Genomic DNA, 114,819 nt, shown 5'->3' with positions numbered 1-114,819 from the left:
AATAAGGTAGGAGATGTAAGAACCTGCCGGAGACGAGACTTGAACTCGTACGACCGTTACCAGTCAAGGGATTTTAAGTCCCTGGTGTCTACCAATTCCACCACTCCGGCAAAGATGATATACTATACCGGAAATTATAGAGGCGGTCAAGATTGTTTACAGACTCTCATTGTCATTTACATCATATTTCTCAAAAAACGGCACACTTTCCGCTGATACTGAAAGCGATGCAGGAAGAAGGGTATCCTTTTATAATGGATATCGGAACCGATGCCGGAGATTTTACGCCACGGTATAACACCGTTGTGGCAGCTTGCGGCAAAGACGGCTCTATACCCGATTTTATCCATTTTTCTGCGGGATTGTGGCCGGGGCGTGCCGCTATTGAACATCAGGTAGAGGCATTGCAAAAGCTTGAAGCCGATATTCAAGCGATTCTCAAAAGCGGGCAGTTGTATACGGCAGTCGGAGAATGCGGTATAGACCGGTATTGGAACCATGCCGGAGCAACCGGTACGGGAACCGGTAATCTCGCCGGTGAAGAAACGCTGTTTAAAGAACAGCTTGCCCTTGCCAAACGGTACGGATTGGCTGTGATTATTCATTCACGCGACGGTTTTGAACCGACGCTCCGTTGTATCGACGAAGTAGGCTGGCATCGAGGTGTCATTCACTGTTTCTCGTACGGGAAGAAGGAAGCCGAAGCTTTTTTAGAGCGGGGCTGGTATCTTTCATTTCCGGGTACCATCACATACACTGACAATGCGGAAACGGCTTCTGAAATAGCGGAACTGGTACGCATGGTGCCTGACGATAAACTACTATTGGAGACGGATGCCCCGTACCTCGCCCCTCAACCGGTTAGACGGGCGGTAAACACCCCGTTGAATATTCCATATACCTATCAAGCTGCAAGTAAATACCGGCAGTGTTCGGTAGAACACTTATGCGAAATTGTGCACCGGAACTGCCACCGTCTTTTTTCGCTGCTGTGTAAAGCCCCGGACATCCGTGTCCGTTCTGCATAGCCAGCGCTTTTGAAAATAGTGATACCGGATACAAGGCGCGAACAAAAATAAAGTGGAGGCGTACTTGTTGTACGTCGAGCATTTATTTTTGTGTAGCAACGCCGTAGACGGTATGCATATTTTCAAAAGTACAGTTGACAGGCTCAATCGCTTTTCTTACTATGGTACGATATGAATAAACACATTACAGCAGACGAACTTCGTTCCAAGTATATTGCATTTTTTTAAAAGCAAAAATCATGTGGAAATTTCCGGTAAGTCGGTAATTCCGGAAAATGATCCTACCGTATTGTTTACCACCGCAGGTATGCACCCGCTTGTTCCCTATTTGATGGGCGAACCGCATCCTGCCGGAAACCGTTTAACAGACTATCAAAAGTGTATCCGTACCGGAGATATTGACGCGGTGGGCGATGCTTCTCACCTTACCTTTTTTGAAATGTTGGGAAACTGGTCGCTCGGCGACTATTTTAAGAAAGAAGCAATCGGGTTTAGTTTTGAATTTTTAACCAGTCCGCAGTACCTTAATATCCCGATCGATCTCCTTTCGGTAACGGTCTTTGCAGGAGATGACAAAGTGCCGCGCGACACCGAATCGGCGGAGATTTGGGAAAAGCACGGTATCCCGAAAGAACGGATTCACTTTTTGCCCCGCGAGGATAACTGGTGGGGTCCCGCAGGAGAAACAGGTCCGTGCGGTCCCGACACCGAAATGTTCATCGACACGGGAAAGCCTGCGTGCGGCGCCGAATGCCGTCCGGGTTGCAGCTGCGGTAAATACGTCGAAATATGGAACGATGTTTTTATGCAGTATCGCAAGGAACAAGACGGTTCGTATCACACGCTGGAGCGGCACTGTGTCGATACCGGTATGGGGATTGAACGTACCGTTGCGATGCTGCAAGGCAAGAAATCCGTGTACGAAACCGAGATTTTTACCCCGCTGATTGCCGCAATCGAAAAGATAACCGGCTACCAATACGGCAGCGATGCTGAAAAAGATGTATCCGTCCGTATCATTTGCGATCATACGCGAGCCGCTACCGTTATCTTGGGAGACCCGAAAGCGGTGCTGCCGTCCAATATCGGAGCAGGGTATGTACTCCGCCGTATTATCAGACGGGCTGTTCGCCACGGCAGGAAACTCGGTATCGAAGGTACTTTTTTGGCAACTCCGGCAAAGGTGTTCATTGAGCAGTACAAGGGCGCATATCCCGAATTAAAAGAAAAAGAAGCGGTCATCACTGCCGAGCTTGAGGCGGAAGAAAAACGCTTCCTCGAAACGTTGAAAAAAGGCGAGGCGGAATATGAAAAAATGAAGCCGAACCTGTTAAAGAATGCTAAAAAAATTATCCCGGGCAGGCTTGCCTTTAAACTCTACGATACGTACGGCTTTCCCATCGAGCTTACCGAAGAGCTTGCGCGGGAATCGGGGTTAACCGTTGACAAAGCGGAATTTGAAGAGGCCTTTAAGAAGCATCAAGAACTATCCCGTGCGGGCAGTGAGCAAATTTTTAAGGGCGGTTTAGCCGATCATTCCGAGCAAACCACTGCATATCATACGGCAACGCATCTTTTGCATAAGGCGCTGCGAATGGTTCTTGGTGATCATGTTGAACAGAAAGGGTCTAATATTACGGTAGAACGGCTCCGCTTCGACTTTTCTCATCCGCAACCAATGACTGCCGAAGAAAAGGCGGAAGTTGAGCGCATTGTCAACGAGCAGATCCAAGCTGATTTACCGGTTACTATGGAAATAATGTCGCTTGAAGAAGCAAAACAATCCGGTGCGATGGCGCTCTTCGGTGAAAAATACGAAGATACCGTCAAAGTATACTCCATCGGGAACTTTTCCAAAGAAGTATGCGGCGGCCCTCACGTAGAACACACAGGAGTACTCGGCCGGTTTGTAATCCAGAAAGAACAATCGTCATCGGCCGGGATTAGACGTATCCGTGCGGTGCTTACAAAATAGGACACACGGGATCTGTAAGTAACTTACTGGCGGTTCGGTTGTTTACTAATATCAAAAACCTGAAGAGGATATGATGAAAAAACCTGTAATTACATTGTTTATTGTATTAAGTTTGTCTATAAGCGGCGTTTTTGCCCAAACTAATCTGCTGCCTATTGCAGAGGTGAAACTCAGTGGTCGGACACCTATTACGCTTGGTCAGCTTAAAACCCGTGTTTCAGCCTTAGAAAAGGAAATCGGACGGAAGATGACCGTTCCGGAACGGCAGCAAACGCTGGATGGTCTTATCAATGAACGGTTGATCGTCCAAGCGGCTGAAAAAGACGGGATAAAAATCATGGATTCGGAAGTAAACAATTACTTCACCGAATACGTATCCAATCAATTGGGTCAGCAGGTATCCGAAGCGGATTTTGCGAAACTTATTAAAGAAAAAACGAATATGTCGCTTGACGAATATATGAAAGCACAAAACGGTATGACCCTTGCTGAGTTTAAGAGCTTTTTACGAACCCAACTGACTGCGCAAAGATATGTGATGCAGAAAAAACAAAAAGAGCTGCAATCGATTCCCAGTCCGAGCGATGATCAAATCCGTTCGTATTATGAGGTAAATAAACAGTCTTTCGTGCAGCCTGACACAGTACAGCTTTTCCTTGTGGTAGCCCCGAAAGGCGACAAAGCAAGTACTGCGGAAAAAACGATAAAAGATATTCAGAAAAAGCTGACGGCAAACCCGAAGGCAACGGCTGATATCCGTACAAAATCGCAGGAAAAGAATTCAGCTTATCAAGCTGGAGAAATGTTTGTCAGTAAAACCGCATTGGCAGCCGAACAGCTCGGTATTCCGATGGAAGAACTTCTCAAGATTTTTAACATGAAAGTAGGCGAGGTGTCTCCGATAACCGAAACGGGTGTTAATTACCAGTGCTTTGTTGTTCTGGAGAAAAAAGATGCGAAAATACTCGGTTTAAGTGATGTCGTACAACCCGGCGGGAATGTCAGTCTCTACGAATATATAAAACAGATGGTGATCATGCAGCGTCAAAATGAAGCGCTTAACGATGCGTTGGTTTCGGTAACCAATGATCTCCGTAAACCTGATAATTTCGTCATATTCAAAACCGGCTCCGATCTCGAAAAAACGCTTTCGTGGTAAAAAATGGCGATCGGAAGACGACGCGGGAGGATCCTGGCGTTTCAGGCGTTATTTGCCTGGGATGCAGGATCATTGCCTCCTGATGATTTATTGCTCTTTCCCTGGGAGGAACGTACCGGTAAAGAGGTGCATGACGAAGATTTTTTATTTTCGCAGCTTCTTTTTTTAGGTACTGTTGAGCATATCAATAAAATCGATAGCCTCATTACCAAAAACTTGGAAAACTGGGATTTTAATCGGCTTAAATTGGTTGACAAAGCGATTCTTCGGCTTGGTACTTATTCGCTTCTCTTCCAACAAGATACCGATCCCAGAATAGTGATTAACGAAGCAGTCTCCATAGCCCGCACGTATGGTACCGATGATTCCTTCAAGTTTGTAAACGCAGTACTTGACAGTATCAAACGAGAGTGTTTAGACTGCTCTTATGAAAAGGACAAAAACTAATCTCTTTCTTATAGGAAGTCTTTTCCTCTGCGCCATTGCCGCAGCATGTTCAAAAACAGATAAAAATGAGCTTTTTCAACAAAAACTGAATGTCATTGACGGTGTTGTGCAAGAAGGCAACACTCAAAAAGCTCTAAATAGCTTACGTGCATTACGTAAAAAAGCACAGATTCCTATTCAGTATTTAAGCATTGCAAAACGGGAATTGCGGCTGCATAGTCCCGTACAAGCCTTACAATCAATTCAGGCAGGTCTGAAAAAATATCCCGATGATCCGATGCTGAAAGCGGCTCTTACTCATACACTGATACGGGAAGATCGGATAGAAGATGCGGCCGCGGCTGCTGAATCTTTGCTCGGCACTTCTTATACCGGTATTGGGACGGAGGCGCTTATCCTTGCGGATAAGGCAAAACGAACGTATCGGACACCCGTTTCATTTTGGCAAGAGGGATTTCGGCTTACGGGCGAACATATTTTCTTGGAGAATGCTGCCGTAATGCTTGCTCATCAAGGCGACATTGCACAAGCCGCCGCGCTCCGTTCCCGGATCGCCAAAGAAGAAGCGCTGCGTTCCCCCTATTTTTGGTCATGTTTGGCTTATGATATGGGAAACTTCCAGCCGGTACTGGATGATTTAGTCTACTCGCTCGCGTATGCCGACATGGCAGGTATTCCTGAAAATAATCCTAAAGCTTTTGAATACGCCCGCCGTCACCTTTTGCTTGCTGCCGATGCAAGTGCAGGACTTGGTGATATGGAGCAGGCACGCGGTTTTTGGCACATATATGTTGATCGTTATACGGATTCCTCAAGCGAAGTATTTTATAACTTAGCGATGACTGCCGCTACGGAAGAAGAAAAAGCCGAAGTATTGATTGATTGTATTTCGCAAAATCCGGGATATTATCCGGCTGTTGCACAGTATGTCCGTGCTTGTTCCGCTATTAATGCAGTACATAATCAAAACAATCCGTTGGATGAGTATCTGCAAAGCAAAGATTTTTTCTCGTTAGAGATGGAAAAAAACTTGTTTGTTTCTTCGGCTTTTACGCTTTCTGCGGAGCAAGTGCTTGAGGGGGCAATGGCGGCCGATAGTGAGGATATACGGTTCCTGCTGGAAGACTTTCGATACCGCTATGTCCAGCCGAAAAACTATACACAGGGAAACGGAGAAATGTGGAAAATTCTGGAAGCACATCCCCACAATCCGTTGGTCAAGGCGTATGCACGCTGGTACTTTGCTTCTTCAGGTGATTTTAACGCTTGTTTCGGAATTGATAAGGCTGATAATCATGATGAAGATGTATTCTACAACGGTATCCGGCGTGCGGTGCAAGGATATTCGACTGCGGCGCTAAAGCATTTTGCCGAGGTGGAAACGGAGAGCCGCTATAAAATTCCTGCCACGGTTGACCAAGCCTATATCTATGATGCCCGCAATGAACCTGATATGGCGATTAAGTATTTCTCCCGCGCCGCGGAGCTCCTTTCCGATAAACGCTCACAGAGTAAGATGCTCTACGAAGCCGCGCGGATATATGCCGAACGCAATGGGATGCCGGAAGCAATTGCGCTGTTGAATCGGGCGCTGAAACTTGATCCTGAAAATCATCGGGCAAATGTGCTGAAACAAAAATTGATTGCCGACGGCAGTGTGAATCGGAATTCCGGTTTAGATTCGTTCTTACAAACGGGTACGGATACCAATCCGCAATAGTGCGCAAGCGGCGGTGTGAGTCTGAAGCAGAGGCGCGTGAGGATCAATATGAACGATTGGTTTGAAAATGAAGCTTTTTGGGTACAGTATGCACCTATCATGTTTGACGCTTCGCGATGGAAAGAGGCTTCCGCCGTTGCTAAAGGTATTTTTACACTTGCCGGAGCAGGTCACCCGCCGCAGAAATTAAAAATTTTTGATGCAGGGTGCGGTTTAGGCCGTATTACCGTTGAACTTGCCGTTCTTGGGGCGCAGGTTACCGGTGTCGATCTTATCAAGCCGTTTTTAGATGCCGCGGCAGAGGCTGCTGCTGCAGAAAATGTAACTGTCGAATGGGTGCAAGCGGATTTACGGGAGTTTGTACGCCCAGCCGCCTTCGATATTGCAGTCAATATGTATACCAGTTTCGGCTATTGCAAAACGATTGAAGAAGATGCTCTCATTATCCGCAATATTGCGCAATCCTTAAAAAAAGGCGGCTGTTTTATCCTCGAAATGGTAGGGCGGGAAATAGCCGTGCGGGATTTTACTGCGGGAGAATGGTTTGAGCGGGCAGGGTATACCGTACTCACTGATTTTACGGTAGAAGGCGCCTGGGAGGGCTTACGCTCGCATTGGCAGCTCTACACAAAAGACGGGCTCAAGGCAGACCACACCTTTGTGCAGCGTCTCTATGCCGCAACCGAATTACGGCAGCTTATGTTGTCTGCCGGTTTTACTTCCGTCGAAATATACGGCGACTTTGACCGCTCCCCTTATAACGAACGCGCCCGAACCATGATACTGGTCGGGCGTATATAAGAGAAGTCATTTCACAAAGAAGACTTTTCCGATCGACAAGGCCGAAGACCGTATTGCGTCCGTTCTTTTGTTTAACAAGGGATTATTAAACATCCCTACACTCGTCTGATGACCTCGCGGGCTTTTGAACCGTTTGCAGGGCCGACAATACCGCGAGCTTCCATCTCTTCGATAAGACGAGCCGCGCGGTTGTACCCGATTTTCAGTTTGCGCTGTACATAGGAGGCAGACGCTTTGCCTGCAAAGGTAACAATTTCCAATGCTTGCTCATACAGCGGGTCGTTATCGTCGGAGAACACAGCATTATCATACGGCTCGTCATCATCATCGACAAAGATTTCTTCATCAATATATTCGGGTTCGCAGTATTCCTTCACGCAGGCGACAACACGCTCTACTTCTTGTTCGGAAACAAAGGCTCCCTGCATACGGGTCGGGAACGGACGAGCGGCGCTTACGTACAGCATATCGCCTTTTCCCAGCAGTTTTTCCGCACCCATCTCGTCCAAGATGATTCGGCTATCGGTTTTTGATGCAACCATAAAAGCAATTCTGCTCGGAATATTTGCCTTAATCAAACCGGTGATGACGTCGATGGACGGCCGTTGCGTTGCAAGCACCAGATGAATACCGACTGCGCGGCTCATTGCACACAAGCGTGCGACCGTGGCTTCAAGCTCCTTACCGGATGTTGCCATAAGATCCGCAAATTCATCAATGATGATGACGATATAGGGCAGCGTTTCCGTTGCAATCCGCTCCAATTTTATTTTCGCATTGAAGGTTTTTATGTCGCGCACGCCCATGTTATCGAGCAAGGCATAGCGCCGCTCCATTTCGCAGAGCGCATATTGTAACGCTTGGAACGCCCGCTTCGGTTCGGTAATAACGGGGGTTAAAAGATGGGCAATGTCGTTATAGAGCTTGAGCTCGACAATTTTCGGGTCGACTAAAATCAGCTTTACCTCATCGGGGCGGCGGTTATAGAGAATCGACAAAATGATCGAATTAACGCAAACCGATTTGCCCGAACCGGTTGCTCCGGCGATGAGCAGATGCGGGGTCTGTGCAAGGTCAAGGACTTGCGGATTGCCCGTTACGTCTTTTCCGAGAGCAACGGGAATGGCCATCTTAGCAGCTTCCGGCAAATCGGTTTCTATCAGTTCCCGAAAGCTGACGATTGAACGCTTTTTGTTTGGAACTTCGATGCCGACGGCATGTTTACCCGGAATGGGCGCAACGATACGGACGCTGGAGGCAGCGAGACGTAATGCGATATTGTCCTGCAGATTGGTAATCTTGGATAGTTTGATACCCGGCGAAGGCAGCATTTCAAACATCGTTACGACAGGCCCTTTACGGATACCGGTGATGGATACATCGATTTTAAATTCGTTAAAGGTCGATTTCAGCATCAACGCTGCTCGCCGTGTCGCATCGTCAACAATCCAGTATTCACCGTCAGGATAATTCGTTAAAAGATCAAACGGGATGGCATATTTTTTCCGCGGGGGAGGGGGAGGCGCCGGTTTTGCCGGAATGACCGGTACGGTTTGTTCGATGGTTTCTAACAACTTCTCATCAGTATCCTGTGCGGCTTCGGCGCCGATATCAGTCTCGCTGTCATCGATATCTTCTTCATTCTGTATATCCAAACCGTCAATGGCGATATCCGATTCCGAAATATTTTCAGCCGGTACATCTGCCTCATTGATATCGATATCGGATACAAACGTTTCGTCTTGGAGCTCTTCAACCGGCGCAACCGGCGCGGTTTCCTCCTGCATTACCGTCCGGTTTTGGGTGATGCTGCCGGTTTCCGATGAAACGGATTGCTCTTCTTGCATAGTTTTTGAGTTTGTGTGCGTTTCCGAGTCGATCACCACCATTGTGTCGAGCAGGTCTGAGCGTTCATTCGGCAGCGGTACGCCGTTTACAAAAACAAGCGGCATATCCGGCTCGGCGGCGCTTTCGGTTTCAGCAGCGCTGTTGGTATCTGAAAAATCGGCTTCTGTTTGAGAAGCCGCGGCTATCGATTGTTGTTCTGGAATTGTTTCTTCGGGAATAATGTCCATTTGAGCGATGGTATCTGCGACTTCTTCCGCTCCAGCCGGTACATCGTCTTCCGGCGGTATAGGAGCCGCCGTGTCTTCTTCCGGCAGCAAGGGATTGGTCTGTACTTCGGAATGGCCGGTCTGTTTGATGCGTTCAACCGGAGCGGTAATTTCTTCTAAGCTTGCAAAGAGGTTGTTCGGATCGGAAGGGTCAAATACCGGACGGGCAGTATCTTCTTCCTGCATATCCATAACGGCTGATAATGGAGTTGACAGCGGGAGCGGCTGCTCATCATCTTCCTCCATATCCCTAGGCTCAAGAGTATCTACCGCTTGAGCAGAATGCATCGGTTCACTCTGTGGTGTTCCGCTGTGCATATTTTCAGTATCCGGAATGCCGGTTTCAACTGATGTATTATGTTCGGAGCGGTACTCAAGCGTATCGGTAGTATTTTCGTTAAGGGGCTCAACGGCACTGTCAGCCGAGAGCGGATTAAACGCCGTTTCCTCCGTATCTGTAGATGGGCCGGATACAGGGGCTGCCTCCGGTCGTTCTTGAACCGTACCGGACGTATTGATCGGAGTTGTGAATGTTGTGTCCGTATCATTTTCCGCAGAAGTCGGAGCTTCAGTACTGTTTTCTTCCGGTGAATTCGTCGGTGAGGCTTCTGCTGCCGGTACCGGCGGCGTAAAAGATACCGTTGCATCTTTAGTATCGCTGCTATCCGGCTCAGCGTTTTCGGAAACGGTATCTTCCGTAGGAATGTTGCTCAGAGAGAAGTGTTTGCTTGATAGCTTTTCGCTTAGTATGAGCATTAAAAAGATTTCAAAGCAGACAAGCAGCAGCGCACAGATCAGGATTGAAACGGTTACAAATTGCCGGACAAGCGGAATGGAAACCGATGGAGCAAAAGCGTAGATAAGCCGCTCACCGATGATGGCAGTAACAAAATAGAACGGGACGCCGAGCAGAACCGCTTTAGATTCGCGCGTCCAGCCGGGAATCAGCAATAATACGGCTCCATATAAAAAGAGAAGCGGAATCAGAAAAGAAGAGAAACCGTATACCGAAAATACGCGCAGTCCTACGGCAAACAATCCATAGTTTGATTGAGTTAGTCCGGCAATCGGCAAAAAAATGCCGAGCGTCAAGACAATCCCGATACAAAAAAACAGTATACTTAAAAAGACCGCTAAAATTCTAAATCGATGATCTCGGTTTCCCATCAATGTTATTTCCCCTCCCATTCCTTTTGAACACCCCTAGAATTGAAAGATGCCTACTGCGCTGAATAATATAATTCCTGCAGGAATCAAATAGCAGGCAAATATCCCGATCTTTCCCTTCCGTATCAATTTAAGCAAAAAGGTCAATGCAAAAAAACCTACGATAAAGGCAGTCAACATTCCTGCGGCGAGCGCTGCGATGCCGACAGAACCGCTTATGGTATCGGCTGATTTCAGTTCAAAGATAAACGCTGCAAGAATCGCCGGAATAGAAAGAAGAAACGAATACTCTCCGGCTTTTTCGCGGTCTACACCGGTTAAGAGCGCCGCTGCGATGGTAGAGCCTGAGCGGGAAATACCCGGCAGTACGCCGATACCTTGCGCAGCCCCGATAATCACCGCTTGCAGCATAGACGGCACGGCAACGGTTTTTTTCGGTTGAATTTTAACTGAAACTAAAAGTACGATACCGGTAATAATAAAACAGACCGCGATAAACAGCATATTTTTTGCCTGCACAATATCTTTCAGAACGATACCGATAACGCCGGTAACGGCAGTCGAAATAAGCAGCGCGGCAATTAGTTTAAGGTCTGCGCTGTCTTCTATTGTATTTTTTCTGATGATAAAGCGGCCGAGTACGGTTAAAAGCCTCCATATCTGTTTGTAAAACACAATGCAGACAGCTCCGAGTGTCGCGATATGCAGTAGAATATCAAAAATGATGGGGACATCGGTATGCCCCAAAAAGTACTCTGCTACGGCGAGATGGCCGGAGCTTGAAATAGGAAGAAATTCGGCAATGCCTTGAACGGCGCCGAGAAAAATTGCTTGTATAACCGTCATAATAGTTCCTTGAAAAAGAGCAGTACAATATCCTCCGGTTTTTCGGAATAATAGAGTGCTCCGTATATTGCTGCTGCGGACAGTATCTTTCGACCGTAATCCCGCGTTTCAGCGTATTCCAAACTCTCCAAAAAGAGATCTGCCGATAGACCTTGCGCTTTTTTTTGCCATCCGCGAACGCGTGATATGCCTGCATTGTACGCAAAGCAGGCAGGCATAATACGGTTATCGGATCGGCGGATCATTTCCGCAAGATAATATGCACCGAATCTGATATTTATTTCGGGATCGGTAAGGCTGTAATCTGCAACCTTTAACTTCTTTGCGATATCCGCAGCCGTAGCAGGCATCAGCTGTGTAAGACCGACGGCTCCCGCTCCGGATACCACCCGATGTTGAAAAAAGCTTTCGCTTCTTATCAGCGCGTATAAAAGATATTCCGGCAGCCGGTATTCCGCGGCGTATTTCGAGACAATTTCGTGCCACGGACGGGGGTACAGCAGCTCCAGCTGTTCTTTTGTTGCCGCATCTTCCTGATTTCTTAACGAGAAGCGGATTACCCGTATTGAATTGGCATAGCTGCCCTCATCAGCCAATACGCGGGCGATTTGTAGTGCCTCTTCGGCGGGAATCGCCGGATATACGGCAACAATGCGGGGGTAGACCATATCGTATAAACCGAAATGAAGCAAGCCACCGATATACGCCCGCGCCTCTTGTACGGAAAATTCGCTGGTTTGCGCTTGTCCGCCGGATTGAGGCTGTGTTTCACCGGCTTGCGTCTGCGGGCGTCGGACGGATTGTGTTTGTGCACCGGATGGGAGTGTACTGGGGAACTGGAACACATCTTGTAACAACTGCGCCCCACCGAGCCGATATGCGGCTAAAATCCTGTAGTACAACGAGTCATGGGACTCTCCGGATGCTTCTTGCAGTAACCGTACCGTCTGATCCGGCGGGAGCGAATCGGTGCAGGCAAGCGTATAGGCAACAGCGGCTTGTTGCTCCGGCAAGTTTGTTTTTGTCAGCACATCATAGAGCGTTTTTAAGTGTTTCCAATCCTTTGCCGCAGTCAGCTGCGCCCGTAATGATTGTATCAAATCGGCATACCATTCAGGTTTTTTCCAGCGGGGCGCCGTATCTGCCAGTGCTTTTAGATAACGGGGAATTCCCCGCAGTTTTATGGTATCCAAATAATACCACAATGCAGAATCAAGATTGGAATCGGTGTCAGCCAATTCAGCTGCCTGTAAGAAAAGTTTTATAGCGCGTTCTTGTTGTTCTGCGCCGCCGATTTTTACCCGGCAGCGGGCTTCATAAAAGGATGCATAAAAAAGGCACCGGCGCATATCCGTACCGGAAAGCTTCTTATTGACTCCGCTTTGTATTCGTATTGCAAAATCTTCAAAAAAAGCCGCTGCCTCGGCGGCGTTCTCAGTCCCATAGGCGCCTGCCTTGCCGATATCGGAGAGCAGACTTGGAAAGGTAAAATCTGCAAAGGCATTCTCCATCCTGAAAGTATCCGGAACAGATGCCCATGCTTCCGTATAGTGTTTGTTAAAAACTGCGATACGGATTTCGGCAAGCTTATGTAAAAACGGCGGCATATCCTTGCCGAATTGAGGAAAGGCTTCGGCAAGTGCTGTCGTCAGCGGGCCGGTAAGATACAGCGTTTCCGGCGATTGTGTGATGCGGTCATAAGCACCCATCTGCAAGAGAAGGAGGTTTTTCAAGCGGGTTAAACGGTCTTTTTCAGACAGTTCTTTTTCGTTCTGTACGGAAGTATCGGTTGCTTTGGAAAGTTCCTGCAAGCGTTTTTCTATCGACTGCAGACGGTCGGCAGGGGAACCTGTTTCGTACAATTCTTCCCGGCATAGACGGTTCAGCGGCGACTCATACAGCTTTTCTCCAAGGTCAAAGTAGAAACGGGCAGCTTGTTCGTGTCCTGCGCGTTTCAGATGCAAACCGACATAATAGGCGCTGCCGTGCCCCATCATTTTAATACTGCGATAGGCTGCTTTGTCTGCTTTTAAGAAAAAACCGTAATTTCCTGCTTTTAAGTCTTTTAATAAAGCAGCACTTCTATCTGCGGCACAGGCTGTGACGGAACCGATGAAGAGGAAAAGACAAAAAAAGGAATACGGAGTTGAAAAAAAAGGAGCAAGCAAGAACGAAAAAATCGTTCTTGCTTGTTGCGTAGTATCTTACTGCGGAGGGATTTCAATATAAGTTCCCGAAATGATTAAATCAGGATTTTTAAGTTTGTTATGCTTTGCAATCTTTGTGTACAACCACGGATTACGGTAATAAGTTTCCGATAAATCCCAAAGCGTATCGCCCCAACGGATCTTATAGCGGACGGCTTTTTGTCCTGATGCGGAAGCTGCCGGTTCTTTTACCGCTGGTTTAGTCTGCTGAACAGGCTGTTCTTGTTTTACCGGTTGCTCCGGCTGAACAGGCTGCGGCGGTACCGGCTGCTCTATTGGAGCGGCACCTGTCGGTTGAGGAGCAGGCGGTTCGGTTACCGCTTTGTCTGCGGGCAATGACGGTGCCGTATTTGGAGCAGGTTGTTCTTGTGCGGGGGGCTTTTGAGCCGGTATAACCGCGGCTACCCCAGGCTCCACAGCCATCGGCCGGCTATCGTCGCTAAGACTCTTTTTTGTCAGCAGCAGAATGCCCAAGACTAATGCAGCAATACCGAGCAAAATAAGGAGAATTAAAAGCCAAATCGGCATTCCGCGTTTCGGTTTAGTTTCTTGTTCATCGTCTTCATCAGTATAAAAAGTCGCAGTGGAAAATTCATCATGGGTGCCGGAATTATCATCAGTGTTTATGTTAGTTGAGGAAAGATTGATATCGGCATCGGCCGTTTCCGAACTTAAATCAAAATCAAGATCATCAAATGCTTGATCCGCAAATGTTTCTAATGACACTCGCAGGGCTTGATGCGAACCGGAATCTTTATCAACAGCCTCGGCAGAAAGATTTTTATCTTCGTCGAGTACTAATCGTAATTCTATTGTCGGTTCTCCAGCGGTCTTCTCTTGAATATCTTCAACAATCAGTGAGCCGATATACAAAGGGTCTGAAGTATCATCCTCTTTTTTGAACAAATTAATTTGTACACTTCGTTGATTATCGCGTACCGTAGTTAATTCAAGCGTTTCAGAGGCTGATGCATCGTCGTCCATAATGGGAAGAAACATTCCATCTGCGAGTTTTATGCCTATTTTAGCTGCCATTACACTACTCCTTCTATTAAAACCTTACTTTTATAGTATCGGCATATCTTAGTCAATACAAAAGGAAATTCCTTTTGAAATATGCGGGTATCTCCTTCGTTGCTTCGAAAAAATTAATCCTCAACGTATCAAAGATACGCCTGCGGTTAATTTTTTCTCGCGCCTCGGATCTACCTCGCCTATTTCAAAAGGCTTACGGAAAGGTTCTCTGTTTTCTATATGTTGACAGGTGATAGGTTTAGCCCTATCATACCTATACTTTTTTAAAGATTTCAACTTTTAAAGACTTTTTAACGGATGTACAGGTGGATACGATACAAATAAGAGAAGAAAAACTGCATGACAATATTGTAATCGGCGTATGTCTTTCGTTAGTTGGGGGCTTCTTAGATGCATACTCTTATCTATTAAAAGGTAAGGTATTTGCAAATGCCCAAACCGGTAATCTTGTGCTGCTGTTTATCTCTGCTGCAAATGGGGAACTTCATAAGTTTCTTAAATATATCATACCTATTGTTACGTTTGCGTTCGGCATATTTATTTCAGAATTTCTCAAAAACAAACATTACGTTAAAAACTACACCCGAATGGTTACAGTCTTGGTATTTGAAGTATTGGTTATTGCCGCAATCGGATTAACCGGTACGTATTTTAGGTATGACATTATCAATTCCGTTATCTCTTTTATTGCAGCGCTGCAAGTCGCCAACTTCGATAAGGTTGACGGCAATCCGATAGCCACCACAATGATTACCGGTAACTTAAAAAGCAGTATGATAAACCTTGCGAAGTATCGAGCTGTAAAAGATATCAAATATCTGTATTCTTTTTTTAAGTATCTTCTTATCATCGCAAGCTTCGGTATCGGTGTTTCGATTGGATTTATTGCTATACAAAACTATGCGGAAAAATCGATTTTATTGTGCGAACTCTTCATTATTATCGCATTTGTGATGTTACAAAGAGAAGAACGCTTATTTTAGACAATGCAGTTGGCATTGTCTAAAAACGCTGCGAGTTTGCGTAAGCGCAAACATCGCGTATTAACATGTGCGCTACCGCGCACGAATGCAACAATTTCCAAAGTTCATACTTTGTTCAACTGTTGCATTTTAAGGAAGGGCTAACTTCGGCAGCCAAATAAGCACGCCTTGTATCATTCTTGCCAAACAGGGGCATATTGCATATACTCTTTCAATAGGAAACCTCTAAAAACCTCAGTTGTTTAGAGGTTTTCCTTAGATTTATTTTGCGATGTTTTTTGATAAGTCATAACAATGTAAAGACTTATCAAAAATACTCGTCGGGCATCTCTAAAAATCTAACCGAGTTTTTAGAGATGCCCTATTATATGTGAATTGTCTCAGAGGCATTGTGAACCGTGTGTTTTAACCTTTGCCTCAGCTCAGTCATATTAAAAAAGGATAGACTATGCCAAAGATTGATGTAAATGAACAGCTTTTTTTCAACTTGTTAGGAAAAAAATACGATTATTCCCCCGAATTTGAACATTTATTAAGCTCTGCAAAAGCGGAGCTGGACGAAGCGCCTTCCGCAGCGGCGCCTCAAGATGAACGCATTATAAAAATTGAATTAAACGATACAAACCGCCCCGACCTGTGGTCAACAGCGGGGCTTGCGCGCCTTTTGCGTATGCACACGGGAGGAGCTTCAAACAAAGCTCGGTATCAAGCATTTTTATCGACATTGAGTGAGCGGAAGGATTCCGGAAAACGGACAGTAACCGTAGATCCCGAATTACAGCATATCCGCCCCTTTATGACGGCATTTGTCATTTCGGGCAAGCCCATCGACGATGCTATGTTGAAAGATATTATTCAAACACAGGAAAAGCTGTGCTGGAACTTCGGCCGGAAACGCCGTTCGGTGTCGATGGGGGTGTACCGCAGCGAGCTGATCAACTGGCCGGTACAGTACCGTGCTGTTGACCCGCACACAACCTCGTTTACGCCGCTCGGCTTCGACACCGAAATGACGTGTGAGCGCATTATCACCGAACACCCGAAAGGCAAGGAATACAGCTGGATACTCAAGGATATGAAGAAGGTGCCGCTCTTATCGGATGCAAAGGGCGGCGTGCTTTCAATGGCGCCGATTATCAATAGCGCGGAGATCGGTGCGGTACAGCCGGGGGATGCCGACCTGTTGGTTGAACTGACCGGTACCGATATGCCCTCTCTGCTGCTTGCAACCAACATCGTTGCCTGCGATTTTTCTGATGCGGGATACACGATTTTACCGGTCAGCGTAGAATATCCGTATGACACGGGCTTCGGTAAGACGATTACCACGCCGCTTTACTTCCAAGAGCCGACAAAGACGACGGTTCATGCCGTCAATAAACTCCTCGGAACGGAGCTTCCGGCGCAGGACATTGTGGAAGCGTTGGAGCGTATGGACAATACCGTTACCGTCGAGGGGGATTGTCTGACGCTGATGCCGCCTGCATACCGGAACGACTTTTTACACGAAGTGGATATTATCGAAGACGTGATGATGGGTAAAACGGTTGAGTTCTTTGAACCGGAAACGCCGCGGGAATTTACCATCGGGCGGCTCTCTCCGGTTACCCAGCTCAGCAGAAAGATTAAAACTTTGATGGTCGGTTTCGGTTATCAAGAGATGATTTTTAATTATCTCGGTTCAAAGAAAGACTACATCGACCGCATGAATATAGACGGAGCGTCGGTAATTGAAATTGCAAACCCCATGTCGGAAAACTATCAGTTTGTCCGCCCGTCCATCATTCCGTCGCTCTTATCCGCAGAAACGGTTTCAGGCAATGCGGTCTATCCGCACCGTATCTTTGAAACGGGGAAAATCGCGTACCTTGCTCCCGAAGAAAATACCGGTACGCGCACCCGCCAAAGTCTCGGCTTCTTGACTGTAAACCAAGATGCTAACTTTAATGAAGCTGCCAGCCTTGTCGCCGGCCTACTGTACTATCTGCAAATGGACTACAACGTATGCGAGACACACGACCCGCGCTTTATCGAAGGGCGGCAAGCGGGTGTTCTGTGCGATGGGAAACAGATCGGTATTTTCGGTGAACTGCACCCGCAAGTGTTGGAAAACTGGTCTGTTACCGTTCCGGCATTTGCAGGCGAACTCGATATCGAAAGCATCCTTATTTTTACGCTTCCGAACGCTGACCGATAAAGAAAAAACACATTCCGATAAAACAGAGCAGGTATGCAAGCAATAACAGTAGCGGGGACAAGCTGTAGGATATATCGGTAAGCAGGGCAATGACAAGGCGGGCGCAATACCGTCCCGCCTCTACCAGTCCTGTTGCCAGTATAAAAAAGAGCGGAAATGCCAGTGCCCATGTATGCTTAAAGGGCCGGTGCGGTGGAACTCTGAAGCGCCATGCCAATACGAGCATATAAATCGAAATAATCCAAATAAGAAACACATCGATAATTCTCGCCAATAATTCCCGATGGTATATTTGCGCAGGGAAGCCGTATTGTGTTCCCCGCTGCCGAAAGGCATAGAGTTGAGGGAGCGTCATAGATTTTTCACCTTCGTTGGCCGCGATAATCAGCTCAAAATCGCTGTATGAAAACGGTAGTCTCAGAGATGTCTGCCGCTCAATCGGCATTGTTCCTTCCAGAACGATAGGCTTCAACACTACAGTATCACGCTGCTTATCCACAGCGCGGAACAGCATACGGAGCATAGGAACTCCATCAGCACTCTCAATCGGAATAACTTTGATGAAAGGAATCCGTGCCCGATAAAGAATCTTACCGTCGGCAGTGTATTGTGTAAGTTCGCAATTCCTTCCATATATTTCCTTAATATTGTTGTTGGTGATATAAGAAAGACCTTCTATTGTTATATGTGCCGGTGCCCTCGTGCCTGATGCAGGAATGGTAAAATGAATATTACGTGCTGTTTCAAAAAGCGGCAGAGAGGCTGTTTCATCGATAAAGAAAACTTCTTCCAATAGTTTTTTTCGGGTAATATCTATAAAACGGTCTATATCAGGGTCTTTTTTGAGCGGATTATTCTGTTCAAGCATTCGCTTCGCGTTCACAAATTGATAGTAGGCTTTGATGTAGTTTTCTTGCTGGATCATCTCGTATCCGGCTTTTTTTGCTTGGTATAAACGGATGTCAAATTCGGCGGTAAGCTCCGCGATCCCTTTTTCAATTTGATTCCACGCCTGTGCTGCCAGCCGTAACGCTTCTTCACGATACGGTGCATTTTCGGCACTCAGCTGATATGCCCGCATGGCATAATAGTGTGCGGTGTAAAAATCATATTTGTTCATAAACCGCTTACTGATGAACAATGCCCCTTCCGCTGTTAAGTTTTCCGGCTCAGCTGTTTCAGAAGAGGGTTCGCTTTTATTGTTTTGCTTGCGATCTGCATTGTATGATTCATGCAATATCTTAGCCTTATCGAAAAGTTGTAATGCTTCAGGATTGTTTTTCCAGATTCCTAAGGCAGCCTTCGCCTTATCATACGCTTTTTCGGCATCTCCGTTTCGTAATGAATTATCAGTCTCTTTTATAAAATCGTAATAATCATGTGTTTTCAGTTCGCTGTAGCGCCGGTAGTCTGCCAGCAACGGCAATACTATTTCTATCAATATGATATAAATAGTAACGCACGCAAAAAGCATAATAAATGCTTCTTTTAAGTAGCGAAGTAATATGTCAGAAAATCGCGGTACGGTATTTTGACCGGATGTACCGAAAATAACGGCATACCCTATCAATATAGCGGAAACCAGCAAGCTCGGCATAATCCGTATAAACAAGATTCCTGTTTCTGCTAATCTCCGGCTGAACAAAAACTGCGGCAGTACATCAATTTTTTTGAGAAAAAACACATATATTAGGCAGCACCCAAGTCCGATCACAAAGTGAATAAGAACGGACAGCCAGCCTTTTAGCATCTCAGGCATTTTATGCAGCGCTCCTTTTTTGGGTCTTTGAATATATCAGCAGTAGTTTTAAACCGCCTATAGAATGAAATACTACGGCAACAACACACAAAACGAGCGGAATTCCGTAAATGCCGTTTTCCGAATTTGTTATATGGAGATTAAAGAGCGCTGTCTTGAATCCTTCCAACTGCATATACGGATATACGAGTAATAGTGCCCCTGAAAGAAGAAGTAAGAAAAGAAGGTTGAACAGATTCCATCGTGTTATGATGCATGCAAACCAAAATGAGCTGACGCAGAAAAAAAGCGCACCTGCGAACAAGAGGTATGTTGTAAAATGTAATGTATAGGCATAGGCAGCATATACATCGGAAAAGAGGCTGTCGGAACCTTGCTGTAATAAAGCTAGAAATAACGGTTTGCTTGTAAAAGCCGCCAACGCTTTGTCGACAGGCGCCGTTGTTTTGTAGGCTGCTATTGCTTTCTCGATGACGGAAAACTGCGCATAGCAGGCCGGTATAATAACCGTTACGGTAAATAGCAAACATACGAGGAACAGCGTAAGGGCTACGCCCAGCTTTGCAGGGTGTCTCATCAAAAATGTATATACCCCGATAATGGCCATCATTACTGCTAATGGGAGTACGTAACACGCCTTTTGTGCCATGCAGAGAAGCAGCAATCCCGCCGATTCTGATGCAAACGGAACGGCCATTTCATAGCGCAAGGCGATTCCGCCGAAAAAGGCAAAGATAACAACCGCGCTTAAAAGGCTTAAGAAAAAAACGCCGGGAACCAGTAAAGCATTCTTCATAGGTATCCTTAGAGTAACACGTTATAGATACAATCTCAAGGGTGCCTTTTGAAATAAACGGCGCATCTCCTTTGTTACATATCGATTTTACTATTCAATCCGAATATTCTTTACGAATGCGGTAAATTTTTGCTGCGCTTTGTTGAGCTGTTCCGTTGCGTCAGCAATGTCTGTTTTGAGGTTATCCAGTTCGGTTTCGAGCTTGAGCAGCTTGGTTAAGAACGCTCTGCCTTGCTGGCTTTCCGAACCGACTGCCTCAAGATTCCTCCGTACACGGTCTTGTTCCTTTCCGATTTCCGTCTGACGATCTTGCAAAGTCTTCAAGGCTTTTTCCGCCGCGGTAACCTTTTCTTTTTCCGTTATAATAGACGCAAATGCCTTCCGTACTTTTTCGGGAATTTCGGAATTGGTCGTGTAGGAAATGAATGTGTTTGAATTCATATCGAATATTTTTTGAGTTGATTGATAGGTGCGAGCTTCTTCTACTTTTAACTCGGTACCGGTATTGCCTGCAGCTTTAAACTTAAACCGGTATTTGTTTGCAGTCGTTTCCGCAAGAGCTTGTTTTGATGTCAGTTCAAACCCTGTGTTCTTTGCGTGTTCAACAATAACGGTTCTCTCTTTCTTATTGGTGTTTCGTATCAAATAGATCGTGCTTTGGACTTGCCGGTACGAAGTTGTCATCACTCCGTCAGCCATCTTTATGGTTTCAATCGTCCTTGTGGAGTCGGCTCGCTTTGAACCGGTTACTTCAATATCGTCTCCGTAAGCAATCAGGCGTTTTTCGGCTTCGGGTAAAAACTCCAAAAGAGCATCGCCTGAATATTCCCCCCCGTCAAGAACCGTAATGGGGCCGGCCGGCAGTTTTAAGCCCGATGTGTTTTCAATACTGATACAGAATTTCGGATTAACACGCTCGTTATATGGAATGGAAGAAAATACCGAATACTTTTCCGCAGGAAGAGATGCTAGGGTGAGGGGAATCATCGTGCTTTGCTGCCGCTCAAGTGTAATCGGTTTTGACGGCGTAAAGGCAAACATTTCTCCCGCATTACCGGCCTCAGCTTGATTTTCAAAATAGGCTGAAGTATTTTTTTCCTGTAAGTCTTGATATTCCGCTTCATCATACGCTTCGGATGCATATCTAGACGCTTCTTTTTTCATCATCATCATCGACCGGTTTTCTGCGAGAGGCATAGCTGCGGCATATTCGACACCCGTATCAGCCGAGGCAAATGTTTCCGCTTTCGCAGTTTGCGCAATTGCAAGCGGTACTTCGGGGCGATAGGTATAGTAAGGCGCATAGAGGTTTTGCGTAAAACCGACCGGTCTTCCCGTTGTGAGGGTGAGTGTAATATTCTTCCAGTCGAGGTCGGTTGAATTGTCGACAATCGCCCATGCCTGAAACACTGCTTTATCGGTACCCATATCGAGCCGATAGCTTGCTTTCCATACCGGCGCTTCCATAACATAAGAAAGACCGATCTTCCGCTCACCTTGCGCATCGATTTTAATGTCCAGTTTTTTGCGGTTCTTTGCCGAAGCGTCGAGGATGAGCGCCAAAGCAGTGTTTAAATCTTCATTTCGTCTGGCATCGGTAAATTTAAAGGATTGAATGTCCGAAAAAGCGATAAGGTGGATCCCGTCTTTCGCTGCAAGCGAAATAAAGAAAGAGTCCGTTTCTTTTGAGCTGTTTTTATCGACGCTCAAAATCTTTCCGGTAATTTGATGAGGCGTAAACAGTTCCACTTCGGCGCCCTTTTGCGCTTTTAAAATATCGTAGAGCGTTGTAGCGGCGGAAAGGTCGATTTTTAAACTTTCCAGCGTTTTCCTCAGCGTGTCTTCGGACTGATAATTGACTGCTAAGTTTTTTGCACCGGGATCAGTAACGACAAGAGACTTTAGCACATCGTTAATTTGAGCGGGTGAAAATAATAGCTCTATATTCCCTGAACCGGAAACAGTCCCCTCATGCATATAGTGCGCAACGCCTGACGAATAGAGTGTTACCTTTTTAAGCGGAATATCGTCTCCGCTAAAGTTTTTCGCAGGGTCGGCTGCGACACCGACTATACAAGCAGCAGATAAAATCATACAAATCATATTCTTCATGAAAGCTCCCTTATTCATATTCTGATTATACTAACCGATGGGGAAAAATGAAAGGGTATGCGGCAATCCCTCTTGTAATTTATAGAGATGTGTGTATATTTTCAAAAGCCTTGACATTTGTTATTCAAAATAGTATAGTCGCTCTGTTCAATTGGATAAATGGCTAAAAGCCGTTTGTCCGGTATTCTTTAAGAGTTTTCCGGCACCGTAAAGCCTTTTAAAGGCAGGTTTCCGTGTTAATGTTGTTAAAAGCATTAAGGGGTTCGCCCTATTACTCTGCAGGATGCCAAACCAGTCATCGGAATGGATTCTGATGATGATCAGGTGGATCCGAATAAGGCTTGTCGAATTGCTATGACGAGCTTACGCAACACGTCTTTTACAACGGTGTTTACTGTCTGATTATCCGCATTCTATTCTTTTCTGTATTTGGTATCCGGTTTATAACATTTTTTCATTTTCAATATGGAAATGGTCTCGCTGTTTGATGGGCGGGGTTTTTGTTAGTTGCCTATTGTCTGTTAGGAGGATTTACATGGCAAAGGAAAAGTTCGAGAGAACAAAAGTTCACATGAATGTTGGTACCATCGGTCACGTTGACCATGGTAAGACAACTCTTTCGGCAGCGATCACTACTCATTGTGCAAAGAAGTATGGTGATAAGCTTCTTAAATATGATGAGATTGATAATGCGCCGGAGGAAAAGGCTCGCGGTATTACTATTAATACTCGTCACTTGGAGTATCAGTCCGACAAGCGCCACTATGCTCACATTGACTGTCCCGGACACGCTGACTATGTTAAGAACATGATCACCGGTGCTGCTCAGATGGATGGTGCAATCCTTGTTGTTTCTGCTCCGGACTCGGTTATGCCTCAGACTAAAGAACATATTCTGCTTGCTCGTCAGGTTGGTGTTCCTTCTATTATCGTTTTCCTTAATAAGGTTGACCTTGTTGATGATCCTGAACTTATCGAATTGGTAGAAGAAGAAGTTCGCGAAACTCTTGAGTCTTACGGCTTCCCCCGCGATACGCCGATTATCAAAGGTTCCGCATTTAAGGCATTGGCTGACGGCGCTTCCGTTGAAGATACTGCTTGTATCGATGAATTGCTGAAGACTATGGATAGCTACTTTGTTGATCCTGTCCGTGATGATGCAAAGCCCTTCTTGATGCCGATTGAAGATATCTTCACGATTTCCGGACGTGGTACTGTTGTTACCGGACGTATCGAGCGCGGTGTTATCAATCTTAACGAAGAAGTCGAAATCGTCGGTATTAAGCCGACGAAGAAAACCGTTGTTACCGGTATCGAAATGTTCAACAAGCTGCTTGATCAGGGTATGGCCGGTGATAACGTCGGTCTCTTGCTCCGCGGTATTGATAAGAAAGAGGTTGAAAGAGGTCAGGTATTGGCTAAGCCGGGTACTATTCAGCCGCACACTAAATTTGAAGCGCAAATTTACGTTCTTTCTAAGGATGAAGGCGGTCGTCACAGCCCGTTCTTCTCGGGTTATCGCCCGCAGTTCTATTTCAGAACAACCGATATTACCGGAACCGTTACGCTGCCTCAGGGCGTTGATATGGTTAAGCCGGGTGATAATACCAAGATTATCGGTGAGCTGATCCATCCTATCGCTATGGATAAGGGTCTTAAGCTTGCTATTCGTGAAGGCGGCCGGACTATCGCCTCCGGACAGGTTACGGAGATTTTAGCGTAATAAAAAACAAGGCGGTCGGGTAGGCGCTATTCGGCCGCTTGTTTTTGTACGGAGGAAATATGGCTAAGGAAAAGATTCGCGTTAAGCTTCGCGGATTTGATGTTGAGTTGGTTGATCAAAGTTCTAAAGCGATTGTGCAGGCTGTGCAGAAGGTTGGGGCAAAGGTGTTAGGTCCTGTTCCGCTTCCTACACGTATTAATAAATTTACTGTGCTTCGCTCTCCACACGTAAATAAAAAGTCGCGTGAGCAGTTTGAAATGCGGACGCACAAGCGGTTGATCGATATTATTGAACCTTCTGCAGAAGTGATGAATGCTTTGATGGCATTAGAGCTTTCGGCGGGGGTTGATGTAGAAATTAAACAATAAAAGAACGGTAGACGGCATTTAATCAGGATGTGCGTACCGGAGAAGCGATGAGTTTCTCAAGGAGTTGTGAGTTATGGTTGGTCTGATTGGTAAAAAAATCGGCATGACCCAGTTGTTTGATGACGAGGGGCGGCTGACACCTGTTACCGTTTTGCAAGTAGTGCCGAATACAGTGGTCGCAGTAAAAGATGCGGATCATTTCGGTTATGAAGCAGTTGTGTTGGGAACGGGTGAATTGAAAGAAGGACGTGTTTCAAAGGTATATGCAAATCAGTTTGCAGAAGGTGTTGCGCCTGTCCGTCTTTTAAAAGAATTTAGAGGTTTTGATAAAGAAGTTACCGTTGGTGCGAAAATTGGCGTCGAAGTTTTGGAATCTGTCCGGTATCTTGATATTACCGCAATTTCAAAAGGAAAGGGCTTTCAGGGTGTTGTAAAGCGCTATGGTTTCGGCGGTGGACGCGCTTCTCATGGTTCAAAGTTTCACCGTGAGCCTGGTTCGACAGGGCAGTGTACCAGTCCGGGGCGATCGTTTAAAAACGTTAAGATGCCCGGTCACATGGGTGCCGAACGAGTAACGGTACAGAATTTGAGGATTGAAAAAATAGATCCCGAATTGGGCGTCGTTATGGTACGTGGTTCCGTTCCCGGTAAAAAGGATGCGGTTGTGTTCCTTAAATCCGCTGTAAAACGGGAAAGATAACGGCAGGAGAAGAGAATGGAAAAGAAAGTCTATTCGATTGATGGTAAGGAATTGCGGACAATTGAGCTTAACGATGCTGTGTTCGGTTTGCCTGTTAATGAAGATGTCATTTACTATGCCATTACAAATGAATTAGCAAATATGCGTGTCGGTACGGCATGTACAAAAGGTCGTGCTGAGGTAAACGGTTCTAATGCGAAGCCGTATAAGCAGAAGGGTACCGGGCGTGCCCGCCGTGGTGATAAAAAATCACCGCTTTTGGTCGGCGGCGGTACGATTTTTGGGCCGAAGCCGCGTGATTATAGCTATGCAATTCCGAAAAAAGCAAAGCGGTTGGCAATGAAATCTATCTTGAGTTTGAAGGCTCAGGATGAAGATCGCCTTGTTGTCATAGAAGATTTTACGGTTGAAACCGGTAAAACGAAAGATCTTGTGAAGATATTGCAGGCATTTGTTCAGGATGAGCGCACTGTGCTTGTGTTGAAAGATGATGATGCAATGTTGAAGCGTGCGGGGAAGAATATTCCTACACTGTCGTTTTTGACGTATAACCGTTTGCGTGCGCATGATCTGTTTTATGGGCGGAAAGTGCTGATGCTTGAGTCTGCTGCAAAAAATCTTTCGAGTTTTTATGCGGTTGAGGGGGCTGAGTAATGCAATATACTGATGTTATTATAGCGCCTGTGCTTACGGAAAAATCAAACGAGATGCGTGAGCAGCGTAAGTATGTTTTTAAGGTGGATCCGCGCTCTACAAAGGTGCAGATTAAGGAAGCAGTACGGAAGCTTTTTAATGTTAAAGTGCTTGATTGTGCTGTTGTAAACGTCGACGGAAAAATGCGTCGAGTTCGCTATCGGGCAGGTAAGACTGCAAGCTGGAAAAAAGCTATTGTGACGCTTGCTGAAGGCGAATCGATTAAAGTTTTTGAAGGTGCATAACAGCACTTATCGCTGCTTTGAAGGGGAAGATAAATGGCTCTTAAATTATATAAGCCTATAACACCGGGTATGCGCGGTCGAATTGACTTGCTGCGTGATGAAATCACTGCGCAGAAACCTGAAAAAAGCCTTACAACCGGAAAAAAAGCCAATGCGGGGCGGGATAGCCATGGGCGTATTTCTGTTCGGCATCAGGGCGGTGGACATAAGCGGAAGTATCGTGAAATTGATTTTAAACGTAACAAGTACGGTATTCCGGGAACTGTCCGAACTATCGAATATGATCCGAACCGCAGTGCAAATATCGCATTGATCTTTTACGCTGACGGCGAAAAACGATACATCCTTGCTCCTAAAGGTTTGAAGGTCGGACAAAAGATTATGAGCGGCACGATGGCTGCGCTTGAGCTTGCGAATGCGTTACCGCTTGAATCCATACCGGTCGGTTTTACCGTCCATAATGTTGAGTTGACGCTTGGAAAGGGTGGGCAAATGGCTCGTTCTGCCGGTGCTGCTGCGCTTATTGCTGCAAAAGAAGGCGATTATGTAACGTTGCGCCTTCCTTCAGGTGAGACCCGTTTGGTGCATAAAAAATGCTATGCAACAATCGGTGAGGTTGGAAATGCCGATCACATGAATATCAATTTAGGAAAGGCGGGACGTGCACGTTGGCGCGGTATTCGTCCTTCCGTACGCGGTATGGCTATGAACCCTGTTGATCACCCGCTTGGTGGTGGTGAAGGACGCGGAAAGGGACGCAATCCTGTTACTCCGTGGGGTCAGCCTTGTAAGGGATATAAAACCCGTAAGAAGAAGAATACTTCGGATCGGTTTATTGTTTCACGGCGGAAGTAGGGAGTAGAGAATGTCAAGATCTGTTAAAAAAGGCCCTTTTGTAGAAAAAAGCTTGTACAAAAAGGTTGTTGAAATGAGCAAGACGGGAGATCAGAAAACAAAAAAGATGGTTAAGTCTTACTCCCGATGCTCCACGATTATACCTGAGATGGTTGGTTTTACTATTTCGGTATATAACGGTAAATCATGGATCCCTGTGTATATCACAGAGGAATTTGTTGGACATAAGCTTGGCGAGTTCGCTCCTACCCGTATTTTCCGCGGGCACGGCGGCTCGGATAAGAAAGCGGCAAAAAAGTAGGTGGATATAATGACTGAAACGACTGCAAAGAACGGTTACCGCGCTACGATAAAGTATTTTATTGCTTCTCCGACAAAAGTTCGGCCGGTTGCAAATGTGATTAAACGCAAGTCTTATACCGATGCAATGGCGATCTTAGAGCATATACCCAATAAAGGGGCTGCACTGATTTCACAAACGGTTAAGTCGGCTGCCTCGAATGCTTTGAACGGTAATAAAAAATTGGATGAAGATATGCTCTATATTAAAGAGATCCGTATCGATGAAGGCCCGAGGCTGAAGCGCTTATGGTGCCGCGGCCGCGGACGTGCGGATGTTCAATTAAAACGAATGTGTCACATTACGGTAATAGTTGACGAAAAGGCGGGAGCGTAAGTATGGGACAGAAAGTAAACCCTATCGGGTTAAGACTTGGAATTAATAAAACATGGTCGTCTCGCTGGTATGCAAGTCCGAGAGAATATGCGGACTTATTGCATGAAGACTTAAAGATTCGTGCAATGCTCCAGACACTGCCTGAGTGCAAAAATGCGGATGTTGCCGATATCGAAATTATTCGTCATCCCCAGCGTGTAACAATTGTTATTCATACCGCGCGGCCGGGTGTGATCATCGGAACCAAAGGTGCCAATATTGAAAAAATCGGCGCTATTATTCAGAAAGAACTGAATAAAAAGGTTCAGATTAAGATTAAAGAGGTGAAGCGTGCTGAATTGAATGCTTCTCTCGTTGCCCAGAATGTTGCCCGTCAGCTGATGGGGCGTGCTTCCTTTAGAAAAGCCTTAAAGCAAGGTTGCTTTTCTACGATGAAAGCCGGTGCTCAGGGAATTAAAATCCGTGTTTCGGGTCGTCTCGGCGGTGCGGAAATGTCCCGAACCGAAGAAATGAAGGAAGGGCGGATACCCTTGCACACACTCCGTGCGGATATCGACTACGGTTTTGCGGAAGCGCATACCACCTACGGAAAAATCGGTGTAAAAGTTTGGCTCTACAGCGGCATGATGTACGGCAGCGACCAAAAAGATGACGCCGGTTTATTGTTAAAAAAACAGCGCAAGGAACGCGCTCCTCGGTCGGAAAAAGGCCGCGGCGAGCGTGCGGAAGCAGGGAGGGATTAAGCGATGGCTTTAAGTCCTAAGAGAGTAAAATACCGCAAAATTCAGCGCGGTAGAGTTAAGGGAAACGCAACACGGTGTAATCATATTGACTTTGGTGAATTTGCATTGGTATCGCTTGAACCCTTTTGGCTGACTAATCGCCAGCTCGAAGCTGCTCGTGTCGCTTTAAACAGAAAGGTAAAGCGCGGCGGTAAGTTGTGGATTCGCGTATTCCCCGATAAGCCGTATACAAAAAAACCGGCTGAAACACGTATGGGTAAAGGTAAGGGAGCTCCGGAGTATTGGGTTGCTGTTGTAAAGCCCGGAACGGTGCTGTTTGAGCTTACCGGTATTGACCGCTCGCTTGCGGAAGAGGCTATGCGTTTGGCAGGAAGTAAACTTCCGTTTAAGACACGCTTTGCCGAGCAGCCGCGCGATAACTAAGATGGAGTTTTCCGAATGAAAAAGCCGAACTATCAAGATTTATCCCTTGCCGAATTGCAGGCAAAGCGGAGCGAACTTAAACAAAAATATATGGATTTGAGGTTTCAGTTTGTAGTGGGACACGTAGAGAACCCTATGCTGAAACGGTCTATGCGCCGCGAAATTGCAGCGCTGAACACATTTATCCGGCAGAAAGAATTGGCCGGTGTAAGTGCAGAGTAGGAGCAGGCCCGTGGAAGAAACAACGGCAAAAAAGAAATCCGGGAACCGCGAGTTTGTTGGTTTGGTAACCAGCGATAAAATGGATAAAACCATTGTTGTGCAGGTCGCTACCAAGAAACTTCATCGGCTGTATAAAAAGTATGTGCTCAATACAAAAAAATATAAGGCGCATGACGAACAAAATACAGCTCACATTGGTGATACGGTGCGTATTGTAGAGAACCGTCCGATCAGCAAAGAAAAATGCTGGCGTTTGGCGGAGATTATTGAGCGTGCAAAATAACGAGTAAGGAGCGTCTATATTATGGTTCAAGTAGAAACAAGATTAAACGTTGCCGATAACTCGGGTGCAAAGATTGTACAGTGTATTAAGGTACTCGGCGGATCCCACCGCCGGTATGCCGGTATCGGTGATATCATTGTAGTAGCGGTAAAGGATGCGCTTCCGACTTCTACAATCAAAAAGGGTTCTGTAGAAAAAGCGGTTATCGTCCGCGTTTCTAAAGAATATCGCCGTCCTGACGGGACATATATCCGCTTTGACGATAACGCTTGTGTATTGGTCGATGCGAATAAGAACCCCAAGGGTAAGCGTGTTTTCGGGCCTGTCGCGCGCGAACTGCGTGATATGGATTTTATGAAAATCGTATCGCTTGCGCCTGAAGTTCTATAAGGAGATTGAGCATTTATGGAAGGAAAAATCAAGATCCGTAAGAACGATACGGTAGAAGTGATTGCGGGCAGCGAGAAAGGAAAGCGCGGCGCCGTATTGCGTGTTTTACCTGAAAAAAATCAAGTGATTATTCAGGGCGTTAATATGGGTAAAAAAGCAATGCGCAAGCGTTCTCAGCAGGATCAGGGCGGAATTGCCGAAATCGAGATGCCGATACATATTTCAAATGTCATGATAGTCGGTAAGAAAAGTGGCGTATCCCGCATTGGATATAAGATGGACGGCGATAAAAAAGTGCGTTTTTGCCGTAAGGGTGGAGAAGTATTATAATGAGCAATTATGTGCCACGGCTTAAGAAAATCTATACGGAAACGATAACGCCTGAGCTTACAAAAGAGTTCGGCTATACTACGGTTATGCAGGTGCCGAAGCTTGTTAAAATCGTACTCAGTATGGGAGTTGGCGAAGCATTGACAAATAAGAAATTGCTTGATGCTGCGGTAACCGATCTTGGTACTATTACCGGCCAAAAAGCGGTAAAAACAAAGGCAAAGAAAAGTATCGCTAACTTTAAACTTCGTGAAGGGCATGAGATCGGGGCGATGGTAACATTACGCGGCGCCAAAATGTATGAATTTTTGGATCGTTTTATTAATGTTGCGCTGCCTCGTGTTAAGGATTTCCGCGGTGTCAATCCGAACGGGTTTGACGGGAGAGGAAACTATTCATTAGGTGTTACGGAACAGATTATTTTCCCTGAAATTGACTTCGATAAAATCGAAAAGATCGCAGGATTGAATATCAACGTCGTAACGACGGCAAAAACCGATAAAGAAGCACGGGCGCTTCTTTTGAAGTTCGGTATGCCCTTTAGAAAGTAAGAGAGGTTTTCATGGCAACAACAGCAATGATAAATAAGGCAAACAGTACGCCGAAGTATTCCAGCCGCCAATACAACCGCTGCAGAGTATGTGGTCGTCCGCGCGGATATATGAGGAAATTTCAGATGTGCCGTATTTGTTTTCGCAAATTAGCAAGTGAAGGCCAGATACCTGGCGTTACAAAATCAAGTTGGTAGGAGGTAAAAAATGAGCGTTTCAGATCCCGTCGCAGATATGCTTACAAAGATTCGGAATGCAGCGGCAGCCGGTCATGAGAAAGTCGATGTGCCTTCTTCAAAGTTAAAACTTGAAATTGTGAAGATTTTGAAAACCGAAGGTTTTATTAAGAATTTTAAAAGACTTAACGAAGCCGGCGAAAGTACAATCCGGATGTTCTTAAAATATGATGATAACGAATTACCCGTTATCCATGGTATTGAAAAAGTGTCTACACCCGGACGCCGCGTATATTCAGGATATAAGATGCTTCCCCGCGTATATAACGGGTACGGCACTCTTATTCTTTCAACTTCGGTGGGCGTTATCACCGGCAAGCACGCAAGCGAAAAGCAGGTTGGCGGCGAGCTTATCTGCAAAGTTTGGTAGGAGGCGAGTGTGTCAAGAATTGGAAAACTTCCGGTAGCTGTTCCTGCCGGAGTAAAAATCAATATTGCCGATGGTGCATTGACCGTTGAAGGCCCCAAGGGGAAGCTTTCCCGTACCTATAATTCTCTGGTACAGGTAAAGTTTGAAAACTCTGAGGTTTCCGTAACACGGGTGAACGATACCAAAGAAGCCCGCTCGTTTCACGGTCTGTATCGGAATTTAATTCACAATATGGTCGTGGGCGTCAGTCAGGGCTTTTCTAAAACCTTGGTTGTAAACGGCGTCGGTTACCGTGCCGAAGTACAGGGCAAACTGTTGGTAATGGCTTTGGGCTATTCAAACGATTTTATCGCATTGATCCCCGAAGGCATTGAAGTAAAGGTTGAACCGCAGGGAAATAAAATTATTATCTCCGGTATTGATAAGGAAAAAGTCGGCGAATTTGCAGCGCAGATCCGTAAACTCAGATTACCCGAACCCTACAAGGGAAAGGGTATCCGTTATGAAGCCGAAGTCATTAAACGCAAAGTCGGTAAGACCGGTGTTAAATAAGGATAGGTACTATGTTTAAAAAGCGAATCGAGAAAGATAGAAAGAGATTTAAGCGTAAAGTTCATATCCGTAAACGGATTTATGGAACAGCTGAACGTCCGCGTATGACTGTCTTCCGCAGTAATAAGAATATTTCGGTGCAGGTTATCGATGATGATGCACGTGTAACTGTTGCGTCGGTATCCACACTCGAAAAAGATTTTAAGCCCTTAAAAGCAAATATCGAGTCCGGAGCAAAAATCGGGGAAGAACTCGGTCGGCGTCTTAAAGAGAAGAATATTACGACGGTTGTTTTTGATCGAAACGGTTATCTGTATCACGGTGTGGTACAGGCAGTTGCAGACGGTGCCCGGAAAGCGGGAATAAATTTCTAGGAGCGGATATGGATCGTCAGAAAGATTTTAACAGAGACAGTTCACATCGCGAGAAGGAACTGGTAGAAAAGCTGGTTAAGTTAAACCGGACTGCAAAGGTTGTAAAGGGCGGACGCCGTTTCTCTTTTTCTGCTTTAACGGTTGTCGGTGATCAGAATGGACACGTGGGATACGGTTTCGGCAAGGCGAATGATGTAAGTCAGGCTATTAAGAAGAGCATTGAAAAGGCGAAAGCCAATATGATTTATATTCCGCTGAAAAACGGTACTATCCCGCATGAAGTGCAGGCTAAGTTCAAAGGTTCTTCAGTATTGCTTCGCCCTGCCCGGTCAGGTACGGGAATTATCGCAGGCGGTACTATCCGTGCGATTATGGAAGCAGCCGGAGCAGCGAATGTTCTTTCAAAGTCCTTGGGGTCAAACTCCGCAGTAAATGTGGTTCGTGCGACCTTCGAGGCTGCATCGGAATTAATGGATGCTAAAACTATTGCTAAGAACCGCGGAAAGTCTATTACGGATGTCTGGGGGTAAACTATGGCAAAGAAAATTAGGATTACGTTAGTTAAAAGTACCATTGGACAAAAAAAGCCGGTTCGCGCAACCGTTCGTTCCTTGGGACTTGGAAAATTGCATTCCGTAGTTGAGCACTCCGCTTCTCCCGCCATCTTAGGTATGGTACGGGCGGTTTCTCACTTAGTTGAAACAGAGGAGCTTGATTAATGTCTGATTTTATATTGAATGCGCCGAAAGGGGCAAATAAAAAGAAGCGCATTGTAGGTCGCGGTTCTTCATCCGGTCGAGGAACGACATCGGGTAAGGGAAACAAAGGCCAGAATGCACGCTCCGGCGGTAAAACCTATATCGGTTTTGAAGGCGGACAAATGCCGTTGTATCGCCGCGTTGCAAAAAAAGGCTTTTCTAACTATCCCTTTAAGGAAGTTTATTCGGTTGTAAATTTATTTATGATCGACGAAAAATATTCCGATGGGGAAACCGTTAATAAAGAAACGCTGAAAGCAAAGGGACTGGTAAAAAAGCAGACTGCTTTGGTAAAAGTGCTCGCTTCCGGAGAGCTTACAAAAAAGTTGACGGTTGATGTAGATAAAGTTTCCGCACAGGCGCAGGCAAAGATTGAAAAAGCCGGCGGGACGGTCGTTAAACAAAACGGCTAAACAGGCGGGCTTCATACATGGCTAACAATGCACTTGTAAATGTATTTCGGATAAAAGAATTACGTGATCGTATCCTGTTTACGATTGGAGTTTTGATCGTTTTCCGCTTGGGATCGGTACTTACTATTCCCGGTATTGATCCCCATGCTTTATCGGCATATTTCCAATCGCAGGTACGGGGAAATGCTTTTGTCGATTATATGGACTTCTTTGTCGGCGGGGCATTCTCCACCTTTTCCGTATTCATGCTGGGCGTTATGCCGTATATTTCAACTCAAATTTTGATGCAGCTTGCGTTGTTCGTATTTCCGAGTTTGAAAAAGATTGCGGAAGATGACGGCGGTCGGAAAAAGATACAGGTATGGACGCGTATCCTTACCGTATTTGTCGCATTGATTCAATCGTATGCGGTAACCTTTTATGCGTATATGATACCCGGCGCTATTGTACTTCAGAGCCGGTTTATGTACATCTTTGTTTCGATGCTTACCGTAACAACAGGTACGATGATAACGGTTTGGCTGGGTGAGCAGATTACGGCTCGCGGTATCGGAAACGGTATTTCAATGATTATCTTTGCCGGTATTATTGTCCGGCTGCCCCATGCCGTTTCTCAGATGATCCGGCTGGTGCGACTCGGTGAGTTGAACCTCGTATTTGTCGTGATAGCATTGATTATGTTTGTCGGCATTATCGTACTGGTTGTTTATGAGCAGCAAGGACAGCGGAAGATACCGGTGCACTATGCGAAGCGGGTTGTCGGGCGGAAAATGTATGGCGGTCAAAATACCTATATTCCGTTTAAGATTAATCCGTCAGGTGTTATTCCAATCATCTTTGCATCATCGTTTTTGACCTTCCCGATTTCGATTGCGACAACGATAGGACCGAATGTCCGATGGTTGAACAGTCTTGCGCATTTTTTGCGTCCGAACGGTTTGTGGTACAATATTTTCTATTTGATCCTTATTGTGTTCTTTGCATATTTTTATACACAGATTTCGTTAAACCCCACAGAAATTGCAAAGCAGATAAGGGAAAATGGAGGCTCGATTCCCGGCATTCGAACCGATAAAACCGAGGAATACTTGCAAAGAATTCTAAATCGTTTGATTTTGCCCGGTTCTTTGTATCTGGCGCTGATCGCCGTCTTACCGACTGTGATACAGACTATTTTCGGCTTCCCTCAGTCGATTTCAATGCTGATGGGTGGAACATCACTTCTCATCTTGGTTGGCGTTGATCTTGATACGATGAGTCAAATTGAAGCGCAGCTTAAAATGCACCATCATGAGGGGTTGGTAAAACGAGGAAAGCTCAGATCACGGAATCTGTAGTATTTCAGGAAAGGTTATTCTTTTGTTAAGGAGAAGAACAATATGAAAGTAAGAACCAGCGTAAAGCCTATTTGCGATAAATGTAAGGTTATTAAACGCAACGGAATTGTGCGGATTATCTGCACGAATCCCAAACACAAGCAGCGACAAGGCTAATGGAGGAAACTGAAGAATGGCTCGTATTTCTGGGGTCGACCTCCCCAATAAACATGTTAATATCGCGTTGACGTATATCTATGGAATATCTCACTCATCTGCAAAAGCAATTTGCGAAAAGTCAAAAATTGATCCGATGCGGATGATCAACGATTTAAATCAGGATGAACTTGCCGCCATCCGTGCCGTTATCGACCAGGATTACAAGGTTGAAGGCCGGCTTCGTACCGAAGTCGCTCTGAACATCAAGCGCTTGATGGATATCGGCTGCTATCGCGGTTTACGACATCGTAAAGGCTTGCCCGTCCGCGGACAACGCACAAGAACTAATTCTCGTACTCGCAAAGGTAAGAAAAAGACCGTTGCCGGTAAGAAGAAGTAATTTTGGAGGATAAGCTGTGGCTACAACCGCAAAAAAACGAAAAGAAAAGAAAAGCGTATATGAAGGAAATGTCTATATTCAGGCAACCTTTAACAATACCATTATTACCATAACCGATTTGAAGGGCAATGCGTTGTCTTGGGCATCCTCCGGCGGCTTGGGATTTAACGGTGCGAAAAAATCTACCCCCTTCGCTGCACAAACAGTCGCGGAAACGGCTGTACAGCGCGTTCAGCAGTATGGATTACGGGAAGTTCACGTATTTGTGAAGGGACCGGGTGTCGGCCGCGAATCTGCAATCAGAACACTTGGCGTTATGGGGCTTAAAGTTCGCTCCATTAATGACGTAACCCCTATTCCGCATAACGGTTGCCGTCCCCGCAAGACCCGCCGCATCTAATAAAAAGGAGTTTAAATGGCTCGTAAAAATCTTTTGAAAGGATTCAAAAAACCAAAAGGTCTGGAATTTGCAGCAGATGTCTCAAATGACAGCTATGGTAAGTTTACGGCGTCTCCCTTTGAAACAGGATTCGGCACAACGATCGGCAATTGTTTGCGGCGTGTTTTGTTGTCTTCGATACAAGGGTATGCTATTTCCGCTGTAAAAATTACCTCTTACGGCGCTGATGATGTTCCGCATGGTATATCGAGCGAGTTTGAAGCAATTCCAAACGTAACCGAAGACACGATGGAAGTTTTGAATAACCTCAAGCAAATGCGGCTGCGGCTCCCAAATGAGATTGAACAAGATGTCTTTTTGTTTGATTTTAAAGGCCCATGCTCCGTTAGTGCAGCCGATTTTGCAAAACCCGGTCAACTTGAAATTTTATCCGATGATCTTCATATTATGGAGCTGATGGGAAATGCTCATGTTGAGCTGGAAGTTCAGGTTGATTTCGGCCGCGGTTATGTACCGGCGGAAACGAATGAAAAATATGTCGAAGTTGTCGGGACAATCTCGTTGGATACTATCTTTAGCCCGGTTCGAAAAGTCAGCTATGAAATTCAGCCGTGCAGAGTAGGGCAGCGCAACGATTATGATAAGCTTGTGCTTGAAATCTGGACGGACGGTACCATACGGCCTGAAGATGCGCTAGCGGAAGCTGCAAAAATCGCGAAAGAACATTTTACCGTTTTTGTGAACTTTAACGAGAATGAACTTTTGAGCGATGATGAATCCGATGAAAGCGATGAAATGATAAAGCAGTTGCTTGACACACCGATAACTGAGCTTGATCTTTCCGTGCGGGCTTCTAATTGTTTGAAAAACGCAAACGTTTCAACAATCCGTGATTTGACAATGATGACCGAGGATGAGATTTCGAAAACTCGAAATGTCGGAAAGAAGAGTTTGCAGGAAATACAAGAAAAGTTGGCGGAACGTAATTTGAGTTTGGGTATGACTGATTACAGTCATTTAAAGAATTCGATCAAGTTATCGAGACAGAAGGAAGAAACAGATGAAGCATAAAAACGGCTTTAATCCGCTTTCACGTACCAGTGCACATCGCCGCGCATTGCATCGTAACATGGTTACATCACTGTTTAAGTACGAGCGGATTACTACGACAAAACAAAAGGCGATGGAGATTCGGCGAACCGCAGAAAAGCTTATTACCCGTGCTAAGGTCGATTCAGTACATAATCGGCGGCAGGCTGCAACCTATATTTGGGATGAGGCAATCTTGAATAAATTGTTTACCGACATCGGGCCGCGTATGAAGGAGCGGAACGGCGGATATACTCGTGTGCTTAAATTAGGGTTACGCGAGGGCGATGCCGCACAGGTTGCAATTTTAGAGCTGGTTGACTATACGCTCGATAAGAGCACGAAGAAGTCGGCAGACGCAAAGAAAGACGGTGCAGACAAGGGTGCTGCAAAGTCAAAGGCAGCGGAGGGCTAAACTATGTCGAAAGCACATCGCGGAAAGGGAATTAAAAGTGTTCCCAACCATGGGCGGGGTACTTGTCCCGTAACCGGCCAAACCGGTGTTAAACTTCTGTATGAACAAGAAATTGACGGAAAGAAAGTCAATATCTCAAAAGTCGGCCGTGCAATGCTGAAAAACAAGAAGGCCGCCGAAGCTAAGGCGTAAATATAACGCTATGTTTTGCAAAAAACGCTCGCTTTGCCGAGCGTTTTTTTATGCCCTATTGTTTTTGCCATAGCGGTAGTGCGGCTTGTCATACTGATAGTTTTGCTCATGTATCACATAGACAAACTGAATTTTGAAATTGCTCGCATTGTTTTAGGCAGGCGTTACAGGTCGTTTTATATTTTTCTATTAGAGAGCCGCATTCAGTATATATTAATTTATCAAGCTTGATTCCTGTCCATGGCTCGTTCGGAAACTGTACAGTGTAATTATGTAACGTTTTAAGTAATTGACATATAAAATATCTTGAATCGATTCCCTCAATTTTAAAACTAAAACGGTTATCGGATTGAATAGTAAAACTCAGCAACGTTTCACTAATTTTTTTGCATGTTAATCTTTTATAGTATCCTTCCTGATCGATATTCACATATGCCCTTTTATGTATTTCTAAATTTTCGACACGCTTAATCCATTGTAAAAAATTCGGAAATGAATCCATTATCGCCGAAAAATCTACTGTTATGGAATAATCATAATAATAGAAATGTAAGTTTGTCCAACCGTGATGAACATGATCAAATTTTGTAAAAAGCTTATAATACAATTGTTTATATCTGTTCATTGCTTATACCTCGGGTTCTTATTATACCACACTATTGATTTAATCTCATTTATGCCCTATTGTTTTTGCCGATACAAAAGAAAAGACTATTATGATGATGATTGATTCGTGCGGAGGATTTAATACCCCGACGCTTTGCGTCGTAACAAAGGGTATTAAAGCCGACTGCAACCACCTTATGAGAACAACATACTCCGACGCTTGCGTCGGGGTTGTTGATTTGTGTAAAATTGCGGCTGCAAAACCTTATGGTTCTGTTTGTAAGTTAGCCGGTAAGGCATGGATACCGGTACAAGGTTTTGAATCGCATTTGGATGATGAGCTGGCTTTGCAGACTGATGGTTCATCCGGGCGTATGTGGCGCTTTTCTTCCGCTTCCGAAGGCCATAGTGATTTTAAGTTGAGCGATGTGCCGGTTCAGTCAAGCAAGCTTGTGTACTGTGAGGATATACGGCAGGAAGTATTTTGGAAACAGCTGTGCTGGGAAGAACCGTTTGTGGTGCGGTTCCGTAGTATTGGAGAAGCTGCGGAGCTGTTGCGAGGTATTCAACGAAATTGGGCGCACTATCCGCTTAACTGTTTTAGGCGGGCGGAATTGATTGGTGCAAAGCTGCCGTATATCAGCAAAAAAGAAAAACCGTTTCCTTATACCGTGCCGCTTGCCGGTATGGGGGTGTGGTCGTTGCTAGATGAACATATCTTGCTTGCATCTGCGAAAACCTCGTCGCCGTTTCCGCTCGGCGTTATCCGCTTTACCGAAGATCATCAAAATCCACCAAGCCGCGCCTACCTTAAATTGTGGGAAGCCTTAACCCTGTTAGACTTTTACTATCGATGTGCTGCAGAGCAAAAGGGAGGGGCTGTTCCATCGGTAATACCGGTAGACTGGGCATTACCTCAGCGCGGTTCCCATTGTGTGGATGCGGGGGCGTGTCCCGGCGGATGGACGTGGGTACTGAATAATCTGGGCGCGGAGATAATTGCTATTGACCGGAGCCCGCTGGCAGATTTTTTGATGCGTGAACCGCGGATTACGTTTATGCAGCATGATGCGTTTACATTAACTCCCGAAAGTCTCGGTAAACAGGATTGGGTATGTTCCGATGTTATTTGTTATCCGCCCCGCTTACTGGAATGGGTTGAACGGTGGCGGGCAAGCGGTCTTTGTTCAAAATTTATCTGCACAATCAAAATGCAGGGGGCGCCCGACTTCGATACGATCCGCCGCTTTGCGGAAATTCCTCATTCAAAAATTGTTCATCTTACTGCAAACAAACACGAGCTGACTTGGCTGTGTGCGCCGTTCATTGATGCGGGCGAGGAAATGTTTAATGAGTAAGTATATTTTGGGCGTTTCGGTCGGTCAAACATCGACATAGATGTCAATGTTTGACCGACCGTCGGGCTTTGCGGGGTTCCGCTAGCGCTTCATTCCTGCGGAACAGCTGCGCTGCCCCTCCAATCCCTAACGCTTATTATCTATGCCTCTTACCAATTAAGTTGTTCGCAGGAATGCCGTAGACGGTATGCATATTTTCAAAAGCCCTTGCATTTTGCAATATTTGCCCCTATACTTATAATTATGCTGAGCCGACGCATACTATTACCGCAATATAAAAACTCTTTCTCCAAAGCGCAAACCCTGTGCAATGTACTTGACATACCTGTAGCCGCATGGAATACTAACTCAGCAACTCAGCAACTCAGCAACTCAGCAACTCAGCAACTCAGCAACTCAGCAACTCAGCAACTCAGCAACTCAGCAACTCAGCAACTCAGCAACTCAGCAACTCAGCAACTCAGCAACTCAGCAACTCAGCAACTTAAGGCATAAGCATGGCCGTGCCCTGATAAGCGGGCAGATTTTTCATTCAGACAACACCATAATCGATTTCTCTCATCTTTTGCAGGCGGCAAACGTACTGTTAGTCTTTTTTTATTTTAAACCGCAAAGGATACCAAGTATGCGGAGGCGGATAGAGAGGAGCGTTTCAGCAATCAACAACCCCGATGCAGAGCGTCGGGGTATTAAACCCTCCGCACGAATAAATTTTGTACCTCATAATTACCCATTACAAATTAACCATTACCGATTATTTTCAGGGCTCTATCGTAGCAGCCGTCAGGCAGTGTGGTTCGACACAGGATAAATCAATTTAGGGCACCTCTAAAAACTATACCTGAGTTTTTAGAGGTGCCCTTTAGAATTATGAATGCATAATTTAAGGAATTCAGAATTCATAAAGCATAATTATGAATTAAGGAGAAAACGAACTCATAATGAGAGAACATACTAATTGGAGAGAGAATATAATGAAAACACGGAAATTGAAAGCAAGCAAGCTGATGAGCTTGTTTGCAATAGGATTGGTGTTTACCGTATTGTTTTTGTTTACCGGATGTCCGAATAAGATAACGGTTAAACCGGAAACATTTGCGGTAACGTTTAGTGCCGGGGAACACGGTAGTGTTGGAGCAGCGGTAGATAGTAAGCCGATTACAAGTGGCAGCGTAGTTGAAAAAGATAAGACGGTTGTGTTTACCGCAGTGCCTGAAAAGGGTTATGAAGTAGAGAAGTGGACAATTGAAGGCGGCGCCTTTGAAAGCGGTACCGGAACAGATGGTAACACTACCGCAAAAGTAAAGGTAACGGCTACTGTAACGGTAACGGTGAGCTTTAAGGTATTACCGCCTTCTGACGTAGCTGTAACCTTCGGCGTAGACGGCACACCGCCGAACGGTACGCTTAAAGCAAAGGCAGACGGGATAACGGATACAGCGGTAAGCCCCATAAACGTCGAAAAGGACAAAATGGTCACCTTTACCGCAACGGCTCATTCTGGGTACAAGGTAAAAGAATGGAAGGTAGACGGGGTTGTTATAAGCAACACGACGAATTCCTATACCCACACCGTTACAAAGGCAGTCGAGATTAAAGTGAGCTTTGAGAGTAACAGTGTACCGCCGACACCGCCCGCATCTGCTGATAAAACCTACACGGTAGGCAGCGTAGACTTTACGATGAAAGGGATTGCAGCGGTAACAGGCGGAAACGTGGGGCACAGCAATAAAAGCAATAACCAACCGCACACAGTAAGCCTTAGTGCATACCGGATAGGCGAGACGGAAGTAACGCAGGAGCTGTGGACTGCGGTGATGGGCAGTAATCCGAGTTTTTTTGATAATACGGGAAATAAAGTGCAGTGGTGGGCTACCTATGATACAAGTCCTGCAAGCGGCGAAGCGCAAGGAAAGCGTCCGGTAGAGAATATCGACTGGTATCATGCAATTGCGTTTTGCAATAAGCTGAGTCTTGCATGCCACCTAGACCCGTGTTATATGGTAACGGTTTCAGGAATCCCGATAGATTTTGCAACACTTGAATACAGTGCTATTCCCACATCGAATAATATTGAGTGGAATAATGTCGTATTAGATATAAGCAAGAACGGGTTCCGGCTGCCGACAGAGGCTGAATGGGAATGGGCAGCGAAAGGCGGAACTGAAAATGAATGGGCAGGAACGGATGATAACAGCGAACTTAAAAACTATGCGTGGTACGCTGATAGCGATGGAGGAGATACGAACGGTAAGACGCACGAAGTAAAGAAGAAGCAACCGAACGGATACGGGCTGTATGACATGAGCGGGAACGTATGGGAATGGTGCTGGGACTGGTATAGTAACAGTACGCCTGAAGGCGGGAAAACCAACCCTACGGGTGCTGATTCCGGTGATAGCCGCGTCCATCGCGGAGGTAGCTGGAACGATGGCGCGAGCAAGGCCGCTCGTGCGTATCGGGACGGCCGCCACCCGGACATCAGCTACTTCATTCTTGGCTTGCGTGTGGTTTGTCGCCCATGATGAAAACTGCACGTCCATGTGCAGTTTTCATCGACGAGATTTGTGCATGGGCACAAATCTCGCTGCTGCATAGAACCTCCGCCATCCATGGCGCTACTGAACAGCCATTTTCCGTAAGCTTTTGCAAATAGACGATGCAGATACGAGGCGCGAGCACAAATTAACCGCAGGCGTATCTATGATACGTTGAGGATTAATTTGTGTGCAGCAACGAAGTAGATGCGACGTATATTTGCAAAAGGAGAATATGCTCTGCATATCACCCCCGTACTTGCACACGTCGCAATCAGCCGATGCAGGAAGTATTGCAATAAGATTTTACAGGGCTAGCGGTTTGAGAGGATGCTCATTGTTCAATGCTACCGTTGGCTGTAGCGGTTCTAACCGTGTTAGTATCGCCATCCGTGGCGGTATATGGAGTCAGAAGATGGTCAGAAAACCTTATAACATCCCAATGCGTTTTACGGCGCGAAATGATTATGCGTTCAAAAAGCTTTTTGGAACCGAGGAAAATAAGGATATTATGATCGAATTTATTTCCTTGGTTACTCTTTTGAGTCAGGATGATTTTGATGATGTCCGTATCGAAAACAGCGAGCAGATTCCGCAATTTTATAACCAGAAAGCCGGACGGCTCGACATAAAAATCCGCTTAAGCGACGGGCGCAAAATTGATGTTGAGATGTCGTTTCCCGATAGACATCCGTGTCTATCGGGAAACACGAGTTTTGCCATTCGGCAAAACATTGCTTCTGCTGGAAAACACCGCCGTCCATGGCGGAGTAGATACGGAAAAAGGCCTCTACCGATAAAAGTCAAAAACTGATAAACTGATTACGATCCATAAGAACCAGCTCTTTTGCAAATAGCCTGTTGGGCAGTTGTACGTCCGTGTATAACTGCCCAACGACGAGATTTGTGCATAACACAAATCTCGCTTCTACCTAATTTCACGGACATCCGTGTCCGCTCTGAAATTACGAGGCATGAACAAAAATTAACCGCAGGCGTGCTTTTTGTACGTTGAGGACTAATTTTTGTGAAATAACGAAGTGTAGATGCACGTATTTTCAAAAGAGGAGGTATGAAATATCTTAATAGCCGAATATGATTATGATACCGATATTGCAGTACAGAGAGAAGAAAGTTTAATGCTTGGAATACAACAAGGTAAAACTCTCTGCCTCACCGAAGGTGCCCACCAAAAAGCACTCGAAACGGCAAAGAATCTCTTACACTTCGGGTTATCCGTTGAAAATATTGCAAAAGCAACAGGCTTAAATAAGGAAGATGTCGAAACACTGATTTAATTGGGAATGTATTAATTCGTCGGGCAAGAAAAGCGCAAAAAAATTCAGCGCATGCTCTATGCTATTATCATACCGTCGGATTGGTGCTAATGCTTATACGCCGCTGCGTAAAAGCGCTTCCCTAAAATATGTAACTGCACGCTCTCCGATTCCTGTTTGCCGTCGCCGCTTGATGAGCGTGCAAGCGGTTTTTATTACAATGCGTTCCATAGTAATGCGGCGTGTGTCCTGCCCCATCGCATCGAACTCAGCGGTTTTTGTGTCCCCGACCGCGCGGCGGATTATTTCCGTACCGGCAAAGCCGTAGGCATCGGCAAGTATTTCAGAAAGCCGCCACCGGATATACCGTTCGTTGTAGAGCGGGTCGCTTAATGGAACTGTTTTACACCGTTTCAACGCCTTTGCGGTAAAAAGCTGCGGGAGTGCTTCTATTGCGGCGGCTATCCGCTCAATAAAATCATCAAAATCATCGGCGGCGGAGAGCTTTTTGTGGCTGAAAGCAGCGTACATCAAAGAACAATAAAGATTTGCGATAATATTACCGAGGTCATATCCGATCGGGCCGTAAAAGGCAAATTCGGGGTCGATAATTTTCATGCACGGCTCGGTACACGGTTCGTTCGTTGCATTCCTATCGGAAGTGGCATTCGTATCGATAGGTATGCCGGCTCTGCTGCCGATAAAAATCGAACCGGTGTGTAAATCACCGTGGATAAGAGCCTCTGCCTTATTCATAAAGATTTCCCGCAGCGAAGCGACTTCGGCTTTAAGCACTTCATCGGTGTAAAGTGTTTTTCGAATAAAGCTCTCGTTACCGGGGGTAATGCGGTTGCGGTTTTTTCCGTTGCAGTACGGTTCGGAAAACACGAGCGTTTCGGAAATTGCGCATAGTTCGGGATTGATAAAAGCTTTTACCCGCTCCTTCTTTTCTTCCGGAGACAAAAACAAATCGCTTGTCGCGAAAACCGCATCGGCTAAAAAAGAAGCTGCATTTTCCGCGAAATTTGCCGGAAGCGGACGCCCTGCCATCAGTTCCTTCCGTAAATTACCGCAATAGGAAATATCTTCCATACAGATAGCGCTCATTGTATCGTCGTAGGCATATATTTGAGGTATGAACTGCGGGGTAAGGGCAGCGTAAATGCGGAGCGCTTCCACCTCTCTTCTGCTGCGGGTAATGTCGAGCGGACGTCCCGATGAGCGGAGCAACCGGTCTGCTTGTTTTACAATAATGCTTTTTCCACTGATACGAGAGCGCACTTGGAATACATAGTTGATGTTTCCGTCCCCGATTTCTTCCGCATCGAGCGGGTCATCGTGGGAAAATAACCGCAGCTGTTCAACGAGGTAGGTCTTTACTGTTTCCGTATCAAGTAAATAGTGCGTTTTCATAGTGGTATGTATATCCTTAAAATGCACCGGTCGAACAAAATATGGATTTTGTATCAGCAGTCGAAGTTAGACCGTGTTATGTTTTGAACAATCGGTAGAACAGCACAATCAGCAAAAAGAGGGCGTAACGGAATATATAGAATGCTTTAAAAGGATTGCGCAGCAGCTGCGGCCAAAACTCATGCCCTTTCCGAAATGCAGTGTCCGAAATACGCTTTTTACGTTTTGCAAAGATATCGATGATATCGTTGTTGTGGATAAAGATGCTTGCGGGCAATTTCGCTTTATTCCGATAAATCCATCGGACGCCGCCGGGAAGCCCATTTCCGGCAATCAGCAGGGCGGGATGGGCTTTGACAATCGAAAGGATAATGTCCTGTTCCATAGTCTTGCGGTAGAAACCGTTAAAACGGCCGACAATACCGATACCCGGAAAAGTTACGTGTACATTGCGTTCGGCATCGAGCAGGTTTTGCGCCCGTCCGCCCAGTAAGTAGAGCGATTTATAATGCGAGTCGATGATGTTGAGAATTCTGATAATCATATCAAAAGAATCGCGTCTAATCGGTACGGGAAGTTTGAGGAACTGCGCCGCTTTTAATAAACTTCTTGAAAGCGGAAGACAGAGCGCTGCTTGTTCAAGCATTGCGCGGTATTCCGCATCGCGGCGCGCTCTGAGCAAATCCCAGATTGTAATGAACACGATATGTTGAGGTTCTCCTTTGCTCAGCATATCTAATATGGTTTGCTCAATATCTTCATCGGGGAGGATATCGATAGGAATTGTTAAAAGGTTTATACGGGTAAGTGCCACTGATCAGCCTCGTTTATAGTAGTTTGCGCCGCTGCAATTGCATACAGTGCGGCGGTTTCTGCACGTAATACGTTCGTTTTAAAATGAATGGTTTGGAATGCCGCTTCACGGAGTATCGCTGCTTCCGCGGGGCTTATGCCTCCCTCCGCTCCGATTGCCAGTACGATGTGGGAAGGCTTTTCTGCAAGCAGTTGGTGAAATCCGACGGATGTCCCGGCGGCTTCGCTGCACTGAGCAAACACGGTAGTAGCAGCCGGTACAAGCGTTTTTAAGGTGTTGAGCATTTCGGCAAGCGGCGCCGGTTCCATAACGATGGTATCAACCGGAGAGCCCGATTGCTGCCGCGCCTCTTTGATAATGCGCCTGAACCGTTCCAGCTGTGCAGGGTTTTGTTTTTTTGCAATGGAAAATTCTCCGATTACTGGCAAAACGGCGCGCACGCCTGCCTCCGTTGCCTGCCGGATAATGGTGTCGGTTTTAGAGCCTTTGAGCACCCATTGCAGCAAGATAAGGTCGGCAGCAGGTGCGGCATACGCAAGCGAACTGTTTGCGGCTTCGTTGGTTGCACCCGCAGCAGCCGCCCCGCACACACTGAAGGGCGTTGGACGCCGCTTTAACCGCAGCGTTTTCTTTGCGGTGTTTATCGAATCGATGACCATATCGGCAGTGCCGCTTTGCGGGAGCACGGCCGGCAGTATATCACCTTCCCTCATACGCCGTACTTTTATCAAGTATACAAAAGCCTTGCCGCTCAAGGTGAGTAGACCATTACTGTCCGGCTCTTGTTCGATAATAAATTGCTTCATCGTTTCGTGATACCGATTTATGAAGCCTTCTTCAAGTCGGCTGCGGCTTTTTCTTGAGCTGCTTCGTCCTGCATTTGACGCACGGTTTTGCTGTTCCGCAGCAGTTGCGGCAATGTCCCGCTTTTAAGAATTTTGACAGCTTCCTGCAGCGGCGCGTCATATTCAATATCAGCTGCCGGAGCGGTATGCGTTCTATTGTATTCCTGCCGAATCAAGATGCGGAGCAATTCTTTGTTCAAGGAATATTCTTTTGCGAGCGATTCCGCATATCGGGTAATTTGTGCCGCGGTTAAATCCTTGTTCTTCTTTACAAAGTTGGAAAGTTTTTCATCTTTGAACAGTTTTTCCAGCTGCTTTTCGTCATCTGCCGATAACGGTGGAAACAGCTGTGCCTCTTTGTCCGGTTTGATGCCGGTTTTGTCGATATTTGCGTCACTCGGTGTATAATAGCGTGAAGTCGTCATCTTAAAGGAATCTTTTTGTGTCAAATCAAAGATCTGCTGTACAGAACCTTTTCCGTAGCTGGTTTCCCCGATGAGGTATGCCCGCTTATAATCTTTTAATGCCCCCGCCAATATCTCCGACGCGCTCGCTGAACCTTTATTGATAAGCACAACAAGCGGCACATCCGCAAACACCGCATCGATCGCAGTGTTTGTGTTAAACTCAAGGTTATTCTGCGGGATACGCGATTTTGTAGAAACGATCAACCCTTCTTTAATAAAAAGGCTCGCCGTATCGACTGCTGCAGTGATAAGTCCCCCCGGATTATTTCGGAGATCGAGTACTAATTTGGTTGCTCCTTCCGCTTGTAGGCTTTCCATTGCTTCCCGTATGCGGCGGCTACCGTTCGGATTAAACTCTATCAGGCGGATATAGCCGATATCCTTATCGAGCTTCATGTATTTAATGGTCGGCACTTCAATCCGAGCCCGTACCAGCTTAACCGGAAACTCCATATTCTTTCCGCGCCGAACGGTTACGGTAACGGATGTACCGATTTTGCCGCGGAGCTTTGCCACGACATCCGCCTGTGTCATCTCGATAACGGATTCTCCTTCGATTTCGGTAATGAAGTCATCTGCCTGAATACCGGCTTTCCATGCAGGGGTTCCTTCGAGGGCGGACGCAACTTCAATATAGGATGGGCGTTCAGCTGCCGAAGCCGTAGGCTTGGTAAAGGTAATACCGATGCCGCCGAAGTAGCCGGTTGTGGTATCCTGCAATCCTACGCCGGTTAAACTGCCGTTGTCGATATACATGGTATACGGGTCTTTGAGTGCATTGAGCATTCCTTCCGCGGCGCCCTGAAAGAGCACCTCCGGATTTACCTCATCGACATAATAGCGTTGAAGCGCCTCATTTAAGTATTGCAGGTATTGCATATACGGTATCGTACTTTGAGTCCGATCCTGCTGAGATTGAGCAAAGATAGACGGTGCATACGATACGGTAGAAATGAGAATAACGGAAAATAAACAGGTAATAATCCAAATTTTTCGAGGTTTCATAGAAAATATTTTCTATTATATTGGAAAATTGTCAAGCCTTTAGCGAGTTTGTATCTTTGTTCGCATATTTAAATGAGGTAAAGAACCTGATATGTGGGATAGTACAACAAACGATGCCTTGTATAGCGCTGTGCTTTTCGATACAATATTACTGATGATAAAAAGTACTGTCAGTGGAAAAGCATCCTCTCTGCGGACAATTAACTCTTACGGCGTGTTCCTTCCGTATTTGATTATTCCTTTCCGGATCAAAAGTGCAAAAGTACTCTTCCGTTTTTTACGTACCGTTATACGCGATTTTTTTTGGCTACAGTTTTCGGTAAAATGGCACTTTAAAACGATTCCCATTTTGGACGTATCCCACTCTCTCGATGAATTAATTCCTTTTACACCCGACAAAGTACAAATTTATTTGAATTTTACGAATTTTTGGATCCGGCCGATGACCTTTTTGTTCCGTCGGATTGGAATAAAAAAAGCGCTGCCGTATTGCACCGAATATCTTTCGATTATCGAACAAGCATATTCAGGGGCTGCAAAGATATACCGCTTTTGCATGACGACAACAAACCGCCCTGATTATAAAGCGGATAAGGCATTCAAAATAATTCATGCCTTAGACCCTCATTTGTTGTGCGTGCCAAGTCTGCACGTTTCTATCGTTGTTCTTGCATCGGTTTATTATGCCGAAGTGTTTAAACAGGAGGATTTTACACAAGAAGAGCGGGAATTCTATACGGAAGAATTACAAGAAGGAGCGCGGCATATTATTGAAAGTGTATTGTATATCAAGCAGCACAGTGTAAATTGCATTCCTGCGGCAATGTATATGATGCTGTATGTGCTGAAAGGCCGATTTACGATAAGCGCAGGAGTCGATATTATCAACAGTTTGTTTGCCGACGACAAGACACTTTCTGAGCAGGTCAAACAAGAAGTGAGGTCACACATTCACTTTATGTTTGAACGCCTCCTTTTAGAGGGTGCCCATGAAAATGATTGGACTATTCCCGTAAAACGATGGCTGCAAAGCTATGCACGCTCAAAAAATGCCGTTTTGCAGATCGATCGCTTGCCGCTTACATAACTTACCAATATGCCTGATGTCTACATCGGGTAAACGCATCAAGCTGTTTTTAGAAGTCTTATGCATTAATGATAAAATACTCGTGTCCCGTGTTTTTGATAAAACGCTGCAGGTCGCCGGAATCGATAAAAACCGTCGCTGTATTTTCATTCGGATGAAAGGTTAAAATGCGATATTCGTCAAGCATTGATTTATCAAAGTATACGGGGACATCGTGTGCGGTGTTGTTTAATAAACCGAACGGCGACACAACTCCTGCTGCGAGACCGAGCTTTTCTGCCAATAATTCTGCTGAAGCAAATTTAAATTCTTTTTCTTCGAGCATTTCCGCATACTTTTTCATATCAAGCCGTTTCATTTCGTCCATAATGAGTAGAATGCACCGTTTTTTATTTCTGTTTCGCAAAAAGAGCGTTTTTGTCCGGCACCCTTCTTTGCCTTCGATGTATTTGTCGGCTTCTTCTGTAGTTAAAGCCGGCGGGTGTTCGACAACTTCGTAACTGATACCCATATCTTGCAATGCTTTGTAAACGTGTTCGGCAGGTGTCATAAAAAATCTCCTTGTACCTTATCCGGTTCTTTAAATACTATAGCATAAATAAAAGAAAAGACAACACAGGAATATACTTTGGGGGATGGGGGCTGGGCAGGTCTTGCATAAAAAGCAGCATCCGTGTAGGCTTGATAGTGTGCCGTTTTTATGCAACGTTGTTTTTATATTACGTTGTCGTGAAAAAAACGAGCAGTCTAAGGAGTGTTTTATGAAGAAACTGATTGCATCGGTGATTGGTGCCCTGCTGATTCTCAGTACGCTTTCTGCACAGGAAGAAGGGGCAGAGGAAAAGTCAAAGATAAAATATTCGACAAATATCAATCTGGCTATTACCTATCCTTGGGCCGGCAAGCTGAATGTGACAGAAGTTATTAAAGTTCCGGTTTTGAACTTTGATAATCCGTTTATGCGTGGTAATAATATTAAATTTAAACTAGGGGCGGAACTTACGCCGGTTACCGTCGAAGGAAAGTTTGATGTGGTCTGGACTCCGCTCGCCTTTTTGGAAGTATATGGAGGTGCCAGTATTGGATCCGGGTGGACACTTGCAGGATGGCACGGCCTTGCCTTAAATCAGGATGTTTCCGGCACAACGAACAAAGTTCCTATTAACTTTAAAAACGCATTTTACACTGCTAATTTAGGCGCCGCTTTGCAATTTGATTTGGGGGCAATTATTCCGAATGATTGGACTCATATAATCGCGAGGGTTGATCAGTACTTTTTATACCGAGGTGTTACAGGTGTTGACCCGCTTACATCATGGGTGTTTCAGAATGACGACGGCGAAAACAGAAACGGCTTGACCTATTGTGCTTCATACGTGCTTGGCTATCAAATGCCCCTACCGATGAATATGATTGCCTTTAGACTGGAAACGGAGAAAACTTTTTTTAAAGTTCCTACCGGTGCCGATAAAAGTATATGGGGCGAAGATCGTTATAATGTCGTATTCGGACCAATCATCAGCTTTAAACCGATCGATCAACTGACGATCATGTTGATTGCACAATGGAAGACCGCTCATAACTATACAGGCGGTGATTTAAAAACATTTTATCAAAAACGTACAATCGATAAAAGTAAGCTGGACAAGATAGTCTTTAAGCGTGTGGGGATTATCTTCGATGTGAATCTCCCCAACAACTAATGGGCATCTCCAAAAACTTGGCTAGATTTTTTTAACAATGCCCTTATGAATGCTTTACACCGTCGGTGTCCTGCGCAAAAATGTTTCGATTGTGCGTATGGCTTCGACGGCGTGAGCTTGTGTTGCAGGGGAAGGATCGCGCAGCTTTTCCTTTAGCAATACCAACGAACGTTCAACCATTTCCGGTTCGTACTTTCCGATTACGCGGAGTATATCCGGGGAATGTTCACGAACATTCTTTTGGTCAGGATCGTCTAACATCCGTTCAAATAAACCGATGTACGGCTTAAAAACGGCTGCCTTAGCATGAGCAATACTTTGACACGCATCCAGCATTGCCGCCCGTACTTTGGGTATGGGGTCGCAGTGTAGCTGAATAATCTTATCCAACCTGCTTTTGACCGTATTGATATCCGCCCTCCCCGTGCGACCGATCGCCAAAACAGCCTGTTCCCGAATTTCCCAATTTCTGTCTTTTAATGCTGCAAAAGCACCGTCTATCAAATGTGTAATTTTTTCAGGCAGATGGTTTCCTATGCGGCCTAAAGTCTCGTAAGCTTGTGCGACCTCTTTTTCATTACTGCTTTTAATACTTTTGGTAACGAATGCAATATCTTCACTCGTCAGCTCCGTGGGAGTTGTTTGCGCTGTATACGCAATACTTTGAAGACGTTCAATATTTCTATTCATGTGTTCTTCCTATGAATAATGAGGATGATGTAGCAAGATGTTCAATGCTGATGTATTTTTAAGTGGGTGATACTATACTGTTAAATAAAGAAAAATCAAGTGCTTGAAAATCTTTCAGTACTTTCTCCGAATAAGTCGGCGGATTAGTGCGGTTTACCCGCTCCATAGCCTGCTCCCACAGCTGCAAAGATCGGGTGTCCAGTTCGGTTCCTTCCGTTAACACCATACTGCGGTACGGCTGCTTGTGCAGCTGAATATTTCCATACATTGCATGATTTTGCAGCTTCCAGTTCCGGTGAATATAGTCGCGCACTTGTATATACAGCTCCTCACGGGTGGCACAGAAGATCAATTTAATATCCTTGGCTTCGGTGCTGTTATTCGAATCTTCGTGGGTGCGTTCAATATATTCTGCAATTTGAGGGTTGTTGGTGATAATCAGTTGCTTCACGTAATTTTCCTTTTTATCTTTCGTTTAAGAGTGCTGCCGTTTCCATAATGCGATCGAGTTCTTCTTGGGTGTCGCACACGAGAGACGCTGCATAGTACAGTGCAATGGCTGTTTCGGTTGTGAGCATCCCCATCGGTACGGCTCCTTCCTTCCATAAATTCCGTGCGCTGGCATAGCTGGAAAAATCGATGACTTCTTCCTGTTGGGAAGTACAGTAAAACCTGCATTGCCGTTTTTTGCCGCGTTTAAGAAATTCCTTTATAGAATACGAACTGTCTTTCATATTTGCCGTACCGTTTTCATACAGCTCTAAGAAGAATGTGCGTATATCTTTTTGCAACGGAATGAGCCGGTCGCTCCGAATACCGGGATAGGTTTTTATCAAAAACATATTGTCGGCAGCTTCGCTCAATAAGCTTTCAAAAACAAGGCTGTCGCTTTCCTCATAATCCGAAAGCAGGCCTTCACCTCTAAAGAGCGGCGCTTGCATATTCCAGTTTACAAAGCCGATATCGCTTGAATCGACGAACTTGAGATTGAGCGGCGAAAGCACCTTACCGTTAAAAGAAACATATACCCCGTTTTCTTTCTCCCATGCAAGTTTGATTGCCGCGTTGAAGTTGCGCCGCGCTTCTTCAGATTCCGAAGGGGCGGTACCGGATGCGGTCAATACGATGGAAACCGGTGTGTCGGCAAAAAGCCAGTATATCAGCGGCGCAGTATAGACGAGGGTATCGGTTCCATGTGTTATGACGATGCCGTTTGCCGTACCCGAAGTGATCTTTTCGCAGATTGCGTGAATAAGCCGCGCCCAATCCGCGGGTTCCAACTCTTCGCTAAAAAGCCCGTCGGAAATACTCGGTTCGATACGGATATGCCGCTTTGCAATATCGGTATCCAAAAGTTCGGACAAAATTTTGGTGCTTCCCGCTTTCACCTGTCCGTTTTGTATAGTAGCCGAAATTGCGCCGCCCATCGAAAGCACATAGATAATGCGGATATTCAATTCTTCTTTAATGAGTTGTTTTACCAATTGCTGGTCGGCAAACCCTTTTGTCCGCTTCATCACCGCGCCGCACAGGATTTCAAGGTATTTCATCGAACCGGTTTTGAGCAGTTCCGCTTCTTTCGGATGTTTGCTAAGCATCTCTTGCACGAGAGTCCTCAGCGTTGTTTCATCCGATATCTTTATCCATTCGTCTTTCGCAAGCAAAGCTGCCGGGTCAGCGCCGTCTATGATAATCTTTTGTAGCAGCGTGCGGCTAATCGGATGGTTAATCGTTCCTTCCTGCGCAAGCCGCAAAATACGGGCAAAGTATTCAGGCTGTAAAACAAGGCAATCGATTGTTTTGCCGGCACGCTTCAGCAGTGGGAGAATATCTTCAAGGATGCCGTTTGCGGCGATTTTCGGCTCAATTCCGAATTGCAGCACCGCTTCAAAAAAATTCGCAAGCCGCGCCTCGGTACACAGCGCCCGTACAATCGGGATGGACAGGCCGAAGGATTGAATATAGCGCAGCTTCCGTGATTGCTGATTTTCCGGAGCAGTCTGCAATACCTCTTGCAGCAGCGTATCCGGCGCGGTGTAAAAAGCCTGCACTTCTACCGGTTTTGTTTTAACGTAATCAATAAAATCCCGTGTTTTATACGGTTCGGTACGCTCCATGCGGGCATTCCACAACCGACTTTCCGAAATCAGCTCCTTCCCCTGTTTGAGCATATCTTCCTGCCGCCGTAAATCTTCGTTTACCGCCTTCCGTACAAAGTTAAAAGAGTTAAGGTTCCTCAGTTTTACGTAGTGCTGCGGCGGGTTGGGGAATTCGGTAGAAGCAACGTAGGCATTGCAGCGGATTTTATGACTACTGTCGGAATCGGTGAGGAGTCCGATGTACCGCAGCCGGTTATTCAGTTCGGTTAAAAACATCTCCGCTTCTTCGCCCAGTTCAAGATTGTTACCGGTGCGTATCCTAATGCTCGGCATTCCGGCAGAGCTATAGTCCATAAAAGCCTTGCCGTCGGCGTGCATAAGGCGTCCCGCATCTTCTTCGATGCGTATTTCCAAAATATCAATCTGCTTTTTGTGTTTGTGAAATTCGATATCGAGCACGCCTTTTTCCGCAATTTTTACCGAAGCACCGCAGAGCTGATATTCGGGAGGGAGCGCCGGCATACCCGAAGGGTATTCATATTGAGCTTTTTGGATAAGCGTACAGCCGAGGCTTTGAGCAAGCCTGTATGCATCGCGGGCAATGCGTTCTTTTAAAAGCGGCGGATATCCCGGTGTGCGTGTACAAATAGGGCAACTTCCGGCAGCGGAGCCTGCTTTGCATGAGCAAAACGCTTTTTCATCCGATAAGATTAAAATGCGGATTTCAAGAAAAACAAATGATTGGTACAAGCGTTCCTCCTGCAACACTGGAATGAAATCAGATATCTCTAAAAAATTGATGAGTTTAAAAGATCCTCATCAGAATATACAAAAAACTGAAAAAATTATACAACTATGCGAAAAAATATGATATACTATATACGCGAAAGATTTGCTTAATTATTTTTATGATTTTTCTCAGTGTTTAACAGGACGGCACTATTTGAACGGTTATAGTTAAAACTGTGCAAAAAGAATACGAATAAAAGCGGCGGATTGTTGAGGAGCAGTGGTGAACAAGCGCGATTTTCCAAAAGTTCATTTTTATGATCAGGATTTTGTTGATATTTATGATAGGACATGGTCGTTCATTCAGGATTTTTTATTCAATATAAAAACGGAAAAAGGAGCAACCGAAAGTTTCTTTCTCTATCCCGATAACAACGGATGGTTTTTAAACCAGTCTGAAACCATCTTTTCATCGTTCTTTTTTGTTTACTCGAACAGGAACTATAATGCGAATCAAGGTTTAGACTTTTTTTATGCACATCAAGAAGAATCGGGGGCTATTCGATCTCAGTATAACGTCGAAACGGGCGAACCGGTTTTCTCAAGTGATAATCCCGAAGGGGTCGGTATGCCGCTTTTTGCATGGGCGGAATATAATATGTTCCACAAGACGGCGAATAAAAAACGGGTGAAGGATGTTATGCCGGTACTAACCCGCTATATGAAGTGGTTGGAAACCTCATTTAAGCAACCGAACGGATTGTATACCGTCCCGCTCGCAGCCGTAGAGATGTACAATACCCCGCGTGAGAAAGCTGCGTATCTGGTGGATTTTAATGCGGCGGTTGCGGTTAATGCGCTGTATATGTCGGTGTTGGGCGATATCCTTAACGACAAGGAATTGAGTTTTCAATATAAGCGGGTTTATTTTACCCTGAAAACCCGTATCAATGCCCTTATGTGGAATGCCGAAACGGGTTTTTATCACGATATCGATGCGGATGAACGGCAATTACCGCAGAAGACAATCGCCGGTTTTTGGCCTCTGCTTGCTGAAATTCCTAATGAGGATAAAGCCGAGCAGCTTTCCGCACACTTGCTCAATCCCAAAACATTCGGTTCCGATCATCCTATTCCCAGTTTGTCGCTTGATGACCCTGCGTATAATGAACGCGGTATGGGAGCGCTGGGCAGTGTATTCCCGCATTTGAACTTTATCGTCATTAAGGGCTTGGAAAAATATGAGCGATGGGAACTTGCGCGGGAATGTGCTATCCGGCATATCTATTACGTGCTTGACGGACTTGCTCCCGATGGTAACAGCAAAAAAGGCGCGTTGTGGGAAGCGTATTTGCCGCAAAAAGAAGGTCCCGCGCAGTGGCCCGGGCATGAAAATTTCCCGCGTAAGCAATATCTTTTTTCGGCAGCGCTCTCGACCATCACATTGATGATTGAAAATGTGATCGGACTTTCTATCAGCTTCCCGCGGAAAACCGTCGATTGGATTATTCCGAACCTTGAGGTGATGGGAATCGAAAACTTGAGCTTGAAACGGAACCTCGTTACCATCCTGTCGTCAAAAACGCAGCGGGGCTGGGAAATCCACATGGAAAGCGAAAAGCTCTATTACTTTACCATCAATATCCTCGGACAAAAAAAGAAAACGCTTCCGATACCTTCCGGTAAGTGTTCGATGCTCATCGATAAACTGTAAGCGGAGCTGCCTGTAAGGTTTGGCGAGACCTTCATTATGATGGACTATCTTAATCGGGAGCTTTCATGGATCGATTTTAACGAGCGGGTTTTGGCGGAGGCGTGCTCCTCTGCAGTGCCGCTTTTGGAACGGCTCAAGTTTATCGGCATTGTATCTTCAAACTTTGATGAGTTTTTTATGGTACGGGTCGCCGGTTTACAGGAGCTTTACAAAAGCGGACATCCCTCCGATGAGTCGGGCGGTTTGTCGCCGGAAACACTGCTAAAGGGTATTGTTCAGAAAACACGGCGGCTGTTTGATATTCAAGAAGCGGTGTTAAATACCGAAATCCTTCCTCAGCTTAAAACACAAGGGCTTATTTACCGCAAACCGGAAGAATGTTCCGAAGCACAGCAGCATTTTTTAGAAGATTATTTTTACCGGCACCTGTATCCTATTATTAAACCGCAGCTATCCGACGATGAACAAGCTCTTGCGGACAGTGTCGCCAATGTGCGGCTGCATATTGGTTTTTTTGCTTTCTGATGATGCAGGCAAACAAGACCAGCTGGCAATTATACCGGTGCCCGAAGTTCCGCGTTTTGTCTTTTTATCACCGGACGGCGGGGTAGCGCCGGTAAAAAAAGTGGAATTTGTGCTAATCGATGAGCTGATTCGGTATTTCGGCAGTGCATTTTTTTCCGGCTGCCGGATTACCGGAACGGGAATCTTTAAAATTAACCGCTCCGCCAGTATGACGGTTGACGATTCCTCCGATGACGGCTTTATCGAGGCGTTGGAAGAAGTTCTTATCAGGCGCCGATACTCGTTTGTTGTCCGAATGACGAGTACGCATGAATCACCGGCTTTTATTGCACGGATGAGCGAGCTGTTTCAGCTGGACGAAAAGGATGTCTATTTAAGCGAGGCGCCCATCGGTCTTTCCTCTTTTGCAAAAATCACGGAAATAGACGGGTTTAAGCGGCTGAGGAATGAAAAATGGAAGCATTTTGCACATCCTGCCTTTCCCTCTGACGGTACGCTATGGGATAGCATCAAAGCCGGCGATATTCTGCTGCACGTGCCGTATCAATCATATAAACCGGTTATCAGGCTTTTATCTGACGCTGCGGAAGACCCTGCCGTAACGTCCATACGTATGACCTTGTACCGTACCAGTAAAAGTTCGCCCGTTGTACGCGCGTTGGTGGATGCTGCAAAGCGGGGAAAACAGGTTACGGTATTTGTGGAATTAAAAGCGCGCTTTGATGAGGAGCGGAATCTCGGCTGGGTAAAGCGGCTGCAAAAACACGGCGTGCGGGTGGTGTACGACCTGCCGCATTTGAAGGTTCACGCAAAACTTCTGTTGATTATGCGGCGCGAGGGGCTGGGTGAGCAGGGATATCTGCACCTGTCTACCGGCAATTATAATGACACCACCGCGAGGCTTTATGCGGACATATCGTTGTTTACGGTTAATCCGCGGATGATTGCCGATGCACAGATAATCTTTTCGCGTCTGTGCGGTAAATATACGCCGGAAAATCCGCACTATATCATTACCGCACCCGAAGCGCTCAAACGTACTCTGCTGGAACATATCGAGCGGGAAATCGACTTTGCACGGCTGCATAAGCCCGCCCGTATTGTTGCGAAGATGAATAGCCTTTCGCATCCCGAACTGATTGCCGCCATATACAAGGCTTCGCAGGCAGGTGTCCGTATCGATTTAAACGTGCGGGGTATCTGTATGCTCATTCCCGGGCAGCGCGGCATCAGCGACAATGTCCGCGTTGTTAGTATTATCGACCGCTATTTGGAGCATAGCCGGATATTCTATTTTGAAAACGGCGGTAATCCTGAATGGTACCTTTCCAGCGCGGACTGGATGCCCCGCAATCTTGAGCGGCGGGTAGAGCTGTTGTTTCCTGTTTTGGATAAGCAGAATCAGTTACTGCTGAATTATTTTTTTAGCGTGTACTTTGCGGATAACGTAAAGGCCTTTGAAATGCAGCCGGATGGCAGTTGGCACCGTAAAACTTTGCAGCAGGGGCAGCCGCCGGTTCGGGCACAAGAAACCTTCCATCGCTTTTTTGAACAGCAAGCCGCCAATTGAATTATTTTAGAGAGCTTCTCGGTCACAGCGATGTTTCAACCACTATTGTTTACACTCACGTTCTCAACTGCGGCGGCCTCGGCTGTTCAAAGCCCTATCGACCGAATGTGATTTGTTTTAGCTTGTTTAGTGAAGATAGGCCTAATCTGACTGTTGATGATGTGTTTCGGCGAATATTATGGTAGAAAGATTTAATTTCTTATCTTGTAGCAGTTTAGATTGTAAACGAGTAGTTTTGATGGTATTATGAGGAAAGGTTGAAACAATGTGAGACGTACGCCTAATGGCGGTAGGATAAGGTTTAGTGAGATTGACGTTTCTTGAGGTAGGCGGAGACAGAACTAATCTATAACATTTATTTTAACGATAACGAAAAAAATAAGTTTAGAGGAAATAAAATGAATAAAAAAGTAGTATTTTTTAATTTGATGAACTTACTAATAACCTTTATTCTTGCTATGATATTCGGAGGTGCTACACAAAATATCAGAGGTAATGAATTACTATTAGGCTCTGTTACAATGGTTACAGTACAATTATCTCCATTGATAACAACTTTAATTTTTAGAAAAAAATATAATGAAAGAAAATTTTATGCTTATAAATTAAATAGATACTCAGTAATAGCTATTATATTTCCAATAACACTGATTTTACTATCTTCATTTATACTTGATTTAATGGGAATACCGTATGTTAAATCAGAATACACGGGGTATTTGTTACTAATTGGTATTATAGCTACTATTGTCGGATCTATTAGTGAGGAAATTGGTTGGAGAGGAACTTTATTACAAATTTTTGAAAATAAATATACTTCGTTTACCGGTTCACTATTTGTTGGAATACTTTGGGGGGGCATGGCATTTCTTCAAAATAATGAACGTCGGATTCGTAGGATACCTATTATTTATCCCTACGGTTATTATGCTTAGTATTTTTATCACATATTTTTATAAGAAATCAAAAAACAATATTTTAAATGCAATTTTTTATCATACTTTTTTTAATTTATCAAATATGATTCTTTTATTTAAAAGAGAATCAATACAATTATATTTAACTATATTAGGTGTATCTGCATTGTTACTCATATTATTGTTTATGTATGATAGAGAGTATTTTAAATTAAAAGAAAGCATAGAAATTTGAGGGATTGGGAAAAGGGATGATAGGGAAGAAAACTTTACTAACTTCCTTACTAGTAAATGCAATTATAAACATTGGTTGTGCTTTTATAATTTATTTATTCAGTTTCAATATTATAAAATTTTAAAAAGGAATATTTTAGGGCGGAACAAGGTAGCAGTAGTACGCGGCTTTCGTCGCTGGGAGAAAAATGATTGTATTAAAAATTTTTAGTGGATTATGTGCAGTATACTTTTTTGTTATACTTATTCGGAGTTTGGTTGCATGGAATAATCAATATAAAGCTTTCATTGATTTTTGTCGTTTGGAAGGCGATACAGAAACTATGACCTTTATTGGGTATAAAGAATTTTACGGTGAAGAATACGGCTTACGAAGGTCTTATTCGCTTGGGGCGGCTCTAGAAAGACTAAATTTGCAATACGCGAAAACCAGCAAAAAAGAGTATTTTGAATACGGTGAATATATCCGTATAAATAGATATAAAAACATCTTATATGTGATTGCAATTTTTCTATGTATTATTGTTACATCTGTACAGGTGTAATAAATGAGAATTACAAAAGTCATTATTTATCCAAAATTGAAAAGTTTTGTTTGTATTGGTTCTATTTGTTTAGGTTTATTTTTTCTTAGTGGATTTTCTTATCTCATCATAAAAATTACTGCAGTATTAAAAGAAATGATGTTTTTACCTGACTGGCCATATTTAATCATTGGGACGTTTCTTCTTTTGTTGCTTTTTATTTTAGGACTGTCTCTTTTCTTTTTACCTTTAGGAAAAAAATAGTAATATTTGGAAATATTGTTGAATATCAGAATTATTTCTTCTTTCATTCAAAAATTGAAATAACAACAGATACAAAAATAAAAATGGGAAGTTGTTATCCTGAATGGGGAGGTCGTCCTGTTCGTATATGGAAAATATCAAACCATCATGGAAAAGAGAAAATAAAAATACATTCAGATTTCTTTGATTACAAATATGTAAATTCTATATTTGGAAAACTAAATGGAAAAAAAATAGAATTTTCCAATTCTTTAATAAAATATTAATGTAATAAGAGAGAATATTTTAGAAAGCAACTCAAGCTTGTTTCCTAAAATGAAATTGAACTTTAGGGCTAAGCAAAGTAGCAGTAAAACGCGGCTTTACGCCACTTAAAAAAGCCTGTTTGACATATACACGCTCTATGTGTATAATATACTTATGATAAAGACTTTTGCGGATAAAGAAACAGAGCATGTTTATAAACAGGAGTTTTCAAGACGGCTTCCGAATACAATTCAGAAAGTTGCTTTGCGTAAACTTATGTTAATAGATAATGCAAAGTGTCTTGAAGATTTGCGGGTGCCTCCAAATAATCATCTTGAACAACTTGTAGGAGACAGAAAAGGACAGCACTCTATCCGTATAAATGATCAGTGGCGTGTCTGTTTTACAGAAAAAGACGGACACTTTTATAATGTAGAAATTGTGGATTACCACTAGGAGAAAACTATGGCAGAGTATATCGAAACACCGACAATGGGTGAAATCTTAAATGAAGAATTCTTGATTCCTCTTGGACTTTCCGCATATAAAGTAGCACAGGAAATTAAGGTTCCTACATCTCGCATTCAGGATATTCTTCATAATCGCAGAAGAATTACTGTAGATACATCTTTACGACTTGCAAAATTCTTTGGAGTTTCAGATGGTTATTTTATGGCTTTGCAGGATGATATTGATATAAGAAATGCAAAGTTAGAGCTTGCTCCACAATTAGAAGAGATAAAAGCCTACGTTTATGCATAATAATATGCCATAACATTATTTTCAAAGCCGACAATACAGACAAGCTCGTTGCACTTTAAAACAATGTTATGGCGACACTACACTAAGATGCGAGGTTTTATAAAAAGATATGAATGGTTTTAAGACTATTATCGAATTACAAGATATTCTCTTCCCGAAATTTTATACAGCAATAGATTCTGAGAATAATGAATATATATTTTTAAAAACTCAAGATTCAAAGATAGATTCATTAGATAAAGTATCTGATAAAACACAATTAGAGGCATATGAAAATCATATTCATATTTGCGGTAAAGTTAAAAAACGTGTTCAACATACAGCCATAACTTCTGCAAAATTAATTACGAAAAATCTAATTGAAAATTTAAAAACAAGTTTTCCAAATAAAAATTTCTATGTCTATTTGGACTGTGATTTTAACGATCATATTATATTAAGATTTCATCAATTATGGGAAAATGAAGCACCGTATTATGATGTAAAAGATTTTCCAAATATCGAGGTATTTAAAATTGAAGCAAAATAGAATATTTCTTCAGCAAGTCAAGCTTACTGTAATCACATTTAAGGTCTCTAAAAACTTAGTGGTTTTTAAAGGATAAAGGATAGTACCAATGCAAAACTATTTTGATTATATCGATGATGATGAACTTTGCACATTTTTTGCAGGCGCTGTAAAAATTCCCAGCATCAATCCGCCGGGGAACGAAGCGCCGATGGTGCAATATATAGAAGATTTTTTACAAGCGAATAAGATTGAATATGAGCGTATTCCAGTTGAAGGAAACCGCTGTGATATTGTCGCTCGGGTGCGTGGGAAAACCCGTGAAAACAGCATCATCTTTACCGGACACATGGACGTCGTACCGGTTTCCGACGAAGAGCGAAGGCGATGGAACTTTGACCCGTTCGGTGCTGAAATACGTGATGGTGTTTTGTACGGCCGCGGCAGCAGCGATATGAAAAGCGGACTGACGGCTGCGCTCTATGCAATGGCTGTTTTACAGCGGCATGGCATCATTCCGCCGACAGATATCATCTTTGCCGCGACAATCGACGAAGAAAACTACATGAAAGGCTCAAAGAAGCTTTTATACTCTCCGTTGTTTGACGGAGCCCGTTCGCTGGTGGTGTGCGAACCGACCGATTTAAAGTTGTGTATAAAAGGGAAAGGCAGAACATGGGCGGATGTCTGCATACGGGGTAAAACCGCTCACGGTTCACAGTCCGGCGCAGGCGATAATGCGATTTACACGGCTATTAATTTAATAGAAAAGATTAAGCATACGGCGTTAACGGGCTATTCTTCGGCGGAGAGCGGAGAGTCTTTTTGGCGGACGCTGGCAATACAGGCAGGCGTGGAACCGCAGGTAGTTCCCGACACCTGTGTCTTTACCGTGGATGCGAGACTTGCCGTCGGGCATCCCATCGATGCAGTATGGGCGCAGTTGGACGAACTGATTGCCGCATTGCACCAAGAAGTTTCTACCGCCCAAGTGTCGTATACCGTTGTCGATAGGCGCCCCTCGTGGACTACAGCAGAAAGCGATCCGTTGGTACAGCGGTGTAAAACGGCACTGGAAGCCGTCGGTCTTCCGTATATCCCGGATATCTTTGCAGGCTCTACCGACGGCAGCGTATTGGTAAAGCAGGGGCTTGCTCCCGTTATCATCGGCCCGGGTGATCTTGCCGTTGTCCACCGCGAAAACGAACATATTAAACTTTCTCAACTTTATCAGGCAGCACGGCTGTATCTGTCAATGATGCTTACTTTTTGAAAATATACGGCACATCTATGTTTTCGTGCCTGCGGGAATAGGGGCAGTGGTTGAATGGCAATTAAAAACCCTCTAAAAACTTGAGTTTTTAGAGGGCTCGTTCAATGTTTTTAGCGCTGTACGGTTATCCGTTACGGGCAACTGTGCGTGAGCCGTTGTTTTACAGTATCAACTACTTTAACGCTTTGTGGCAGAACCACCAGTCAAAACCTTCGTATTCCTTAAGCCGTTTTTCGGCGTCTTTTACGTTTGAAGGCGGCGGTACAATTGCGTGATCTTTAATCAAACCGTTATTCGGCCAGTTAGCGGGCAACGCAACGTTTTGCTTGTCGGAAATCTGTAATGCTTTTACCGAGCGTAAGATTTCATCCATGTTTCTACCGATTTCCTGTGGATAATACAGTACCAACCGGAGTTTTCCTTCGGGATCGACAATGAATACCGCACGAACCGTGTTAGTGCCTTTACCGGGATGCAAAAGTCCTAGTGAATTCGCAATCGAATCGTTTGCAGCAATAACAGGGAATGTAATCTGCACGTTGAGCTTGTCCTTCATCCATTCAATCCACTTCATGTGGCTGAATACCTGGTCAACGGAAAGACCAACCAATTTTACACCGAGTTTATCAAATTCGGGCATGAGTTCCTGAAAGCCGACAAACTCGGTTGTGCATACGGGAGTGAAATCAGCCGGATGGCTGAATACGATAAACCACGAACCTTTTAGGTCTGCCGGCAATGTCATTGGTCCTTGTGTAGTTTGTACTTGCAAAGTGGGAAATGCATCGCCTAAAAGCGGCATGTTAATTCTTTCGTCCATAAAGTATCTCCTTAAAATCTTAGTAATGATTCTTAATATATCATAGTTTTTAAAAAAAAGCAAGCACTTCATATCTTTTTGTTTCCATCGGATCTCTTGTACTTCCTTTTTGTAAATGGATTTCCGCACTACCGCTGCTTTTTTCTATAGTATCCTATGTTATTGAATGTATTTCAGTATATACTGAACCTATGTGGAAATTATTGGCATTTCTTTCTGCGGTGTTTGCCGCTTTTACGTCGATTTTTGCAAAATATGGTATGAAGAACATCGACTCAACGCTCGCGACGGCAATAAGAACCGTTGTCGTGCTCGCGCTGGCGTGGGGTATTATTTTTGCAAACGGGAATATCAAAGGCATAAAGGATTTAACATCCGCTAATTGGGTGTTCCTTATTCTTTCAGGGCTTGCAACGGGTGCGTCATGGCTGTGCTATTTTAAGGCGATACAGATCGGTGAAGTGTCGCGCGTTGCTCCGATCGATAAGCTGAGCGTTGTGCTTACGTTGATTTTGTCGTGCCTTATTCTGCATGAAAAACTGACGATAAAAACAGCCCTCGGCAGCGTACTCATCACTGCAGGCACTCTGCTGTTTTTATAAGTATCTATCTTTTGCATAAAATTTTGTTCGATTGACTTATTCTCTTGTAGTTTTTTTGCCGTTATGCGATGATAGCTTTCAAATGATCGATATTTATACTGAAATCCGCAAGCGGTACGGAAATGTCCGGCGCGCCCGCGGTTACTATTTATACACGGAAAAAAATGTCCGGCTGCTTGACCTGTGGCTTGACGGCGGAAAAGTAATTTTAGGCAGAAGAACGGGACAGGCAAATCTGGTTTGTAAGCAATTTTTGGATAAGGGGCTCACCGGCTTTTTGCCGACCAAGGCTGATGTTCAACTACGGCGTGCGTTGGAAGCCCTGCTGCCGGATTATCCCGTTATCCGCTGGTATGAAACGCAGGATAAGGCGGAGCGGATAGCCGGCTCTGTGCTGCAAGCCGATCAAAACGGTACGGTACAGCTGCTGCCGGTATGGCGGCCGTTTTTAGATCTTGATCCCTCTTCCGATTCTCAAGAGCTGATAGCCGATAGCATCATGTTGGTAACGCCCGCCTATCCGGTACCGTGCGGCATTATCGCTGCCGGTAGCCGGTTTGAAGAACGCTTACCGCCTTCCGATGTGCTGTTCCCACCGTTTGCGTACAGCCTTGCACGGGCATTTTTCGATTTAAAGCATAAGATGGAACAATTTCAACTCAAAGAAATTAAAATCGAAGACGGACACCATTCAGAGACGGCAGGGCGCAGCGCAAGGGTCAGCCATACAATAGTAAAGAAACGGCAAGCGGCGCTCAACCGGAAAGCCGAAGCGGAGCGCCTCATTCCCGGCGTGTGGACACAAAAAGGTTGGTATCTCTTTCCTCATATTCCCGAAGCCGAATACCCTGCGCTTTTTTTGCAGGCGCTTGATGCTCACGTATTAATCTCTCCCGAATATGGCACGCCTTCCATTTTACCCGATTGCGAAAGCTACACAGAATTAATCCGATTTTTAAAATTGAGGAATACTTGATGAAAAAAGCTCCCTTTACGCTGATTTATGCCGATGATGATATGATTGCGGTGAATAAAGCCGCCGGTCTTTTAGTTGCTGCCGACCGTTGGGATATTGAAGCTCCGCGGCTCGACTTGCTCATTCAAAAAGAGCTGCCGCAGATTGCGCCGTTGTGTCAAAAACTCTATGCCGTACACCGGATTGATAAAGACACTTCCGGCATCTTGCTCTATGCCCTCAATGCGGAAGCGCACCGTGCGTTGAATACCGCATTTCAAGAGAGGGAGATAAAGAAAACATACCGACTGCTGATTCACGGGCGGGTATCGGAAGAACAATTTACCGTTGACCTGCCGCTGCGCGCCGACGGAGATGCTCTGCACCGTACTGTTGTAGATAAACGGCGCGGCAAGGAAGCGATAACGCATTTTACGGTGCTGGAAACATTCTGGCAATTCTCCCTACTTGAGGCGCGTCCCGTTACCGGTAGGACTCATCAGATTAGGGTACACCTTGCAGCCGCCGGTTACCCGATTGTCTGCGATTCGCTGTACGGCAGCGGTAAGCCGGTACTCCTTTCCGAGCTCAAACAACGGTGGCACGGTGATGTGTATACGGAGCAGCCGCTTATCCGGCGGCTTGCGCTTCATGCCTATCAGCTTGAAGGGGTTCATCCGCGGACGAGCGAGCCTTTCTCCTTTACTGCCGAATACGCTAAGGATTTTAAGAGTACGGTGCATCAGCTCCAAAAGCTATAGGAGAGTGTTACAGTTATCAGTGTAATCGCATCGATACTATTTCAAACAGGACTATTCCCTTTGTGCGAAATTTTGAATAAAATTTCGCACATTTTTTCGGCAACAAGGCAAATGCATCAGGCAGAGAAGATAAAAAATCGCAGAAAGAATGAGGTTGTGAGACCATTTGAACCATCTTCAACTGTTGTGCATCCGTGTACAACAGTTGAAGGCGAGTTTTGTGCGTGCACAAAACATCGCTTCTGTATGGAACCACTGCCATCCTTGGCAGTTCTGGTCGAATAGTCTCAATTTTTCTGCGGGGTTATTTAAACACCGACTGATGCATTTGCCCTGACGAACCTCTTGCATAAGATATCGGTTTCTGATATAGTAGCTCCATTATCGGCGCCGTGCCCAAGTGGTAAGGGAGAGGTCTGCAAAACCTTCATTCATCAGTTCGATTCTGATCGGCGCCTTTTTTCCTCTCTATTCATTCAATCCGATAATCCAAATGCGCAATTAAAATTTCGCACAATCATATCGCTGAATTCTTTTACAGCAGCTTCATTGATGCTGATTTCTTCAAGTGCCACCGTTGAGGATTCATACTGTTTGATAACGCATGCCCGCTTTACCGCATCGGGGCCGGTTTGTTTTACCGACTCGGCTCCGTTGTAGCGCAGGTTTGCACACTGCTTTGTAACGGCGATAATATCGTAGGGATGGGAGTAGGATTCTGCTTTGAGCCTCATATATGGAGCGTCGGTTTCCGTTAAGAGGCGGGTACTATCGAATGAGGCAGCCATTGCGCATACGGATTTCTGCCCGCGGAGGACTGCCTTGCCGAGCGAAAAATAGGCGTTGACGCCTTTTTTAAGAAATGCCGACGCCTCTTGCAGACTGCCGCCCCAGCCGTGGAAGATAACTGCCGGCAGTTTTTTTAACCGAGGCACCGAATCAAAGATGAGCGGCAGCGCTTTCCGGCAATGAATCACCACCGGCAACTGAAACTCCTGCGCCCATCGTAACTGCATATCCCATACTGTTTGCTGCATCGGCAAGAGTTGCTTATACTCATCATTAAAAAGATCGAATCCGCATTCTCCAATCGCGTGGATCTGCCGTGTTTCCAAAAGACGGTATAAAAACTCCGCTTCATCGGTTACGGGATTTTGGGGATGGATGCCGAAGGAAAAGAGTACGTGCTGTTGTGCAGACGGCTGTAAATGAGTTTCGCTTTGGTATAGGACTGTTCCCGTAGTAGGAGAATTGGCATCGCCGCATACATTGCGTTCAAAGAGGCGGCGGTGCCGTTCATATTCGGTATGGTCATGCGCCGAACAGCAAAGCGATGCCGGATACGCAAACGGTTTGTCTACATTTCCGGCACCGCCTACAGAGGCGCACGTATCAAAATAATCTGCGGGATGGAGATGGGCATCAATGTACATACATACATTGAGACTATTTACGCCTTAAACGTCAAGCCGCCCTTTCCGGCATCCACCGTAATATCGGTCTTGCCGACGAATGCGCCAGAAAGCAGCTCTTTGGCGAGCTTGTTTTCAAGTTCGGTCTGGATAGCCCGCTTTAAGGGGCGCGCGCCGTACAAGGGATCATAGCCGATATCGGCGAGGAAGTCCTTTGCAGCATCCGTTACAATCAAATGCAGGCGGCGTGCTTCAAGCCGTGCGGAAACAGCCTGCAGCTGAATATCGACAATCTTGCGGATATGCTCTTTGCCGAGCCGTCTAAAGGTTAAAAGCTCATCTATGCGGTTCAAAAACTCAGGGCGGAAATGCTGTTTGAGCAGATCTTTAATCTGCGCAGTCATTTCTTCCGGAGTGTCCGCCGCTAAAATTAGCTCCGAGCCGAGATTGCTCGTCATAATGATAATCGTGTTGCGGAAGTCGATTACTCTGCCTTGTCCGTCCGTCAGCCGCCCGTCATCCAGTATCTGCAAGAATACATTGAACACATCGGGATGTGCTTTTTCAATTTCGTCAAAGAGCACCACGCTGTACGGACGGCGGCGCACCGCTTCGGTCAGCTGTCCACCCTCGTCATAGCCCACGTAGCCGGGCGGCGCTCCGATTAAGCGGCTCACCGAATGCTTTTCCATATATTCGCTCATGTCGATACGGGTAAGCGCCCGGTCATCGTTAAAGAGGAAGTCCGCAAGGGTGCGCGCCAGTTCGGTTTTACCCACACCGGTAGGCCCGATACAGAGGAAGCTGCCGAGCGGGCGGTTGGGGTCGGAAAGTCCTGCCCTATTCCGTCTGATGGCATCGGCAACCGCCTGTACTGCTTGGTCTTGTCCGACAACCCGTTTCTGCAATACTGCTTCCAGATCGAGGTACTTCTGCTGCTCGCTCGCAAGCATCTTTGCAACGGGAATCCCCGTCCACATCGAAACAATCTTGGCGATATCCTCTTCGGAAACCTCTTCGCGGAGAAGCTGTCCGCTGCTGCCGGCCTTTTTTGCAAGCTCTGCAGTAACCGCGGCAATCTTTTTTTCCAGTTCCGGTATGCGGCCGTATTTCAGTTCGGCAGCCTTATTCAAATTGCCGTCGCGTGTAAACTGCGTTTCTTCACGGCGCAGCTGCTCAAGCTCTTCCTTATATTTCCGCGACTCGTTGATGCGGGTCTTTTCGTTTTGCCACTGCGCCTGCATCACATTCCGCTTTTCGGTTAAGTCGGACAGTTCCTGCTCCAGCTTTTCCAACCGTTCTTTTGAAGCGGCGTCCGTTTCTTTTGAAAGCGACACCTTCTCGATGTTCATCTGGAGGATTTTGCGCTCAACCTGATCAAGCTCAACCGGCTGGCTTTCAATTTCCATTTTAAGCCTACTGGCTGCCTCGTCCACGAGGTCGATTGCCTTATCGGGCAAAAAGCGGTTGGTGATATAGCGGTTGGAAAGTACCGCTGCTGCGATGAGTGCCTCATCCTTAATGCGCACACCGTGGTGTACCTCGTACTTTTCCTGCAAGCCGCGCAGAATGGCAATGGTGTCCTCTACATTCGGTTCGGGGCAGTATACCTGCTGGAAGCGGCGTTCAAGCGCGCTGTCTTTTTCGATATACTTGCGGTACTCATCCAAGGTGGTAGCGCCGATCGCCCGCAGCTCACCGCGCGCCAAGGCAGGTTTTAAGAGGTTGGAAGCATCCATCGCCCCTTCGCTCGCACCGGCGCCGACAAGGGTATGCAGCTCATCAATAAAGAGGATGATACTGCCCTCGGCTTTTTGCACCTCGGAGATAACCGCTTTGAGGCGCTCCTCAAATTCGCCGCGGAACTTCGCTCCGGCAACCAAGGCGCCGAGGTCAAGCGATAAGAGCTTTTTTCCGCGCAGGCTATCCGGCACGTCCCCGGACACAATCCGGCGGGCAAGTCCTTCGACAATAGCGGTTTTACCGACACCCGGCTCACCGATCAATACGGGGTTGTTTTTAGTGCGGCGCGACAGAACCTGCATCACCCGCCGGATTTCTTCATCGCGTCCGATAACCGGATCGATTTTTTCTTCCCGCGCAAGTTCCGTTAAATCGCGGCAGTATTTTTCGAGGCTATTGAACGTCGCTTCGGGATCCTCGCTCGTAACCCGCTGATTTCCCCGCACATCCTTTAAGGCTCTCAACGCCGCATCGTAGGTAATACCGTGCGAGCGGAGCAGTTCGCCAACCTCATCATCGCTTTTGGTAAGCGCAAGCAGAATGTGCTCCGTGGAAACATACTCATCCTTGAGCGAAGCGGCGATCTTTTCCGCCTGAGCGCAGAGCTTTGTTAAAACCGGCGACATATATACCTGTGCAGAGTCTCCGGTTACCCGCGGCTTTTTATCCAAAATAGTATCGAGTGCATCAAGAATCTGATCCGTTGACGCACCGATCTTCTCAATGAGCGGCGGTACAATCCCCTCTTCTTGATCTAAGAGTTTATATAAGAGATGAACCGGCTCAATCTGACTGTGATTGTCTTGTTCGGCAAGCGAGGCTGCATCCTGCAATGCCTCACGTGCTTTCACTGTGTATTTGTCTATGTTCATACAATGAATCTACGCACAAAATGGAAAAACGGCAATAAAATTTTTTTAGAGAACGGCGACTTATCCTATGGCATAAAACGGATCCGCTGCCAATAGCTGTTATACAGCTCTAAGTTTACACCGAGGTCCTGTTTGAGAATGCAGTCGTTGAGATCATCAAGTGCGTAGTGAGGTCGTTTCTTTTGGTAGTACCTTGCCTCCGTATGGATAGAAGCCGGAAAGCCGAATGTATCTAAGAACTCGGCATAAACGGTAGGTTCAAGCACAAAGTTGATAAAGGCATGTGCAAGTTCCGGATGAGGGGCTCCTTTGGGAATACAGAAGCTGTCGATATACAAGCCTGAATGAACGCCTTGCGGAATAAAGAAGTCAACATACTGCGTTTGATCTTCCTGCAACTCTGCAAAAATTGCCTCCGCATATCCTTGCACCGCTAAAAAATCCCCCGACGCAAAAGATTTTGCAAAGCCGTCCGCATCAAACTTTATGAGATTCGGTTTCCAATTGTTTTGGATTAGACGATATGCTTGTTCCAGCTCATCAGGATTGGTGCTGTTCGGCTCATAACCCAAAGAACCTAATGCAGCGCCGAGCACTTCCCTCATATCATCCATCATCGTCATTCTGTTTTTTAAATCTGCCCGTTCAAAGATATTCCAACCGCGTTCATAATTGGGCACTTCTTTGGTGTTTACCGCAATACCTGCTGCACCCATGTAATACGGTACAGAGAATTCCATTTTTGGGTCATACTCGATTCGATGGAGTACTTCCGGGCGTAAATAGCGGATGTTCGGGATTTTTGAAATATCGATAGGCTCAAGCATGTTCAGTTTTATCATGATTGAAACATAATCCGCCGATGGGATAACAAGGTCGTAGCCTTTTGAACCGGCCATAAGCTTAGCGAACATATCTTCATTGGATGCAAAATCATCATAGACAACTTTGACATTGTATTTTTTTTCAAAAGCTTGGATAACGGGATCGGGTGTGTAGTATGTCCAATTATACAGATAGAGAACTGCGTCTCGTTCATCGCGGCAAGCGGTAAAAACAATAAGAAAAGAGAGTGTTACTACGATGCATAAAAAATAGAACGTACCCTTTTAAAACGATGATCCATAGCCTACCTCACGATTATATTGTATATAGGGAACCTCTAAAAACTTCAGTTTTTTAGAGGTTTTCCTTGATTTTAATTTGCGATGTTTTTAATAAGTCATTTATATTTATAGACTTATTAAAAACTCGACGGGTACCTCTAAAAATCTAACCGAGTTTTTAGAGGTACCCATAGAATATACAAGAAATAACCCATAGATGACAAGCCGGAATCAAACTTCCAGCGGAAGATCCAAGCATTTACTAAGAAACAACTGTTTGACTATCTGTATACCGCAGAACTGCTTACAGCCTTTTATCACCTGCATCAACTAATGCACAGAGCCGTGCATCAGTTGATGAATCTTCTCCAACCGGTTATCGTCCTCTAAAGAATAAAACGATGCTGATAATACCGTGATAGATAAAGTCAAAGCCGATCATGTATGCGACGAATAGACTCGTAAAGAGCGGATGCATCAGCATAACAATTCCACAGATGATACCCAGTATGCCGACTAGCATCAAATAAAAACCGCCTCTTCTGGTTATGTAGCGGATTTTAAAACTGATAATAAACCGCGTAATACCGCTGAACAATATCCAACAGGCAAAGAGGTACGGGATAATCGTTGCGGCTGTAAACAGAGGGCTGGTCAGTACGAGAATTGAAAGCAGGATAGTGAGAATACCGTTCAGCAAGACAATTAAGATATGGTCTTCTCTGTCTGCAAAATAATGGATAATTTCATACACACCGTTTATAAACATAACCGCTGCGAAAAAAAACGAAAGTGATGCCAAGCTGGTAATCGGGTTGATGAACATATAGATACCTGCAATAATAGAAAGGATACCTACTACCAACGCCGTAATGCGGAACTCTTTTCTCATATCTCCTCCTTTAAGAAAGGTGTTATTAATAAAAGGGTATATGCCGTATCGTATTTTGTCAAGCCGGAAGCACTCTTAGTAAAAATTGACATTTTTAACATTTCCTTTTAATATAATCTATCGAATATGGATACTGGAGAACCCCCGCATATAATTTTACTGCTCATCAGTTTATTGGCGCTTTTTTTGCTGTCGATGTTTTTTTCGTCGGCAGAGACGGCGTTCTTATCTTTGAATAAGCTCAAGCTGCGGTTTTTGCGCGAACGAAATAACCGTGCGGCAGCGCGGGCGGAAAAGATTTTGCAAAATAAACAAAAATTTTTATCGACAATTTTGATAGGGAACAGTATTGTCAACATCGCTATATCCGTAGTGCTGACTGCCGCCGCGCTGCGGATATTCGGGGATTCAGGGTTGGGTATTGCGGTCGCCGCAGGTACGGTACTGCTATTGATCTTCGGCGAAATTTTGCCTAAGTCGATTGCGTTGGTGTATCCCGATGCTTTGAGCCTTGTCTTTGCCCGCTTTATCTTATTATTGATGGCGATACTTTCGCCGGTTGTTGCACTTTTTTCTGCGATTACCGATGTTTTGCTGCGGCTTTGCGGTATCCGTGAAGCGCAAAACACGGCGGCTGTTACTGAGGCGGATTTACGCGAGTTTTTTCAAGCGCGGGAGGAGGGCGGCTTTATCGGCAGTGATGAACGTATGTTGCTAACGAACATCCTCCGTTACGGCGACTTTTCCGTTCGCAGTGTGATGACGCCGCGGCGTGATATTACGGCAATTCACATCGGAGCGTCTGCGGAAGAGATTATAGAGCTGTCAAAAAAATCCCGCTTTTCGCGCTTTCCGGTGTACAGCACAAATATCGATGCCATACAAGGGTTCTTCTATATTAAAGATTTTCTATTTTCTCCCGAATACTTGGACGGGAGTGCTGCCTTTCAGGTAAGCGCCTATCTGCGTAAACCGCTTTTTGTATTTGAAACAACGAAGCTCGCTCAAGCGGAAAAAAAATTCCATACCGAGCAGCAAACGATGGCTATTGTGCTCGATGAGTACGGTGGAACTGCGGGATTGATAACCGTCGAGGATGTCAGTGAGGAAATATTCGGCAGTATTCTTGACGAATATGATGTACGGGAAACTGCCGTACCGTCAGGCGCTGCCGTGCAAGCAGGTGCAGCCCGACAAACAGATACCGTTGCAAAAGACGCCGGTGCTGCGGGTGAGGAGGTTGGGGCAGTGCAGCCGTTGCAACCTGGACAAACTGCCGAACCGGCAAACATAGATACCGCAGAGGCGGGCAAGGATACTTACAGTACTGTTGCGGGTGTAAACATACGCGCTGATACGGCGGAAACGGTACAGGCAGGAGCCGGTGATGCGGGTACCGCTCATGATGAAGGCGAAGTAGCGGATATTTTCTCCATCACAGGCATTACCCGGCTCGGCGATTTAAACGAAAAGCTGAACCTCAACCTTGAATCGCAGTATAGCGACACCATCGGCGGTTACATAATGGAGAAAGCAGGTGAAATTCCGGCGGCAGGTTATTCAATTACCGCAGAGCCGTATCTTTTTACCGTAAAGAAGGTTGAAGCAAACCGTATTGTGCAAATTGAAGTGCGGATGCAGGCGGAAGAATGAACGTTGTCGTTATCAGTGTTGAAATAATTATCCTGCTCGCCTGCGCAGCCTTTTTTTCCGGTACCGAAACGGCGGTAACTGCTATTACGCGATCGGAATACCGCACTCTCAAAAAAAGCTCCCGCAGAAATGCTCAACGGTTAGCTCGGTTGGTAGAAATGAAAGAAAAAATCGTTACGACTGCGCTCATCGGCACCAATTTTGTCAACACGCTGAGTTCGGGTCTTATTACCGCCTTTACCCTCAATGTGTTCGGCGCACAGGCTGTTCCCGCAGCAACTGCGATTATTACCGTACTCATCATCATCCTTGCCGAAATTTTCCCTAAAGCGCTCGCAGCCGAACGGGCGGAATCGATCGGCAAGAAAGCCTCGCTACCGTTGTATGTGTGTTACACATTGCTCCGCCCCATTGTGGCGGTGTTCTCGCTGCTGACAAAAGCAGTCCTCAAGCTGTGTAATGCCCGCCCGAAAACAACGCCGGATACACTCAAGGAAAAAGATCTTCAACTGCTCGTGCATATCGGGCAAGAAGACGGCGCCCTCGCCGCCGGAGAAGAAGCGCTGTTGCGCAAAGCCGTTTTGCTGCAGGATGTTAAGCTCCGCAATATTATGACGCCGCGTACGGCAATTAGTTACGTTGATTCCGCCGCGACTTTTCCGCAAGTCATTGAACAGTTCCGCCGCAGCCGTTTTTCTCGATTGCCTGTCTACGATTCCGAAACAAAGACTGTTACCGGTATTATCCATTATAAAACGCTGCTGTTTGCTTTGCAGGAGCGGCGGGAGCCTGAACTTGAGACTTTGCAGCGTCCTGCGATTTTTGTTCCCGAGGGAGCTTCCATCTTTTCTATTATCAAAGCGATGAATGCCAAGATGCAAAATATCGCAATCGTCATCGATGAACACGGCGGCGTGGCAGGGCTCATTACGATGGATGATATCATTGCTGCAGTATTCAGTACGGTGCAGGATGAGTACGGCAAGGCACGGAACGATCCGATGCGTTCGGTACGCTTTATCAATACATCGCAGCTTGTCATTCCCGGTGCACTAAAGCTGGAAGATTGCAACGAATTACTGCACACCGATTTTCACTCCGATTATTATGATACTCTCGGCGGTTTTCTACTTGAAAAATGGGGATATTTGCCGCATACTAATAAGAAGATTACTTGCGGACGGATAACGTTTACCGTCACTCATATTATCAATAGACGAATCGATACCGTCATCGCAGACCTTTCATCGGTATTGTAAGCACTGGTTATAAAACACCAGCCAACTAATGCCGAAAATAAGAGTAACGATGCAAAAAGCATCAGCTGCCGGAAGTCTATTTTAAAAGACGGGTAATCGCAGCAGACAGATAAATCAGAATCGCCAAATAAATAAGGCGGTTGCGTAGAACCATCGGTTTTCCGTTAGTCTTTTGAAAATAGGTGGAGCAGATACGAGGCATGAACAAAAATTACCCGCAGGCGTGCTTTTGCACGTCGAGGTCTAATTTTTGTGAAATAACGAAGTAGATGCCCTCATATTTTCAAAAGAAAAGGTTGGACAGCCCCTTTATTTGGCGGGAATACTTCAAAAATGTCTGCTACGATTACCCAAGAGAGGATCACCATGACACAGCATGAGTTTATACAGTTTTTAACCGATTTGCCGGAAGAACAGATGAAGGCGGAATTGACAAAGGCTTTTACCGAGCGGTACGGAGCAGGTACGGAAGAAATTATGATGATTGCCTCCCCTGCCCGTATCAATATTATCGGAGAGCATATTGATTATAACGGCGGGAAGGTGTTCCCTGCGGCGATCGATCGGTACCTCTATGTGCTGCTGCGCAAGAGAGACGATACAACGATTATCTATGATGATATACGGTTTCCGGGTGCACTTGAATTTTCTTCTACGGAAACCTTCTGCTACCGGAGAGAAAATCAATATGCGAACTATCTGAATGGTATGCTCGCGATGCTGCAAAAAGGCGGATACAAACTGACAAGCGGTTTTGAGGTACTGTTTTTTAGCAAGTTGCCGGCAGGCGGCGGTATTTCTTCGTCGGCTGCGCTGGAAGTCGGCTTCGGGCGGGCAGTCGCCGAATTGTTCGGCTTTAAGGTTGATGCGGTAGAACTTGCTAAAATGGGGCAAGAGTCCGAGCATGTTTTTATGAATATGCAGTGCGGAATTATGGATCAGTTCAGTATTGCAATGGGTAAAAAAGAATGTGCGATGCTGCTTGATACGTCAACGCTTGAGTATGAATATGTACCGCTTGTTCTGGGTGATTACCGTATTGTTGTGATGAACTCCAATAAGCAACGTGCGCTTGTGGACTCAAAGTATAATGAACGCTGCGCCGAATGTATGGAAGGACTTGCTCTTTTACAGAAGATTAAGCCTATTTATAACCTCTGTGACTTGACCTCTGCTGATTTGAGTGCGGTTGAGGCGGCAATAGCCGATGAGCGTATCTATAAACGGGTGCGCCATTGTATTACGGAAAACGAACGGGTACTTGCAGCGGTTGCGGCGCTAAAAGCCGGTAACTTGCCGAAACTCGGCGAGCTGCTCAAGGCGTCCCATGACTCGCTGCGGCGCGACTATGAAGTCACCGGTCTTGAACTTGATACGCTCGCCGATGCTGCTAATGCTGAACCGTGTTGCTTAGGTGCGCGGATGACCGGCGCGGGATTCGGCGGTTGTGCCATTGCCTTAGTACAAAAAGATGCCGTTGCGGCATTTACCGCCCGCGTCGGCAACGCCTACACCGAAAAGACAGGGCTGACAGCTTCCTTTTTTGCTTGCGAGGCAGGAGACGGTGCGCGTCGGGTTTAAAGGTCTGCTCAACTATTAAAACTCACGAAAAGAGCAAGCCGGCTGCCGGGAAATATTCGACCTGTTCAGAAACGGAAGCTTCCGAACAGGTTTATTGGTTTAGCCGGTTTCTAAAGCTTTTGCAGCCGCTCTTTAAATTCCGCTAAGAAATCGACGCTGACTTTGGCTCGTATTATCCTGCGGACTTCATACGCAGGGTCAATATCTGCATCACCTGTTTTGCTGAGGTCTTTTTCGCTCAAGTTTTTAAGAAAGCCTATATCGACAGCTTGATTTAGATACCTATTTAATTCTTTATAGAGTTTTGTTTGATCGGTTTTTTCTTTAAAATAAATGGAAAGCATTCCACGAATTTCACTCGCTTTCAGTACTAAAATTGAAGATGTGTTTTGAGAAACATCGAACTGCTCCAAGGCCTCCCTCAACAGTACACACAGCAATGATAACTCAAATGACAGCGGATAATGCCGGATAAGTTTGACAGCTTTAGAATCCCCTTCTTCGCTCTCTTTTTGCTCTAAAAATGCGTAGCCGTCGGCCGGTTCAATAAAGAGGCTGATACCGATTTGGTCAAAATATGCGGCAATTTCACGCTGGTATTGCTGCAAGAGCTTCCATGCCTCAGGTTCCTCATTTTCGTAAATAGCCCCTTGTAACAATTTTATACAGACTGCCGCCCACTGTGCCGTCATCATTCAGCCTCCTGTGCTCCTTTTTCAACAGTCAGTATATCCTTTTTTTGAAAGCGTTGCGATTGGGCATCGCTAAAAACAAGGTAGAGAAATTGTCAAAAATCCGGTATAATGAACACAAATGCAATACGAACCGCCGTTTAAGATTACCTCAAAAGCGATCAATTTTATTTCTCAAATAGCTGCCGCAATGGAGCGGTTGAAGATCAGATTTGAACATTCCGATAGCGTACGCTTGCGGAAAATCAATAGGATGAAAACGATACAGGGTTCGCTTGCGATCGAAGGGAACACACTAACGGAAGAACAAGTTACGGCTCTCATTGAAGGAAAACATATCATCGCGCCGGTAAAAGAGGTACAAGAAGTCAAAAATGCAATTCAAGCGTATGAACAATGCATGTCCTTTAATCCCTATAAAAAAGCGGACTTACTTACCGCACATAAACTGATGACGCTTGGTCTTGTGGATCATCCGGGGCATTTTAGGTACGGCGGTGTCTGTATTGCGGGAAAAGACGGCATCAGTCATATTGCTCCTCCTGCCGATCGGGTTCCCTTTTTGATGGATGATTTATTTCAATGGCTCAAAGATACGGATACTCATCCGCTCATTAAAAGCAGTGTATTTCATTACGAGTTTGAATTTATTCATCCCTTTGAAGACGGTAACGGCAGAATGGGGAGGCTCTGGCATTCACGTATTCTAGCAGAATGGAATCCATTGTTTATACATCTGCCGATAGAAAATATGATTTTACAAAATCAAGCTGCCTATTATAAAGCATTGGAACACAGTACGGCAGCAAACGACTCCGGGATTTTTATAGACTTTATGCTTGAAATCATTATGCAAACGATACAAGAAAATAAACAGGATGATACTGTAAATGATGCTGTAAATGATACTGTAAATATGATTTTAACCTGTATTAAAGAAAATCCTGCTATTTCCTACGAAGAACTCGCAAAAAAAACAGGCAAATCGCGGATAACAATAAGCCGCAAACTTGCAGAGCTAAAAAAAGCAGGACTCATCACCCGTGTCGGCGCCGACAAAAACGGCTACTGGCGTGTTGAAGAGAATAACTAAGGATAATAATAGGGTAATAGTTAATGTTTACGGAACGGCCTATTTTTTTCAAAACAAGCAAGGTAAACACATCAGCCACCCAGACCACATATCGCAAAATAAGAGGTTGGAACACCATTTGAGCCGCAAAGCGGCGAAACTCTGGTGGTACAGCCTCTCATTTTGCGGGAATATACTCCAAAATGGCTGATGCGTTTACCTTAGGAGAACGGCTAATGCAATTTGATTTATTGAAAACCGAAGATATTGATAAAAACGGACTGTATCTTGATTTTTTTCAAGTGTACAACTGGGGTGTTTTTGATTCAAAAGTGTACACGATGCGGTGCGGAAAGAAGGCGACGCTGTTGACCGGCTTAAACGGTTCCGGGAAGACGACGCTGGTGGATGCTTTTTTGTCGCTGATCGTGCCGCCGCGGCAACGCTTTTATAACCAATCCGCCGGAGCGGAGAGTAAGCGGGAACGTGATGAAATCAGCTATGTGCTGGGTACGTATGGAAACAAACGCGAGGAAGAGTTTACCTCCGGCACTGCAAAAAATTTACGCACAAAAGAAAACTGTATTTCTATTTTGCTCGGCTGCTTTGTGTTGGGAGATGATCAAAGGCCGATAACGCTTATGCAAGTGCGTTTTTTTTCCGGCGGCGGAGCCTTGCAAAAAATCTATTCGATAACGCATACGCGGCTTTCAATTGAAGAGATACAAAAAGCAGGGATTGATTTTACACCGCAGAGCAATTGGAAAAAACGCATGACCGAAGTATTCGGAACCAAATTTTACGTCGATAATTTTACCCCGTATGCAGAAGCATTCTCTCAGCTTGCAGGCTTGCGTTCGGATCGGGCTCTCTATCTTTTTTCCCAAACGGTTGGACTGAAAGGAGTCGGCAACTTAAATGACTTTATTAGAACCTATATGTTTGAAGGCCGCGATACCGAACGCGATTTTGATGATTTGGTAAAGCATTATGAAGAGCTTTCTCAGATATACAACGAGATAGAAAAAGCACAAGAACAGCTCAGACTGCTGCAGGAAATTTTAGATGCCGGAAAAATATTTGAAGACTGCGAGCAAACGAACAGAACATTAAAACAGTTCAAAATGATTTTACAGCTGTGGTATATACAAACAGTCCTGGATACGATTACAAAACGAATAGTTGTTTTGCAACAAGAAAAGTTGCTCGCTGATAATAAAAGAAATATGCTTGAAGCTGAAATAAAACAGCTTGATGCCGATATGGATTCGCTCAAAGCAGTTATTCAAAAAAACAGTACGGCAATTCTGATCAAAGAAATTGAGCATAAGATTCAATTCAATGAATTGCGGTTGCAGACATGCCGGAATAATGTGCGGGATTATGAACAGTGCGCCCGTGTTTTATCTTTGGAAATTCCGCAAACGGAAAAGAAATTTAAAGAAAATATCAAATTGCTGCCGGAATTAAAAAAACAGCTGAGTGCGGAAAGAGATTTGCTGTATAAATCAAGTCTTGAACGGAATGCGCAAAATCAGGTAAATAAAAAAGAAGAACAAGCAATTATCGAAGAATTGGAATCGCTGAGTAAACGGACAACGAATATCCCTGCGCATAATATCGGGATACGGGATCAAATATGCGCACATATCGGCTGCTCGGAAAAAGAACTGGTGTTTGCCGGAGAGCTATTGCAGGTTGCAAAAGACGAAAGCCGTTGGGAAGCTGCGATAGAAAAACTACTGCATAATTTTGCGTTATGTTTGCTGGTGCCTCCTCATCTTTATACCAAGGTGAATACGTATGCTGCAACGCATAATTTACGGGGACGGCTCGTCTATCTTAAAACCGATACCAAACCGCAGCTGAAAAAAACATACCCGAAAAAAATTCACTTATTGCGAAATTGGAAATACAGCGGAAGCATGAACTTTCCGATTGGCTTGAATCGTATTTACATGATACATTCGATTATATCTGCACGGATGATACGGAAGTATTTAGCAGGGCGGCAAAGGCGCTTACCTCAACAGGTTTAATTAAGGCAAAAATACGTCATGAAAAAGACGACCGTCCGCAGCATTCGGGACGGCAAACCTTTGTACTCGGATGGGATAATATTCAAAAGCGGCAGGAACTTTCGTTCAGCTTGAAAAAATTGCAAAACGAAATTGAGAAAAACGACACCGCGCTGGAAGACAGCAAGAAAAAACAAGATGATATAACTGGTCAGCTTGCTATCTTGAGCAGTTTGGAAAAGATGCAATTCTGGGATGATCTTGATGTGCAAAAATATTCGGCTGCATTGAATGCGTCTCTTGAAGAAAAGGAAGCTATTCTCCGCGGAGACAAAGAATTGCGGCAGCTTGAAAATAAATTGCAAGGTTTGCAAATTGAAAAGCAAACAAAAGAAGAAGCGCGTACCGGTTATATTGAAACATCGTCGAAAGCGGAACAGCAGTTGACGGATATCCGCATCAAACAGGAACGATTTACCGCTCAGCTGCATCAGTATGCCGATGGAGAAAGTGAAGAAACACAAAGAGCGCTCGCTATTTTTACAGAGTATTTTACCGTGCAAAAAACTTTTGAACAGCCTGAAGCCGTTGATACCGAACGGGATCGGATTGAATTGGCATTGAATAAAGAGAGCGAACAGGCAGAAACAGCTGTCAGAAATGCAGAGCGGAAAGTCCGCGAAAAAATGTCCGCAGTGAAAAACCCTAAGCCGGATATAAAACGAAAGTTTCCGTCGTGGGAGGCTGATGTACGGGACTTCCAAGCGGAAGTATCGGGGCTTGCAGACTTTCAAGCCTTTTACGATCGAGTGAACCGCGATGATTTACCTTCGTGCCGGAAAAAATTTAAGTTCATTTTTAATGAGCACGTAAAAAACGATATTACCAATTTTAAGACCATACTTGATACCGGACGTCAGCAGATTATTGTCGGAATAGAGGAATTAAATAAAAGCTTAAAAACAATTCCATACAGCAAAAATCCTCCGACGTATATCAAGCTGGAAAACCGCAAAACAACCGATCAGTCCATAAAAGATTTTCAGGCTCTGTTGTTAGCCGCATTGCCTGACTCCGCCTCCATTTTTAACCGCACATCCGGTTCGGAATTTGAAGAGTATAAAAAAATTGAAACGCTGATTGCCTACTTAAAAGAAAATGATCCGCGCCGTAAAAAAGTGCTGGACGTGCGCCAGTGGTTTAATTTTGCCGCTATTGAATATTATCTCAACGACAATACGCAAAAACAATATTACGAAGATTCTGCAAGTTTGTCGGGCGGAGAAAAATCAAAATTAACCTATACGATTTTAGCATCGGCAATTGCATTTCAATTCGGCATTACCGGTGGAGAGGGATATTCGTTACGGCTGGTGATCATCGATGAAGTATTCAGCAAAATCGATATGGACAATTCGTGCTATGCAATGGAGCTGTTTAAAGAGATCGGGCTCCAGATGATTCTCGTAACACCGATGGATAAAATCAACATCGTAGAAGATTATATCGCATCGGTTCACATTACCGAAAAGCATAACGATAATACCTCGCGCCTACTGAATATCACGATTGACCGATATCGGGAAGAGAAAGAACAGTATGATTAGCGTTGAAGAAATCAGAAAAAAAGCCGAGCATAAATTTCTCAATTATTTGTATTCCGTACTTAACGGAGACAGCGCTTTTTTTCCGCTGCATATTCCGGCGGCACGAGGTTCCGCAACGGATGATTTTGCCATGCGGAAAACGGAAGCGGAAAAACTGTACCGGCATTCAAAGCAGGCAAAGGGATTCGGTTACACGGTGATAAGCTCTGTCGTTAAAACCCGCAGCAAGGGCATGCAGACCGTTATTGAAAAAATCCTATTTGAAAGCGAAGCTGATTTTTTGCGATTTATTCAAAAAGAAACGGAAGCCTGCAATTTCAAAACAAACCTCGAACATATTAAAACGCAATGCCTCAAACTTGATGCTGCCGATATTGTGCATGACTGGACGGTCAAGCATAGCTCCGTTTTAACCGAGTCGTTTGAGGCACAGTATTGGGAGCAGCTTTTTTTATGCGCGGATTGGTTTATACATCATAGTCCGTGCGGATTATACCTGCGTGAAATTCCGCTTCCGGTACACACAAAGTTTATCGAACAAAACCGTATGCTTATTTTTTCGCTGTATTGCGCACTCAAAAGAGATAGGCATCGAGATGAAACCGGTGGGCAGCGCAGTGATAGAGCACAACCGTTCGCTGCTGAATCCTGCAATGGGCGTAGTGCGGGAGAAAAAGCAACGGAATTACAAAACACTGCGGAAGCCGTATATGCCGAATGGGGAGTCCGCACGGTATCGCCGTTTGTCCGTTTCCGTTTATTGGATGATGCAATCGGTGTAACTATTGCGGGAGAAACGCTCAAAAGTAGTGAAGTACAACTACCGCTTGAATCGTTTGCCGCGCAGCGCTTTAATTCCGTCGATACTATTTTTATTGTTGAAAATCTGCTGGTGTATTTGACATTCCCCGCCGTTCCTAAAGGGCTCTGCATTTTCGGTTCGGGATTTGCCGCCGTACAATTACAGCACAATATCCATCTACGTCAAAAGAAGCTCTATTACTTCGGGGATATAGACGAACACGGTTTTGAAATCCTGTCGGAATTTCGCGCAATCTTTCCGGACGTTACCTCATTTTGTATGGATAGCACAACTTACCAAACATTCGCGCAGTTTGCCGTTCCCGGAAAATCCTCTAAGCGGAATAGTGCCGACCTGTGTCTCACCGCTGAAGAGTTAGCGCTTTTCCGTTATTTGCGGGAACACCCGGAGTGCAACAGACTTGAGCAGGAACGCCTTCCGCAGGATTTTATCAAGGAAAGACTCGCATCACTTATAACGATAAGGAATAGTTATGCAAAGCTCTGACAGTGCATATATAGCAACCTTAATTGCAGAAGATTCGGGATTGCGGCTTTTACGTTCAAAGAATCCCGCACCGGTTATTTCGTTTCTTTTTAAAATATTCAGAGAGCGGAATCTGCAAACCGTCAATGCCGATCGGTTTGAAACGCTGCTGGCGGATTTTTTGCGGTCGCAGGAATTTTCCGGTTTTGACAATAGCAGTATCGACGATTGGTATGATGGGGAAACAGCAGAAATACAAAACAGCGAAGAGTTTAGACTCGCACTGCAAAGCATCGAGGCGCGCGCTCATTTTTTAGCGAATAAATGGTGTTCGGAAAAGGCCGGCTATATCAAAAAATACTATAATGAGCGGCAGGATGTGATTATCGAACTGAGCGCAGGGGTGGAACGGCTGTTTACCTGGCTTGATACGATGGATTCAAAAATGTTTATCGGTACCGAATCCCGCTTTCAAGATATTCTGCATAAACTCAGAGAGCTTTCGGAAAACACTACGCACGATCCTCAAACACAAATTGCAGAACTTGAAAAACAGAAAGAAGCATTGCAGCAACGTATAGATGCAATTAAAACAACCGGAGAGGCGGAAGTGTATACGCCGGTACAAATGGTTGAACGGTTACGTGAAGTTTCAAAAGCGGCACGCGAACTCTTATCGGATTTCCGGCAGGTAGAAGAAAATTTTAAAACCATTCTTGCTGATGTATACAAAAAACAGTCGGTGAGCGAAACAAAAGGCGCGGTGCTTGGCTACGCCCTTGATGCCAATTTGGAAATGAAAGAAACTCCGCAGGGGCAAACCTTCGATTCTTTTTGGGACTTTCTTGCAGCCGATGCCGGTAAAAACGAGATCAATCGCTTAACCCGGACGATTATCGCACAGGTAACCGAGCATGGCATTGCATGGGAGGATTCCTTCCTGCTGCACTTGAAACAATATCTGCATGAAGCGGGGCGGAAGATTATCGACACCAACCATTCGCTGACGCACCGGCTCAACCGTGTGCTGCTTTCGCGTGACTGCGGTGATCACAAGCAGCTGACCGAACTTATTGCTTTTATCAAGACGAAAGCCTTTGAATTAGCCGAGCGTGATATTGTTTTTCCGAAAGAGTTTGGTATTCAAACAAAAGCGGTACTGTATTTCCCGCAGGCACGGACGCTTATCCTTCCGCCGCTTAACCAAAGCTTTGAACCGATCGTATCATTCACCGAGCAAGAGTCGGCAGCGCTGCTGCAGCGAAGCGGTATTTTTAATCAATTTTATATTGATGAAGCCTTGCTCAAAAAACATATTGAACAGTATCGCAGTCAATTTCTCCATGGCACCCTTCAATTTTCGCTACACGATTTGAGCAAAAAATTCCCGATAGAAAAAGGTCTTTCCGAAGTCGCCGCCTATTTTGCCCTTGCGCCAAAACTCAAACCCGCCGCCGTTATCCTCGATGATGCAACCGAGCGGATTACATACACATACAACGGCAAGTCCGTAGCGCTGACAGTGCCTAAGATTATATTCGGGTAGCAATAACAGGTAATGTCAAGCAAAGCTCGAAACAGCAAAAACAATGCTTACTATGGGCTATCCGCTTGACGATATTTGCAAAATTGCAGGACTCAGCCAAGCCGAGGTGGAAGCGATAAAATAATTCCTTATTAATCATTTCCCTCTATACTGCTTCCATAGGCGGATAATCAGCTTTTCGGCAATAATCAGGAAGAGGCCGAGCACGAAAGGCAGACCGATCAAGAGCGCCGGATGTTCCATACCGATCTGCGCCGCCGCGATGGTGTTTTCAAGATAGACGAACAGCAGCGCAGCGCAGATTGTTCCGATAACGGAGCGTCCGCCTGCATACGCAAGCACGAGGGCGATCCACCCCTTGCCGGCGCTTTGGTTTGGAACAAAGGCTCCCAGCTGGAGGGATAACAGGCAGCCTGCCAACGCCGCCGCTGCCCCGGACATACCCATTGCCGCTATCTTTAACCGTGCGGTATGCACCCCAATCGAATCCAAAAATACAGAATCTTTTCCGAGTATCTTTATCCGTAAGCCTGTTTTGGTGTAGCGGCAAAAGAGCGCAAGTCCGAGGCCGGTCAAAACGGCGAGCGCGGCGCTCGCCGTTTTGACGAGCTGCGGCTGAAGCAGCAGCTCCGGCGGCAGCGCAACGATGCTCCGGTTACCGAAAAACCGTGTGCTCAGTATGGAAACAAAGCCCGCAGCGGTTAAGTTTACCGCAAGTCCGACTATGTAGATATTGGCTTTACGATAGATAGCAAGATAGGTAATAAACATACTCAACCCTGCACCCAACGCAAGCGAGACGACAAGTCCCGGAATAAGACCGCCGAGGCTTTCAGTTAATAGAATTCCGCCGATTCCCGTAAAGGCGCTTAAAAGCATCAGTCCTTCTATCCCGACATTCAACAGCCCTGCATATTCCGAAACGAGGGCAGCGCAGGCGGCAATCAGCAGCGGCGCGGCTTGTGCAATCAAAGTAATCGCGGTTATCATAAAGGTTTTCTCCCTCGTTTTTGCCGGAAAAAATCAACCGTTATCAATATAAACGCAATCCCCTGCACAATTGACGAAAGGTCAAAAGAAGTGCTTGTCTGGAGCATCGCAGCCTTGCCGCCTGCTTCCATCCACGCAAAAAAGAGCGCGCCGAATACCGCACCCAACGGATGATTGCGTCCGATAAGCGCTGCGGAGATGCCGCTCCAGCCCAGTCCCGATGTAATGCCCGCATAAACATAGTGCCGCGAGCCGTATACGCTGAATGCGCCCGCAAGTCCGTGGGATGCTGCGCCGAATGTCAGCGCCAAGACTGAAATCGAGCCGACTTTAATTCCTTGGGATTGTGCGAAGGCGCGGTTATTGCCGGTTAATCCGAGTTCGTAACCGTAGCGGGTACGCTTGAACATCCAGAAAAGCAGCGCCGTTATTATCACCGTAAAAAAGATGCTGCTATTCAATGTCGAAGGATTCCAAAAGGAAGTGAAGAACCACGCTTCGCTTGTATACGGGGTTGCCATCAGATTGCTTGAGGAATCCCTGAATATGTCATTCACGCCGTAGTCGATGAGCGGGAGCAGTGCGCATGATAATAAATAGGTGCTGATCAGTTCGGTAATGCCGAGAAATTGCTTCAAAAAAGCGGAAATAAAACCTAAAAGGCCGGAGCAAAGAGCCGCGAGTATACATCCGGCGATAAGGCCGAAGGGCTGCGGGAACTGAGGTGCCAGCAATGCGAATTCCACCGCGATAAACGAAGCGAGATACGCTTGCCCCTCGCCGCCGAGGTTGAAAAAGCCTGCTTTTGCCGGAAGGATAAAGCCCATCGCACAGAGCAAAATGAGGGATGCTTGGTCGAGCATGTTGCCGAAATAAAACGTATTGGTAAAAGGGGAAATAAAAAACGCGATAAGCGTTTCGAGCGGTTCTTCGCTCTGCGCCGCCAAACAGATTGCCGCCGCAGCTGCGCTTGCGGTTACCGAAATAATACTGTTTAAAAGCGGGGCTGCTTTTTTGAGGCGGTGTTGTTGCGTATCTTTATTCATCTTTACTCGCCTGCATCATCGCCGCAATGATTTCCGCGCGGTTATAAGCGGAACGTTCCATAAAGCGGGTCAGAACGCCGCGGTATAATACATGAATACGGTCGCAGGTTTCAAGCGCAGCGTCTACGTCCGAGGTGAGCACGATAACCGCCGCCCCTTTTTCAGCGAGATTGCGGAGCCGCTGCAGCAGCGCAAGCTGTACCTTCCTGTCCAGCCCCCAATAGGGTTCGGCACAGATAACCAACTGCGGCGGCGGATTGTCGAGTTCGCGGCTGAAAATCAGTTTTTGGATCATGCCTCCCGATAAGCTCAATACCGAATCTTTCCATGAGCGGGGAATATCGAATGAACAGCTGCGCTTCCATTCTTCAACCGCTGCGGGGGAGTAAATACCGAAGCGGTACAGCGAGGCGCGTGCGCGGACGTAGAGGTTTTCCGCAATGCTGTGTCTGCCGGCAATGCCGTTCCTCATCCGCTTGCTGGGGATGTAGGCGTAGGTTTCGCGCGGTATGCGGCTCAGGGGCTGCCCGTCAAACCGGATAGTACCGCTGTCCGGCTTGAGCGTGTTGACCAGTAGATATTCCAACAGTTCCAGCCCCTGTTTTTTTATGCCGACGACGCCGGTTATCTTCCCATGCGGAACATCGATTGAAAAATCCGAAAAGCGGACGCCTCTGCTGCTGACGGCAGCAACATGCGAAACAGTCAGCCCCGCCGCCGGTTTTGCCGCAGCATCCTGAAACTGCGATGTGGAAGAACTTTGGAACTGCGATGCCGGAGATACCGTGTCGGGTTGCGGTGTATTTGTATACGATGAAATATTAGTGTTTGATGAACCGGCGGCTGTACCGGAGTCGGCTTGAATCGGCGGAGTATCCGATTGTACTTCGGCGGCAGTCCATTCCGCCTGTTCGGAACCGAAAATTTCTTGCAGCAGGAGGTTTACATTTACGGTAGAATCGATAGAACCGTTCCAGACCGTTTTACCGTTCCGCAGAATATGCACCGTGTCCATAAAGCTCAACACTTCTTGAATGCGGTGTGTTACTACGATAATACATGCGCCCCTGTCCGCGCAGCTGCGGAGTATGCCGTACAGCTGGGTAATTTCCTGCGGACTAAAGGAGGCGGATGGTTCGTCTAAAAAGAATACGGAAGGATTTTTAAGCAGCGCTTCTCCGATTGCCGCCCAGTGCAGCTGCGCCGTATCGAGCGTTTCCGCTTTTTGGGTGAGCGGCAGTACGATATCGTAGCGGGCGAGCGCCGCCGCAATTGCGTTTTGAGTTTTTTGGGGCGAAAGAACGTTGGCGGCGATATCTTTTTCGGTGTGTAATCCGATTGCAAGATTTTCCCATACCGTAAGCTCCGCCGAAAGCTGCGGATGCTGCGGCGTCAGCACGAGCCCCTGTGCAATACCGTCCGCAGCGGAACGTAAGTCCAGCGCTTCGCCGTTGTAAAGGATGCGGCCGCCGTCCGGCTGTAAATGACCGGTACAGAGGCGGGCAAGCGTTGATTTTCCGGCGCCGTTTTCGCCTAACAGCGCATGTATCTTACCTGCCTCAAACTCAATGCTTACCCCGTCTACAGCCGTAATACCGTTTTCCGGAAACGTAAAGCGTAAGTTTTCCGTCGAAAACACAAAGGAATCCTAGTGAGCGGATAAGGTCAATGCTCCGGTTTTAACGCCGTCTATCAGTTGTTTTACTTTTTGAGTAATGTCTGCCGGTACGGCGGAAGGTACTCCTTCAAAAGCAAAGTTTACCGCACCGTCTTTTATGCCGAGTTCTGCCGATGTGCCGAACTCCAAGCGTCCTTCCACAAAGGCAATCACGGAATCGGTACAGGCTGTCTTTTGGCTGACTTCCGTTGAACCGACGACAATGTCCTTCCCGTAGGAATAGCCCGGCCGGTCAAACCACATCACATACGCGCCGTGTTCACGGGCGGCTGCCACAACGCCTGCATTTCCGCCGCCGCAGATTGTTAAGATGACATCCACATTGTTTTTAATCATCGAAGCGGCCAGTTCGGAGGCTTTTGCGGCGTCATACCAATTACCGAGGACACGGAAATCGAGCTCAAAGTTTTTATTGACGGCTTTTGCTCCGTCCAAGTAGCCTTTCCGTATTTTGTCATTCATAACCGGGAATTCCTGTCCGGCGAGAAGGCCGATCTTATACGCAGCGTTTGCATTCTTCATCGAACTGCTGCTTACGAGCGCGGCGTAGTAACCGTTGAGGTAACCCTGTTCGTACTGATTAAATCCGACTGTTTTTATTTGTGCGTTTCCGGCAAGGTAGCCGTCCAGCAGCAGGAATTTTTGTTTGGGCGCGGATTGCAGCACCTTTTCTGCGATTGCCGGCAACGAAGGATTGGAACTGATAATGAGATCATACTTTTTGCTTAAGGCAAGTGCCGTCAATCCGTTTTGCCATTCACCCTGATTCACACCGCCTTCTACAACCTTGACGGTAATCGGTGTACCTTTTTTATCCAGCTGCGCCTTCGCGTCCTGTACGCCCTCTACGAGCAATTCATACGTCGGGTTCCCTTTGACAATTCCGGGCACAAAGACCGCAACGAAAACCGCTTTTGGTTTTGCAAAAAGAGGTACGCCTGCAATTAAGGCGATACTACAACCGAGTATGATGATTTTTTGTTTTAACGTCATGTTACACTCCTACTTACTATATTAACTATATTAATTATGAATAAAGCGATTAAAAATAGTAAAATTGTTAATCGGCAGGTACATACCGTACAATATTTCTCTATTCTTGTCTAGGATTTTTGACAGAGCAAGGGGGAGCTGCGTCAGACTATTTTTAACAGTCCCATAGAATAATAATGCCTATTTGTCCTCTCCTTTAATAAGTTACACCGAATTGCTACGATTGGAAAATACCTCTTTTTATGCTATAATCTTATCGACTTTACTTTAGGATTATTCTTTATGGAAGACAAATTATCTACGCTTTGTTCGGTTTTAAGCAAAGACCAACCGGTACTTATACAAACGCATGATTTTCCGGATCATGATGCCCTCGGTGCGGCGTATGCTCTTTTAAAACTTTTAGAAAGTTACGGTTACAAAGTAGAGATTGCTTATGGCGGTCATATTCAAAGTCTATCTTTAATAGAATTTGTAGAATATTTAGACTATCCTCTTTTAAAACTTGATGAAATTGCTGATTTAAAAAAATACCAAGTTGTAATTGTAGACGGCTCCCCTTTTAAGGGAACCGTAAAAAAGGTAGGCGGTATCTTAAAGGCCGTAATAGATCACCATCCGGCACGAATGCAGTCTACAGCAGCTTATACGGATATAAGGGCGGGAATCGGAGCCTGTTCTTCTATCATTTGGTCTTATTGGAAAGAATCGGGAAAAGAATATGACAGAATGACTGCGACAGCAATGATTGCGGGTATACAGCTGGATACGGCTTTTTTATCCAGAAGTGTAAACAAACTTGATCTGGATGCTTATTATGAACTTTACTTTAAATCGGACGTGCAAAAAACATATCAAATGATTAAAACGACCATAAACATCTGCGATCTTGAAGAAATAGGACGGGCTTTTACCGACTATTTACGCATAGATAATTTCTTAATTGTAGAATTAAGTGAAGATTACTCAAGAGCCATTTTGTCTATTGTAGCCGATTTTTTAATTTGGATAAAAGATATTTCTTTTGTTATTGTAATAGAAACAAACGGGCCTGAATACAAACTCTCTGCACGAAGCCGTGATAGCAAGCTTGATGCGGGGTATTTAATTCAAGAAACGGTAAAAGACATGGGGTCTGGAGGAGGCCACGCGCACATGGCTGGCGGAGCGATAGATGCAGATAGATACTGCGGCAAAACCGCATTTTTAAACGCTATTATTGCATTAGCCCATTCTGAACAAAGAAAATAAAACCGATACAAGCAGAATCAACCGATACCGCCGTAGAAAATACCGAGAATATATATGATGACGGTAACGCCGCAGTAAAGATATTTTCCTTGCACAACATACGCGCTGCCGATCGGTTTTAAGCGGCCTTTTGAAACTTCGCGTAACACGAAATCTTTATTGCATACCCAGAAGAACATAATACCGGCAAGTAAGGCTCCGAGCGGAATAATATAAATACTGATAACATCCATCCATGTACCGAGTATGTTTCCGTCTTCAACAATCAATCCGATAAGAAAACCGAGACCGAGCACAATCAGAAGCGAAACTTTCCGGCTCAGCTTAAACTTTTGCTGCAGCATTTCTACCGGTGTTTCATAGAGATTGATCAGTGAGGTAATTCCGGCGAACAATACCGCAACAAAGAATATAATCGAAAACAGGGTGCCGGCAGGCATTTCTTTAAAGATCATCGGCATGGTGATAAACATCAACGGAGGCCCTGCTGTCGGTTCAAGGTTATACACAAAGACTGCGGGGATAATAACCAATGCCGCAAGCAGCGCTGCAAGGGTATCGAATATCGCTGTGAATTTTGCACTGGTTGGAGCATCTTCATTATCCTTCAAATAGCTGCCGTATACCACAGTACCGCTTCCGGCGAGGGATAACGAAAAGAATGCTTGACCAAGCGCATAAACCCACGTTTTTACATCCGCTAATTTACTCCAGTCTGCTTTAAATAAAAAGGTATATCCGTCAGCTGCTTTCGGTAATGTCGCAACACGAATGGCAAGAATAATAAACAAGCCGAAAAATGCCGGCATCATCACTTTGTTGACTTTTTCGATACCTGATGAAATACCTGCTGCCATAATTATAAAGCAACCGATAATTGCGGTACTGTGCCACGGTAAGCTTGAAAGCCGTCCGGCAATGACCCCGAAGTATGCACCGCTGTTTTCCGCTGCAAGCATGGAACCCGAAAAAGCTCCCGCCGTAAAGCGGATAATCCATCCGACCACAACTGTATATCCGATTGCAATACCGAGCGAACCGATAACGGGAATCCATCCGATAGCAGCTCCGGAATTATTGCCGCGCATTTGAGTCGCTTTCAGAAACGCACCGTGCGGGCCTGTTCTCATTGCCCGTCCTAAACACATTTCTTCAACAATACCCGTGTATCCGATAAAAGTAACAAAGATGACGTAGGGAATTAAAAATGCCGCACCCCCGAACTGCCCGGCACGGAACGGGAACAGCCAGATATTCCCCATACCGACGGCGGAACCGATGCAAGCAAGAATAAATCCAAACTGTGAGCCGAATTGATCGCGCCGTGTTTCTTTATGTATCATATCGTGTTCCGAATGCCCGCTTAGGACTATTTAATGGGTTCCAAATGAGCTTGGAAGTGACGTAAAATCGGCGGTTCCCAGATGATGCGGTAGCCTTTCACCTGCGAAGCTCGCTCTTTGATGTTGATTAACGCTTCCGCAATGACATCCAAATGAGCCTGAGTGTATACACGGCGCGGAATAGCTAACCGTGCAAACTCAAATTCGGACTTAATCTGCTTGCCTGTTTCAGGATCATTGCCGAGCATGAACGACCCAATATCGCAGGTACGGATACCGGCTTCTTTGTACAGCTCTACACAGAGTGTATGGCCGGGGAATTCATAGTAGGGAATGTGCGGGAACATTGCGTTCGCATCGACGTAAACACCGTGTCCGCCCGCAGGATTTTGGATGGCAACACCGGCATCAAGCAGCTGAGATGCCAAATATTCCATAGAAGCATTGCGGTATTTCAGATATGCCTCATCGATACCTTCGTACAAACCAATCGCCAAGGCTTCCAGATCCCGGCCGGCAAGGCCGCCGTAGGTAATAAACCCTTCAAACGAAATACAGTTGCCTTTAATCAGCTGGTAAATATCTTTGTTGTTCTTAATACCGATAATGCCGCCCATGTTGACGATTGCATCCTTTTTTGCACTCATCGTAAAGGTGTCGGCATAGCTGAACATCTCGCGGACAATGTCCTTAATGGATTTATTGTTATATCCCGCTTCGCGCTCTTTGATAAAATAGGCGTTTTCCGCAAAACGAGCGGCATCGATATTAAATAAGATACCGTATTTTTTTGCGACCGCAGAAACCTCGCGGATGTTTTGCATGGATACGGGCTGACCGCCGGCAGAATTGTTGGTAATGGTCATAACAATCATGCCGACATTTTCTTTGCCGTATTCATTGATATACTTTTCAAGTTTTTCAACATCCATGTTGCCCTTAAACGGAGCATAGACGGACGGTTTTTTCGCTTCCGCACACACGCAGTCTACCGGTTTTCCGCCGGATAACGTAACATGCGCTCGTGTCGTATCAAAGAACATATTGGAAATAGCGAACTGCCCTTTTTTAAGCAATAAGGGGAACATAACTTTTTCCGCTGCACGTCCTTGATGTACCGGCTGGATAAATTCGTATCCGAAAATATCCTGTCCCGCTTCGAGCAATTTAAAATAGCTTTTGCCGCCGGCATACGCCTCATCACCGACCATCACACCCGCCCACTGTTTATCGCTCATTGCGTTTGTTCCGCTGTCGGTTAATAAGTCGATGTACACATCTTCCCCGCGCAGGTTGAACATATTGTACTTTGCCGCTTCAAGTTTTTTGAGGCGTTCTTCGCGGGTTGTCATTTTGATTGGCTCTACCATTTTGATTCTAAACGGTTCCGGTACATACTTTTTCATACGGCTTCTCCTTTTGTGTTACTGTGCTAAATATTCGTTAATACTCGCCGCTGCTTTGCGTCCTTCGCCCATCGCGAGGATGACGGTGGCAGCGCCAAGTACGATGTCTCCCCCCGACCACACTTTCGGGATACTGGTTTTCTGGTTTTCATCGACGATGATGTTGCCGGTCTTGGTTACCTGCAATCCTTCCGTCGTCTTTGCCATCAGCGGGTTAGAGCTATTGCCGAGCGCAACGATAACCGTATCCACTGGGATTTGATGTTCGGTGCCCGGAATGGCGACGGGGCTGCGGCGGCCGGAAGCGTCGGGCTCACCAAGCTCGTAGTTCAGCACTTCGACTGCGCACACCTTGCCGTCTTTGTCGCCGATAAAGCGTGTCGGGTTTTGCAAAAAGCAGAACTCAACACCTTCTTCTTCCGCATGGGCGATTTCTTCGGCACGGGCGGGCATTTCGGCACGGGTTCGGCGGTAAATACAGTATACTTTGTCGGCGCCGAGCCGGTATCCCATACGGGCGGCATCCATCGCGACGTTTCCGCCGCCGATAACCGCAACAACCTTTGCAGGATACAGCGGCGTGTCCGCCTTATCTTCTTGATAGGCCTTCATTAAATTGGCACGGGTTAAGTATTCGTTTGCGCTGAATACGCCGATGAGGTTTTCTCCCTCGACGTTCATAAACTTAGGTAAGCCCGCACCGGTACCGATAAAGGCGGCGTCGAATCCGTCTTCTTGGAGCAGCTGTTCCAGCGTTGCCGTCCGTCCGACTAAGAAGTTGGTTTCAAACTTGACGCCCATCTTTTTCAGATTTTCCACTTCTTTAGCGACAATGTCTTTGGGGAGGCGGAATTCGGGGATTCCGTAGACCATAACGCCGCCCGTTTTATGGAAGGCTTCGAATACGGTTACTGCATGACCGGCACGGCGGATATCGGCGGCGGCGGCAAGTCCCGCAGGCCCCGAGCCGATAATCGCAACCTTCTTTCCGGTGTCGGGCGCAATCGGCGGAATCGTTGTCTTATTATTTTCCCGTTCCCAATCCGCAACAAAGCGTTCCAATCTGCCGATTGCAACTGCCTTATCCACCGATTTATGCATTTTGCCGACAGTACATACCGCTTGGCACTGTTTTTCTTGCGGACATACGCGTCCGCAGATAGCGGGGAGTAAGTTCGTCGTTTTAATCGTATCGACGGATGCCTTAAAATCACCCTTTTGAATACAGGTGATAAATTCGGGGATGGGGATGCCGACCGGGCAGCCCTGTACGCAGGGGCGGTTCTTGCAGTTTAAGCAGCGTTCCGCTTCTATCCGTGCCTGTTCTTCGGTGTAGCCGGTTGCAACCTCGTCCATAAGGCGGGCTCTGGTATGCGGTTCAAGTACCGGCATTTCCTGTATCGGAATAGCCGCGCGATCCTTCATTTTTAATTCTTTATCTTTCAGTTCGCCCCAATATGTTTTTGCCTGTTCCGCAAGTTCTTCGCGGGGCACATAGTGATGTTCGGTATGTGTATTTTCATTTTCCATTTCATACTCCTCTATCCGGCAAGTCTCCGAAAATGCCGGTTTATCCTTGTTCGGCTTAATTGGCTCCGTTCGACAGCCCGATTCTGCATACATGACGATCGTGATCTTCCCGTTCCTTAAACGCTTTCATCCGCATCATCATGTTGTCAAAATCGACTTTATGTCCGTCAAATTCAGGACCGTCTACGCAGACAAACTTTGTCTTTCCGTCAACCGTAACGCGGCAGCCGCCGCACATTCCGGTACCGTCGATCATAATCGTATTTAACGAGACCACTGTGTGAATATTGAACGGACGGGTTGTTGCTGCGCAGAATTTCATCATAATCGGCGGGCCGATTGCAATAACCTCTTGAGGCGGCGCGGCGCTTTCGCAAATTTCTTTGAGCGGTTCGGTAACCAGCGCTTTTCTGCCGTAGCTTCCGTCATCGGTTACGATAATGAGTTCATCCGCTATCTTACGCATTTCTTCCTCGAAAATAACGAGTTCTTTTGTACGCCCGCCGATGATGATAACAACTTCATTACCCGCACGCTTATAGGCTTGGGCAATCGGGTGTAAAGGCGCCGTACCAATGCCGCCGCCGACGCACACTACCTTTCCGACTTTTGTGATATGAGTGGGATTGCCGAGCGGCCCGAGGATTGCCGCAACCGAATCTCCCACCTCTTTCTGACAGAGCTTAATCGTGGTAGCTCCAACCGCCTGAACGACAAGCGCGATCCACCCCGCGTCAGGATCGGCATCGGCGATGGTAAGCGGAACACGCTCGCCGTAATCGATATCAAGCTGAATAATGACAAATTGTCCCGCCTTTCTCTGACGGGCAATTTCCGGCGCAGCAACGCGCAAATAGAAAACATCTTTTGAGAATTGTTTCTTCTCTAAAATTGTGTGAATCATTCGACCTCTTCTCTATATATAGGAAAAATACGGTATCGGTTTGCAGTGATACACGTGTGCGATATTTTACCCGCAAAAGTATGGAATATCAATACACGCACTGCTTCGTATCAGGGTAGAGGCATCGGTCTGATTGTTACCGGTACCCGCAGAAGCCGCTGCTTTTTGTTCATAACGCATTGCGAAAATTATCAATTTCTCTTATACTAAATATATGGATAATGTTGCAACTATACCGGTAGATAAAAACAAGATTAAACAAGCGGTGCAGATGAATATCCCCATCTCGATTAATACCTATACGCTCCCCAAGGAAACGGAAAACTATATTGTCGATGTTGCAAAGGCTTTCCTTAGCGTAATTCATCAAGATGCAATTCAAGACTATATTGTCTATTGTCTCAGTGAACTGACAACGAACGCGAAAAAGGCAAATACAAAACGGGTGTATTTTAAAGAAAAAGGCTTTGATATTTATGATCAGAAGTCCTATGACGAAGGTATGCTCAATTTTAAACAAGAAAGTCTCGAGAACATCGATTATTATCTGCAGCAACAAAAAAAAGCAGGTCTTTATATTAAAGTTATTATGCAGGTAAAGCAAGGAAACATTATTTTCGAAGTACGCAATAATGTCCAAATGGTCGCAACTGAATTCAAACGTATTTTCGACCGAATGGTGGTTGCACGGGACTATGAAAATATGGATCAAGCTTTTATGCAGGCCATCGATGATACGGAAGGTGCGGGACTTGGTTTAATTATCATGCTTCTCATGCTGAAAAAAATCGGATTGCAAGAAGATGCGTTCCAATTGATTTCGGAAAAAGACTTAACGATTAACCGGATTACCATTCCGGTTGATTTTGAAGCGAACCGGCACCTTGTAGAATTGACGAAGACGATTGTCAATTACATTGACGAAATTCCGCAATTTCCCGAAAAAATTATGCAAATACAGCATCTTATCAACGATCCGAATGCGACAATGGGGACAATTGCCTCTTTTATCAGTGATGACATTGCATTAACAACCGACCTGTTAAAACTTGTTAACTCTGTTGCATTCGGGCTTACAAAGGAATGTATGAGTATTACCGAAGCGGTTAAAATGGCCGGTATACGGGGTATTCAGCATCTGTTGTATTCCGTTGGAACGCTGCAAGTTTTAAAAGTAACGGGGAATGAGCAAAAAAGGCTGTGGGATCATACCTATCGATGTGCATTTTTTGCATATAACCTTGCTAAAATGCAGGGAAAGACCAAACTTCTCGAAGAAATATATGTTTGTGCTCTTTTGCACGATTTAGGTAAGATTGTTTTCAGTTCCATTTATCCGGAAGTATTGGAAAAAATCGACGACTTGAAAGCCGAAAAAAATATTCCCGATCAGGTTATCAAGAGCGTGATGTCGGGGATGGAGCATCAAGCGATCGGTGTTGCAGTTGCTGAAAAATGGCATTTACCCGCCGCTATTATCAATACGATAAAATACCAATATGAACCGGAAGCTGCCCCTAAAAAATATTATGAGCTTATTTCTACGGTCAGTTTTGCTGAATTTATGTTGCAGTTCTTTGACGGAAATATCAGCTACTATCAAATTCCGCCGATTTTGCTTAGGCAGCATAATATTGAAAATGAAGCACAGCTGCGTGAAATATGTGAAAAACTCAATGCAAAATTTCACGAACCGGCCTAACGTATTTTTATGAATGGACAGGAATCTTCATTTTTGCCGGCTTTTAGTCCCGCACACGAACATACCGAAGCGTGCGGAATGGTCTGTATTCAGAATTTATCGTTTAAGTACGGCGCCGGTAAAAAAGTATTATTTGAAAATCTCTGCCTTACGATTAAGCAAGGGGCGTACATCTCGATTGTCGGAGAAAACGGCACGGGAAAAAGTACCTTGATAAAGCTGATTCTTGGACTGCTGACTCCCGATACGGGGAGTATCCGCTGCAACGCACGCAGTATCGGCTATGTACCGCAAAAAAAGGCGGCGATAACGGGCTTTCCCATTACCGTTTACGAAACCTTAAATTCCTATCGGATATTACGTAAGCAGCACGATAAAGGCATCATCGACCGCTATCTTTCGGATGTCCGGCTGCTTGATTACAAGTATGCTTTGGCGGGGACGCTGTCCGGCGGGCAGCTGCAAAAAATGTATATTGCTCGCGCCCTTATCGGGGAGCCGGACTTGCTCATCCTCGATGAACCGTCAACGGGAATCGACATACAGAGCCAGCAGGAAATTTATACCTTTATTAAAAAACTGAATACGGAGCAAGGATTGACGGTTATCTCCGTTGAGCATAACCTCGACGCGGCAGTGCTCAACTCAACCGATATTTTCCATCTCGCAAACGGATGCGGGCACCTCTGCAATCCGCAAAAATATGCCGCGGAGTTTCTTCACTTCCGCCGTCCGCCGTACAATTCGGATACACGGCTCTCATGACTGTAAAATACCAATCGACTGCGGCAGCTGCTTTTTAAGCAGGTACACACCGATTTTTGCACAAACGCCTCGAACAAACTTTGTTCACGGCTTGCTTTGTTCGTTATGCTGCCGTTCCGACCGGATAAGAGCCGATAAAATACTGAAAAGGGCGATCGCATGAGCCGCAATAATGATACCGGCACTATTTTCGTAGATTCGCCAACTGCGGATTGCATTCAAACCGATACAAAGGATTCCGGATATATATACAATCCGCCCCAACCAGCGCAGCGGCTGCTTATTTTTTGCCGCCCGTACAAGATTGATAATCCAACTTATCATCATAATAAGCAAAAGAGCGCCGATAACGCACAGTATTGCCATATCTTGATTCATAAACCACCTTCTTACTTTTATTATAAAGAAACCTGATAGACCGAAACGGGATGTATGCTTCGGCCGCATAAAGAAATTATTGCATCATCGTTTACAAATGTATAGAGACTGTTGCAAATGGGATGGGATAAAACATCGACACTTTTCGGTGAACGATAAAACCCCTCCCCCGTATATTTGAGATACGCCTCTTTTTGTGTCCACAACTCGTAAAACCGTTTATCAAACAACGTCATGTCTTGGTAAAGATAGCGGTTTTCGGAATCGGTAAAACAACGGCTTGCAACGTGCGGTTTTGCCGCGCGGAGCCGTTCAATGTCAGCTCCAATCTCACCATCGGATAACGCAATGAGGCATACCCCATGCGTATACGATACACTGAAGTGCCATGCTGCATTTTTTAGGTACGGCTTCCCGTACTTTCCATACTCAAACAAAAGAGGTTCGGGACAATGAGGAAGCCGTTCGACAAGAGCAGCCTTCAGCACTTCCCTTGCCTGTGTACGTTCTTGTTCAAAAGATAATCCGTTGTGCCGGAAAATCCGCAACTCCGTCATAATGCTATTTTACGGCACAATACCGCGGGAAAGCAGCGCCGTCAATACCGCCCCGCCGAGCGCACGCGCCTTGTCGGAAATGGTAAAGCAGTTATTCAATTCGGTAAGACGCGGGTCTATGTCCGCCATTTTAAGGCCGCTGCGAACGGTAAACCCGTCAGGCAACATACCGCGGATTATTCCGTTAAGCGAAGCGGCAACGTCGGTAACGCTGCCGTCGGTATGTATGATGCGGGCAATGGTTTCGCCGCGGGCAACCGAGCTGCCGATATCGTGTATAACGCGCAGCGTACCTGCCACCGGTGCATGGATAACCCGCAAGGCGCTTTCTCCGCCGACCAGTCCGGGAACGCCGGTATTGGGGAGCGCCGTTCCTTGATAAATCAAGCGCGCTAAATTATGCCCGCGCATGGTTTCGATAACGATGTGCGCGTCTTTCCCGGCGGTAAAGCCCGGCCCCAGCGCAATCACTAACGGCGCCATATCGAGGCGCGTTCCGCAATTTTTCTTCGCAATGATGGCATCCACAACGGCGGCAGGCTGCAACTCACTAATCAACTCTCCCGTAGGGTCAACCGCAATGGGGATAAAGCTTGAACGGTTTGCTTTGGAGTCGGCGGGTAATTCGCAATTACCGGAAACGATAAGCTCTGCGGCTTGCTCCTTTGCAATTAGGCGCGCTTCGATTCCCTCTATTGAGCAATGCCCAATCCTAACAGCCTCACTGAACGCAACGGTGCGGCGGATGGCGGAAGGGTTTTCGGTTTCCAGTGCAAGGACACGAAAACCGCAAATATGGATTGCTGCCAGTACCCCGCTGGCCAAATCGCCTGCCCCGCGCACGATAATAAGCGGTGCGGATTGCTTCATGTTCGCTCCTCGGCGCAACACAGAGTACAAAACAAGTACCGTGCGCCTTTAAAAAAAGACCGTTCGGGTGAAAAACCGCTTGCATAATATGAGTAAGCCGCAATGGTTTATTCATCTTTGCGGAAGTAATGTTCAAAAATCGTTCCGTTCGGTGTACCCATGTTTCATTCACCGGCTTGCCGAGTGTCCGTGTCGAAATAAGTCCTACCGTCTTTGTGGTACGGGGGTGAATGACGGGCTCGGTATCGTTCCACCCCTTGACTGCCCGCCGTTTACTGCCGTCCGCTTCAATTAAAACCACATCATAGTTATCACAGAGGCTATCGATGACTTCCGGCGGCGGAGCACTCAGCTTTTCTCCCATCTCCGTGCCGAAAAAAGACACGGCGGAATCAAGCCGTCCCTTTTCACGTGCTCCCATCTTTGTTGTAGTAGTTACCGCAACGCGCAACCCCTGCGCCGCGAGTTCATTTGCCGCAGTAATCATGGAGGTGGTTTTGCCGCCGCTCCCGATAAAAGACACGACATCACCGCGGCAGAGGCGGAGTTTTTCCGTGAGGGAACCTATACTTCTGCGATTAAAATTGAGTATACGGCATTGTCGGTTTATGCGTGCCGGCATGCTCTACATCCGAGAATGCGCACGTGTTTATCCGTTTTACCGCGGTCAAATAGCCGGGCAATGAGGTATGAATCGGCTGGAATAGGTGCTTTACACACAGGACAAAAGCGGTCTGCATCGGGTTCTATTATCGGATAACAGTGAGGACACCCATAGATTGAACATAATCGGTCGGTTCCTTCCGATGGGTAAACCTTTGTTTTTAGCTGTTCCCCTTTCCTTAATACGGTACAGCAAACAGGGCAGACGCCGGGCGCACCCGGTTTTCCTTTCGGTAAATATTTGGCAGTTCCGGTTTTTTTGCTGTTGAAAGTAAACAAAAAATAGGCGACAACCATTAATAGTATACCGATAAACACCAATATGAACCACGAAAGCGGTGAAAGAAACGTACCCATGCCAATAAGATACACGATTCACGGACTTGCGACAACCTATAAAACGCAGTATACTTTTATAGTGGCATCGTTATATGTAGTCGGAACACCGATTGGAAATTTAGGCGATATTACAGTACGGGCATTGGAAATTTTCAAAACGGCCGACTATATTGCCTGCGAGGATACGCGGCACACGCTGGGGCTTTTAACTCATTTTGAGATACGGAAGCCGCTTATTTCGTGCAGGGCGCAGAATGAAGCGGAAGCTGCGCAGAAAATTATCGGTCTATTGGCTGACGGAAAGAACGTCGCTTATGCGAGCGATGCAGGTACTCCAGCTTTGAGCGACCCCGGAGCCGTTCTCGTCAAGCTGGTACGTGAGGCGGGGTATCCTGTCGTCCCCATTCCGGGCGCATCCGCATTTGCGGTTATGGTCAGTATTGCCGGAACGGGTGACTCGTCGGTGCTTTTTGAAGGATTCTTATCCCCTAAACAAGGGCGGAGAAAACGGCGGTTGCAGGAGCTTTTCGATATGCAAACGGGTTTCGTACTCTACGAATCCCCGTTCAGAATTATTAAGCTCTTACAAGATATTGCCGATATTGACAGCATGAGGCAGGTAGTGGTCGGCCGCGAGTTGACCAAACTGCATGAAGAAATTTTATCCGGTTCGGTATCGGATATTTTACATACATTACAGGAGCGGCAATCGATAAAAGGCGAGTTTTCGGTTTTTGTATCCGGAAGAGCTTAATTTTTTCGATAAAAATGCCGATAAAAGCTATGGAAGGCGGAAAAAACATGACGATTGATAGACTAAACGGAATTGATCCTGTAAAACCTGTACAACCTCTTCAACGGACGCAAAGGACTGAAGCATTCGGTAAAACCGATGCGGTTTCCGTTTCAAATGAAGCACGGGTATTATCAGATGCAAATATCGCATTGGAAGCGGTGAGAAATGCACCGGACATTCGTGAAGATAAGGTTGCTGAGGTAAAGAAAAAACTTGCAGATCCTTCATATATAAATAATGCTCTCTTGGAACTCGTTGCTGACAGGATATTAGACGATTACGGTCTCTAAAAGAGTGCGGCACCCGGTTAAACTGTATGGTGCCGTTTCAACGCAGTTTTAATCGCTAATATATTTTCTCCCGAAAAACCTGAAATAAAGGCGGAATACGAGTATGTCTAGTTTTACCTTTAAGCTTACATCAAATATTATCCTCGGAAGTTACTCCATAGCAAAAATCGGCGCGGAAGCCGTTCAGTTTGGAAAAAAATTCTTATTTATTGTTGATCCGTTGCTGCATGAAACCGGTATTGCAAAAAAAGTTATTGATGCATTGGAAGAAAGGGGAATATCCGTTCTCGTATTTGACGGTGTAAAACGTTCCGCCGACTCCGATATTATCGAAAATGCATTAAGTCTTGCACGCGGGGTCTTTATCGATGCTGTTATTGCCTCCGGCGGTATGGGACCGGTTGCAGTCGGCCGCGCCGTTGCCTCATTGTATAATGAAAGCGGTTCCATCTATGATTTTATCGAAGGAAAGCCCTGTACGGCGGAACCGCTTCCTTTTATCGAAGTTCCCGCTACTTGCCGCGAACCGTTCACCTTTACTCCGTTCAGTCCGATTGTTGACGCTCGTTCACGAAAAATTCATCTGTTAAAAGTGCGGAAGGATCTCTGTAAGCTCTGCGTTTTCGATACCGCTTGCTATTCAAACCTTGCACCGAATGCAACGACGGCAACTATTCTTCAAGGTGTCGGTATTGCGTTTGAAGGATATACTTCCTCAAAAACGAACTTTTTGTCGGAAACGATTTTAGGAAAGGCAATCGATCGCTTTTTATTGTCGCTTGATCCGCAACACGGACGTTCCACGGGTGCCTCCCGGGAAACGGTCATTGCGGAAGCGGCCTGTTTAACCGCCATCGGTATTTCTTTTTCCAGCCCGGGATTAGGCAGCGCCATCGCACTTGCGTGTGCAGGTCGCTATAATATCTCAAGTTCGGTAGTCGGAACCATCCTTTTGCCGTATATCCTTACGAATGCGCAAACATCGAATCTCGATAAACTCTTAAAGATCGGGCGGATGCTGAATGTCGATACGCGCGGTGTCGATCCGCTTTACGTAGCAAAGGCCGCTATTGAGGAAATCCGCCGCCGTTTAGCTCAAGCAAATTTGCCCACTCGTTTGAAAGATATCGGTTTGTCCATTGAGCAGCTGGTTGCTATTTCCGAAGACGCCGTGTCGCTCAGTTTTATGAACTATATCCCCAAACCGATGCGGAGCGACGATGTGTTTGAGCTGCTTAAACAAGCGTATTAATAACGCATGATTGAGCTTTTTAAGCTTGGCCGGCTCCCTACTACTCAAAAGATACGCAAGGTTATTAAAATCCTTGAGATACTTGAAGCCGAATGTGTTCCGGTTCCTTCCGGCTTACCGTGTTCGGCTGTTTCTCTTTCCTGCGATTCATTTTATATCGAAGGGCTTTGTACACACCTTGCGTCAATGTATCCGTCCGATTCCGCTATTACCGCTGCCGTCAAAACCTATATGTCCGCCTTACGTGCGGAAACGCTCATCGCCGGAGATTACCGCGTACTATTTAATACGCTGCGCCATGCGTTGTACCGGCAGAGCGGTGTGCAGCCTTCCGAATGGGATTTAATCGCTCCGGGGCTGCGCTATGGCATCGATACACCGAGGCATGATACAACCGTGCCGAACCCGGCAGCGCCCGATGCAGAAACACAGAGCGGTGTACCGTCGGCAGCGATTCCGGTAATGCGCCCGTTTTATCCGGGTGTCTATGTGTATGCCGAAGATATCCGCGCGCCCTTTAACCTCGGTTCCATATTCCGTACCGCAGAGGCTTTCGGTGCGGAAAAGCTGCTCTTGTCGGAGGGCTGCGTTTCCCCCGAACAGCCCCGTGCGCAGCGGTCGGCGATGGGGTGCACTCACTTTCTACCGTGGGAATATTGCCCGCTTGAAGCTCTGCCTGCCGACTTACCCGTCTTTGCGCTTGAAACCGGCGGCACTCCGATTACCTCTTTTTCTTTCCCCAAGCACGGCATTGTCCTGCTCGGCTCCGAAGAACTGGGGCTCAGTGCGGAAGCTCTCAAAAGGGTTTCCGCCGGTATTGTCAGCATTCCGATGAAGGGCATCAAAGCTTCTCTCAATGTTGCAGTCGCATTCGGCATCCTCATGCAATGCTGGATAGCCTCTTTAAAAGATGCGGTGCTTGACAAAAGCTGTTAATTATACAAAACTGTCCACAAGATGCAGGTTTTTTTTACACAAGTTAAAATTGTAGCTCAAAACCCGATTTTTTTAGCGGCGATTACAAGCTGGCTTTTGAGTCAATTTATCAAAACATTCATCGGATTTTGCGGATCATCAGTACATTCTCTGCCGGTCTTTTTTGACTTATTGGTATGGCGCACAGGAGGGATGCCCTCAAGTCATTCTGCTCTTGTGACAGCTCTCTCGACTACAATCGGTTTTAAACAGGGCGTTTCTTCGGATTTATTTATTTTTTCTATTTTTTCTGCGATGATTGTTATTAGGGACGCAATGGGCGTCCGCCGTTCAAGCGGACTTCAAGCAAAAATGTTAAACGAAGTAGGCGCTAAAATGGCCGAAACAATGGACATACCTTTTAAGCCCGTGAAAGAAGTTCAAGGTCATACCCCTGTTGAAGTTTTTGCCGGTATGATTCTCGGTGTTGTAATCGGAAGTTATTTTTCACTCTATTATACAGTATAACTCATGAAGCGGCTGAACGGTTTTTTATATTTCTTGTCGGCGTTCATCGCAACCGGAATCCTCTTGCTTTTTATTATCTTTCCTCTCCGTTTTTATGCTCCTGTGTGGGATGGCTACCGGATAGCAGCGGTTCCCTGTTCGGACGATATTGAACGGTATGTTTCTGCTGCGGAAGAGGCCGGTATATCGGGAGCTGCATCGGAGTTTTCCGTTTCAAACCGCTTTTCATTACTAGGAACCGGCCGGCATGAACGCTTTCCATTTACCGATATCGGCCGTTATACCCGATGGTTCCGCGATGACGACGGCGGATATCAATATCTGTATCTTCCATATACTTCGATTTTTAAATACCTTTCGTTCTATTTTTCGCTCTACGGTAAACGAGCTCATTTTTTTCTTGAAGCTGCTATTCCATATAGTCCGATACAAGGGCTGCTTGCGCTTATTCTGTTTGCCTACTGTATTGCCGGTTCCCGTAAAAAACTGCTGTTTTTTGCCGCTGCGTTCAGCTTTGTCTGTTACGCTTTTTGTATTAAAAGCAGTTTATCGTCTGCAACTGCCCTGTTAAGTATATTGACTGCCGCATATTGGTTGGAGGCTCTGGAAAACGAATTGACTATTCAGTGGAAGCAGCTTAAAGAGCGGATAAAGCATAATATATTCATGCTGATTCTTCCTGCTGCCCCGCTGTTGACTGCGGCTATCGATGGAATAGTTTCCTTGTGTTTTTTCTTGCTGGCGCTGCTGTTATCGGCAAGTATACTTTTTTCCGTATACAGCTTTTTACAGCTGAAAGAGACGTATTGGGAGCAGTACCGTCAACATCCTTCGTTAAAGCTGTTTGCCATGCATCCGCAATCATGGGCACAGTTCTGGAATACACGATATGCAATTACTGCTACCGTTTTAACCGGCTGTTTGCTGCTGGTGTCTGCGATTATACCGCTTGTGTTCTCAACGAACCGTTTAAGTCCCGCTGCCGCTAAATTGAATGCGCCTCAGCCGGTTTCACGGCAGCCGATTCCGTTTACCGATTCCGGCTTTTTTACCGTGCAGGCATCGCGGCCGCAAGATTATCTCCCCGATTTAAGTAACTATATAGAAGATTATTGGTATACGGCTGTTTTACCCTACCTGAATGTGCATGAACCGCTCCAGCCGCTTACGCCGAATATGCGGGTGTACTTTGATTCCTATTATGAGAATTCAGAGGGAAAACTGCATCGTGAAGAAAGAGTTATCTATTCCTTTGATACGGTGTTTATTCTTCGAGCTTTAAGAAACGAACGGCTGGCGCTGCTTCCGCTAGAAAAGATGCTGATAGCCCAAGCCGGTTTTTCTGCTGCTGCCTATCGCCCCTTATATGTATCTACACTGACTCCGTTTGCCTCGTTTTTTATTATCCTCGGCACGTTGTTATTTCCCTGTGTTCTGATTATAATGAGCAAAATACGATGATGGAATTTATACGATTTAAACGAGGACAACAGCAAGTAAAATATATCCGCTTAGATCCCCAATTTGAGGGAAATGCTTTTCTGCCGCAATATGCGCTGGTTCCGCTTGCATTTAGAACACAAACGAGCAGCCTTCCGCTGGTCTCCGTAGGAGATTTTGTGAATGAAGGGCAGATGGTTGCCCGTGCAGGGAATAGCTTATCGGCGCACGTTCATGCCTCGGTTCCCGGTATTGTTTCGGGGATTGTTGACGCACAGCTTCCAAACGGTCATTCATTCCGCGGACTCCATATCAAAACAGGAGGCAGCTTCGGTATATTGGGGAAGCAACGTACTCCGTACTTATGGAAGCAAAGCGATCAGATAGGGCTGATTCATTTCCTCGACCATGCTGGTTTAGTGAATACTTCAGGAGAAACGGTTTCTCTTGCAGAAGATATTAGAGCGGCGGTAAAGCACGGTTTAAAAACGCTAACCGTTATGCTTTACGATAAAGACCCTACCTGTATGCTGGATTCTTTTTTAGCTCACCGTTTTATCCGCGAAGTTGCAGAAGGAATCGGCATTATCGCTCATGCGATGGGCGCCGCAAAAATCATCGTTGAAACAGGTACGGAAAAAAAGACCGTACCCTTTTTGATACAATCGGAACCGTTATTTCCGACCGCGATCTTGCACATCTAACCATCCCGCAAACCTATCCGGCAGGAACTGCCCATACACGTTCGGCAGAAAAAGATGCTGTCGTGATCGACGCTTCGACTGCGTTGTCGGTTTATGAATCGGTGCAGCACAACCAACCGATGTTGACAACGTATTTGCTCCTTACCGGCAAGACATTGGAACATACCAAGGTTATTAAAGTACGCATCGGGACACCGATCGGGCACTTGATAGAAGAATGCGGCGGTTTTAAAAGCAAAAATACGCATATCATTATTAACGGTTTGTTGCGCGGAACATTGGTTGACAGTTTAGACTTACCTGCCGGCAAGGGAATTAAATCGATCCACGCGGTCGGGAAAGATATTGATATTCAACAACAACTGGAGGAATGCGGCCATTGCGGACAATGCCTACGGAGCTGCCCGGCATATATCGACCCCATCGATACGGTACGCCATATTCAAAGAGACCGGTACACCTCCGAAACGCTGCGTTCTATTGCATTATGCAGCGGTTGTGCCTGTTGTTCGGCAGTATGTCCGGTACGTATTCCGTTAAGCGCGATTATCAAATCGGCAGCAGCAAGAGGAGATAGTTATGCCGTATAACCGTACAATGCTCGCTCCTGCGCCTTACGTCTATACCGGTATGAATGCGCGGCAGACAGCTATACTCGTGCTGAGCCTCTTATCGCTTCAGCTTATCGCAATGGGCATTATGCACGATTTTGCAAGTATCTTTCTGGTCATATCCGCCGGAGCGGCAGCAGCGCTTGCGTCTTTTCTTATCGGTTATATGCAAGGGAAGGGTACCTTTGATATTCATGCGCTCGTAACCGGATTGTTGATCGGTTTTTTTCTACCGGTTAACGGAGGCTTCGTCTTTAGCTTTTTGATCGCATTTATGAGTTATTTTTTCAGCTGGGGTGTTTTCGGCGGAAAAGGTTCCTCATGGATTAATCCGGTCATGCTTGCCGTCTGTATTGCAGCAGTCTGCAAACCCGATTGCTTTGTGCAACCGGTCAGTGCCGATCGGATACTCTCCGGCGGCAGCGTTTTTGCAGCGATGGACGGTTCCGGTCTGTTGCAGACACCGGCCGACCAATATATAACGTCCGTGTTTAATTCAACATTTTTGCACGGGGTTGATGTAACGCTGCCGGAAGGGTATATCAGTCTTTTCCTTCATTATCCATCCGCCGTACCGGCTTTCCGTTATAATCTCTTAACGTTATGTTCTTCGATTGTATTGCTGTCAGTAAAAACGATTCATAAAACACTTCCTTTTACCTTTTTGATCGTTTACGGTCTGCTTGTGTATTTGTTTCCCTCCGCAGCGCAAGCAAGTGCATACGGACAGGGTGATATATTATCTGCGCTACTGACGAGCGGCGCTCTTTTTTCGGCCTTTTTTGTCATGAACGACAGCGGCTCTATTCCCCGTTCATGGGAAGGGAGATTCATCACGGGTATACTGACCGGCATCTTAGCTTTTTGTATTGCGGGTCCCGGTGCGATACCGGCCGGTATTCCTTTCGCCGTTTTATTTGTTGATTGCCTCACCCCCCTCATCGAGTGGCTCGAAGCATATTTTTATAAAAGAAGACGAGGTGCATTATGACCGATGCTGCAAAATACCTTTTAAAAAAATATGCCGCACTTGCCGGAATTGTGCTTGTATTCTTGGCCTCATTTTTTGGGCTGTCATATCTACGGAAAAAAGCGGATGCCCAATATTTGACCGCTGCAGCAGAAAAGCTTTGCCGTGCATATCCGGGCTTTAAGGATCAACAAATAACAATCACGGGCATTGGTAACTCAAGAGTATCCGGGTTACCATTCCGTGCGGTATTGTCCGCATCATATTCAGGATATGATGCTTTTGTATTTATGCTCCCGCTAACCGGTAAGTACGGTGTTTATCCTGCTGTCTTTTTTTATGAACGCTCAATCGGTTGCATCTTCTGCGGACTCGCCGGAGTTGACGCCCTTCCGGAGCAAGCGGAGCGCTACGGAATAACGCAGACAGCCGTTGCAATGCAGCAAGATAAAATTGAAACGGTAATGAAGCGGTGGGAGTGGTGGTAATATGATAAACAAATCTATTGTCTTTTTTTAGGTTTATGTCCGGTCATCCCCCTCGCAGCTCATTTTGCTGAAGGTTTGATCTTTATTGCGGAATTTTGGTTTCTTTTGGCTGTCGGAATAGTAAGTAAGATGCTTATCGCTTATTTTAAAATTGATAAGTTTTCTCAGATGATACTCTACCTTGATATTATTTTTGCGGCAGCCTTATATGCGCAAATCGTAGGGGTAATTTTTCCCGTGATGGCAATTAGCCTTGAAAGATACATATATATGGTTGGGTTTTCGTATATACTGATTATCAGCATCGGTATGTATGATTCAAGCCAATATCCGTTTGAAATGCCGATACTCTATTCGATTCTCTTAGCGGCTATTTCGATATTGCGGGAACTCGTGGTGTTCGGTACGGTTTCTTTACCTGCTCGCTCCGGCTTATTCAGTATTACGCTTATCCCGTTCCCTTTACCGCTTAAATTTTTTGGGAGCAGCGCCGGTGTTCTTATGATGCTCGGTGTTGCACTCTGGCTTTTCCGCAGTTTTCATAAGGGTGAACTTTTGCCGTTCCAAACCGATGAATCGTATCGAAACCGGCAGTAGGGGAGATTCCGTATGTTTATTGCATCCTTGATCTTTTTTTATACTTTTCCTGCTTCATTAGTCTTTTTGCACGGTATCGGTTTGGAACGCCTTTCGATGAATGCGCGTTCAACCCGCGTAGTGATTCCGTTTATTCTACGGGATGGTGCAGTGATACTCATTTCTGCGTCACTCAGCTGGCTGCTTGAATTTTCTATTTTATTACCGCTCGATATCGTAAGTATAACGCCGATTGCCGCATTGATAATCGTATATCTGTGCGATCTGACCGTACACCGAATATTTTTTAAACATTCTGAAAGTCGGCTGATACGGGAGCGCTTGTTTTCGGGCGGTACCGTTATCTTTGCCCTCTATCAGGCTTTCACCTATATCGAATTGATTGCTATTCTGGTGAGCGCCTTAGTAAGTATGCTTGTTTGGTCGTTTGTGCTTTGTGCCGTCAGACGGAGGGTTGAGGAAAGCAATGTCAGCGCGCAATGGAAAAATGCACCGCTATTACTAATCAGTATGGGGCTGATTGCATTAGCGCTCTATGCATGGGACGTTGCATGGTTAACGCCGGCGCTTCTGTAACTTATGGTACAGGGTGATTGTTTACAGATACTTTACAAGGCAAGTTTGATATTGTTTTATCGGGATCTTCTACAAATCTATACGTGAGTTTTTAGAGATGCCCAATCCTATAAAATGAGATGGAGTTGAATTCCTTTATGAAACGTTGTTGGTTATTTTTCTTTTTTTCTGTTTTGATATGGAATACCTTTGCGCAAGAAGCTGCCGAAACTCAAGAACCGGAAACACCGTCTGCGCAAGCCCCTATTGCCGCTTATGTTTATGAACCTATTCGGAAGGGCGATCAGTTTATCCGCATGGGGTTACAGTTGGGGATACCGCTTTTTAATACCTCGCCGAATAAGTTTGCGATTAACCCCAAGATTTATCCGGGCGGCAGCATCTTCCTCGGTTATACTCACTATCTGACGAAAGGAGTTTCCATCGGCGGTGATGTTGCTTTTACCTTTCATTTAACGCGCGGCAGTAATCTCTATTTTGCCATTCCCTTTACCATCAATTCAGGATATACCTTTGCAATCGAAAAATTCCGTATTCCGCTCACGTTCGGGATCGGCGGTGATTTTCAATCCTATAACGGTACGCGGTATTTCAGCTTGTTCTTTAGACCGCAAGCCGGCGTTTTCTATCAGTATTCCCCCGAATGGTCGTTCGGCGGCGAATTATCATGGGATATAGTTCCGCAATGGTATAAAGATTCAAGCTTTAATCGTACGGGCAATTTCTTGAATATCGGCTTTGCAGCCCGGTATCACTTCTAAAAAGGAACAGAACTATGAAAAAAATAAAAATACTATTTGCCGCTACTCTCGCGGTTTCTCTTGTAATCGTGTTATCAGCATGTAAAAACCCGCCGATATTCGCTGCGATAGAGCAGGAGGTAAAACTCAACCCTGCTTCCGTTAAAGGCCGCGTCCGCGGAATAGTTGAGATTAGCAATACGTTATATGCTTCAAACGGAAAAATATGGTACAAGGAAAAGGGAAAAACAGGAAAATGGTCGGAGATGAAGGATTGCCCTTCTGGTCTGTGCACAGGACTTGCTGTCGATGGCCCCAACCTCTATGCCGCATTTGAACAAAGCGATACCTTTACAATTCATTGGTACGACCCGGGAACTAAATCTTGGACTAAGGTGCCTGGATCAACGGCGCAGGCTGTTTTCGGATCGCGGGCTATTTTTGCAATCGAATCGAGAAAGAGCGGTAATGCAACAACCTATACGATAAGAACCATTACAGGTGGTAGTACGTTATCGGCTGCATGGGCGTCGCCTACCGACAAGGCGCCGGTCGGTGCGGCCGGTTTATACTGCTTATTGGAAAACGGGCTTTACAAGAATGACGGGACACCGAAAAATGGTAGCGGTAGTCCTTCTTCGGGACTAAAGGGTATTTGTGAAGGACCTGCAAACTCCGTCTTTGTTGTTGACAACACGAAATTGTACTGTTATGACGGCACTCATTGGACAAGTACCGCGCATGGTGTAAGCAACCCTCAAAGTATTACCTATTTGCACAATAAACACTTAGTACTGATCAGCGGTATAAAGGGGTATGGAGAAATTAAGCTTGCCGGCAGTGCGCCTACTCTTGCGGGTGCACAATCGATTAAAGCGGGTTCCGCAGATTCTTCCGTCCCGCCAGGGAATATTCTTCAATATAACAACAGCGTTGGAAAATATGTGATTAATCCTATTTATGCGTTTGAGAACGGTACCGGTTATGTCATCTATGCCGGTGTAAACGATCCCAATACAAAATATAGCGGCTTGTGGGGCTTCTACAATCCCGGTCAAATAGAATGGAACCGTGAGTAACGATTTATTCGAGGCAGCGGCGGCGGCGGAACGGCTTCCGCTTGCTGCACGAATGCGCCCCCGCAGTCTTGATGAATATATCGGGCAGGAACATATTGTCGGAAAAGGGCGGTTGTTAAGGAGAGCCATCCAAGCGGACAGGCTCTCGTCCGTTATCTTTTTTGGGCCGCCGGGGACGGGAAAAACAACCCTTGCTCAAGTCATTGCCAATCATACCAAAAGTAATTTTTTAAGTTTAAACGCTGTCCTTGCAGGCGTACAGCAGATACGCGATGCGATTGCATCGGCGGAACAATATAAAAAACTCTACGGAAAACCGACCATTCTTTTTGTCGATGAAGTACACCGATGGAACCGCGCACAGCAGGATGCTTTGCTGCCGTGGGTAGAAAACGGAACCGTTATCTTTATCGGCGCGACAACCGAAAATCCTTTTTTTGAAGTGAATAAAGCCTTAGTGAGCCGCAGTCGGGTATTTCAGCTCAAGGCGCTCACCGATGCCGACCTGTACCGGACTGTGGAACGGTGCTTGCAGGATACGGAGCGGGGCTACGGAAAATGGAAGGTCTCTTTTACCGAAGGCGCATTAGAGCATCTTGTCGAAACCGCCGCAGGTGATGCCCGCAGTCTCTTAAACGCGCTTGAGTTAGCCGTTGAAACCTCTACCGAGCACTGGCCGCCGCCTGCCGGTACGGAAATCATCATCGACATGCAAGCCGCTGAGGAAAGTATCCAGCAAAAAGCGGTGCTCTACGATAAGGACGGCGATTACCATTACGATATCATCAGTGCCTTTATAAAATCCATCCGAGGGAGCGACCCCGATGCGGCGCTCTACTGGCTTGCCCGAATGGTGCGGGCAGGGGAGTCCCCTCACTTTATCTTTCGGCGTATGCTTATTTCCGCTTGCGAGGATATCGGACTTGCCGATCCTCACGCGCTGACCGTTGTTACAAGTGCGGCGGCAGCCTTTGATCGTATCGGTTTGCCGGAGGGCAGGTACCACCTCACCCATGCAGCGCTGTATCTTGCGACATGCCCTAAATCGAATAGCTCGCTCGGTTTCTTTGACGCTCTCAAGGCGGTAGAAAAGGAACAAACCGAGGTGCCGAACCATTTGAAAGATGCAAACCGCGACGGAGAATCGCTCGGGCACGGAGAAGGCTATCTGTATCCCCATGCCTATCGCGACCACTGGATTGCGCAGCAGTATCTGCCCGACGAACTGATCGGCAGGGTATTTTACACACCCGGATACACCGGCTACGAAGAAAAGATACGGAATGAGGTACTGGCAAAGCGGGAAACCCAGCTGGCTGCCATACACGAAGCTGCCGAGGGAAAGAAGGATGCCTTTACGGTTGAGGATTGGCAGGCACGGACGGAAGGCAGCAGCGCCGAAATACTGGAGCAGATACGGGACACCCTTATCGGGCTGGCAAACCTGTCCGCCGATGACCGCGTGTTGGTGTACCGGGCTGACGGGGGGCTTTTGCTGTGGCCGAGTACCCGTATCACCCTTAACGGATGTACCGCAGGAATCTTTGAACACCAAGAAGCCTTGCAATCCGCACAGCGGTACGCGGAAACCTTTGAATTTTTAAACCGTCCGATTATGACCGTGCTTCCAGCCTGTACCCACCCTAGTGAAAAAACACCTGCCGCTACTCAGCTCGATGAAACCCCATCCGCTGCGTCAGAGGATAGAACGCTTTTTCCCGAGCTGGCGTTTGATGTTGTGCTTTCGTATAACCCCGCTGCGACTGCGGACGGTTTTATCGCTTTCTTTTCCCGTATCGCGCAAGAGCATACCGCCGGTGCGCGTATCCTCTTCGCATTCGCGCTTCCGCAACAGGGACTCCGGCTGTCGGCACTGCTCCCGTCTGACGAATCCGTAAATCGTTTTGCGGCTGCCGAAGCCGCATTTTTTTCCGACAGCCGAAATACACGTACCGCATGGACGGAAAACACCATTGCGAACATCGCCGAAAAAGCGGGGTACCGCGTACAACTCTTAAAAAAAGTAGACTATCAGGAGAAGCGGCTGGTAACGCAGGCGGAACTCGGTCGATGGTTCTCGGCAGAATCCGAATACGGCACGGCAATCCGCAAGGCTTTTGGTTCGGAGGAAGGTGCCCTCGAAAAAATCATTCAGCAGCTGGAACAGCGGTGTAGAAAACCTGCCGTGTATACCCGCACCGTCATATACATGAGTGTTTCCCTTTAGAGGAACTCCACCATAACGGCGTTTTACCCAATCCTTAGTTTCTATCCCCATTACGAATTACATATCGCATCGATATGCCGGAGCAGCTGTTCGCAGGTATATCCGCTGATAAGGTAGGCATTTGAGCTGCGGCTGTCGAAGAATACATAGTCGCCGCTTTGCAGGGGGGTAAACGAAAAGCGCAGTTCCGTGCCGTTACCGAACGCTAAACGCACCCGTACCGTTTGAGGACTTTGCAATGGCGGCGCGCTGTATATATCGATACAGGAGAATTTTTCTAAAAAGCTTTCCAATGCACGGAACGCATCGCCGTTCGCTTCCGTCCTGATTACGCTGTGATTTCCGTACTCCAAACCTTGGATGCCTGTGCTGCGGAAAAGCGCCGCGTATATCTGTAAATCGAGCCAGAAGGGAGCGGCGACCGTTAAAAAAGGTTCAAACGCATTATCGATTAAAAACACCTTGACGCTTGTTCCCGTCCGTACATATTGACCGGCGCCGGCCGTATCGGTCATCCCGAAAAAGAGCTCAGAAAGGATGGTTTTATCCTTCCGCACAAAGACAATACGCGAAGCGTGTCCGTCATCGATTTGGTAATCGGGATAATCCTGCGGGCGTGCCGATATGGGGAGAAAGGAGCGTCCGGCGCCGAGCAGCGAAAAGAAACGATCGATAATTTCCTGCCTGACCGGATAGCTGCCGTTTCCGGTGCGGAGATAAAAACGGACGCCGTCTTTAATCAGTGTCATTTCGCCCATCTCTACCGGTTCAGCCCTTGTCGGAATAGAAAACCGGATTTCCGCAACCGCGCGGATATCCTGTTCATGCATCAAGCTGCTCGAAAAAACACCCGCCCGGGAAGGCCGGTGTAAAAAACTCAGCACATAGCAGCAGAGCAGCACGCAGAGGGTGATAAACAGAAC

General features: G+C 45.9%; 116 protein-coding genes, 2 tRNA genes and 2 pseudogenes (1 of these 120 cut by a window edge). 84 read left to right on the top strand and 36 right to left on the bottom strand.

Annotated elements, in window-relative coordinates; translation table 11 throughout:
• Window positions 1–24: 24 nt before the first annotated feature.
• Window positions 25–110: transfer RNA gene (locus QI63_RS04380), tRNA-Leu, on the bottom strand.
• Between the two features lie 42 nt (window positions 111–152).
• Here QI63_RS04380 and QI63_RS04375 point away from each other — a divergent pair.
• The 6 genes and pseudogenes from QI63_RS04375 to QI63_RS04350 all read left to right on the top strand — a co-directional run bounded on the left by QI63_RS04375 (window position 153) and on the right by QI63_RS04350 (window position 7,130).
• Window positions 153–1,028, top strand: coding sequence for a TatD family hydrolase (locus QI63_RS04375; protein WP_044014223.1), 876 nt, complete (start codon window positions 153–155; stop codon window positions 1,026–1,028).
• A 171-nt stretch (window positions 1,029–1,199) separates the two neighbouring features.
• A pseudogene (locus QI63_RS04370) lies at window positions 1,200–3,003 on the top strand (alanine--tRNA ligase).
• 73 nt (window positions 3,004–3,076) lie between these two features.
• A complete protein-coding gene (locus QI63_RS04365; protein WP_081984398.1) occupies window positions 3,077–4,162 on the top strand; it encodes an MOSP complex formation periplasmic protein, TDE1658 family in 1,086 nt (361 codons plus the stop codon).
• 3 nt (window positions 4,163–4,165) lie between these two features.
• Window positions 4,166–4,609, top strand: coding sequence for a transcription antitermination factor NusB (gene nusB / locus QI63_RS04360; protein WP_044014219.1), 444 nt, complete (start codon window positions 4,166–4,168; stop codon window positions 4,607–4,609).
• Window positions 4,590–6,329, top strand: coding sequence for a tetratricopeptide repeat protein (locus QI63_RS04355; protein ID WP_044014217.1), 1,740 nt, complete (start codon window positions 4,590–4,592; stop codon window positions 6,327–6,329). Before nusB ends, QI63_RS04355 begins: the two co-directional genes overlap by 20 nt.
• A 48-nt stretch (window positions 6,330–6,377) precedes the next feature.
• Entirely contained in the window at window positions 6,378–7,130 is a 753-nt protein-coding gene (locus QI63_RS04350; protein ID WP_044014215.1) for a class I SAM-dependent methyltransferase, read from the top strand.
• Between the two features lie 95 nt (window positions 7,131–7,225).
• On the opposite strand, the gene QI63_RS04345 is transcribed toward QI63_RS04350, so the two are convergent.
• From QI63_RS04345 to QI63_RS04330, 4 genes are read right to left on the bottom strand one after another with little or no spacing between them, the layout of a single operon-like run.
• A complete protein-coding gene (locus QI63_RS04345) occupies window positions 7,226–10,432 on the bottom strand; it encodes a DNA translocase FtsK (RefSeq protein ID WP_369792407.1) in 3,207 nt (1,068 codons plus the stop codon).
• A 15-nt stretch (window positions 10,433–10,447) separates the two neighbouring features.
• Window positions 10,448–11,257: an undecaprenyl-diphosphate phosphatase gene (locus QI63_RS04340; RefSeq protein WP_044014211.1), complete on the bottom strand. Its 810-nt coding sequence runs from the start codon at window positions 11,255–11,257 to the stop codon at window positions 10,448–10,450.
• Window positions 11,254–13,425, bottom strand: a complete 2,172-nt coding sequence (locus QI63_RS04335; RefSeq protein WP_235619781.1) for a flagellar assembly lytic transglycosylase — start codon at window positions 13,423–13,425, stop codon at window positions 11,254–11,256. Before QI63_RS04335 ends, QI63_RS04340 begins: the two co-directional genes overlap by 4 nt.
• A gap of 36 nt (window positions 13,426–13,461) precedes the next feature.
• Window positions 13,462–14,499 carry an Hsp70 family protein gene (locus QI63_RS04330; RefSeq protein ID WP_044014209.1) on the bottom strand — a complete coding sequence of 346 codons (1,038 nt, stop codon included), beginning with the start codon at window positions 14,497–14,499 and terminating at the stop codon, window positions 13,462–13,464.
• Window positions 14,500–14,804: 305 nt separating this feature from the next.
• On the opposite strand from QI63_RS04330, the gene QI63_RS04325 reads away from it, so the two are divergent.
• Together QI63_RS04325 and pheT are read left to right on the top strand one after the other, a co-directional pair.
• The gene (locus tag QI63_RS04325; RefSeq protein ID WP_235619780.1) at window positions 14,805–15,482 is read left to right on the top strand and encodes a YoaK family protein; all 678 of its coding nucleotides are present in this window, start codon (window positions 14,805–14,807) and stop codon (window positions 15,480–15,482) included.
• A 448-nt stretch (window positions 15,483–15,930) separates the two neighbouring features.
• The gene (pheT, locus tag QI63_RS04320; RefSeq protein ID WP_044014207.1) at window positions 15,931–17,679 is read left to right on the top strand and encodes a phenylalanine--tRNA ligase subunit beta; all 1,749 of its coding nucleotides are present in this window, start codon (window positions 15,931–15,933) and stop codon (window positions 17,677–17,679) included.
• On the opposite strand, the gene QI63_RS04315 is transcribed toward pheT, so the two are convergent.
• From QI63_RS04315 to QI63_RS04305, 3 genes are all read right to left on the bottom strand, one after another.
• Complete coding sequence (locus tag QI63_RS04315) at window positions 17,654–19,438, bottom strand: hypothetical protein (protein ID WP_044014205.1); 1,785 nt, start codon at window positions 19,436–19,438, stop codon at window positions 17,654–17,656. The two genes, pheT and QI63_RS04315, sit on opposite strands and share 26 nt — an antisense overlap.
• A 1-nt stretch (window position 19,439) precedes the next feature.
• Window positions 19,440–20,234 (bottom strand): hypothetical protein, encoded by a 795-nt coding sequence (locus QI63_RS04310; protein ID WP_044014203.1) that lies wholly within the window; start codon window positions 20,232–20,234, stop codon window positions 19,440–19,442.
• 90 nt (window positions 20,235–20,324) lie between these two features.
• A complete protein-coding gene (locus QI63_RS04305; RefSeq protein ID WP_044014200.1) occupies window positions 20,325–22,346 on the bottom strand; it encodes a DUF4139 domain-containing protein in 2,022 nt (673 codons plus the stop codon).
• Window positions 22,347–22,881: 535 nt separating this feature from the next.
• Between QI63_RS04305 and tuf the strand changes: the two genes are divergently transcribed.
• The 33 genes and pseudogenes from tuf to QI63_RS12585 all read left to right on the top strand — a co-directional run.
• On the top strand, window positions 22,882–24,069 hold the full coding sequence (gene tuf / locus QI63_RS04300) for an elongation factor Tu (RefSeq protein WP_044014198.1): 1,188 nt from the start codon (window positions 22,882–22,884) through the stop codon (window positions 24,067–24,069).
• 59 nt (window positions 24,070–24,128) lie between these two features.
• Window positions 24,129–24,437 (top strand): 30S ribosomal protein S10, encoded by a 309-nt coding sequence (rpsJ, locus tag QI63_RS04295; RefSeq protein ID WP_044014196.1) that lies wholly within the window; start codon window positions 24,129–24,131, stop codon window positions 24,435–24,437.
• Between the two features lie 73 nt (window positions 24,438–24,510).
• The gene (gene rplC, locus QI63_RS04290; protein ID WP_044014194.1) at window positions 24,511–25,137 is read left to right on the top strand and encodes a 50S ribosomal protein L3; all 627 of its coding nucleotides are present in this window, start codon (window positions 24,511–24,513) and stop codon (window positions 25,135–25,137) included.
• Between the two features lie 15 nt (window positions 25,138–25,152).
• Complete coding sequence (gene rplD / locus QI63_RS04285; protein WP_044014192.1) at window positions 25,153–25,791, top strand: 50S ribosomal protein L4; 639 nt, start codon at window positions 25,153–25,155, stop codon at window positions 25,789–25,791.
• Window positions 25,791–26,075, top strand: coding sequence for a 50S ribosomal protein L23 (locus QI63_RS04280; protein ID WP_044014190.1), 285 nt, complete (start codon window positions 25,791–25,793; stop codon window positions 26,073–26,075). The genes rplD and QI63_RS04280 overlap by 1 nt, the downstream gene beginning before the upstream one ends.
• Window positions 26,076–26,108: 33 nt before the next feature.
• Window positions 26,109–26,930: a 50S ribosomal protein L2 gene (rplB, locus tag QI63_RS04275; RefSeq protein ID WP_044014188.1), complete on the top strand. Its 822-nt coding sequence runs from the start codon at window positions 26,109–26,111 to the stop codon at window positions 26,928–26,930.
• A 10-nt stretch (window positions 26,931–26,940) separates the two neighbouring features.
• Window positions 26,941–27,231 carry a 30S ribosomal protein S19 gene (gene rpsS, locus QI63_RS04270; RefSeq protein ID WP_016522594.1) on the top strand — a complete coding sequence of 97 codons (291 nt, stop codon included), beginning with the start codon at window positions 26,941–26,943 and terminating at the stop codon, window positions 27,229–27,231.
• Window positions 27,232–27,240: 9 nt separating this feature from the next.
• Entirely contained in the window at window positions 27,241–27,606 is a 366-nt protein-coding gene (rplV, locus tag QI63_RS04265; protein ID WP_044014186.1) for a 50S ribosomal protein L22, read from the top strand.
• Window positions 27,607–27,608: 2 nt separating this feature from the next.
• Entirely contained in the window at window positions 27,609–28,349 is a 741-nt protein-coding gene (gene rpsC / locus QI63_RS04260; RefSeq protein WP_044014184.1) for a 30S ribosomal protein S3, read from the top strand.
• Window positions 28,350–28,352: 3 nt separating this feature from the next.
• Window positions 28,353–28,772 (top strand): 50S ribosomal protein L16, encoded by a 420-nt coding sequence (gene rplP / locus QI63_RS04255; protein WP_006188377.1) that lies wholly within the window; start codon window positions 28,353–28,355, stop codon window positions 28,770–28,772.
• Between the two features lie 15 nt (window positions 28,773–28,787).
• A complete protein-coding gene (gene rpmC / locus QI63_RS04250) occupies window positions 28,788–28,994 on the top strand; it encodes a 50S ribosomal protein L29 (protein WP_044014182.1) in 207 nt (68 codons plus the stop codon).
• A gap of 10 nt (window positions 28,995–29,004) precedes the next feature.
• Entirely contained in the window at window positions 29,005–29,277 is a 273-nt protein-coding gene (gene rpsQ / locus QI63_RS04245) for a 30S ribosomal protein S17 (RefSeq protein WP_006188379.1), read from the top strand.
• Between the two features lie 21 nt (window positions 29,278–29,298).
• Window positions 29,299–29,667, top strand: a complete 369-nt coding sequence (gene rplN / locus QI63_RS04240) for a 50S ribosomal protein L14 (RefSeq protein WP_044014180.1) — start codon at window positions 29,299–29,301, stop codon at window positions 29,665–29,667.
• Window positions 29,668–29,682: 15 nt separating this feature from the next.
• A complete protein-coding gene (gene rplX, locus QI63_RS04235) occupies window positions 29,683–29,997 on the top strand; it encodes a 50S ribosomal protein L24 (protein WP_044014178.1) in 315 nt (104 codons plus the stop codon).
• Window positions 29,997–30,548 carry a 50S ribosomal protein L5 gene (gene rplE / locus QI63_RS04230; protein ID WP_006188382.1) on the top strand — a complete coding sequence of 184 codons (552 nt, stop codon included), beginning with the start codon at window positions 29,997–29,999 and terminating at the stop codon, window positions 30,546–30,548. Before rplX ends, rplE begins: the two co-directional genes overlap by 1 nt.
• Before the next feature lie 11 nt (window positions 30,549–30,559).
• On the top strand, window positions 30,560–30,745 hold the full coding sequence (locus QI63_RS12595) for a type Z 30S ribosomal protein S14 (RefSeq protein ID WP_081984397.1): 186 nt from the start codon (window positions 30,560–30,562) through the stop codon (window positions 30,743–30,745).
• 10 nt (window positions 30,746–30,755) lie between these two features.
• A complete protein-coding gene (gene rpsH, locus QI63_RS04225; RefSeq protein ID WP_006188384.1) occupies window positions 30,756–31,154 on the top strand; it encodes a 30S ribosomal protein S8 in 399 nt (132 codons plus the stop codon).
• A gap of 9 nt (window positions 31,155–31,163) precedes the next feature.
• A complete protein-coding gene (gene rplF, locus QI63_RS04220; RefSeq protein ID WP_044014175.1) occupies window positions 31,164–31,706 on the top strand; it encodes a 50S ribosomal protein L6 in 543 nt (180 codons plus the stop codon).
• An 11-nt stretch (window positions 31,707–31,717) separates the two neighbouring features.
• Complete coding sequence (rplR, locus tag QI63_RS04215) at window positions 31,718–32,080, top strand: 50S ribosomal protein L18 (RefSeq protein WP_044014173.1); 363 nt, start codon at window positions 31,718–31,720, stop codon at window positions 32,078–32,080.
• Between the two features lie 8 nt (window positions 32,081–32,088).
• Window positions 32,089–32,610, top strand: coding sequence for a 30S ribosomal protein S5 (rpsE, locus tag QI63_RS04210; protein ID WP_016522586.1), 522 nt, complete (start codon window positions 32,089–32,091; stop codon window positions 32,608–32,610).
• A gap of 3 nt (window positions 32,611–32,613) precedes the next feature.
• Window positions 32,614–32,799: a 50S ribosomal protein L30 gene (rpmD, locus tag QI63_RS04205; protein ID WP_006188388.1), complete on the top strand. Its 186-nt coding sequence runs from the start codon at window positions 32,614–32,616 to the stop codon at window positions 32,797–32,799.
• Complete coding sequence (rplO, locus tag QI63_RS04200; protein WP_044014170.1) at window positions 32,799–33,251, top strand: 50S ribosomal protein L15; 453 nt, start codon at window positions 32,799–32,801, stop codon at window positions 33,249–33,251. The genes rpmD and rplO overlap by 1 nt, the downstream gene beginning before the upstream one ends.
• Before the next feature lie 17 nt (window positions 33,252–33,268).
• The gene (secY, locus tag QI63_RS04195; RefSeq protein WP_044014166.1) at window positions 33,269–34,588 is read left to right on the top strand and encodes a preprotein translocase subunit SecY; all 1,320 of its coding nucleotides are present in this window, start codon (window positions 33,269–33,271) and stop codon (window positions 34,586–34,588) included.
• A gap of 42 nt (window positions 34,589–34,630) precedes the next feature.
• Window positions 34,631–34,744 (top strand): 50S ribosomal protein L36, encoded by a 114-nt coding sequence (rpmJ, locus tag QI63_RS04190; RefSeq protein ID WP_002672206.1) that lies wholly within the window; start codon window positions 34,631–34,633, stop codon window positions 34,742–34,744.
• Window positions 34,745–34,760: 16 nt separating this feature from the next.
• Window positions 34,761–35,126 carry a 30S ribosomal protein S13 gene (rpsM, locus tag QI63_RS04185; protein ID WP_016519026.1) on the top strand — a complete coding sequence of 122 codons (366 nt, stop codon included), beginning with the start codon at window positions 34,761–34,763 and terminating at the stop codon, window positions 35,124–35,126.
• Window positions 35,127–35,142: 16 nt separating this feature from the next.
• On the top strand, window positions 35,143–35,526 hold the full coding sequence (gene rpsK / locus QI63_RS04180; RefSeq protein WP_006188392.1) for a 30S ribosomal protein S11: 384 nt from the start codon (window positions 35,143–35,145) through the stop codon (window positions 35,524–35,526).
• Between the two features lie 15 nt (window positions 35,527–35,541).
• A complete protein-coding gene (locus QI63_RS04175) occupies window positions 35,542–36,597 on the top strand; it encodes a DNA-directed RNA polymerase subunit alpha (protein WP_044014155.1) in 1,056 nt (351 codons plus the stop codon).
• The gene (gene rplQ, locus QI63_RS04170; protein ID WP_044014153.1) at window positions 36,587–37,030 is read left to right on the top strand and encodes a 50S ribosomal protein L17; all 444 of its coding nucleotides are present in this window, start codon (window positions 36,587–36,589) and stop codon (window positions 37,028–37,030) included. Before QI63_RS04175 ends, rplQ begins: the two co-directional genes overlap by 11 nt.
• Window positions 37,031–37,033: 3 nt before the next feature.
• On the top strand, window positions 37,034–37,222 hold the full coding sequence (locus QI63_RS04165) for a hypothetical protein (protein ID WP_006188395.1): 189 nt from the start codon (window positions 37,034–37,036) through the stop codon (window positions 37,220–37,222).
• 803 nt (window positions 37,223–38,025) lie between these two features.
• Entirely contained in the window at window positions 38,026–39,186 is a 1,161-nt protein-coding gene (locus tag QI63_RS04155; RefSeq protein ID WP_235619823.1) for an SAM-dependent methyltransferase, read from the top strand.
• Window positions 39,187–40,160: 974 nt separating this feature from the next.
• On the top strand, window positions 40,161–41,711 hold the full coding sequence (locus tag QI63_RS04150) for an SUMF1/EgtB/PvdO family nonheme iron enzyme (RefSeq protein ID WP_052185474.1): 1,551 nt from the start codon (window positions 40,161–40,163) through the stop codon (window positions 41,709–41,711).
• A gap of 427 nt (window positions 41,712–42,138) precedes the next feature.
• Window positions 42,139–42,537: a PD-(D/E)XK nuclease family transposase gene (locus tag QI63_RS12790; protein WP_044014149.1), complete on the top strand. Its 399-nt coding sequence runs from the start codon at window positions 42,139–42,141 to the stop codon at window positions 42,535–42,537.
• Window positions 42,538–42,799: 262 nt separating this feature from the next.
• Window positions 42,800–43,021: pseudogene (locus QI63_RS12585) on the top strand (hypothetical protein); the annotation flags it as partial.
• 93 nt (window positions 43,022–43,114) lie between these two features.
• Here QI63_RS12585 and QI63_RS04140 read toward each other — a convergent pair.
• The 4 genes from QI63_RS04140 to QI63_RS04125 form a co-directional block, all read right to left on the bottom strand.
• Entirely contained in the window at window positions 43,115–44,413 is a 1,299-nt protein-coding gene (locus tag QI63_RS04140; protein ID WP_044014147.1) for an S-methyl-5-thioribose kinase, read from the bottom strand.
• Between the two features lie 76 nt (window positions 44,414–44,489).
• Window positions 44,490–45,227 (bottom strand): WecB/TagA/CpsF family glycosyltransferase, encoded by a 738-nt coding sequence (locus QI63_RS04135; RefSeq protein WP_044014145.1) that lies wholly within the window; start codon window positions 45,225–45,227, stop codon window positions 44,490–44,492.
• Complete coding sequence (locus tag QI63_RS04130; protein ID WP_044014143.1) at window positions 45,209–46,033, bottom strand: RsmE family RNA methyltransferase; 825 nt, start codon at window positions 46,031–46,033, stop codon at window positions 45,209–45,211. The genes QI63_RS04135 and QI63_RS04130 overlap by 19 nt, the downstream gene beginning before the upstream one ends.
• 17 nt (window positions 46,034–46,050) lie before the next feature.
• Window positions 46,051–47,544: a S41 family peptidase gene (locus QI63_RS04125; RefSeq protein WP_044014141.1), complete on the bottom strand. Its 1,494-nt coding sequence runs from the start codon at window positions 47,542–47,544 to the stop codon at window positions 46,051–46,053.
• A 154-nt stretch (window positions 47,545–47,698) separates the two neighbouring features.
• Between QI63_RS04125 and QI63_RS04120 the strand changes: the two genes are divergently transcribed.
• The gene (locus QI63_RS04120; RefSeq protein WP_044017019.1) at window positions 47,699–48,631 is read left to right on the top strand and encodes a hypothetical protein; all 933 of its coding nucleotides are present in this window, start codon (window positions 47,699–47,701) and stop codon (window positions 48,629–48,631) included.
• A gap of 58 nt (window positions 48,632–48,689) precedes the next feature.
• Here QI63_RS04120 and QI63_RS04115 read toward each other — a convergent pair whose 3' ends face one another.
• A complete protein-coding gene (locus tag QI63_RS04115) occupies window positions 48,690–49,181 on the bottom strand; it encodes a prolyl-tRNA synthetase associated domain-containing protein (RefSeq protein ID WP_044014139.1) in 492 nt (163 codons plus the stop codon).
• Window positions 49,182–49,392: 211 nt separating this feature from the next.
• Between QI63_RS04115 and QI63_RS04110 the strand changes: the two genes are divergently transcribed.
• Complete coding sequence (locus QI63_RS04110) at window positions 49,393–50,334, top strand: hypothetical protein (protein WP_044014137.1); 942 nt, start codon at window positions 49,393–49,395, stop codon at window positions 50,332–50,334.
• Between the two features lie 54 nt (window positions 50,335–50,388).
• Here QI63_RS04110 and QI63_RS04105 read toward each other — a convergent pair whose 3' ends face one another.
• From QI63_RS04105 to QI63_RS04095, 3 genes are read right to left on the bottom strand one after another with little or no spacing between them, the layout of a single operon-like run.
• Complete coding sequence (locus QI63_RS04105; protein WP_044014135.1) at window positions 50,389–51,024, bottom strand: HEAT repeat domain-containing protein; 636 nt, start codon at window positions 51,022–51,024, stop codon at window positions 50,389–50,391.
• A 58-nt stretch (window positions 51,025–51,082) separates the two neighbouring features.
• Window positions 51,083–51,475: a GrdX family protein gene (locus QI63_RS04100; protein ID WP_044014133.1), complete on the bottom strand. Its 393-nt coding sequence runs from the start codon at window positions 51,473–51,475 to the stop codon at window positions 51,083–51,085.
• A 13-nt stretch (window positions 51,476–51,488) separates the two neighbouring features.
• Complete coding sequence (locus tag QI63_RS04095; protein ID WP_235619779.1) at window positions 51,489–53,873, bottom strand: asparaginase domain-containing protein; 2,385 nt, start codon at window positions 53,871–53,873, stop codon at window positions 51,489–51,491.
• A gap of 262 nt (window positions 53,874–54,135) precedes the next feature.
• Here QI63_RS04095 and QI63_RS04090 point away from each other — a divergent pair, with 262 nt between their 5' ends.
• From QI63_RS04090 to QI63_RS04050, 11 genes are all read left to right on the top strand, one after another.
• Complete coding sequence (locus QI63_RS04090) at window positions 54,136–55,566, top strand: MGH1-like glycoside hydrolase domain-containing protein (RefSeq protein WP_044014129.1); 1,431 nt, start codon at window positions 54,136–54,138, stop codon at window positions 55,564–55,566.
• Between the two features lie 36 nt (window positions 55,567–55,602).
• Window positions 55,603–56,091 carry a polyphosphate kinase gene (locus QI63_RS13240; RefSeq protein WP_235619778.1) on the top strand — a complete coding sequence of 163 codons (489 nt, stop codon included), beginning with the start codon at window positions 55,603–55,605 and terminating at the stop codon, window positions 56,089–56,091.
• Window positions 56,027–57,661 carry a polyphosphate kinase 1 gene (gene ppk1 / locus QI63_RS04085; RefSeq protein ID WP_235619777.1) on the top strand — a complete coding sequence of 545 codons (1,635 nt, stop codon included), beginning with the start codon at window positions 56,027–56,029 and terminating at the stop codon, window positions 57,659–57,661. The genes QI63_RS13240 and ppk1 overlap by 65 nt, the downstream gene beginning before the upstream one ends.
• Before the next feature lie 398 nt (window positions 57,662–58,059).
• Window positions 58,060–58,596 (top strand): CPBP family intramembrane glutamic endopeptidase, encoded by a 537-nt coding sequence (locus QI63_RS04080; RefSeq protein ID WP_235619776.1) that lies wholly within the window; start codon window positions 58,060–58,062, stop codon window positions 58,594–58,596.
• Window positions 58,597–59,000: 404 nt separating this feature from the next.
• Window positions 59,001–59,357 carry a hypothetical protein gene (locus tag QI63_RS04075; protein ID WP_044014127.1) on the top strand — a complete coding sequence of 119 codons (357 nt, stop codon included), beginning with the start codon at window positions 59,001–59,003 and terminating at the stop codon, window positions 59,355–59,357.
• Window positions 59,358–59,360: 3 nt separating this feature from the next.
• On the top strand, window positions 59,361–59,600 hold the full coding sequence (locus QI63_RS04070; protein ID WP_044014125.1) for a hypothetical protein: 240 nt from the start codon (window positions 59,361–59,363) through the stop codon (window positions 59,598–59,600).
• 83 nt (window positions 59,601–59,683) lie between these two features.
• Complete coding sequence (locus QI63_RS13115; protein ID WP_215904703.1) at window positions 59,684–59,866, top strand: hypothetical protein; 183 nt, start codon at window positions 59,684–59,686, stop codon at window positions 59,864–59,866.
• Between the two features lie 154 nt (window positions 59,867–60,020).
• Complete coding sequence (locus QI63_RS04065) at window positions 60,021–60,302, top strand: type II toxin-antitoxin system RelE/ParE family toxin (RefSeq protein WP_044014123.1); 282 nt, start codon at window positions 60,021–60,023, stop codon at window positions 60,300–60,302.
• Between the two features lie 9 nt (window positions 60,303–60,311).
• On the top strand, window positions 60,312–60,608 hold the full coding sequence (locus QI63_RS04060) for a HigA family addiction module antitoxin (RefSeq protein WP_044014121.1): 297 nt from the start codon (window positions 60,312–60,314) through the stop codon (window positions 60,606–60,608).
• A 109-nt stretch (window positions 60,609–60,717) separates the two neighbouring features.
• On the top strand, window positions 60,718–61,137 hold the full coding sequence (locus QI63_RS04055; RefSeq protein WP_044014119.1) for a hypothetical protein: 420 nt from the start codon (window positions 60,718–60,720) through the stop codon (window positions 61,135–61,137).
• An 88-nt stretch (window positions 61,138–61,225) separates the two neighbouring features.
• Window positions 61,226–62,389 (top strand): M20 family metallopeptidase, encoded by a 1,164-nt coding sequence (locus QI63_RS04050; RefSeq protein ID WP_044014116.1) that lies wholly within the window; start codon window positions 61,226–61,228, stop codon window positions 62,387–62,389.
• 172 nt (window positions 62,390–62,561) lie between these two features.
• Here QI63_RS04050 and QI63_RS04045 read toward each other — a convergent pair whose 3' ends face one another.
• A complete protein-coding gene (locus tag QI63_RS04045) occupies window positions 62,562–63,209 on the bottom strand; it encodes a peroxiredoxin (RefSeq protein WP_044014114.1) in 648 nt (215 codons plus the stop codon).
• A gap of 191 nt (window positions 63,210–63,400) precedes the next feature.
• On the opposite strand from QI63_RS04045, the gene QI63_RS04040 reads away from it, so the two are divergent.
• The 4 genes from QI63_RS04040 to QI63_RS04025 all read left to right on the top strand — a co-directional run bounded on the left by QI63_RS04040 (window position 63,401) and on the right by QI63_RS04025 (window position 65,985).
• Window positions 63,401–63,811, top strand: a complete 411-nt coding sequence (locus QI63_RS04040) for an EamA family transporter (RefSeq protein WP_044014112.1) — start codon at window positions 63,401–63,403, stop codon at window positions 63,809–63,811.
• Between the two features lie 82 nt (window positions 63,812–63,893).
• Entirely contained in the window at window positions 63,894–64,787 is an 894-nt protein-coding gene (locus QI63_RS04035) for a hypothetical protein (protein WP_044014109.1), read from the top strand.
• Window positions 64,787–65,527, top strand: coding sequence for an RluA family pseudouridine synthase (locus tag QI63_RS04030; protein ID WP_044014107.1), 741 nt, complete (start codon window positions 64,787–64,789; stop codon window positions 65,525–65,527). The genes QI63_RS04035 and QI63_RS04030 overlap by 1 nt, the downstream gene beginning before the upstream one ends.
• Before the next feature lie 386 nt (window positions 65,528–65,913).
• Window positions 65,914–65,985: transfer RNA gene (locus QI63_RS04025), tRNA-Cys, on the top strand.
• 18 nt (window positions 65,986–66,003) lie between these two features.
• Here the strand turns inward: QI63_RS04025 and QI63_RS04020 are convergent.
• The 4 genes from QI63_RS04020 to QI63_RS04005 all read right to left on the bottom strand — a co-directional run bounded on the left by QI63_RS04020 (window position 66,004) and on the right by QI63_RS04005 (window position 71,552).
• Window positions 66,004–66,960 (bottom strand): TatD family hydrolase, encoded by a 957-nt coding sequence (locus QI63_RS04020; RefSeq protein WP_044014106.1) that lies wholly within the window; start codon window positions 66,958–66,960, stop codon window positions 66,004–66,006.
• Window positions 66,961–66,977: 17 nt separating this feature from the next.
• On the bottom strand, window positions 66,978–69,554 hold the full coding sequence (clpB, locus tag QI63_RS04015) for an ATP-dependent chaperone ClpB (RefSeq protein WP_044014104.1): 2,577 nt from the start codon (window positions 69,552–69,554) through the stop codon (window positions 66,978–66,980).
• A gap of 65 nt (window positions 69,555–69,619) precedes the next feature.
• Complete coding sequence (locus QI63_RS04010) at window positions 69,620–70,639, bottom strand: extracellular solute-binding protein (RefSeq protein ID WP_044014102.1); 1,020 nt, start codon at window positions 70,637–70,639, stop codon at window positions 69,620–69,622.
• A gap of 397 nt (window positions 70,640–71,036) precedes the next feature.
• The gene (locus tag QI63_RS04005) at window positions 71,037–71,552 is read right to left on the bottom strand and encodes an HdeD family acid-resistance protein (RefSeq protein WP_044014100.1); all 516 of its coding nucleotides are present in this window, start codon (window positions 71,550–71,552) and stop codon (window positions 71,037–71,039) included.
• 126 nt (window positions 71,553–71,678) lie between these two features.
• On the opposite strand from QI63_RS04005, the gene QI63_RS04000 reads away from it, so the two are divergent.
• The 3 genes from QI63_RS04000 to QI63_RS03990 all read left to right on the top strand — a co-directional run bounded on the left by QI63_RS04000 (window position 71,679) and on the right by QI63_RS03990 (window position 76,045).
• Window positions 71,679–73,205, top strand: a complete 1,527-nt coding sequence (locus QI63_RS04000; protein WP_052185473.1) for a hemolysin family protein — start codon at window positions 71,679–71,681, stop codon at window positions 73,203–73,205.
• On the top strand, window positions 73,202–74,464 hold the full coding sequence (locus QI63_RS03995; protein WP_044014098.1) for a hemolysin family protein: 1,263 nt from the start codon (window positions 73,202–73,204) through the stop codon (window positions 74,462–74,464). The genes QI63_RS04000 and QI63_RS03995 overlap by 4 nt, the downstream gene beginning before the upstream one ends.
• Window positions 74,465–74,830: 366 nt before the next feature.
• The gene (locus QI63_RS03990; protein WP_044014096.1) at window positions 74,831–76,045 is read left to right on the top strand and encodes a galactokinase; all 1,215 of its coding nucleotides are present in this window, start codon (window positions 74,831–74,833) and stop codon (window positions 76,043–76,045) included.
• Window positions 76,046–76,155: 110 nt separating this feature from the next.
• On the opposite strand, the gene QI63_RS03985 is transcribed toward QI63_RS03990, so the two are convergent.
• The gene (locus QI63_RS03985) at window positions 76,156–76,740 is read right to left on the bottom strand and encodes a DUF4194 domain-containing protein (protein ID WP_044014094.1); all 585 of its coding nucleotides are present in this window, start codon (window positions 76,738–76,740) and stop codon (window positions 76,156–76,158) included.
• Between the two features lie 118 nt (window positions 76,741–76,858).
• On the opposite strand from QI63_RS03985, the gene QI63_RS03980 reads away from it, so the two are divergent.
• From QI63_RS03980 to QI63_RS03965, 5 genes are all read left to right on the top strand, one after another.
• Entirely contained in the window at window positions 76,859–77,830 is a 972-nt protein-coding gene (locus QI63_RS03980; protein ID WP_044014092.1) for a Fic family protein, read from the top strand.
• Between the two features lie 215 nt (window positions 77,831–78,045).
• Window positions 78,046–79,848 carry an ATP-binding protein gene (locus QI63_RS03975; RefSeq protein WP_044014090.1) on the top strand — a complete coding sequence of 601 codons (1,803 nt, stop codon included), beginning with the start codon at window positions 78,046–78,048 and terminating at the stop codon, window positions 79,846–79,848.
• A 221-nt stretch (window positions 79,849–80,069) separates the two neighbouring features.
• A complete protein-coding gene (locus tag QI63_RS13235) occupies window positions 80,070–81,434 on the top strand; it encodes an SbcC/MukB-like Walker B domain-containing protein (protein ID WP_369792421.1) in 1,365 nt (454 codons plus the stop codon).
• A complete protein-coding gene (locus QI63_RS12390) occupies window positions 81,427–82,743 on the top strand; it encodes a Wadjet anti-phage system protein JetD domain-containing protein (protein ID WP_052185472.1) in 1,317 nt (438 codons plus the stop codon). The genes QI63_RS13235 and QI63_RS12390 overlap by 8 nt, the downstream gene beginning before the upstream one ends.
• Complete coding sequence (locus QI63_RS03965) at window positions 82,730–84,268, top strand: DUF3375 family protein (RefSeq protein ID WP_044014088.1); 1,539 nt, start codon at window positions 82,730–82,732, stop codon at window positions 84,266–84,268. The genes QI63_RS12390 and QI63_RS03965 overlap by 14 nt, the downstream gene beginning before the upstream one ends.
• Window positions 84,269–84,403: 135 nt before the next feature.
• On the opposite strand, the gene QI63_RS03960 is transcribed toward QI63_RS03965, so the two are convergent.
• From QI63_RS03960 to QI63_RS03945, 4 genes are read right to left on the bottom strand one after another with little or no spacing between them, the layout of a single operon-like run.
• Window positions 84,404–85,258, bottom strand: coding sequence for an ABC transporter permease subunit (locus QI63_RS03960; RefSeq protein ID WP_044014086.1), 855 nt, complete (start codon window positions 85,256–85,258; stop codon window positions 84,404–84,406).
• Entirely contained in the window at window positions 85,255–86,304 is a 1,050-nt protein-coding gene (locus tag QI63_RS03955; RefSeq protein ID WP_044014084.1) for an ABC transporter permease, read from the bottom strand. The genes QI63_RS03960 and QI63_RS03955 overlap by 4 nt, the downstream gene beginning before the upstream one ends.
• Complete coding sequence (locus QI63_RS03950; protein ID WP_044014082.1) at window positions 86,297–87,943, bottom strand: ATP-binding cassette domain-containing protein; 1,647 nt, start codon at window positions 87,941–87,943, stop codon at window positions 86,297–86,299. Before QI63_RS03950 ends, QI63_RS03955 begins: the two co-directional genes overlap by 8 nt.
• Window positions 87,944–87,952: 9 nt before the next feature.
• Entirely contained in the window at window positions 87,953–88,975 is a 1,023-nt protein-coding gene (locus tag QI63_RS03945; RefSeq protein ID WP_044014080.1) for a BMP family ABC transporter substrate-binding protein, read from the bottom strand.
• Between the two features lie 282 nt (window positions 88,976–89,257).
• Here QI63_RS03945 and QI63_RS03940 point away from each other — a divergent pair, with 282 nt between their 5' ends.
• Window positions 89,258–90,226 (top strand): DHH family phosphoesterase, encoded by a 969-nt coding sequence (locus tag QI63_RS03940; RefSeq protein ID WP_044014079.1) that lies wholly within the window; start codon window positions 89,258–89,260, stop codon window positions 90,224–90,226.
• 17 nt (window positions 90,227–90,243) lie between these two features.
• Here QI63_RS03940 and QI63_RS03935 read toward each other — a convergent pair whose 3' ends face one another.
• Genes QI63_RS03935 through QI63_RS03920 form a run of 4 tightly spaced genes read right to left on the bottom strand, consistent with a single transcriptional unit; the run spans window position 90,244 to window position 95,406 of the window.
• Window positions 90,244–91,569 (bottom strand): sodium-dependent transporter, encoded by a 1,326-nt coding sequence (locus QI63_RS03935; RefSeq protein ID WP_044014077.1) that lies wholly within the window; start codon window positions 91,567–91,569, stop codon window positions 90,244–90,246.
• Between the two features lie 26 nt (window positions 91,570–91,595).
• On the bottom strand, window positions 91,596–92,975 hold the full coding sequence (locus QI63_RS03930; RefSeq protein ID WP_044014074.1) for a tryptophanase: 1,380 nt from the start codon (window positions 92,973–92,975) through the stop codon (window positions 91,596–91,598).
• Window positions 92,976–92,993: 18 nt separating this feature from the next.
• A complete protein-coding gene (gltA, locus tag QI63_RS03925; protein ID WP_044014072.1) occupies window positions 92,994–94,505 on the bottom strand; it encodes an NADPH-dependent glutamate synthase in 1,512 nt (503 codons plus the stop codon).
• 55 nt (window positions 94,506–94,560) lie between these two features.
• Entirely contained in the window at window positions 94,561–95,406 is an 846-nt protein-coding gene (locus QI63_RS03920; protein WP_200877779.1) for a sulfide/dihydroorotate dehydrogenase-like FAD/NAD-binding protein, read from the bottom strand.
• 217 nt (window positions 95,407–95,623) lie between these two features.
• Here QI63_RS03920 and QI63_RS03915 point away from each other — a divergent pair, with 217 nt between their 5' ends.
• Entirely contained in the window at window positions 95,624–97,111 is a 1,488-nt protein-coding gene (locus QI63_RS03915) for an HDOD domain-containing protein (protein ID WP_044014068.1), read from the top strand.
• 78 nt (window positions 97,112–97,189) lie between these two features.
• Entirely contained in the window at window positions 97,190–97,876 is a 687-nt protein-coding gene (locus QI63_RS03910; protein WP_200877778.1) for a metal ABC transporter ATP-binding protein, read from the top strand.
• Between the two features lie 84 nt (window positions 97,877–97,960).
• On the opposite strand, the gene QI63_RS03905 is transcribed toward QI63_RS03910, so the two are convergent.
• From QI63_RS03905 to QI63_RS12570, 5 genes are read right to left on the bottom strand one after another with little or no spacing between them, the layout of a single operon-like run.
• On the bottom strand, window positions 97,961–98,254 hold the full coding sequence (locus tag QI63_RS03905; RefSeq protein ID WP_044014064.1) for a hypothetical protein: 294 nt from the start codon (window positions 98,252–98,254) through the stop codon (window positions 97,961–97,963).
• A gap of 20 nt (window positions 98,255–98,274) precedes the next feature.
• Window positions 98,275–98,811 carry a 4'-phosphopantetheinyl transferase family protein gene (locus QI63_RS03900; protein WP_044014062.1) on the bottom strand — a complete coding sequence of 179 codons (537 nt, stop codon included), beginning with the start codon at window positions 98,809–98,811 and terminating at the stop codon, window positions 98,275–98,277.
• Window positions 98,812–98,820: 9 nt separating this feature from the next.
• Complete coding sequence (yqeB, locus tag QI63_RS03895; RefSeq protein ID WP_235619820.1) at window positions 98,821–99,636, bottom strand: selenium-dependent molybdenum cofactor biosynthesis protein YqeB; 816 nt, start codon at window positions 99,634–99,636, stop codon at window positions 98,821–98,823.
• The gene (gene yqeC / locus QI63_RS13230; protein WP_081984392.1) at window positions 99,533–100,303 is read right to left on the bottom strand and encodes a selenium cofactor biosynthesis protein YqeC; all 771 of its coding nucleotides are present in this window, start codon (window positions 100,301–100,303) and stop codon (window positions 99,533–99,535) included. Before yqeC ends, yqeB begins: the two co-directional genes overlap by 104 nt.
• Window positions 100,288–100,701, bottom strand: coding sequence for a hypothetical protein (locus tag QI63_RS12570; protein WP_081984391.1), 414 nt, complete (start codon window positions 100,699–100,701; stop codon window positions 100,288–100,290). The genes yqeC and QI63_RS12570 overlap by 16 nt, the downstream gene beginning before the upstream one ends.
• A 61-nt stretch (window positions 100,702–100,762) precedes the next feature.
• Here QI63_RS12570 and rsmI point away from each other — a divergent pair, with 61 nt between their 5' ends.
• The 15 genes from rsmI to QI63_RS03820 all read left to right on the top strand — a co-directional run bounded on the left by rsmI (window position 100,763) and on the right by QI63_RS03820 (window position 113,896).
• The gene (gene rsmI / locus QI63_RS03885; protein ID WP_044017014.1) at window positions 100,763–101,437 is read left to right on the top strand and encodes a 16S rRNA (cytidine(1402)-2'-O)-methyltransferase; all 675 of its coding nucleotides are present in this window, start codon (window positions 100,763–100,765) and stop codon (window positions 101,435–101,437) included.
• Window positions 101,438–101,451: 14 nt separating this feature from the next.
• The gene (locus QI63_RS03880; protein ID WP_235619774.1) at window positions 101,452–101,769 is read left to right on the top strand and encodes a flagellar biosynthesis anti-sigma factor FlgM; all 318 of its coding nucleotides are present in this window, start codon (window positions 101,452–101,454) and stop codon (window positions 101,767–101,769) included.
• Between the two features lie 103 nt (window positions 101,770–101,872).
• Window positions 101,873–103,021: an iron-containing alcohol dehydrogenase gene (locus QI63_RS03875; protein ID WP_044014056.1), complete on the top strand. Its 1,149-nt coding sequence runs from the start codon at window positions 101,873–101,875 to the stop codon at window positions 103,019–103,021.
• 6 nt (window positions 103,022–103,027) lie between these two features.
• A complete protein-coding gene (locus QI63_RS03870; protein WP_044014054.1) occupies window positions 103,028–103,957 on the top strand; it encodes a TrmH family RNA methyltransferase in 930 nt (309 codons plus the stop codon).
• A gap of 21 nt (window positions 103,958–103,978) precedes the next feature.
• The gene (locus QI63_RS03865; RefSeq protein WP_044014052.1) at window positions 103,979–104,464 is read left to right on the top strand and encodes a divergent PAP2 family protein; all 486 of its coding nucleotides are present in this window, start codon (window positions 103,979–103,981) and stop codon (window positions 104,462–104,464) included.
• Window positions 104,465–104,467: 3 nt separating this feature from the next.
• Window positions 104,468–105,925 (top strand): hypothetical protein, encoded by a 1,458-nt coding sequence (locus QI63_RS03860; protein WP_044014051.1) that lies wholly within the window; start codon window positions 104,468–104,470, stop codon window positions 105,923–105,925.
• A complete protein-coding gene (locus QI63_RS13225; RefSeq protein WP_235619773.1) occupies window positions 105,922–106,608 on the top strand; it encodes a hypothetical protein in 687 nt (228 codons plus the stop codon). Before QI63_RS03860 ends, QI63_RS13225 begins: the two co-directional genes overlap by 4 nt.
• A gap of 62 nt (window positions 106,609–106,670) precedes the next feature.
• Window positions 106,671–107,198, top strand: coding sequence for a 4Fe-4S dicluster domain-containing protein (locus QI63_RS13220; protein ID WP_235619772.1), 528 nt, complete (start codon window positions 106,671–106,673; stop codon window positions 107,196–107,198).
• Entirely contained in the window at window positions 107,188–108,210 is a 1,023-nt protein-coding gene (locus tag QI63_RS03850; RefSeq protein WP_044014048.1) for an RnfABCDGE type electron transport complex subunit D, read from the top strand. Before QI63_RS13220 ends, QI63_RS03850 begins: the two co-directional genes overlap by 11 nt.
• On the top strand, window positions 108,207–108,677 hold the full coding sequence (locus QI63_RS03845; protein WP_044014046.1) for a hypothetical protein: 471 nt from the start codon (window positions 108,207–108,209) through the stop codon (window positions 108,675–108,677). Before QI63_RS03850 ends, QI63_RS03845 begins: the two co-directional genes overlap by 4 nt.
• A 129-nt stretch (window positions 108,678–108,806) precedes the next feature.
• Window positions 108,807–109,274, top strand: coding sequence for a hypothetical protein (locus tag QI63_RS03840; protein WP_235619771.1), 468 nt, complete (start codon window positions 108,807–108,809; stop codon window positions 109,272–109,274).
• 12 nt (window positions 109,275–109,286) lie between these two features.
• The gene (locus QI63_RS03835) at window positions 109,287–109,850 is read left to right on the top strand and encodes a hypothetical protein (RefSeq protein WP_044014044.1); all 564 of its coding nucleotides are present in this window, start codon (window positions 109,287–109,289) and stop codon (window positions 109,848–109,850) included.
• 137 nt (window positions 109,851–109,987) lie between these two features.
• Window positions 109,988–110,611 carry a TP0733 family outer membrane beta-barrel protein gene (locus QI63_RS03830; RefSeq protein WP_044014042.1) on the top strand — a complete coding sequence of 208 codons (624 nt, stop codon included), beginning with the start codon at window positions 109,988–109,990 and terminating at the stop codon, window positions 110,609–110,611.
• A 14-nt stretch (window positions 110,612–110,625) separates the two neighbouring features.
• Entirely contained in the window at window positions 110,626–111,669 is a 1,044-nt protein-coding gene (locus QI63_RS03825; protein WP_044014040.1) for a hypothetical protein, read from the top strand.
• Window positions 111,662–113,896: an AAA family ATPase gene (locus tag QI63_RS03820; protein ID WP_044014038.1), complete on the top strand. Its 2,235-nt coding sequence runs from the start codon at window positions 111,662–111,664 to the stop codon at window positions 113,894–113,896. The genes QI63_RS03825 and QI63_RS03820 overlap by 8 nt, the downstream gene beginning before the upstream one ends.
• 50 nt (window positions 113,897–113,946) lie before the next feature.
• Here the strand turns inward: QI63_RS03820 and QI63_RS03815 are convergent, their stop codons facing one another.
• Window positions 113,947–114,819 carry the 3' portion of a DUF4340 domain-containing protein gene (locus tag QI63_RS03815; protein ID WP_044014036.1) on the bottom strand. Its footprint extends 18 nt past the window's final position, so only the last 873 of its 891 coding nucleotides appear in the window; its start codon lies beyond the right edge, outside the window; its stop codon occupies window positions 113,947–113,949.

This window comes from Treponema sp. OMZ 838, from assembly GCF_000775995.1.
Taxonomy (GTDB): domain Bacteria; phylum Spirochaetota; class Spirochaetia; order Treponematales; family Treponemataceae; genus Treponema.
This window is presented reverse-complemented; position numbering and strand designations above follow the sequence as displayed.

Excerpts from the sequence above, each read along its gene's own strand:
- QI63_RS04365 (WP_081984398.1), top strand. The coding sequence starts at position 3,077 with ATGAAAAAACCTGTAATTACATTGTTTATTGTATTAAGTTTGTCTATA.
- nusB (WP_044014219.1), top strand. The coding sequence starts at position 4,166 with ATGGCGATCGGAAGACGACGCGGGAGGATCCTGGCGTTTCAGGCGTTA.
- QI63_RS04355 (WP_044014217.1), top strand. The coding sequence starts at position 4,590 with ATGAAAAGGACAAAAACTAATCTCTTTCTTATAGGAAGTCTTTTCCTC.
- QI63_RS04350 (WP_044014215.1), top strand. The coding sequence starts at position 6,378 with ATGAACGATTGGTTTGAAAATGAAGCTTTTTGGGTACAGTATGCACCT.
- QI63_RS04345 (WP_369792407.1), bottom strand. The coding sequence starts at position 10,432 with ATGGGAGGGGAAATAACATTGATGGGAAACCGAGATCATCGATTTAGA.
- QI63_RS04340 (WP_044014211.1), bottom strand. The coding sequence starts at position 11,257 with ATGACGGTTATACAAGCAATTTTTCTCGGCGCCGTTCAAGGCATTGCC.
- QI63_RS04330 (WP_044014209.1), bottom strand. The coding sequence starts at position 14,499 with ATGGCAGCTAAAATAGGCATAAAACTCGCAGATGGAATGTTTCTTCCC.
- pheT (WP_044014207.1), top strand. The coding sequence starts at position 15,931 with ATGCCAAAGATTGATGTAAATGAACAGCTTTTTTTCAACTTGTTAGGA.
- QI63_RS04315 (WP_044014205.1), bottom strand. The coding sequence starts at position 19,438 with ATGCCTGAGATGCTAAAAGGCTGGCTGTCCGTTCTTATTCACTTTGTG.
- QI63_RS04310 (WP_044014203.1), bottom strand. The coding sequence starts at position 20,234 with ATGAAGAATGCTTTACTGGTTCCCGGCGTTTTTTTCTTAAGCCTTTTA.
- QI63_RS04305 (WP_044014200.1), bottom strand. The coding sequence starts at position 22,346 with ATGAAGAATATGATTTGTATGATTTTATCTGCTGCTTGTATAGTCGGT.
- tuf (WP_044014198.1), top strand. The coding sequence starts at position 22,882 with ATGGCAAAGGAAAAGTTCGAGAGAACAAAAGTTCACATGAATGTTGGT.
- rpsJ (WP_044014196.1), top strand. The coding sequence starts at position 24,129 with ATGGCTAAGGAAAAGATTCGCGTTAAGCTTCGCGGATTTGATGTTGAG.
- rplC (WP_044014194.1), top strand. The coding sequence starts at position 24,511 with ATGGTTGGTCTGATTGGTAAAAAAATCGGCATGACCCAGTTGTTTGAT.
- rplD (WP_044014192.1), top strand. The coding sequence starts at position 25,153 with ATGGAAAAGAAAGTCTATTCGATTGATGGTAAGGAATTGCGGACAATT.
- QI63_RS04280 (WP_044014190.1), top strand. The coding sequence starts at position 25,791 with ATGCAATATACTGATGTTATTATAGCGCCTGTGCTTACGGAAAAATCA.
- rplB (WP_044014188.1), top strand. The coding sequence starts at position 26,109 with ATGGCTCTTAAATTATATAAGCCTATAACACCGGGTATGCGCGGTCGA.
- rpsS (WP_016522594.1), top strand. The coding sequence starts at position 26,941 with ATGTCAAGATCTGTTAAAAAAGGCCCTTTTGTAGAAAAAAGCTTGTAC.
- rplV (WP_044014186.1), top strand. The coding sequence starts at position 27,241 with ATGACTGAAACGACTGCAAAGAACGGTTACCGCGCTACGATAAAGTAT.
- rpsC (WP_044014184.1), top strand. The coding sequence starts at position 27,609 with ATGGGACAGAAAGTAAACCCTATCGGGTTAAGACTTGGAATTAATAAA.
- rplP (WP_006188377.1), top strand. The coding sequence starts at position 28,353 with ATGGCTTTAAGTCCTAAGAGAGTAAAATACCGCAAAATTCAGCGCGGT.
- rpmC (WP_044014182.1), top strand. The coding sequence starts at position 28,788 with ATGAAAAAGCCGAACTATCAAGATTTATCCCTTGCCGAATTGCAGGCA.
- rplN (WP_044014180.1), top strand. The coding sequence starts at position 29,299 with ATGGTTCAAGTAGAAACAAGATTAAACGTTGCCGATAACTCGGGTGCA.
- rplX (WP_044014178.1), top strand. The coding sequence starts at position 29,683 with ATGGAAGGAAAAATCAAGATCCGTAAGAACGATACGGTAGAAGTGATT.
- rplE (WP_006188382.1), top strand. The coding sequence starts at position 29,997 with ATGAGCAATTATGTGCCACGGCTTAAGAAAATCTATACGGAAACGATA.
- QI63_RS12595 (WP_081984397.1), top strand. The coding sequence starts at position 30,560 with ATGGCAACAACAGCAATGATAAATAAGGCAAACAGTACGCCGAAGTAT.
- rpsH (WP_006188384.1), top strand. The coding sequence starts at position 30,756 with ATGAGCGTTTCAGATCCCGTCGCAGATATGCTTACAAAGATTCGGAAT.
- rplR (WP_044014173.1), top strand. The coding sequence starts at position 31,718 with ATGTTTAAAAAGCGAATCGAGAAAGATAGAAAGAGATTTAAGCGTAAA.
- rpsE (WP_016522586.1), top strand. The coding sequence starts at position 32,089 with ATGGATCGTCAGAAAGATTTTAACAGAGACAGTTCACATCGCGAGAAG.
- rpmD (WP_006188388.1), top strand. The coding sequence starts at position 32,614 with ATGGCAAAGAAAATTAGGATTACGTTAGTTAAAAGTACCATTGGACAA.
- rplO (WP_044014170.1), top strand. The coding sequence starts at position 32,799 with ATGTCTGATTTTATATTGAATGCGCCGAAAGGGGCAAATAAAAAGAAG.
- secY (WP_044014166.1), top strand. The coding sequence starts at position 33,269 with ATGGCTAACAATGCACTTGTAAATGTATTTCGGATAAAAGAATTACGT.
- rpmJ (WP_002672206.1), top strand. The coding sequence starts at position 34,631 with ATGAAAGTAAGAACCAGCGTAAAGCCTATTTGCGATAAATGTAAGGTT.
- rpsM (WP_016519026.1), top strand. The coding sequence starts at position 34,761 with ATGGCTCGTATTTCTGGGGTCGACCTCCCCAATAAACATGTTAATATC.
- QI63_RS04175 (WP_044014155.1), top strand. The coding sequence starts at position 35,542 with ATGGCTCGTAAAAATCTTTTGAAAGGATTCAAAAAACCAAAAGGTCTG.
- rplQ (WP_044014153.1), top strand. The coding sequence starts at position 36,587 with ATGAAGCATAAAAACGGCTTTAATCCGCTTTCACGTACCAGTGCACAT.
- QI63_RS04165 (WP_006188395.1), top strand. The coding sequence starts at position 37,034 with ATGTCGAAAGCACATCGCGGAAAGGGAATTAAAAGTGTTCCCAACCAT.
- QI63_RS04155 (WP_235619823.1), top strand. The coding sequence starts at position 38,026 with ATGAGAACAACATACTCCGACGCTTGCGTCGGGGTTGTTGATTTGTGT.
- QI63_RS04150 (WP_052185474.1), top strand. The coding sequence starts at position 40,161 with ATGAAAACACGGAAATTGAAAGCAAGCAAGCTGATGAGCTTGTTTGCA.
- QI63_RS12790 (WP_044014149.1), top strand. The coding sequence starts at position 42,139 with ATGGTCAGAAAACCTTATAACATCCCAATGCGTTTTACGGCGCGAAAT.
- QI63_RS04140 (WP_044014147.1), bottom strand. The coding sequence starts at position 44,413 with ATGAAAACGCACTATTTACTTGATACGGAAACAGTAAAGACCTACCTC.
- QI63_RS04130 (WP_044014143.1), bottom strand. The coding sequence starts at position 46,033 with ATGAAGCAATTTATTATCGAACAAGAGCCGGACAGTAATGGTCTACTC.
- QI63_RS04125 (WP_044014141.1), bottom strand. The coding sequence starts at position 47,544 with ATGAAACCTCGAAAAATTTGGATTATTACCTGTTTATTTTCCGTTATT.
- QI63_RS04120 (WP_044017019.1), top strand. The coding sequence starts at position 47,699 with ATGATAAAAAGTACTGTCAGTGGAAAAGCATCCTCTCTGCGGACAATT.
- QI63_RS04115 (WP_044014139.1), bottom strand. The coding sequence starts at position 49,181 with ATGACACCTGCCGAACACGTTTACAAAGCATTGCAAGATATGGGTATC.
- QI63_RS04110 (WP_044014137.1), top strand. The coding sequence starts at position 49,393 with ATGAAGAAACTGATTGCATCGGTGATTGGTGCCCTGCTGATTCTCAGT.
- QI63_RS04105 (WP_044014135.1), bottom strand. The coding sequence starts at position 51,024 with ATGAATAGAAATATTGAACGTCTTCAAAGTATTGCGTATACAGCGCAA.
- QI63_RS13240 (WP_235619778.1), top strand. The coding sequence starts at position 55,603 with ATGATGGACTATCTTAATCGGGAGCTTTCATGGATCGATTTTAACGAG.
- ppk1 (WP_235619777.1), top strand. The coding sequence starts at position 56,027 with ATGAACAAGCTCTTGCGGACAGTGTCGCCAATGTGCGGCTGCATATTG.
- QI63_RS04080 (WP_235619776.1), top strand. The coding sequence starts at position 58,060 with ATGAATAAAAAAGTAGTATTTTTTAATTTGATGAACTTACTAATAACC.
- QI63_RS04075 (WP_044014127.1), top strand. The coding sequence starts at position 59,001 with ATGATTGTATTAAAAATTTTTAGTGGATTATGTGCAGTATACTTTTTT.
- QI63_RS04070 (WP_044014125.1), top strand. The coding sequence starts at position 59,361 with ATGAGAATTACAAAAGTCATTATTTATCCAAAATTGAAAAGTTTTGTT.
- QI63_RS13115 (WP_215904703.1), top strand. The coding sequence starts at position 59,684 with ATGGGAAGTTGTTATCCTGAATGGGGAGGTCGTCCTGTTCGTATATGG.
- QI63_RS04065 (WP_044014123.1), top strand. The coding sequence starts at position 60,021 with ATGATAAAGACTTTTGCGGATAAAGAAACAGAGCATGTTTATAAACAG.
- QI63_RS04060 (WP_044014121.1), top strand. The coding sequence starts at position 60,312 with ATGGCAGAGTATATCGAAACACCGACAATGGGTGAAATCTTAAATGAA.
- QI63_RS04055 (WP_044014119.1), top strand. The coding sequence starts at position 60,718 with ATGAATGGTTTTAAGACTATTATCGAATTACAAGATATTCTCTTCCCG.
- QI63_RS04050 (WP_044014116.1), top strand. The coding sequence starts at position 61,226 with ATGCAAAACTATTTTGATTATATCGATGATGATGAACTTTGCACATTT.
- QI63_RS04045 (WP_044014114.1), bottom strand. The coding sequence starts at position 63,209 with ATGGACGAAAGAATTAACATGCCGCTTTTAGGCGATGCATTTCCCACT.
- QI63_RS04040 (WP_044014112.1), top strand. The coding sequence starts at position 63,401 with ATGTGGAAATTATTGGCATTTCTTTCTGCGGTGTTTGCCGCTTTTACG.
- QI63_RS04035 (WP_044014109.1), top strand. The coding sequence starts at position 63,894 with ATGATCGATATTTATACTGAAATCCGCAAGCGGTACGGAAATGTCCGG.
- QI63_RS04030 (WP_044014107.1), top strand. The coding sequence starts at position 64,787 with ATGAAAAAAGCTCCCTTTACGCTGATTTATGCCGATGATGATATGATT.
- QI63_RS04020 (WP_044014106.1), bottom strand. The coding sequence starts at position 66,960 with ATGTACATTGATGCCCATCTCCATCCCGCAGATTATTTTGATACGTGC.
- clpB (WP_044014104.1), bottom strand. The coding sequence starts at position 69,554 with ATGAACATAGACAAATACACAGTGAAAGCACGTGAGGCATTGCAGGAT.
- QI63_RS04005 (WP_044014100.1), bottom strand. The coding sequence starts at position 71,552 with ATGAGAAAAGAGTTCCGCATTACGGCGTTGGTAGTAGGTATCCTTTCT.
- QI63_RS04000 (WP_052185473.1), top strand. The coding sequence starts at position 71,679 with ATGGATACTGGAGAACCCCCGCATATAATTTTACTGCTCATCAGTTTA.
- QI63_RS03995 (WP_044014098.1), top strand. The coding sequence starts at position 73,202 with ATGAACGTTGTCGTTATCAGTGTTGAAATAATTATCCTGCTCGCCTGC.
- QI63_RS03990 (WP_044014096.1), top strand. The coding sequence starts at position 74,831 with ATGACACAGCATGAGTTTATACAGTTTTTAACCGATTTGCCGGAAGAA.
- QI63_RS03985 (WP_044014094.1), bottom strand. The coding sequence starts at position 76,740 with ATGATGACGGCACAGTGGGCGGCAGTCTGTATAAAATTGTTACAAGGG.
- QI63_RS03980 (WP_044014092.1), top strand. The coding sequence starts at position 76,859 with ATGCAATACGAACCGCCGTTTAAGATTACCTCAAAAGCGATCAATTTT.
- QI63_RS03975 (WP_044014090.1), top strand. The coding sequence starts at position 78,046 with ATGCAATTTGATTTATTGAAAACCGAAGATATTGATAAAAACGGACTG.
- QI63_RS13235 (WP_369792421.1), top strand. The coding sequence starts at position 80,070 with ATGCAATTCTGGGATGATCTTGATGTGCAAAAATATTCGGCTGCATTG.
- QI63_RS12390 (WP_052185472.1), top strand. The coding sequence starts at position 81,427 with ATGATTAGCGTTGAAGAAATCAGAAAAAAAGCCGAGCATAAATTTCTC.
- QI63_RS03965 (WP_044014088.1), top strand. The coding sequence starts at position 82,730 with ATGCAAAGCTCTGACAGTGCATATATAGCAACCTTAATTGCAGAAGAT.
- QI63_RS03960 (WP_044014086.1), bottom strand. The coding sequence starts at position 85,258 with ATGATAACCGCGATTACTTTGATTGCACAAGCCGCGCCGCTGCTGATT.
- QI63_RS03955 (WP_044014084.1), bottom strand. The coding sequence starts at position 86,304 with ATGAATAAAGATACGCAACAACACCGCCTCAAAAAAGCAGCCCCGCTT.
- QI63_RS03945 (WP_044014080.1), bottom strand. The coding sequence starts at position 88,975 with ATGACGTTAAAACAAAAAATCATCATACTCGGTTGTAGTATCGCCTTA.
- QI63_RS03940 (WP_044014079.1), top strand. The coding sequence starts at position 89,258 with ATGGAAGACAAATTATCTACGCTTTGTTCGGTTTTAAGCAAAGACCAA.
- QI63_RS03935 (WP_044014077.1), bottom strand. The coding sequence starts at position 91,569 with ATGATACATAAAGAAACACGGCGCGATCAATTCGGCTCACAGTTTGGA.
- QI63_RS03930 (WP_044014074.1), bottom strand. The coding sequence starts at position 92,975 with ATGAAAAAGTATGTACCGGAACCGTTTAGAATCAAAATGGTAGAGCCA.
- gltA (WP_044014072.1), bottom strand. The coding sequence starts at position 94,505 with ATGGAAAATGAAAATACACATACCGAACATCACTATGTGCCCCGCGAA.
- QI63_RS03915 (WP_044014068.1), top strand. The coding sequence starts at position 95,624 with ATGGATAATGTTGCAACTATACCGGTAGATAAAAACAAGATTAAACAA.
- QI63_RS03910 (WP_200877778.1), top strand. The coding sequence starts at position 97,190 with ATGGTCTGTATTCAGAATTTATCGTTTAAGTACGGCGCCGGTAAAAAA.
- QI63_RS03905 (WP_044014064.1), bottom strand. The coding sequence starts at position 98,254 with ATGAATCAAGATATGGCAATACTGTGCGTTATCGGCGCTCTTTTGCTT.
- QI63_RS03900 (WP_044014062.1), bottom strand. The coding sequence starts at position 98,811 with ATGACGGAGTTGCGGATTTTCCGGCACAACGGATTATCTTTTGAACAA.
- yqeC (WP_081984392.1), bottom strand. The coding sequence starts at position 100,303 with ATGCCGGCACGCATAAACCGACAATGCCGTATACTCAATTTTAATCGC.
- QI63_RS12570 (WP_081984391.1), bottom strand. The coding sequence starts at position 100,701 with ATGGGTACGTTTCTTTCACCGCTTTCGTGGTTCATATTGGTGTTTATC.
- QI63_RS03880 (WP_235619774.1), top strand. The coding sequence starts at position 101,452 with ATGCCGATAAAAGCTATGGAAGGCGGAAAAAACATGACGATTGATAGA.
- QI63_RS03875 (WP_044014056.1), top strand. The coding sequence starts at position 101,873 with ATGTCTAGTTTTACCTTTAAGCTTACATCAAATATTATCCTCGGAAGT.
- QI63_RS03870 (WP_044014054.1), top strand. The coding sequence starts at position 103,028 with ATGATTGAGCTTTTTAAGCTTGGCCGGCTCCCTACTACTCAAAAGATA.
- QI63_RS03865 (WP_044014052.1), top strand. The coding sequence starts at position 103,979 with ATGCAGGTTTTTTTTACACAAGTTAAAATTGTAGCTCAAAACCCGATT.
- QI63_RS03860 (WP_044014051.1), top strand. The coding sequence starts at position 104,468 with ATGAAGCGGCTGAACGGTTTTTTATATTTCTTGTCGGCGTTCATCGCA.
- QI63_RS13225 (WP_235619773.1), top strand. The coding sequence starts at position 105,922 with ATGATGGAATTTATACGATTTAAACGAGGACAACAGCAAGTAAAATAT.
- QI63_RS03850 (WP_044014048.1), top strand. The coding sequence starts at position 107,188 with ATGCCGTATAACCGTACAATGCTCGCTCCTGCGCCTTACGTCTATACC.
- QI63_RS03845 (WP_044014046.1), top strand. The coding sequence starts at position 108,207 with ATGACCGATGCTGCAAAATACCTTTTAAAAAAATATGCCGCACTTGCC.
- QI63_RS03840 (WP_235619771.1), top strand. The coding sequence starts at position 108,807 with ATGCTTATCGCTTATTTTAAAATTGATAAGTTTTCTCAGATGATACTC.
- QI63_RS03835 (WP_044014044.1), top strand. The coding sequence starts at position 109,287 with ATGTTTATTGCATCCTTGATCTTTTTTTATACTTTTCCTGCTTCATTA.
- QI63_RS03830 (WP_044014042.1), top strand. The coding sequence starts at position 109,988 with ATGAAACGTTGTTGGTTATTTTTCTTTTTTTCTGTTTTGATATGGAAT.
- QI63_RS03825 (WP_044014040.1), top strand. The coding sequence starts at position 110,626 with ATGAAAAAAATAAAAATACTATTTGCCGCTACTCTCGCGGTTTCTCTT.